Annotated in this window: 129 protein-coding genes, 3 tRNA genes and 1 pseudogene (1 of these 133 cut by a window edge); 68 read left to right on the plus strand and 65 right to left on the minus strand. The window is 62.4% G+C overall.

Annotated features, from left to right (window positions below; genetic code table 11):
- Nucleotides 1–285 carry the 3' portion of a hypothetical protein gene (locus tag IVB50_RS27575; protein WP_157642930.1) on the plus strand. The gene continues 102 nt to the left of window position 1, outside the view, so the window shows 285 of its 387 coding nt (coding positions 103–387); its start codon lies beyond the left edge, outside the window; its stop codon occupies nucleotides 283–285.
- A 330-nt stretch (nucleotides 286–615) separates the two neighbouring features.
- On the opposite strand, the gene IVB50_RS27580 is transcribed toward IVB50_RS27575, so the two are convergent.
- Complete coding sequence (locus IVB50_RS27580; RefSeq protein WP_007603449.1) at nucleotides 616–855, minus strand: hypothetical protein; 240 nt, start codon at nucleotides 853–855, stop codon at nucleotides 616–618.
- Nucleotides 856–1,186: 331 nt separating this feature from the next.
- Here IVB50_RS27580 and IVB50_RS27585 point away from each other — a divergent pair, with 331 nt between their 5' ends.
- The 3 genes from IVB50_RS27585 (at nucleotide 1,187) to IVB50_RS27595 (ending at nucleotide 4,603) form a co-directional block, all read left to right on the plus strand.
- Entirely contained in the window at nucleotides 1,187–2,095 is a 909-nt protein-coding gene (locus tag IVB50_RS27585) for a dihydrodipicolinate synthase family protein (RefSeq protein WP_026232886.1), read from the plus strand.
- 142 nt (nucleotides 2,096–2,237) lie between these two features.
- Nucleotides 2,238–3,209 (plus strand): SDR family NAD(P)-dependent oxidoreductase, encoded by a 972-nt coding sequence (locus IVB50_RS27590; RefSeq protein ID WP_085353399.1) that lies wholly within the window; start codon nucleotides 2,238–2,240, stop codon nucleotides 3,207–3,209.
- Nucleotides 3,210–3,484: 275 nt separating this feature from the next.
- Nucleotides 3,485–4,603: an alpha/beta hydrolase gene (locus tag IVB50_RS27595; RefSeq protein WP_018455141.1), complete on the plus strand. Its 1,119-nt coding sequence runs from the start codon at nucleotides 3,485–3,487 to the stop codon at nucleotides 4,601–4,603.
- Nucleotides 4,604–4,613: 10 nt separating this feature from the next.
- Here IVB50_RS27595 and IVB50_RS27600 read toward each other — a convergent pair whose 3' ends face one another.
- Nucleotides 4,614–5,120, minus strand: a complete 507-nt coding sequence (locus tag IVB50_RS27600; protein WP_007611061.1) for a MarR family transcriptional regulator — start codon at nucleotides 5,118–5,120, stop codon at nucleotides 4,614–4,616.
- A gap of 406 nt (nucleotides 5,121–5,526) precedes the next feature.
- Here IVB50_RS27600 and IVB50_RS27605 point away from each other — a divergent pair, with 406 nt between their 5' ends.
- Nucleotides 5,527–7,083 carry a porin gene (locus tag IVB50_RS27605; RefSeq protein ID WP_247298247.1) on the plus strand — a complete coding sequence of 519 codons (1,557 nt, stop codon included), beginning with the start codon at nucleotides 5,527–5,529 and terminating at the stop codon, nucleotides 7,081–7,083.
- A gap of 304 nt (nucleotides 7,084–7,387) precedes the next feature.
- Here the strand turns inward: IVB50_RS27605 and IVB50_RS27610 are convergent, their stop codons facing one another.
- The 3 genes from IVB50_RS27610 to IVB50_RS27620 form a co-directional block, all read right to left on the minus strand.
- On the minus strand, nucleotides 7,388–7,867 hold the full coding sequence (locus IVB50_RS27610; RefSeq protein WP_018455139.1) for a GcrA family cell cycle regulator: 480 nt from the start codon (nucleotides 7,865–7,867) through the stop codon (nucleotides 7,388–7,390).
- A gap of 73 nt (nucleotides 7,868–7,940) precedes the next feature.
- Nucleotides 7,941–8,138, minus strand: coding sequence for a hypothetical protein (locus IVB50_RS27615; protein WP_007603456.1), 198 nt, complete (start codon nucleotides 8,136–8,138; stop codon nucleotides 7,941–7,943).
- Between the two features lie 200 nt (nucleotides 8,139–8,338).
- The gene (locus IVB50_RS27620; protein WP_018455138.1) at nucleotides 8,339–9,280 is read right to left on the minus strand and encodes an acetamidase/formamidase family protein; all 942 of its coding nucleotides are present in this window, start codon (nucleotides 9,278–9,280) and stop codon (nucleotides 8,339–8,341) included.
- A gap of 182 nt (nucleotides 9,281–9,462) precedes the next feature.
- On the opposite strand from IVB50_RS27620, the gene IVB50_RS27625 reads away from it, so the two are divergent.
- From IVB50_RS27625 to IVB50_RS27635, 3 genes are read left to right on the plus strand one after another with little or no spacing between them, the layout of a single operon-like run.
- Nucleotides 9,463–10,212 carry a YdcF family protein gene (locus IVB50_RS27625; RefSeq protein ID WP_245288410.1) on the plus strand — a complete coding sequence of 250 codons (750 nt, stop codon included), beginning with the start codon at nucleotides 9,463–9,465 and terminating at the stop codon, nucleotides 10,210–10,212.
- Nucleotides 10,213–10,266: 54 nt separating this feature from the next.
- Nucleotides 10,267–11,049, plus strand: coding sequence for a DUF169 domain-containing protein (locus IVB50_RS27630; protein WP_018455136.1), 783 nt, complete (start codon nucleotides 10,267–10,269; stop codon nucleotides 11,047–11,049).
- Between the two features lie 14 nt (nucleotides 11,050–11,063).
- Complete coding sequence (locus IVB50_RS27635) at nucleotides 11,064–12,242, plus strand: saccharopine dehydrogenase NADP-binding domain-containing protein (protein ID WP_018455135.1); 1,179 nt, start codon at nucleotides 11,064–11,066, stop codon at nucleotides 12,240–12,242.
- 158 nt (nucleotides 12,243–12,400) lie between these two features.
- Here the strand turns inward: IVB50_RS27635 and IVB50_RS27640 are convergent, their stop codons facing one another.
- Nucleotides 12,401–13,597 carry an FAD-dependent monooxygenase gene (locus IVB50_RS27640; protein ID WP_018455134.1) on the minus strand — a complete coding sequence of 399 codons (1,197 nt, stop codon included), beginning with the start codon at nucleotides 13,595–13,597 and terminating at the stop codon, nucleotides 12,401–12,403.
- Between the two features lie 146 nt (nucleotides 13,598–13,743).
- Here IVB50_RS27640 and IVB50_RS27645 point away from each other — a divergent pair, with 146 nt between their 5' ends.
- Nucleotides 13,744–14,220: a MarR family transcriptional regulator gene (locus IVB50_RS27645; protein ID WP_051112981.1), complete on the plus strand. Its 477-nt coding sequence runs from the start codon at nucleotides 13,744–13,746 to the stop codon at nucleotides 14,218–14,220.
- Here the strand turns inward: IVB50_RS27645 and IVB50_RS27650 are convergent.
- The 3 genes from IVB50_RS27650 to IVB50_RS27660 form a co-directional block, all read right to left on the minus strand.
- Nucleotides 14,189–15,445 carry an O-antigen ligase family protein gene (locus IVB50_RS27650; RefSeq protein ID WP_247298249.1) on the minus strand — a complete coding sequence of 419 codons (1,257 nt, stop codon included), beginning with the start codon at nucleotides 15,443–15,445 and terminating at the stop codon, nucleotides 14,189–14,191. The genes IVB50_RS27645 and IVB50_RS27650 overlap by 32 nt on opposite strands.
- 180 nt (nucleotides 15,446–15,625) lie before the next feature.
- Complete coding sequence (locus IVB50_RS27655) at nucleotides 15,626–17,176, minus strand: undecaprenyl-phosphate glucose phosphotransferase (protein ID WP_018455131.1); 1,551 nt, start codon at nucleotides 17,174–17,176, stop codon at nucleotides 15,626–15,628.
- Nucleotides 17,177–17,296: 120 nt separating this feature from the next.
- Entirely contained in the window at nucleotides 17,297–18,430 is a 1,134-nt protein-coding gene (locus IVB50_RS27660) for a glycosyltransferase family 4 protein (RefSeq protein WP_026232882.1), read from the minus strand.
- Between the two features lie 203 nt (nucleotides 18,431–18,633).
- Here IVB50_RS27660 and IVB50_RS27665 point away from each other — a divergent pair, with 203 nt between their 5' ends.
- A complete protein-coding gene (locus IVB50_RS27665) occupies nucleotides 18,634–20,910 on the plus strand; it encodes an exopolysaccharide transport family protein (RefSeq protein WP_018455129.1) in 2,277 nt (758 codons plus the stop codon).
- 183 nt (nucleotides 20,911–21,093) lie between these two features.
- On the opposite strand, the gene IVB50_RS27670 is transcribed toward IVB50_RS27665, so the two are convergent.
- Nucleotides 21,094–22,275: a GNAT family N-acetyltransferase gene (locus tag IVB50_RS27670; RefSeq protein WP_018455128.1), complete on the minus strand. Its 1,182-nt coding sequence runs from the start codon at nucleotides 22,273–22,275 to the stop codon at nucleotides 21,094–21,096.
- 126 nt (nucleotides 22,276–22,401) lie between these two features.
- On the opposite strand from IVB50_RS27670, the gene IVB50_RS27675 reads away from it, so the two are divergent.
- Nucleotides 22,402–23,445: a polysaccharide deacetylase family protein gene (locus IVB50_RS27675; protein ID WP_018455127.1), complete on the plus strand. Its 1,044-nt coding sequence runs from the start codon at nucleotides 22,402–22,404 to the stop codon at nucleotides 23,443–23,445.
- 21 nt (nucleotides 23,446–23,466) lie between these two features.
- Here IVB50_RS27675 and IVB50_RS27680 read toward each other — a convergent pair whose 3' ends face one another.
- On the minus strand, nucleotides 23,467–23,688 hold the full coding sequence (locus IVB50_RS27680; protein WP_007603477.1) for a DUF2842 domain-containing protein: 222 nt from the start codon (nucleotides 23,686–23,688) through the stop codon (nucleotides 23,467–23,469).
- A 93-nt stretch (nucleotides 23,689–23,781) separates the two neighbouring features.
- On the opposite strand from IVB50_RS27680, the gene IVB50_RS27685 reads away from it, so the two are divergent.
- Complete coding sequence (locus IVB50_RS27685; RefSeq protein WP_018455126.1) at nucleotides 23,782–24,864, plus strand: COX15/CtaA family protein; 1,083 nt, start codon at nucleotides 23,782–23,784, stop codon at nucleotides 24,862–24,864.
- Nucleotides 24,865–24,877: 13 nt separating this feature from the next.
- Here the strand turns inward: IVB50_RS27685 and IVB50_RS27690 are convergent, their stop codons facing one another.
- The 4 genes from IVB50_RS27690 to IVB50_RS27705 form a co-directional block, all read right to left on the minus strand.
- Nucleotides 24,878–25,222 carry a hypothetical protein gene (locus IVB50_RS27690; protein WP_018455125.1) on the minus strand — a complete coding sequence of 115 codons (345 nt, stop codon included), beginning with the start codon at nucleotides 25,220–25,222 and terminating at the stop codon, nucleotides 24,878–24,880.
- 121 nt (nucleotides 25,223–25,343) lie between these two features.
- The gene (locus IVB50_RS27695) at nucleotides 25,344–26,624 is read right to left on the minus strand and encodes an O-acetylhomoserine aminocarboxypropyltransferase (RefSeq protein WP_247298250.1); all 1,281 of its coding nucleotides are present in this window, start codon (nucleotides 26,622–26,624) and stop codon (nucleotides 25,344–25,346) included.
- A 138-nt stretch (nucleotides 26,625–26,762) separates the two neighbouring features.
- Nucleotides 26,763–27,347, minus strand: a complete 585-nt coding sequence (locus IVB50_RS27700) for a CoA-binding protein (RefSeq protein ID WP_247298252.1) — start codon at nucleotides 27,345–27,347, stop codon at nucleotides 26,763–26,765.
- 112 nt (nucleotides 27,348–27,459) lie between these two features.
- The gene (locus tag IVB50_RS27705) at nucleotides 27,460–28,284 is read right to left on the minus strand and encodes an enoyl-CoA hydratase (RefSeq protein WP_018455122.1); all 825 of its coding nucleotides are present in this window, start codon (nucleotides 28,282–28,284) and stop codon (nucleotides 27,460–27,462) included.
- Between the two features lie 86 nt (nucleotides 28,285–28,370).
- Here IVB50_RS27705 and IVB50_RS27710 point away from each other — a divergent pair, with 86 nt between their 5' ends.
- The 6 genes from IVB50_RS27710 to IVB50_RS27735 all read left to right on the plus strand — a co-directional run bounded on the left by IVB50_RS27710 (nucleotide 28,371) and on the right by IVB50_RS27735 (nucleotide 32,056).
- Nucleotides 28,371–28,799 carry a PaaI family thioesterase gene (locus IVB50_RS27710; protein WP_007603483.1) on the plus strand — a complete coding sequence of 143 codons (429 nt, stop codon included), beginning with the start codon at nucleotides 28,371–28,373 and terminating at the stop codon, nucleotides 28,797–28,799.
- Between the two features lie 157 nt (nucleotides 28,800–28,956).
- Nucleotides 28,957–29,421, plus strand: a complete 465-nt coding sequence (gene rplM / locus IVB50_RS27715) for a 50S ribosomal protein L13 (RefSeq protein ID WP_018455120.1) — start codon at nucleotides 28,957–28,959, stop codon at nucleotides 29,419–29,421.
- A gap of 1 nt (nucleotide 29,422) precedes the next feature.
- Nucleotides 29,423–29,902 (plus strand): 30S ribosomal protein S9, encoded by a 480-nt coding sequence (rpsI, locus tag IVB50_RS27720; protein ID WP_007603485.1) that lies wholly within the window; start codon nucleotides 29,423–29,425, stop codon nucleotides 29,900–29,902.
- Nucleotides 29,903–30,131: 229 nt separating this feature from the next.
- Nucleotides 30,132–31,364 (plus strand): GGDEF domain-containing protein, encoded by a 1,233-nt coding sequence (locus IVB50_RS27725; RefSeq protein ID WP_018455119.1) that lies wholly within the window; start codon nucleotides 30,132–30,134, stop codon nucleotides 31,362–31,364.
- A 57-nt stretch (nucleotides 31,365–31,421) separates the two neighbouring features.
- The gene (locus tag IVB50_RS27730; RefSeq protein ID WP_018455118.1) at nucleotides 31,422–31,658 is read left to right on the plus strand and encodes a hypothetical protein; all 237 of its coding nucleotides are present in this window, start codon (nucleotides 31,422–31,424) and stop codon (nucleotides 31,656–31,658) included.
- A 101-nt stretch (nucleotides 31,659–31,759) separates the two neighbouring features.
- The gene (locus IVB50_RS27735) at nucleotides 31,760–32,056 is read left to right on the plus strand and encodes an antibiotic biosynthesis monooxygenase family protein (RefSeq protein ID WP_018455117.1); all 297 of its coding nucleotides are present in this window, start codon (nucleotides 31,760–31,762) and stop codon (nucleotides 32,054–32,056) included.
- A 6-nt stretch (nucleotides 32,057–32,062) separates the two neighbouring features.
- Here the strand turns inward: IVB50_RS27735 and IVB50_RS27740 are convergent, their stop codons facing one another.
- Nucleotides 32,063–33,199, minus strand: coding sequence for an AI-2E family transporter (locus IVB50_RS27740; RefSeq protein WP_039799329.1), 1,137 nt, complete (start codon nucleotides 33,197–33,199; stop codon nucleotides 32,063–32,065).
- A gap of 136 nt (nucleotides 33,200–33,335) precedes the next feature.
- On the opposite strand from IVB50_RS27740, the gene IVB50_RS27745 reads away from it, so the two are divergent.
- Together IVB50_RS27745 and IVB50_RS27750 are read left to right on the plus strand one after the other, a co-directional pair.
- On the plus strand, nucleotides 33,336–34,040 hold the full coding sequence (locus tag IVB50_RS27745; protein WP_026232881.1) for a hypothetical protein: 705 nt from the start codon (nucleotides 33,336–33,338) through the stop codon (nucleotides 34,038–34,040).
- A 90-nt stretch (nucleotides 34,041–34,130) separates the two neighbouring features.
- Nucleotides 34,131–34,904: a gamma-glutamyl-gamma-aminobutyrate hydrolase family protein gene (locus IVB50_RS27750; protein ID WP_018455114.1), complete on the plus strand. Its 774-nt coding sequence runs from the start codon at nucleotides 34,131–34,133 to the stop codon at nucleotides 34,902–34,904.
- A 318-nt stretch (nucleotides 34,905–35,222) separates the two neighbouring features.
- On the opposite strand, the gene glnA is transcribed toward IVB50_RS27750, so the two are convergent.
- Both glnA and IVB50_RS27760 read right to left on the minus strand, forming a co-directional pair.
- Nucleotides 35,223–36,632, minus strand: coding sequence for a type I glutamate--ammonia ligase (glnA, locus tag IVB50_RS27755; RefSeq protein WP_007603494.1), 1,410 nt, complete (start codon nucleotides 36,630–36,632; stop codon nucleotides 35,223–35,225).
- Between the two features lie 149 nt (nucleotides 36,633–36,781).
- Nucleotides 36,782–37,120, minus strand: coding sequence for a P-II family nitrogen regulator (locus IVB50_RS27760; RefSeq protein WP_007603495.1), 339 nt, complete (start codon nucleotides 37,118–37,120; stop codon nucleotides 36,782–36,784).
- Nucleotides 37,121–37,500: 380 nt separating this feature from the next.
- On the opposite strand from IVB50_RS27760, the gene IVB50_RS27765 reads away from it, so the two are divergent.
- Nucleotides 37,501–39,000, plus strand: a complete 1,500-nt coding sequence (locus tag IVB50_RS27765) for a bifunctional ADP-dependent NAD(P)H-hydrate dehydratase/NAD(P)H-hydrate epimerase (protein WP_018455113.1) — start codon at nucleotides 37,501–37,503, stop codon at nucleotides 38,998–39,000.
- Nucleotides 39,000–39,441: pseudogene (locus tag IVB50_RS27770) on the plus strand (GNAT family N-acetyltransferase). The gene IVB50_RS27765 and the pseudogene IVB50_RS27770 overlap by 1 nt, the downstream one beginning before the upstream one ends.
- Nucleotide 39,442: 1 nt before the next feature.
- Here IVB50_RS27770 and IVB50_RS27775 read toward each other — a convergent pair.
- A complete protein-coding gene (locus IVB50_RS27775; RefSeq protein WP_018455111.1) occupies nucleotides 39,443–40,747 on the minus strand; it encodes a multicopper oxidase domain-containing protein in 1,305 nt (434 codons plus the stop codon).
- A gap of 153 nt (nucleotides 40,748–40,900) precedes the next feature.
- Between IVB50_RS27775 and IVB50_RS27780 the strand changes: the two genes are divergently transcribed.
- The 7 genes from IVB50_RS27780 to IVB50_RS27810 all read left to right on the plus strand — a co-directional run bounded on the left by IVB50_RS27780 (nucleotide 40,901) and on the right by IVB50_RS27810 (nucleotide 48,578).
- Nucleotides 40,901–40,985 (plus strand) — tRNA-Leu (locus IVB50_RS27780).
- A 173-nt stretch (nucleotides 40,986–41,158) separates the two neighbouring features.
- Nucleotides 41,159–42,520, plus strand: a complete 1,362-nt coding sequence (gene tig, locus IVB50_RS27785) for a trigger factor (RefSeq protein ID WP_018455110.1) — start codon at nucleotides 41,159–41,161, stop codon at nucleotides 42,518–42,520.
- Nucleotides 42,521–42,851: 331 nt separating this feature from the next.
- Entirely contained in the window at nucleotides 42,852–43,487 is a 636-nt protein-coding gene (locus tag IVB50_RS27790) for an ATP-dependent Clp protease proteolytic subunit (RefSeq protein ID WP_007611005.1), read from the plus strand.
- A 441-nt stretch (nucleotides 43,488–43,928) separates the two neighbouring features.
- Nucleotides 43,929–45,200, plus strand: coding sequence for an ATP-dependent Clp protease ATP-binding subunit ClpX (gene clpX, locus IVB50_RS27795; RefSeq protein ID WP_007603503.1), 1,272 nt, complete (start codon nucleotides 43,929–43,931; stop codon nucleotides 45,198–45,200).
- Between the two features lie 322 nt (nucleotides 45,201–45,522).
- A complete protein-coding gene (gene lon, locus IVB50_RS27800; RefSeq protein WP_018455109.1) occupies nucleotides 45,523–47,946 on the plus strand; it encodes an endopeptidase La in 2,424 nt (807 codons plus the stop codon).
- Nucleotides 47,947–48,033: 87 nt separating this feature from the next.
- Nucleotides 48,034–48,438: a GFA family protein gene (locus IVB50_RS27805; RefSeq protein ID WP_018455108.1), complete on the plus strand. Its 405-nt coding sequence runs from the start codon at nucleotides 48,034–48,036 to the stop codon at nucleotides 48,436–48,438.
- A 63-nt stretch (nucleotides 48,439–48,501) separates the two neighbouring features.
- Nucleotides 48,502–48,578, plus strand: a tRNA-Val gene (locus IVB50_RS27810).
- A gap of 55 nt (nucleotides 48,579–48,633) precedes the next feature.
- Here IVB50_RS27810 and IVB50_RS27815 read toward each other — a convergent pair.
- From IVB50_RS27815 to IVB50_RS27920, 23 genes are all read right to left on the minus strand, one after another.
- Entirely contained in the window at nucleotides 48,634–49,623 is a 990-nt protein-coding gene (locus tag IVB50_RS27815; RefSeq protein ID WP_247298255.1) for a site-specific integrase, read from the minus strand.
- A 210-nt stretch (nucleotides 49,624–49,833) separates the two neighbouring features.
- Entirely contained in the window at nucleotides 49,834–50,088 is a 255-nt protein-coding gene (locus IVB50_RS27820) for a hypothetical protein (RefSeq protein ID WP_247298257.1), read from the minus strand.
- On the minus strand, nucleotides 50,085–50,576 hold the full coding sequence (locus tag IVB50_RS27825; RefSeq protein ID WP_247298260.1) for a hypothetical protein: 492 nt from the start codon (nucleotides 50,574–50,576) through the stop codon (nucleotides 50,085–50,087). The genes IVB50_RS27820 and IVB50_RS27825 overlap by 4 nt, the downstream gene beginning before the upstream one ends.
- A gap of 9 nt (nucleotides 50,577–50,585) precedes the next feature.
- Nucleotides 50,586–50,879 carry a hypothetical protein gene (locus IVB50_RS27830; RefSeq protein WP_247298263.1) on the minus strand — a complete coding sequence of 98 codons (294 nt, stop codon included), beginning with the start codon at nucleotides 50,877–50,879 and terminating at the stop codon, nucleotides 50,586–50,588.
- Between the two features lie 199 nt (nucleotides 50,880–51,078).
- Nucleotides 51,079–51,294: a hypothetical protein gene (locus IVB50_RS27835; RefSeq protein ID WP_247298265.1), complete on the minus strand. Its 216-nt coding sequence runs from the start codon at nucleotides 51,292–51,294 to the stop codon at nucleotides 51,079–51,081.
- A gap of 228 nt (nucleotides 51,295–51,522) precedes the next feature.
- Complete coding sequence (locus IVB50_RS27840) at nucleotides 51,523–51,879, minus strand: MazG-like family protein (protein ID WP_247298268.1); 357 nt, start codon at nucleotides 51,877–51,879, stop codon at nucleotides 51,523–51,525.
- 3 nt (nucleotides 51,880–51,882) lie between these two features.
- The gene (locus IVB50_RS27845) at nucleotides 51,883–52,899 is read right to left on the minus strand and encodes a hypothetical protein (RefSeq protein WP_247298271.1); all 1,017 of its coding nucleotides are present in this window, start codon (nucleotides 52,897–52,899) and stop codon (nucleotides 51,883–51,885) included.
- 2 nt (nucleotides 52,900–52,901) lie between these two features.
- Nucleotides 52,902–53,057: a hypothetical protein gene (locus IVB50_RS27850; RefSeq protein ID WP_247298274.1), complete on the minus strand. Its 156-nt coding sequence runs from the start codon at nucleotides 53,055–53,057 to the stop codon at nucleotides 52,902–52,904.
- Nucleotides 53,054–53,176 (minus strand): hypothetical protein, encoded by a 123-nt coding sequence (locus tag IVB50_RS42480; protein ID WP_256465354.1) that lies wholly within the window; start codon nucleotides 53,174–53,176, stop codon nucleotides 53,054–53,056. Before IVB50_RS42480 ends, IVB50_RS27850 begins: the two co-directional genes overlap by 4 nt.
- A gap of 43 nt (nucleotides 53,177–53,219) precedes the next feature.
- A complete protein-coding gene (locus IVB50_RS27855; protein WP_247298277.1) occupies nucleotides 53,220–53,405 on the minus strand; it encodes a hypothetical protein in 186 nt (61 codons plus the stop codon).
- 26 nt (nucleotides 53,406–53,431) lie between these two features.
- Nucleotides 53,432–53,674, minus strand: a complete 243-nt coding sequence (locus IVB50_RS27860; protein ID WP_247298280.1) for a hypothetical protein — start codon at nucleotides 53,672–53,674, stop codon at nucleotides 53,432–53,434.
- A 58-nt stretch (nucleotides 53,675–53,732) separates the two neighbouring features.
- Nucleotides 53,733–53,987: a hypothetical protein gene (locus IVB50_RS27865; protein WP_247298283.1), complete on the minus strand. Its 255-nt coding sequence runs from the start codon at nucleotides 53,985–53,987 to the stop codon at nucleotides 53,733–53,735.
- Nucleotides 53,984–54,475: a hypothetical protein gene (locus IVB50_RS27870; protein WP_247298285.1), complete on the minus strand. Its 492-nt coding sequence runs from the start codon at nucleotides 54,473–54,475 to the stop codon at nucleotides 53,984–53,986. Before IVB50_RS27870 ends, IVB50_RS27865 begins: the two co-directional genes overlap by 4 nt.
- A gap of 58 nt (nucleotides 54,476–54,533) precedes the next feature.
- Complete coding sequence (locus tag IVB50_RS27875) at nucleotides 54,534–54,887, minus strand: HNH endonuclease signature motif containing protein (RefSeq protein WP_247298288.1); 354 nt, start codon at nucleotides 54,885–54,887, stop codon at nucleotides 54,534–54,536.
- Nucleotides 54,884–55,285: a recombination protein NinB gene (locus IVB50_RS27880; protein WP_247298291.1), complete on the minus strand. Its 402-nt coding sequence runs from the start codon at nucleotides 55,283–55,285 to the stop codon at nucleotides 54,884–54,886. The genes IVB50_RS27875 and IVB50_RS27880 overlap by 4 nt, the downstream gene beginning before the upstream one ends.
- Nucleotides 55,286–55,293: 8 nt before the next feature.
- Complete coding sequence (locus IVB50_RS27885; protein ID WP_346771311.1) at nucleotides 55,294–55,905, minus strand: lambda exonuclease family protein; 612 nt, start codon at nucleotides 55,903–55,905, stop codon at nucleotides 55,294–55,296.
- Nucleotides 55,906–55,915: 10 nt separating this feature from the next.
- Complete coding sequence (locus tag IVB50_RS27890; protein ID WP_247298297.1) at nucleotides 55,916–56,887, minus strand: hypothetical protein; 972 nt, start codon at nucleotides 56,885–56,887, stop codon at nucleotides 55,916–55,918.
- 3 nt (nucleotides 56,888–56,890) lie between these two features.
- Complete coding sequence (locus IVB50_RS27895) at nucleotides 56,891–57,664, minus strand: ERF family protein (protein ID WP_247298546.1); 774 nt, start codon at nucleotides 57,662–57,664, stop codon at nucleotides 56,891–56,893.
- The gene (locus tag IVB50_RS27900) at nucleotides 57,664–57,831 is read right to left on the minus strand and encodes a hypothetical protein (protein ID WP_247298300.1); all 168 of its coding nucleotides are present in this window, start codon (nucleotides 57,829–57,831) and stop codon (nucleotides 57,664–57,666) included. Before IVB50_RS27900 ends, IVB50_RS27895 begins: the two co-directional genes overlap by 1 nt.
- Nucleotides 57,832–57,910: 79 nt before the next feature.
- Nucleotides 57,911–58,078: a hypothetical protein gene (locus IVB50_RS27905; RefSeq protein ID WP_247298303.1), complete on the minus strand. Its 168-nt coding sequence runs from the start codon at nucleotides 58,076–58,078 to the stop codon at nucleotides 57,911–57,913.
- Nucleotides 58,078–58,326 carry a hypothetical protein gene (locus IVB50_RS27910; protein WP_247298306.1) on the minus strand — a complete coding sequence of 83 codons (249 nt, stop codon included), beginning with the start codon at nucleotides 58,324–58,326 and terminating at the stop codon, nucleotides 58,078–58,080. Before IVB50_RS27910 ends, IVB50_RS27905 begins: the two co-directional genes overlap by 1 nt.
- A gap of 157 nt (nucleotides 58,327–58,483) precedes the next feature.
- Nucleotides 58,484–58,720: a type II toxin-antitoxin system HicB family antitoxin gene (locus IVB50_RS27915; RefSeq protein WP_247298309.1), complete on the minus strand. Its 237-nt coding sequence runs from the start codon at nucleotides 58,718–58,720 to the stop codon at nucleotides 58,484–58,486.
- A gap of 241 nt (nucleotides 58,721–58,961) precedes the next feature.
- Nucleotides 58,962–59,621, minus strand: coding sequence for an XRE family transcriptional regulator (locus IVB50_RS27920; protein ID WP_247298313.1), 660 nt, complete (start codon nucleotides 59,619–59,621; stop codon nucleotides 58,962–58,964).
- 46 nt (nucleotides 59,622–59,667) lie between these two features.
- On the opposite strand from IVB50_RS27920, the gene IVB50_RS27925 reads away from it, so the two are divergent.
- The 28 genes from IVB50_RS27925 (at nucleotide 59,668) to IVB50_RS28060 (ending at nucleotide 83,342) form a co-directional block, all read left to right on the plus strand.
- A complete protein-coding gene (locus IVB50_RS27925) occupies nucleotides 59,668–59,901 on the plus strand; it encodes a Cro/CI family transcriptional regulator (RefSeq protein ID WP_247298316.1) in 234 nt (77 codons plus the stop codon).
- On the plus strand, nucleotides 59,898–60,542 hold the full coding sequence (locus IVB50_RS27930; RefSeq protein ID WP_247298319.1) for a hypothetical protein: 645 nt from the start codon (nucleotides 59,898–59,900) through the stop codon (nucleotides 60,540–60,542). Before IVB50_RS27925 ends, IVB50_RS27930 begins: the two co-directional genes overlap by 4 nt.
- Nucleotides 60,543–60,587: 45 nt before the next feature.
- The gene (locus IVB50_RS27935) at nucleotides 60,588–61,007 is read left to right on the plus strand and encodes a hypothetical protein (protein ID WP_247298321.1); all 420 of its coding nucleotides are present in this window, start codon (nucleotides 60,588–60,590) and stop codon (nucleotides 61,005–61,007) included.
- Nucleotides 61,008–61,560: 553 nt separating this feature from the next.
- Nucleotides 61,561–61,788 (plus strand): hypothetical protein, encoded by a 228-nt coding sequence (locus IVB50_RS27940; protein ID WP_247298324.1) that lies wholly within the window; start codon nucleotides 61,561–61,563, stop codon nucleotides 61,786–61,788.
- Nucleotides 61,757–62,005, plus strand: coding sequence for a GapR family DNA-binding domain-containing protein (locus tag IVB50_RS27945; RefSeq protein WP_247298341.1), 249 nt, complete (start codon nucleotides 61,757–61,759; stop codon nucleotides 62,003–62,005). The genes IVB50_RS27940 and IVB50_RS27945 overlap by 32 nt, the downstream gene beginning before the upstream one ends.
- Nucleotides 62,002–62,553 (plus strand): DUF559 domain-containing protein, encoded by a 552-nt coding sequence (locus tag IVB50_RS27950; protein WP_247298343.1) that lies wholly within the window; start codon nucleotides 62,002–62,004, stop codon nucleotides 62,551–62,553. The genes IVB50_RS27945 and IVB50_RS27950 overlap by 4 nt, the downstream gene beginning before the upstream one ends.
- Nucleotides 62,550–63,302, plus strand: coding sequence for a hypothetical protein (locus IVB50_RS27955; RefSeq protein ID WP_247298348.1), 753 nt, complete (start codon nucleotides 62,550–62,552; stop codon nucleotides 63,300–63,302). The genes IVB50_RS27950 and IVB50_RS27955 overlap by 4 nt, the downstream gene beginning before the upstream one ends.
- Entirely contained in the window at nucleotides 63,292–63,732 is a 441-nt protein-coding gene (locus IVB50_RS27960; protein ID WP_247298352.1) for a hypothetical protein, read from the plus strand. The genes IVB50_RS27955 and IVB50_RS27960 overlap by 11 nt, the downstream gene beginning before the upstream one ends.
- Nucleotides 63,733–63,757: 25 nt before the next feature.
- Nucleotides 63,758–64,426: a transcription termination/antitermination NusG family protein gene (locus IVB50_RS27965; RefSeq protein ID WP_247298353.1), complete on the plus strand. Its 669-nt coding sequence runs from the start codon at nucleotides 63,758–63,760 to the stop codon at nucleotides 64,424–64,426.
- Nucleotides 64,423–64,602: a hypothetical protein gene (locus tag IVB50_RS27970; protein ID WP_247298357.1), complete on the plus strand. Its 180-nt coding sequence runs from the start codon at nucleotides 64,423–64,425 to the stop codon at nucleotides 64,600–64,602. The genes IVB50_RS27965 and IVB50_RS27970 overlap by 4 nt, the downstream gene beginning before the upstream one ends.
- A gap of 438 nt (nucleotides 64,603–65,040) precedes the next feature.
- Nucleotides 65,041–65,307 carry a hypothetical protein gene (locus tag IVB50_RS27975; RefSeq protein ID WP_247298359.1) on the plus strand — a complete coding sequence of 89 codons (267 nt, stop codon included), beginning with the start codon at nucleotides 65,041–65,043 and terminating at the stop codon, nucleotides 65,305–65,307.
- Complete coding sequence (locus tag IVB50_RS27980) at nucleotides 65,267–66,817, plus strand: hypothetical protein (protein WP_247298362.1); 1,551 nt, start codon at nucleotides 65,267–65,269, stop codon at nucleotides 66,815–66,817. Before IVB50_RS27975 ends, IVB50_RS27980 begins: the two co-directional genes overlap by 41 nt.
- Nucleotides 66,817–69,060, plus strand: a complete 2,244-nt coding sequence (locus tag IVB50_RS27985) for a portal protein (protein WP_247298365.1) — start codon at nucleotides 66,817–66,819, stop codon at nucleotides 69,058–69,060. Before IVB50_RS27980 ends, IVB50_RS27985 begins: the two co-directional genes overlap by 1 nt.
- Nucleotides 69,060–69,473, plus strand: a complete 414-nt coding sequence (locus IVB50_RS27990; RefSeq protein WP_247298368.1) for a hypothetical protein — start codon at nucleotides 69,060–69,062, stop codon at nucleotides 69,471–69,473. The genes IVB50_RS27985 and IVB50_RS27990 overlap by 1 nt, the downstream gene beginning before the upstream one ends.
- Before the next feature lie 70 nt (nucleotides 69,474–69,543).
- A complete protein-coding gene (locus tag IVB50_RS27995) occupies nucleotides 69,544–70,413 on the plus strand; it encodes a hypothetical protein (RefSeq protein ID WP_247298370.1) in 870 nt (289 codons plus the stop codon).
- Nucleotides 70,414–70,455: 42 nt separating this feature from the next.
- Nucleotides 70,456–71,688 (plus strand): P22 phage major capsid protein family protein, encoded by a 1,233-nt coding sequence (locus IVB50_RS28000; RefSeq protein WP_247298373.1) that lies wholly within the window; start codon nucleotides 70,456–70,458, stop codon nucleotides 71,686–71,688.
- Between the two features lie 85 nt (nucleotides 71,689–71,773).
- Entirely contained in the window at nucleotides 71,774–72,289 is a 516-nt protein-coding gene (locus IVB50_RS28005) for a hypothetical protein (RefSeq protein WP_247298375.1), read from the plus strand.
- A 60-nt stretch (nucleotides 72,290–72,349) separates the two neighbouring features.
- Nucleotides 72,350–72,520: a hypothetical protein gene (locus tag IVB50_RS28010; protein WP_247298377.1), complete on the plus strand. Its 171-nt coding sequence runs from the start codon at nucleotides 72,350–72,352 to the stop codon at nucleotides 72,518–72,520.
- The gene (locus tag IVB50_RS28015) at nucleotides 72,501–72,911 is read left to right on the plus strand and encodes a hypothetical protein (RefSeq protein ID WP_247298379.1); all 411 of its coding nucleotides are present in this window, start codon (nucleotides 72,501–72,503) and stop codon (nucleotides 72,909–72,911) included. Before IVB50_RS28010 ends, IVB50_RS28015 begins: the two co-directional genes overlap by 20 nt.
- Nucleotides 72,908–74,329, plus strand: coding sequence for a packaged DNA stabilization protein (locus IVB50_RS28020; protein WP_247298381.1), 1,422 nt, complete (start codon nucleotides 72,908–72,910; stop codon nucleotides 74,327–74,329). Before IVB50_RS28015 ends, IVB50_RS28020 begins: the two co-directional genes overlap by 4 nt.
- Nucleotides 74,329–74,532, plus strand: a complete 204-nt coding sequence (locus tag IVB50_RS28025) for a hypothetical protein (RefSeq protein ID WP_247298382.1) — start codon at nucleotides 74,329–74,331, stop codon at nucleotides 74,530–74,532. The genes IVB50_RS28020 and IVB50_RS28025 overlap by 1 nt, the downstream gene beginning before the upstream one ends.
- Nucleotides 74,532–75,224, plus strand: a complete 693-nt coding sequence (locus IVB50_RS28030) for a hypothetical protein (protein WP_247298384.1) — start codon at nucleotides 74,532–74,534, stop codon at nucleotides 75,222–75,224. Before IVB50_RS28025 ends, IVB50_RS28030 begins: the two co-directional genes overlap by 1 nt.
- Nucleotides 75,225–75,227: 3 nt before the next feature.
- Nucleotides 75,228–76,319 carry a hypothetical protein gene (locus IVB50_RS28035; protein WP_247298386.1) on the plus strand — a complete coding sequence of 364 codons (1,092 nt, stop codon included), beginning with the start codon at nucleotides 75,228–75,230 and terminating at the stop codon, nucleotides 76,317–76,319.
- The gene (locus IVB50_RS28040) at nucleotides 76,319–78,955 is read left to right on the plus strand and encodes a hypothetical protein (protein WP_247298389.1); all 2,637 of its coding nucleotides are present in this window, start codon (nucleotides 76,319–76,321) and stop codon (nucleotides 78,953–78,955) included. Before IVB50_RS28035 ends, IVB50_RS28040 begins: the two co-directional genes overlap by 1 nt.
- A gap of 106 nt (nucleotides 78,956–79,061) precedes the next feature.
- Nucleotides 79,062–79,781, plus strand: coding sequence for a hypothetical protein (locus tag IVB50_RS28045; protein WP_247298392.1), 720 nt, complete (start codon nucleotides 79,062–79,064; stop codon nucleotides 79,779–79,781).
- Nucleotides 79,782–79,795: 14 nt separating this feature from the next.
- The gene (locus tag IVB50_RS28050) at nucleotides 79,796–80,809 is read left to right on the plus strand and encodes a hypothetical protein (protein WP_247298395.1); all 1,014 of its coding nucleotides are present in this window, start codon (nucleotides 79,796–79,798) and stop codon (nucleotides 80,807–80,809) included.
- A gap of 2 nt (nucleotides 80,810–80,811) precedes the next feature.
- Entirely contained in the window at nucleotides 80,812–81,153 is a 342-nt protein-coding gene (locus IVB50_RS28055; RefSeq protein ID WP_247298398.1) for a hypothetical protein, read from the plus strand.
- Nucleotides 81,150–83,342, plus strand: a complete 2,193-nt coding sequence (locus tag IVB50_RS28060) for a right-handed parallel beta-helix repeat-containing protein (protein WP_247298400.1) — start codon at nucleotides 81,150–81,152, stop codon at nucleotides 83,340–83,342. Before IVB50_RS28055 ends, IVB50_RS28060 begins: the two co-directional genes overlap by 4 nt.
- A 3-nt stretch (nucleotides 83,343–83,345) precedes the next feature.
- Here IVB50_RS28060 and IVB50_RS28065 read toward each other — a convergent pair whose 3' ends face one another.
- Nucleotides 83,346–84,128 (minus strand): methyltransferase domain-containing protein, encoded by a 783-nt coding sequence (locus IVB50_RS28065; RefSeq protein WP_247298403.1) that lies wholly within the window; start codon nucleotides 84,126–84,128, stop codon nucleotides 83,346–83,348.
- Between the two features lie 90 nt (nucleotides 84,129–84,218).
- On the opposite strand from IVB50_RS28065, the gene IVB50_RS28070 reads away from it, so the two are divergent.
- The 9 genes from IVB50_RS28070 to IVB50_RS28110 all read left to right on the plus strand — a co-directional run bounded on the left by IVB50_RS28070 (nucleotide 84,219) and on the right by IVB50_RS28110 (nucleotide 89,042).
- The gene (locus IVB50_RS28070; RefSeq protein WP_247298406.1) at nucleotides 84,219–85,169 is read left to right on the plus strand and encodes a peptidoglycan-binding protein; all 951 of its coding nucleotides are present in this window, start codon (nucleotides 84,219–84,221) and stop codon (nucleotides 85,167–85,169) included.
- On the plus strand, nucleotides 85,166–85,408 hold the full coding sequence (locus tag IVB50_RS28075) for a hypothetical protein (RefSeq protein ID WP_247298409.1): 243 nt from the start codon (nucleotides 85,166–85,168) through the stop codon (nucleotides 85,406–85,408). The genes IVB50_RS28070 and IVB50_RS28075 overlap by 4 nt, the downstream gene beginning before the upstream one ends.
- Nucleotides 85,405–85,899: a hypothetical protein gene (locus tag IVB50_RS28080; protein ID WP_247298411.1), complete on the plus strand. Its 495-nt coding sequence runs from the start codon at nucleotides 85,405–85,407 to the stop codon at nucleotides 85,897–85,899. Before IVB50_RS28075 ends, IVB50_RS28080 begins: the two co-directional genes overlap by 4 nt.
- A 2-nt stretch (nucleotides 85,900–85,901) precedes the next feature.
- Nucleotides 85,902–86,378, plus strand: a complete 477-nt coding sequence (locus tag IVB50_RS28085) for a hypothetical protein (protein ID WP_247298414.1) — start codon at nucleotides 85,902–85,904, stop codon at nucleotides 86,376–86,378.
- Nucleotides 86,375–86,539: a hypothetical protein gene (locus tag IVB50_RS28090; protein WP_247298417.1), complete on the plus strand. Its 165-nt coding sequence runs from the start codon at nucleotides 86,375–86,377 to the stop codon at nucleotides 86,537–86,539. Before IVB50_RS28085 ends, IVB50_RS28090 begins: the two co-directional genes overlap by 4 nt.
- A 121-nt stretch (nucleotides 86,540–86,660) precedes the next feature.
- Nucleotides 86,661–86,969, plus strand: coding sequence for a hypothetical protein (locus IVB50_RS28095; protein ID WP_247298419.1), 309 nt, complete (start codon nucleotides 86,661–86,663; stop codon nucleotides 86,967–86,969).
- A 9-nt stretch (nucleotides 86,970–86,978) separates the two neighbouring features.
- Nucleotides 86,979–87,221, plus strand: a complete 243-nt coding sequence (locus IVB50_RS28100) for a hypothetical protein (protein WP_247298420.1) — start codon at nucleotides 86,979–86,981, stop codon at nucleotides 87,219–87,221.
- Between the two features lie 26 nt (nucleotides 87,222–87,247).
- Nucleotides 87,248–87,610 (plus strand): hypothetical protein, encoded by a 363-nt coding sequence (locus tag IVB50_RS28105; RefSeq protein ID WP_247298423.1) that lies wholly within the window; start codon nucleotides 87,248–87,250, stop codon nucleotides 87,608–87,610.
- A gap of 10 nt (nucleotides 87,611–87,620) precedes the next feature.
- Nucleotides 87,621–89,042, plus strand: coding sequence for an SGNH/GDSL hydrolase family protein (locus IVB50_RS28110; protein ID WP_247298425.1), 1,422 nt, complete (start codon nucleotides 87,621–87,623; stop codon nucleotides 89,040–89,042).
- Between the two features lie 52 nt (nucleotides 89,043–89,094).
- On the opposite strand, the gene IVB50_RS28115 is transcribed toward IVB50_RS28110, so the two are convergent.
- The 10 genes from IVB50_RS28115 to IVB50_RS28160 all read right to left on the minus strand — a co-directional run bounded on the left by IVB50_RS28115 (nucleotide 89,095) and on the right by IVB50_RS28160 (nucleotide 92,140).
- On the minus strand, nucleotides 89,095–89,328 hold the full coding sequence (locus IVB50_RS28115) for a hypothetical protein (protein ID WP_247298429.1): 234 nt from the start codon (nucleotides 89,326–89,328) through the stop codon (nucleotides 89,095–89,097).
- Between the two features lie 114 nt (nucleotides 89,329–89,442).
- Entirely contained in the window at nucleotides 89,443–89,625 is a 183-nt protein-coding gene (locus tag IVB50_RS28120; RefSeq protein ID WP_247298432.1) for a hypothetical protein, read from the minus strand.
- Nucleotides 89,626–89,646: 21 nt separating this feature from the next.
- A complete protein-coding gene (locus tag IVB50_RS28125; protein ID WP_247298434.1) occupies nucleotides 89,647–89,823 on the minus strand; it encodes a hypothetical protein in 177 nt (58 codons plus the stop codon).
- Between the two features lie 198 nt (nucleotides 89,824–90,021).
- On the minus strand, nucleotides 90,022–90,276 hold the full coding sequence (locus IVB50_RS28130; RefSeq protein WP_247298437.1) for a hypothetical protein: 255 nt from the start codon (nucleotides 90,274–90,276) through the stop codon (nucleotides 90,022–90,024).
- Nucleotides 90,277–90,522: 246 nt separating this feature from the next.
- Nucleotides 90,523–90,705: a hypothetical protein gene (locus IVB50_RS28135; protein WP_247298440.1), complete on the minus strand. Its 183-nt coding sequence runs from the start codon at nucleotides 90,703–90,705 to the stop codon at nucleotides 90,523–90,525.
- Complete coding sequence (locus IVB50_RS28140) at nucleotides 90,702–90,980, minus strand: hypothetical protein (RefSeq protein WP_247298443.1); 279 nt, start codon at nucleotides 90,978–90,980, stop codon at nucleotides 90,702–90,704. The genes IVB50_RS28135 and IVB50_RS28140 overlap by 4 nt, the downstream gene beginning before the upstream one ends.
- A gap of 11 nt (nucleotides 90,981–90,991) precedes the next feature.
- Nucleotides 90,992–91,216, minus strand: a complete 225-nt coding sequence (locus tag IVB50_RS28145) for a hypothetical protein (RefSeq protein WP_247298446.1) — start codon at nucleotides 91,214–91,216, stop codon at nucleotides 90,992–90,994.
- 14 nt (nucleotides 91,217–91,230) lie between these two features.
- A complete protein-coding gene (locus IVB50_RS28150) occupies nucleotides 91,231–91,425 on the minus strand; it encodes a hypothetical protein (protein ID WP_247298448.1) in 195 nt (64 codons plus the stop codon).
- A gap of 32 nt (nucleotides 91,426–91,457) precedes the next feature.
- On the minus strand, nucleotides 91,458–91,670 hold the full coding sequence (locus IVB50_RS28155; protein ID WP_247298450.1) for a hypothetical protein: 213 nt from the start codon (nucleotides 91,668–91,670) through the stop codon (nucleotides 91,458–91,460).
- On the minus strand, nucleotides 91,667–92,140 hold the full coding sequence (locus tag IVB50_RS28160; protein ID WP_247298454.1) for a GIY-YIG nuclease family protein: 474 nt from the start codon (nucleotides 92,138–92,140) through the stop codon (nucleotides 91,667–91,669). Before IVB50_RS28160 ends, IVB50_RS28155 begins: the two co-directional genes overlap by 4 nt.
- Before the next feature lie 314 nt (nucleotides 92,141–92,454).
- Here IVB50_RS28160 and IVB50_RS28165 point away from each other — a divergent pair, with 314 nt between their 5' ends.
- Nucleotides 92,455–93,315: a methyltransferase domain-containing protein gene (locus tag IVB50_RS28165; RefSeq protein WP_085353363.1), complete on the plus strand. Its 861-nt coding sequence runs from the start codon at nucleotides 92,455–92,457 to the stop codon at nucleotides 93,313–93,315.
- Nucleotides 93,316–93,442: 127 nt separating this feature from the next.
- Here IVB50_RS28165 and IVB50_RS28170 read toward each other — a convergent pair whose 3' ends face one another.
- The 6 genes from IVB50_RS28170 to IVB50_RS28195 all read right to left on the minus strand — a co-directional run bounded on the left by IVB50_RS28170 (nucleotide 93,443) and on the right by IVB50_RS28195 (nucleotide 100,646).
- Nucleotides 93,443–94,408 (minus strand): cation diffusion facilitator family transporter, encoded by a 966-nt coding sequence (locus tag IVB50_RS28170; RefSeq protein WP_018455107.1) that lies wholly within the window; start codon nucleotides 94,406–94,408, stop codon nucleotides 93,443–93,445.
- A gap of 2 nt (nucleotides 94,409–94,410) precedes the next feature.
- Nucleotides 94,411–97,629, minus strand: coding sequence for a CusA/CzcA family heavy metal efflux RND transporter (locus IVB50_RS28175; protein WP_018455106.1), 3,219 nt, complete (start codon nucleotides 97,627–97,629; stop codon nucleotides 94,411–94,413).
- Complete coding sequence (ihpB, locus tag IVB50_RS28180; RefSeq protein WP_247298456.1) at nucleotides 97,622–98,611, minus strand: divalent metal ion exporter adaptor subunit IhpB; 990 nt, start codon at nucleotides 98,609–98,611, stop codon at nucleotides 97,622–97,624. The genes IVB50_RS28175 and ihpB overlap by 8 nt, the downstream gene beginning before the upstream one ends.
- The gene (ihpA, locus tag IVB50_RS28185) at nucleotides 98,608–99,882 is read right to left on the minus strand and encodes a divalent metal ion exporter subunit IhpA (RefSeq protein WP_085353357.1); all 1,275 of its coding nucleotides are present in this window, start codon (nucleotides 99,880–99,882) and stop codon (nucleotides 98,608–98,610) included. Before ihpA ends, ihpB begins: the two co-directional genes overlap by 4 nt.
- 56 nt (nucleotides 99,883–99,938) lie before the next feature.
- A complete protein-coding gene (locus IVB50_RS28190) occupies nucleotides 99,939–100,301 on the minus strand; it encodes a hypothetical protein (protein WP_085353356.1) in 363 nt (120 codons plus the stop codon).
- A 120-nt stretch (nucleotides 100,302–100,421) separates the two neighbouring features.
- On the minus strand, nucleotides 100,422–100,646 hold the full coding sequence (locus IVB50_RS28195; RefSeq protein ID WP_247298460.1) for a hypothetical protein: 225 nt from the start codon (nucleotides 100,644–100,646) through the stop codon (nucleotides 100,422–100,424).
- 353 nt (nucleotides 100,647–100,999) lie between these two features.
- Between IVB50_RS28195 and IVB50_RS28200 the strand changes: the two genes are divergently transcribed.
- Nucleotides 101,000–101,893, plus strand: coding sequence for a hypothetical protein (locus tag IVB50_RS28200; RefSeq protein ID WP_018455101.1), 894 nt, complete (start codon nucleotides 101,000–101,002; stop codon nucleotides 101,891–101,893).
- Nucleotides 101,894–101,948: 55 nt separating this feature from the next.
- Here IVB50_RS28200 and pepT read toward each other — a convergent pair whose 3' ends face one another.
- From pepT to IVB50_RS28230, 6 genes are all read right to left on the minus strand, one after another.
- The gene (gene pepT, locus IVB50_RS28205) at nucleotides 101,949–103,199 is read right to left on the minus strand and encodes a peptidase T (RefSeq protein WP_085353354.1); all 1,251 of its coding nucleotides are present in this window, start codon (nucleotides 103,197–103,199) and stop codon (nucleotides 101,949–101,951) included.
- A gap of 102 nt (nucleotides 103,200–103,301) precedes the next feature.
- Nucleotides 103,302–103,616: an HU family DNA-binding protein gene (locus IVB50_RS28210; RefSeq protein WP_085353352.1), complete on the minus strand. Its 315-nt coding sequence runs from the start codon at nucleotides 103,614–103,616 to the stop codon at nucleotides 103,302–103,304.
- Nucleotides 103,617–103,809: 193 nt separating this feature from the next.
- Nucleotides 103,810–103,886, minus strand: a tRNA-Asp gene (locus tag IVB50_RS28215).
- Nucleotides 103,887–104,045: 159 nt separating this feature from the next.
- Nucleotides 104,046–104,249, minus strand: coding sequence for a hypothetical protein (locus IVB50_RS28220; RefSeq protein WP_085384802.1), 204 nt, complete (start codon nucleotides 104,247–104,249; stop codon nucleotides 104,046–104,048).
- Nucleotides 104,250–104,390: 141 nt separating this feature from the next.
- Nucleotides 104,391–105,686 carry an MFS transporter gene (locus IVB50_RS28225; protein ID WP_346771312.1) on the minus strand — a complete coding sequence of 432 codons (1,296 nt, stop codon included), beginning with the start codon at nucleotides 105,684–105,686 and terminating at the stop codon, nucleotides 104,391–104,393.
- Nucleotides 105,674–106,768: a Rieske 2Fe-2S domain-containing protein gene (locus tag IVB50_RS28230; protein ID WP_247298466.1), complete on the minus strand. Its 1,095-nt coding sequence runs from the start codon at nucleotides 106,766–106,768 to the stop codon at nucleotides 105,674–105,676. The genes IVB50_RS28225 and IVB50_RS28230 overlap by 13 nt, the downstream gene beginning before the upstream one ends.
- Nucleotides 106,769–106,853 lie beyond the last annotated feature (85 nt).

Here is a 106,853-nt window from a genome sequence, read left to right on the forward strand (position 1 = left end):
CGGAAGCAAATAGCTGAGATGGGAAAGAGCGCTTCACCTTGGCAAAGGATCAAAGAAGACGGGTATCGAGGATTTGCCGATTCAGATTTGATCAATGCCTTCGAGAAGATATGTGTTGCGTCGCAGGCCATAGGTCTTCTGATCTTAAGGGAGGGAGAGCTAGAAGGCTTTTGCAGGAGCTTTTCCCGCAGAAACAAGGCCGAATGGTTAGCGTCAGTCTTACAGCTGGACCTTGACAAGACGAAAGACTGGTCGAGGCTCGAATCTTTGCGACTAGCATGCTGAGCGTCGTCGCTCGAGTAATTGATGGGCTCCCTCGACTCAAACCTGGATCAGCCACTCTGTAGTTTGATGCCGGGGCGAGGGCGGCGGGCGTGCCGGTCGAGCTGCATCTGCTCCGCGAACAGCCGCACAATTACGCGCTGATGCCGACGCCGGAGGGCGACGCGCGCGTGCGATCATTCTGCGAGCGGTGGCTTAAGGGGAAGGTGTGATCGTTGTCACAAGCGTGCCGCCGCAATGGGGCTGGCGCTGTCGATGCCCGCGCGGAAGGACGATGCGGCCTCCGGGGCGTTTCCTCGTTCGTCGTCTTGGTGTCGGTAGTTTTGCGGGGCCTTAGGCGTGGCCCTTGATCTCGTAGCGACCCGGAACGCATTTGTAGCGATCGAGCCGCCAGTTGGCGTGGTAGATCGGATGCTCGCCCATCCATTTCGCCAATGGAGCCTGTGCGCCGATCGCACACTGCATCATCGACATCTCGGGCGTCATGTTGCTGTCGGTCACGATTTCCTCGATGCAACTGCCTGAGCTGGCTGCACTCAGCCGGCAGAGCACGGCAACGACGGTCACGAACATTCCAGTCACCTCATCGGTAGTTTCTGACCACGAAGAGGATGCAAGCGGAGTGCCAGAGCCTGTGACGCAAACAACACGCTGGCCTGGCCGACTCGACCCAGCGTCCGGACTCCATTTAACGATTCGGATTGTAAAAAAATTGCCCCTGAACCGAAGCCGGGCAAGTACGGGGAACCGGGTCAGTAACAACCGCAGGGATGTCGAATGCTGGGAGCAGCGCCGCGTCGGTGGCGCTTCACAGGCCGCGCGCAGCCGGTAGGCTCGCAGCACCGTGGCCACTCGCCAAAAGAGCGGGGCCGCCACAAGGGATATGGAAACGCGAGGGCACACCATGAAGACACGACCGACCGGCGTAATCCCGCCGATGACGACGCCGTTCCGGAAGGATGGCGAAATCGACTACACCCTCGTAGCAGCCCAGGTCGACTGGATGATCGGCGCCGGCGCACACGGCGTCGCGGCCGGCGGCTCGACCGGCGAGGGGCATACGCTCGATCACGAGGAATATCGCGACCTGATGGAGGCGACGGTCGCCGCGGTGAAGGGGCGCATTCCCGTCATCGCCGGCATCATCGTCGACTCCACCCGCGATGCGATCCGCCGCGGCAAGCTGGTGCGCGACATGAATGTCGCGGCGCTCCAGGTCACGCCGGTGCATTATCTGTTCAAGCCGGACGACGAGGCGATGGTGGCGCATTTCCGCGCCATGGCGGACGAGACCGGCATGCCCATCATCATCTACAACGTGGTGCCGTGGTCGTACCTGTCGCCGGCGCTGCTGACGCGGATCATGACCGAGGTGCCGCTGGTGGTTGGCGTCAAGCAGAGCGCAGGCGACCTGAAACTGTTCGCGGACCTCATGATGATGGCGCCGGACAAGCTGATCTACAGTGCGGTCGATGCCCTGATGTATCCGTCCTACACATTGGGGGCCCATGGCTCGATCGCCGCGATCCTGACCGCCGCGCCGTATGCCTCCGTCGCGCTGTGGGATGCGGTGAAGGCGGGTGATCATCCGCGCGCGCTCGATCTGCACAAGAAGCTGCTGACGCTGTGGAACGCTGTCATCGCCGACAATCTGCCGGCCTGCACGCGCCATGCGCAGACGCTGCAGGGCCTGCCCATGACTTATCCGCGCGCGCCGATGCCGGAGGCCTCAAGCGCGCAGCAGGCGGCGATCCGCAAGGCGCTGGACGGCCTCGGCGCGTTGAACGGGCGGCGGGTCGAGGCGGCCGAATAGTCCGCGCCCCGAAATAACTGATGAGCACGGCAGCGCCGATCCGCTTTTACCTGCGGATGCGGCGCTGCTACATTTTGCGCGCGCTCCGATGCGTGGCGTAGCCATGAAGAAACATACCGACAAGGGAGGGGCCGAAAGTCCCATGAATGATTTTGCAGGAAAGATCGCCGTCATCACCGGCGGCGGTACGGGAATGGGACGCGAGCTCGCGCGGCAGCTCGTCGCCGAGGGCTGCAATGTCGCGATGTGCGACGTCTCGGAAGCCGCGATGGCCGAGACCAAGCGGCTGTGCGAGGTCGAGAAGCTGCCGCAGGGCTTGCGCGTCACGACGCATGTCGCCGACGTCTCGATCGAGGATCATCTCAAGCGATTCCGCGACGAGCTCGCCGAGCAGCAGAAGACCGACCGGATCCACCTTCTGTTCAACAACGCCGGCATCGGCGGCGGCGGCAGCCTGTTCACCAACACACGCGAGCAGTGGGAGCGCACCTTCAACATCTGCTGGGGCGGCGTCTATCTCGGCGTCCGCACCTTCCTGCCGATGCTGGTCGCGGCCGACGAGGCCCACATCGTCAACACCGCGAGCGTCAACGGCTTCTGGGCCTCCATCGGCATGAACCAGTCGCACACCGCCTACAGCGCGGCGAAGTTCGCCGTGAAGGGATTTACCGAAGCGCTCATCAACGACCTCCGCCTGCACGCGCCGCATGTCAAATGCTCGGTGGTGATGCCCGGCCATATCGGCACCTCGATCGTCTCCAATTCGCGCAAGGTGCAGAGCGCCGACGGCTCGGAGCGGCTCAACGCCGACGAGATCGCGCTGACCCGCAAGCGCATGGTCGCGGCCGGCGTGCCGGATGCCGACAAAATGTCGGACGAGGACATCCAGGCGGCGTTCGCCGAGCGCGCCCGCAGCTTCCTCGAGGATGCGCCGACGACGGCGGCTCAGGCCGCCAGGATCATCCTCGACGGGGTCAAGGCGGAGCAATGGCGCATTCTCGTGGGTGAGGATGCAAAGCGCCTTGACGAGCGCGTTCGTGCTACGCCGGAGCAGGCCTACGACCGCGCCTTCTACGAAAGTTTCACGCAGGAGGTCGGCTGGCGGCTCGGCTGACGCAGGCGACGAGCGCGCGCCGATATAGGTATGATGCGCATCATGGCAAGAGGCGCGCAGGCAATTTCACGTGCCACCTCTTGCCAGTTCGCTGCCGGCGTTTCTTGGCCGTGTCGGCCACTCCTGACGCATTGGAATGTCACGCATGCGACACATCCCTGCGTTCAAGCGATGGTGATCTCGAACGGCTCTCATTGGGCGCGCCGCAGCTTGGTCAGGGAACCAAAATAGTTTATTCAGTCACGTGTAAGGCGATGACCAGAGCGTAGCTCCCGATGATACCCGCATGCCTCTCCGACGACTGGATCCTTTGCCCGGAGCGAGAGGACATCTCCGCTGAGTTCACGCGGCTCCTCACCGCGGCCCAGGACGGCGGCGCCACGATCGCCGAATGCCTGATGATCGCGCGGCAGCTGAAGCGGGGCGACGACCAGTCCTGGCATCGCGAGTGGAAGAAGCTGGCGCAGGCCAATCGCCATCGTGCCGAGGCCGCGTTCGCGGAAGGTCACAGGGCGACCGCGCAGCGCAATTGGCTCCGCGCCATGAATTACTACAGCGCGGCCGCAATGCCGCTCGATCAGGCGGACGAGCGCCGCTGGGTCGCGGTCCTCGCGATGCAGGATTGCGCCCGCCGCTTCCTCGCCGCGCGCGACCCTGCCGGGGAAGTCGTGACGATACCCTGGCTCGACGGACATTCGTTGCAGGGCTATTTCCTGCCCGCGCACGCGCCGTTGGGACGCGTGCGAGCCCCGACCGTGATCTGCATCGGCGAGCCCGGCCATCGCAAGGAAGAGTTTCTGTTCAAGCTCGCGCCGCACGCGCGCGAGCGCGGCTTTTCGCTGCTGGCGCTGGACCTGTTCGGCGACCAGCGCGACGATTATCTCGACGCGCTGTTGCGGCGCCGGGATCTCGAGAGTGCGATTCCGTGCGTCATGGACTATCTGGAGACGTGCAGCGAGGTCGATTTCGAGCGCGTCGCGATCGTCGCCGATGGCTGGGGCTCTTCCTTCGTGGCGCGCGCGGTGCTGCAGGAGCCGCGGCTTGCCGCCGCCGTCTGCGATGGCGGCCTATGGGACCTGCACGAGCGGGCCTTCTTTGCCAGCCGATTCGCGATGAGCGACGTCAGCATCGTTCCGGTGCCGCATGCTCCGCTGATGGCCTCCAGCGCCGACTGTCCGGTGCTGATCACGCTCGGCGAGGACGGCTGGCTCAAGGCCGATCGGGCGCGTCAGATCGTCCAGACCTCCCGGCTCGGCAGTTCGGATGTCATGTTGAAGGTGTTCACCGCGGCCGAAACTGGCGCGGCGCAGGCCCATGCGGACAATCCGAGCCTTGCCAATGAATATATCTTCGATTGGCTGGAATCGCGGCTCGGCGCCGCGGGGCGCATCTGAGGACGTCGCCTCAGAAGTCGAGGGTCAGGCGGACGCAGGCCTTTTCGAGACGGGTCTTCAACATCGCGAGCTTGGTGGTGAATTCCGTCAGCTCTTTCTCGTCGAACTCCTGGAAGACGAATTCCTTGATCGTCTTGTACTGCTCGTTGAGGCTCGCCAGGTGCTTTTGCGTCTTCTCGGTCAGTGATAGTCGGACCACCCTTGCGTCGGTCGGCGAGGGGCGCCGGCGCAACAGGCCCTTCTTCTCGAGCAGCTTGGACTGGGTGGTGACGAACGACGGATCGACGTGGAGCAGTTTCGAGACGACGTTGACCGGAATGCCGTCGTCCTTGTCGAGGTCGGAGATCGCCATCAGGATCAGCCATTGCGGGCCGCTGATGCCGAGCGTTCTCGCCCAGAACTGACGCAGCTCCTCCAGATACATGTTGATCGACGATATCTCCCAGGTGAAGCGCCTGATGATATCCAGATTGCCGATGGTGCGGAGGCGCGCCCCTTCTTTCCTCGTCGCTGACACAGCGTCACTCCCGTGATCTGATTTGTATGCGGCCGGTGTCGTGCAAGCCATAGTCCACGCAAGCCTGCTCTGACGCAAGTGCAGAGCAGGGTAATTTTGTCAGTAAAACTACAAAGATGATCAGCTCACGGAATCGGTTCGCAATGGTGTTGCGAACGGGGCACAGGTTTAGCAAAACCAACAAAGCTGACTAAATAAGGTATTTTGATTACCGAAAGGCGCAGGCATATTGCTTCGTGGCGGTGGGGGGTACTCGATCGTCCCGTTGCAGGTGGTTTGCTCACGTCCCTCGCGTCGAAAGAGGGTGTGTCCGAAGCGCAAAGCGGCCGAGCGGATTTCAAAGACGGGGATCTTGGGGGGCCTCACGGTCCGGTCTTCGTAAAATGAGCAACTTGGAGGTTTTAATATGAAAGTGGTGAAGAGCCTTTTGCTCGGCACTGCGGCGGGTCTGATCGCCGTCGGTGGAGCTCAGGCGGCTGATCTTCCGGTCAAGGCCAAGGCGGTCGAGTATGTGAAGGTCTGCTCGCTCTACGGCGCGGGTTTCTATTACATCCCGGGCAGCGACACCTGCATCAAGCTGGGCGGCTATCTGCGTGCCGAAGTGGCGCTCAATGCCGGCGGCAATTACAGCGCCCAGTACAACAACGTCTTCGCGGCCAACAACCGCCTGACCAACTATTACTCGATGCGCGCTCGTGAAGATCTCAACATCGACACCCGCACCGCAACCGAGTACGGCGTGGTCCGCACCTATTTCGATGCGGTCTTCACCTGGACGACCGGCAACTATGTCGGCGCCGGTTCGGGAACGGGTGCGACCCAGTACAGCGGTACGCTCGGCCTCAACGCCGCAGGCACGAGCCTGATCGGCTCCAGCGGCGGCGCCGTCAACGGCACCGACGGCACGATCTCGGGCGGCGCGCTCGGCGTCTACTACGCCTTCATCCAGTTCGCCGGCTTCACCATGGGTAAGGCCGTGTCGCAGTTCGACGCGCCCTGGACCAACTATCCCGGCAACAACTTCGACCAGCTCGTCGGCGGCAGCGGCACCACCAACGGTGTTGCCCAGTTCACCTACACTGCCGATCTCGGCCAGGGCGTGACGGCGATCGTCTCGGCCCAGGACCAGACGCAGGTGTTCCAGACCGCGCTCTGGAATACGGCCGGCATGTCCACCGCCGGCGTCCTCGGCGGTGCCTACGGCTCCAACGATCTCGGCGGCACCCGCTCCCCCGATCTCGTCGGCACGCTCCGTGTCGACCAGGCCTGGGGCCTGTTCCAGGCCTCGGTCGCTGCGCACGACAACCACGTCGGCTATTACGGCGCGAGCGAAGTAACCGGTCATCCTGAAGACAAGTGGGGCTGGGCCGTCCAGCTGGCGCTGTCGATCAAGAACATCCCGACCGGTGCAGGCGACGTGATCAACATCTCGGGCGTCTACACCGACGGCGCGAGCCGCTACAACTTCCAGGAGCTGGCAGCGACCAGCTACTCGATGTTCGGCGGTTCGGGCGGCGCGTATCAGAGCATCGGCTTCGCCGGCGTGTCTGACGCGGTGTTCGCACCCGGCAGCGGCCTCGAGCTGACTAAGACCTACGGCTTCCGTGGTGCCTACACTCACAACTGGAGCCCGTACTGGAATTCGGCGCTTTATGGTGCGTGGGCTGCCGTCAACTACAGCGGCACCGCCAAGGGCATGATCTGCGGCAGCGCCGCGTTCGCGACCCTGACCGGCACCTGCAACCCGGACTTCAACATCGGCCAGATCGGTGTCATCACCCGCTGGACCCCGATCAAGAACCTGACCTTCTCGGCTGACTTCACCTACAGCCATCTTGACCAGAAGTACTCGGGCGTGATCACCACGCCGGCGCTCACCAGCGTTGCCAAGCCCGCGGCGACCTATGAGCTGAAGGACCAGGACACCTACAGCCTGTTGGTTCGCGCCCAGCGCAACTGGTAAGCTCAAGACCTTCGGATAGGACGCAGCCCCGGCGGGACACCGCCGGGGCTTTTTTATGAGGTGGGCTTCTTTGCGAGCGGGCGTTCGGAAATCCGGCGGCACGTGCGGGCGACGAAGACGAGCCATGCGAATCGATCGGCCCAACTTTATTTACTTACCTGAGCTACTAAGCTATATAGCTCCCAGCCGATGACGAAAGTTGCGGCTCTGACTTGATGCTAAACCTCCAGAAACCTCCGGCAATGCCCTGCCGGAGGTTTTTCGTTTTGGGCATGGCTCCAGGACTCGCCTCCAGGACTTGGCTCTAGCCGCGCATGACGCGCGCGCGGGAATTCGGCCGGTAGGCGAGGCGGCTGTGGCCGGCGCAATAGGACTGGCCGTCGGGTGCGGAGTTGCCGCAGAAGCAGAAATCGTCCGCGCCAGGCGTCGAGATCGGCCAGCGGCAGCGGTTCTCGGCAAGCTCGAGTAGCGAGCAGCGATTGGCATCGTCGATCGGACCGGTGACCATCGGCGCACCGGTCTCGCCGTAGATCGTGGCGAGCATCTCATATTGCAGCCGCGGCACGGTCCGCGGCGCGCGCGCCGGCGCCAGGCCCCTGTCGTGAACCTTGCGATCGTCGATGGTTCGGCCGCGCGTGAGATTGAGGCGAGACAGCTTGCCGATCACGGCGTTGCGGCTGACGCCAATGTCGGCGGCGATCTCGCGGCAGGAGAGCCCGGCCTCGAAATGCTGCCTCAGAAGTTCGATGCGTTCGTCGGTCCAGGTGGGTGAGAGAACAGGCATGTGTAACGGTCCCAGGTTGCAGATGTCGGCCATCCGCCTCTCGAGATCCGTCCGCCTCACGTTCGGCGCGCGCTCACGTCCTGCCATTGTCGCGAATCGACAAAAGCCCGTCCTTGATGGCGAGACGGATGCCTTCCTCGATCAAGGTACGTGCGACGCCGGGAACGCTGGTGCCGTGGGTGCCCTGTCTCACCAGCTTCTCCAGATAGGTGATGGTCGAGAGCGCCAAGGTTACAGGAATGCGGTCAGTCTCGGCTTTTTCGGTGGCCATGGCCGAACGCTAGCCTCTTACTCAGGTACATAAAAGTTACGATTAAGACTCTATTTAGGTTTGGAGGCAGAAGTCAAATGCAGGCTGCGGCGCCTGGTCAGCCCGTTGGAATCGCGAGGGAAATTTAGGCATGACAAGGCACGCCGCGCGGCAGGCCGGCGGCGGCGTGGCTTCGACCGGTCAGGAGTGGGCTGGTCGGCTCAGCCGTGCACGATCGTCTTTTCGATCATGCAATGGATGCCCTTGGAGCCGTTGACGGTCTGGGTCACCCGCAGATCGGCCGCCAGGCTGCACAGCGTATAGGCGTCCTCGCGCGACAAATTGCGCCTCTCGCCGAGCAGCACGATCATGTCGCGCAGCGCCCGCACCACGCACTGGTCCAGATCGGGGTCCATCGCCATGGTCATGTAATGCGTCGCCGTCTCGCCACGGGGATAATCGAGCCTGAGGTCCTTGCGCAGCGTCAGGCGAAAGCGGCCCTGAAGCGCGGTCTCGATCGCGGTGACGCAAACCTCGCCGTCGCCCTGCACGCCATGGCCGTCACCGCAGGAGAACAGCGCGCCCGGGACGAACACCGGCAGATACAGCGTCGCCCCGGCGCCAAGCTCCTTGTTGTCGAGATTGCCGCCCATGGCGCGAGGAACGAGCGAGGAGATGCGGCCCCAGGCCGGCGGCGGCGAAACGCCCATCACGCCGAAGAACGGCTTGAGCGGCAGGTCCAGCCCCCACGGCATGCGGGCGACCATCCGGGAACGGTCGAGCGGGATGTTCAGAATGCGCGTCTCGTGGAAATCGTCGGGCAGGGTGCCGGACAGCGGCTTGATCATGTTCCAGCCCCAATCCTGCCGGAGCTGGACGTCGAGGATCTCGACCGCGAGCACGTCGCCGGGCTCGGCGCCCTCGAGCGCGATCGGGCCGGTGAGGATGTGGCCGGGCAGCATGCGCTCGTTCTGGGCATGAACCTCGTGCATCTCGGGCGGAATGTGAAATTTGCTGCGGTCGGGCAGCATGTCCGGACCGCCACTGATGGTGTCGACCGTGACCTCGTCACCGCTCGCGATGGTGAGGACGGGCTTGAGCGCAGCCTCGAAGAACCCCCAATGGCAGGTCTCGGGGCTGGAATGCAGGTGGTGATGGGTCATGTGGCGTCCGTCCGTTTCACAGGCCCGGGCTTGACCAGGCAATCGATCCTCTTCCAAGAAGCTTTCTGAAGATCGACGGGCGGGTCAAGCCCGCGCGCAACAGGCACGATCATTCCAGCGAGGCTCCCCTGCTTTTTGTCCTGTCCAAGACCCTCGGCGCAGCGGTGCTGCCGATCAACTTGATGATCGAGCTCGGAATCGTCTCGGTCGTCCTGATGGCGACGCGCTTTGCCGCCTTCGGCCGCAAGCTCGCCGCGGCCACGCTGATCCTGCTGGCGCTCGCCGCGTTTTCGCCGCTCGGCAACCTCTTGCTCTATCCGCTGGAGTCGCGTTTTCCGCCGTGGGATCCGTCGCGCGGTGCGCCCGATGGCATCATCGTGCTCGGCGGCTCGATCGACACCGATCTGTCGGCGGCGCACCGCACGCCGGTCGTCGCGCACGCGGCCGATCGCCTGTTTGCGCCGGCCGAGCTCGCGCGCCGCTATCCGAACACGCGCATTGTCTTCACCGGGGGCACCGCGAACCTGGTTTCGACGGACTCCCGGGAGGCCGACTACTCCGCGCCCATCCTGGAGAATCTGGGCATCGCGAAGCAGCGCCTGATCCTCGAGCGGGACTCCCGCAACACCTACGAGAATGCCATCTTCACCAAACAATTGGTGGCGCCCAAGGCGGGCGAACGCTGGCTCCTGGTCACGTCGGCCTTTCACATGCCGCGTTCGATGGGGATCTTTCGCAAGGCGGGATTTGACGTCGAAGCCTATCCGGTTGACTGGCGAATGGGCGGGCGTGACGATCTCTTCTCTTTCACCAATGTCGGCACGGACGGGCTCGGCCGAACCGAGGTCGCCGTGCGCGAATGGATCGGGCTCGTCGCCTACCGCCTGATGGGCCGGACTGGCGAGTTGCTCCCGGGACCGGCGAAGGACTAGAACCGTTCAAGAAGCAATAACAGCCGGCGCGCCACTGCCGGCCGGGAGGACGCCATGCAACAGCAGAGTGCAGACAGCATCGATCTTGCCGGCCTCGTCGCCGATCTCAACAGCCTGTTGCGACTGAAGACCACGGTGATCGGCATGAAGCTGTTCGCGCGGACCGCGGACATGGAGGCAATCCCGAAAGTCCGGCGGCCGAACGCGGTCCACACCACCGACCAGATCGTCAGCATGGCCGCGCGTCTGGGCTGGACCGTGGGCATCACGGCCGATGATCTCGTCGGCGCGCAATGCCGCGCGGTGATCGGCCTTGCACCGCAGGACGAAAAATGGCTCGCCGGCGAAAACTATGTCGGGGTCTGGCACGGCACGGCGGAGGACGCACGCAAGCGCCAGGAGGCGCTGGACGTGGTTCCGTTCGGGCAATATCAGGCGCTCGCGGTCAGTCCGCTGGCGAGCGGCCGGCTCGATCCGCCGGACATTTGTCTCGTCTATGCCACGCCGGGGCAGATGATCATCCTAATCAACGGGCTGCAATACACCGGCTACAAGAAGTTCGAATGGGGCGTGGTCGGCGAGACCGCTTGCGCCGATTCCTGGGGCAGGGCGCTCAAGAGCGGTGAGCCCAGCCTGTCCTTGCCATGCTACGCCGAACGGCGCTATGGCGGCGTGCCGGACGAGGAGATGCTGATGGCCCTGAAGCCGGAACATCTCGCCAAGGCGGTTGTGGGCATGAAGGCGCTGGCCAAGAACGGCCTGCGTTATCCGATCCCGCCCTATGGTATTCAAAGCGACGTCCGTGCCGGCATGGGCGTGAGCTACGCGAAGAAGTAAAGCAAAGGCGGATCATGAGCTCTGCGAAATTCGACATCGTCGTTTATGGCGCGACCGGTTTTACCGGCCAGCTCGTCGCCGAATACCTGACCCAGCGTTACAAGAGCGACCACGCGCTCAAATGGGCGATGGCAGGCCGCAGCCTCGGCAAGCTGAAATCGGTCCGCGATGCGATCGGCGCGCCCGGGAATACGGCGTTGATTGTCGCGGATGCGTCGGATGCGGCTTCGCTGAAGGCGATGGCGGAGCAGACCATGTCGGTGATCACCACCGTCGGCCCGTATCAGCTCTACGGCGAGGAGTTGCTCGCGGCCTGCGTGGCCACGGGCACGGATTATTTCGATCTCTGCGGCGAGCCGATCTGGATGCGCCAGATGATCGACAAGTACGAGGCGGCTGCAAAAGAGAGCGGCGCGCGGATCGTGTTGTCGTGCGGCTACGATTCCGTGCCGTTCGAGCTCGGTACATTCTTCGTCCAGGAAGAGGCTAAACGTGTCTTCGGCGCGCCGGCCCCGCGGGTGAAAGGGCGTGTGCGCGACATGCGGGGCACGCTCTCGGGCGGCACCGCCGCCAGCGCTAAGGCGACCTTCGATGCGGTGGCCAAGGATCTCAGCCTTGTCGCCATTCTCAACGATCATTTTGCGCTGACGCCCGGCTTCACCGGCCCGAAGCAGCCGAAAGGCAACAGGGCCGCCTTCGAGGAGGATCTGCAATCCTGGGCCGCGCCGTTCACGATGGCGCTGATCAACACGCGCAACGTTCACCGCTCCAACATGCTGATGGGATTCCCCTACGGCCAGGACTTCGTCTACGACGAGATGGTCCTGACCGGTCCCGGCGAGAAGGGCGAGGCCAACGCCAAGCTCGTGATGGCTGCCAATGCGGGCAAGACCGGCCCCGACGCACCGAAGCCGGGCGAGGGGCCGTCGAAGGAAGAGCGTGAAAACGGTCTGTTCGATCTGCTCTATGTCGCGATCGCACCCGATGGCCGCATGGTTCGCGCCGGCGTCACCGGCGACCGCGATCCCGGCTACGGCTCGACCTCGAAGATGATCTCCGAATGCGCCATCTGCATGCTGCGGGACACGACCGACGTCGCAGCCGGCTTCTGGACGCCGGGCGCGGCGATGCAGCACAAGCTGATCAAGCGGCTTCAGGAGAATGCAGGGCTGACGTTCGCTGTGGAGAAGTAGAGGCGCTCACTTGCCGCAATCACGGTGTCATCGTCCGGCTCGAGCGGACGATCCAGTATTCCAGAGACGGCTCTGATCGAATCGAGAGGCCGCGGCGTACTGGACGCCCACCCCAGTGCGCAAGTGCGCATAAGGCGGGCATGACAGCGTTCGTGCCACTACACCGCCCGCGCGTCGTAGGCGTACATGAACTCCATGCTTTTCGCGCCCAGCGGCAGCAGCCACTTCATCATCTGATTGCGGATCCACGCGCCGGTGGCGCTGAACTCGCGCTTGTTGTTGCCGTTGCGGCGGGCCATGGCGACGATCTTTTCCGTGCGCGGGCGCCGTTCGGCCTCGAAGGCCTGGAAGGTGGCGCCGAGCTCCCGGCCTTGCTGCATCAACCGGGCGAGGCGCATCGCATCCTCCAGCGCGAGCGAGGCGCCCTGGCCGGCATGGGGGCTGGTCGCATGGGCGGCATCGCCGATCAGCAACGAGCGCTTGCGCGACCAGGTCGGCAGGGTGGCGACGTCGAGCGTGTCGGTGACCACGATGTTCTCGGCTGCCTCGATGATGCCAGGGATCGGATCGTGCCAGCCGCGGTGGAAGCCGCGCAGGTGCTGCTTCAGCGTTGCATGGTCGAGCGCGCGAAACATCGCCGCGTCCATGCCGTGCGCGGGTTGCGTGCTCCACCACATCACGCCGTCGTTCGGATCGGGGCTGCAATAGCCGTAGCCGAAGAAGCCGCTCTGTCCGAACGTGGTTTCGACGTGCCGGCCGATCGGCCGGCCATCGAGGACGGCGTGCGGTACGAAGCCGCCGAAGCCGATCAGTCCGGTATCGAACGGCTGCGGCCCGTCCGGGACGACTTGGCGCCGCGTCACCGAGTGCACGCCGTCGGCGCCGATCACGAAGTCGCCTTCGGCCGTGGTACCGTCGGCGAAGTAGGCGATGATCGGCTGGTCGGCGCGATCCTCGATCTTGATCAGGCGCTTCTCGAAATAGAGCGAAACGCATGCGCACCAGGCCTTGTCGATCAGCATCTCGTTCAGCGTGGCGCGGCAGACATTGACCGCGGGCTGGCCGAAGCGCCGCGCCATGTCGCGATTGATCGAGCCGAGCCTCTCTCCGGCTTGCGAATAGAAGTCGAACGATTCCGCGATCGAGCCGCGGCTGATCAGCTCATTGGAAAGGCCAATCTCGTCCATGACTTGCATGCCGTTCGGCGCGATCTGAAGGCCGCCGCCGATGCCTTTCGAATAGGGCCAGCCTTCGTAGATCGCGGACTCGATGCCGGCGCGGCGCAGCAGGACCGCCGCGACGGGGCCGGCGATGCCGGCGCCGATGATCAGGGCCTTGCGAGGACGATAGGACATGGCTTGCTCCCGACGTTTCCGTGGTGCTAGGAGAATTACAGTCGCTAAATCTCTTAGTGACTAAGATATATATCGACTAAGATACGAGGTTTGCCTTGTCAAGGACGAAGGCGCGCGCCGCGCTGCTGCAGGAGCTCGAGGAGGCGATGCGCAGGTCGTCCGCGCAGGGCGTGCTTTATGGCCAGACCGTTGCGAACGTTGCCGGAATCGCCAATTCCGACCTCGAATGCATGGACATCCTGTACCTCGAAGGCCGCGTCACCGCCGGCCGGCTCGCCGAAGTCACGGGGCTCACGACCGGCGCCATCACCGGCGTGGTCGACCGGCTCGAAAAGGCGGGCCTGGTCCGTCGTGAGCGCGACGATGCCGATCGTCGCAAGGTCTTCATTGCCGTCGTGCCGGAGGCGATCGAAAGGCTCGGCCAGTTCTACGTGCCGATGCAGCAGGCGATGGAGAAGGTTTTTGGCGGCTATTCCGACCAGGAATTGCGCCTGCTGCTGCGCTTCGCCAATGAGGGCTACAAGGGCGTGCTCGCGGCGACCGCGGCGCTGAAGGGCCTGCTCGACACGCCGCCGGAGAAACGCCCCGATCTCAAGCTGAAGAAGCTTCGTCGCCAGACCTAGCCTTGTAGATCTGTGCAGCCGCGATCATGCCCCACATCGCGCCCAGCATCATCCAGAAGTGCCGCCAGTGGTCGGTGTCGATCACGAAGCTTTCGCCGACGGTGCCGACGAAGGCGGAGAACACCGCCAGATAAGCGCGCTGCCAGGGCACGGGCACGAAGATGTGCCTGACACCCATGATGACGGTCGTGAAGACCAGCGCGGGATAGCAGATGCCTGACAGCCAGCCGCCGGACATGAAGGCGTTGAGATAGGAGTTGTGGGTGTCCTCGGGGAAGAAGCGGTGGAATTGCAGAGGGCCGATGCCGAACGGCAGGTCGAGCGCCATCTCCGCTCCCAGGATGTGCCGCCCGAACCGGCCGAAGCGGCCTTCGTCATAGCTCTGATCGAAGCTCGCGCGCTGCTTGAACATCTCGGCGGTGGAATCGAACGACATCAACACCGCGATCAGCGCAAGGCCCAGCACCGCGGCCAGGATCGCCATGACGATGATACGCGAGCGTTGCGCGTTGGTGCGGCTGGTCAGCACCATCAGCGCCAGCATGAAGGCGGATGTCAGCACCAGCCCGCCCCAGGCGGCGCGGGAGAAAGCGAGCAGGATCGCCGGCGACATGATGCCGAAGGCGATGACGTTGCGAAACGCCTTGCCGAACTTGTCGGAGACGACGCTCTGCAGCGAGAACAGTGCCGGCAGGATCAGGAAGGCGCCGAGCACGTTCGGATCCTTGAAGGTGCCGCGCGCGCGTCCGTACAGCGTGAGGAGGTCGTCGCCGCCGGGAACCAGGTGGAAGTAGCCGGCGACCGCCGACAGCGAGGCGACCATCGCGCCGATCACGAGCCCGCGGCGGAGCATATCGAGCCGGGCGGCGGTGTCCTCCGACGTGACCATGGCGAAGAACACGACTGTGACCGCCATGTACCAGGAGGTCGCAATCCAGCTCACCACCTCGGACTGCTCGAACAGCGGGATCGCGCTGATCGTATAGCCGATATTGAGCAGGACCAGCATCAGCACCAGCGGCATCAAAGCGAGCCGCAGACGCAGTCCGGTGGCGAAGAAGGTGACGGTGGCCAGCAGCGTCACGATCTCGTAGGGGCTCGGCTCGATGAACACGATCGCGCCGGAGGCGCCGACCAGCCATACCAGCGCGCGCTGGAGCGCCAACACGCCGGGCGCAGCCCGAACCGCTGCATTCATCTCCCCGGCTGTTGCCGCATACGCCATCACACGCTCATACGTTTACGCAACTGGTACGCCACAAATACCGCTGTCATCGCCCGGCTTGACCGGGCGATCCAGTACTCCGCGGCGTCTATTGCGGAAGCGGCCGGCGCCGCGGAGTACCGGATGCCCCGCCCCAGTGCGCAACAGCGCACAAGGAGGGGCATGACGGAAAAATTCAACTCAATACGCGTTCTCGTTCTTGGTCAGCAGCGAGATCGGCGTCTTCAGCAGAATGACGAGATCGAACAGCACCGACCAGTTCTCGATGTAATAGAGGTCGAACTCGACGCGCTTCTGGATCTTCTCTTCGTTGTCGATCTCACCGCGCCAGCCGTTGATCTGGGCCCAGCCGGTGATGCCGGGCTTGACCCGGTGGCGGGCGAAATAGCCGTCGACGGCTTCGTCGAACAGGCGGCTCTGCAGCTTGCCCTGCACCGCATGCGGACGCGGGCCGACCAAAGAGAGATCGCCGGAGAAGACCACGTTGAAGAGCTGCGGCAGCTCGTCGAGGCTGGTCTTGCGGATGAAGCGGCCGACGCGGGTGACGCGCGAGTCGTTCTTGGTCACGACCTTCGAGGCCGTCGGATCGGCCTGATGATGGTACATTGAGCGGAACTTGTAGACGTCGATGCGCTCGTTGTTGAAGCCGAAGCGCTTTTGGCGGAACAGCACGGGTCCGGGGCTGTCGAGCTTCACGGCCAGCGCCACCAATCCCATCACCGGCAAGGCCACGAGCAGCGCGAGGGTGCCGACCACGCGGTCGAACAGCCATTTCATCACCAGGTCCCAGTCGGTGATCGGCGCCTCGAACACGTCCAGCGTCGGCACCTCGCCGATATAGGAATAGGAGCGGGGGCGGAAGCGCAGCTTGTTGGTGTGTGCGGAGAGGCGGATGTCCACCGGCAGCACCCAGAGCTTCTTCAGCATCTCCAGGATGCGCGTCTCGGCGGAGATCGGCAGCGCGAACAGCACGAGATCGACGCGGGTGCGGCGGGCGAATTCGACGATGTCGTCGACCTTGCCGAGCTTGCGCGCGCCGGCACAGGTGTCGAGCGCGCGGCTGTCGTTGCGGTCGTCGAACACGCCGAGCACATGGATGTCGGAATCCTCCTGCTGCTTCAGCGCCTCGACCAATTGTTCGCCGTTGCGGTCGGAGCCGACGATGATGGTGCGGCGGTCGAGCCGGCCCTCGCGCCCCCAGGCGCGCACCAGCGAGCGCAGCACCAGACGCTCGCAGAGGAGCGCGGCGAGCCCGAGGACGTAAAAGGCGGCAAGCCAGAGCCGCGATATTTCGCTGCCGAACTTGGCGAAGAAGGAGATGCCGATGAACAACAGGAAGACGAACGACCAGGACGAGATCATCCGCGTCATCTGCCGGAGCTGACCGCGGAACAACTGCACCTGATAGATGTCGGCGGCTTGGAAGCAGACCACGGCGGAGACCGCGACGGCGATGATCTGCGCGGGATAGATCCAGCTGAACGAGCCGGCGTGCGGCATGACATAGCCGAGATAGAGTACAATGCCGACGAGGCTCAGCAGCGCGAAATCGGCGAGGCGCACGAAGCCGGTGATCACGATCGGCGAATAGGCGCGGGCGACCTTCTGGTTGACGACGTCGAGCGCGGCGGCCGAGAGCCGTTGACGCCGCTCCACAAAGGGCCGGTCAGCCGGCTTCGCCGCGGCGCTGGTCGCGGCATCGAGCATCGAGCGTGCGTTGAGCGGTTCCACGGGCGTCCACGTCCATTCCAAAAACCCGCGGGCCACGTCCTTGCGTCCCGGGCGAGCATCCCCTGGCGCTTGGGTTATCGGACAAATCGGAAGATTCTCTAAAGCGGGTCTTAAGAATGGTTAGTGATTGGTAAATGCGTCGCGATAGCCCGCGAGCACGCCCTCGACCATCGCCTGCTGCGAGAAATGCGCGGAGATGCGCTCGCGAAGCGACAAGGCGCGCTGCGCTGTTCCCAGCGGATTGTCGAGCGCGGCCGCGATCGCCTCCGCCATGGCTTCCGCGTTGCTCGGCGCAAACAGAGCCGGGTTCTCCGCGCCGAAAATCTCGGGAATGCCGCCGATCTTGGACGCAATCATCGGTATCCCGGCGGCACCGGCCTCGATCACGACATAGGGCATGGAATCGCCACGCGAGGGAACGACCAGCAGCCGCCCCTTGGAAAAGCCGTAGCGTGCCTTGACGTGACCGATGAAGCGGATGGCGCTGGAGAGGCCGAGCCTCTCGACTTGCGCTTTGAGCGCCGCGGTCTCCTCGCCGTCACCGCCGAGCGTCAGCGTGACCTTCTTACCGCCCTCGTGCAGGCGCGCCACCGCGTCGACCAGCAGATCGGCGCCCTTGATGTGCCTGAACTCACCGACATAAGCGAGGTCGGTGGCGTCGTCGGCCATGACGACAGGTTCGAATTCCTCCGGCGTCACGCCGTTGAAGACGCAATGCACCACGCCCTTCGGCTTGCCGACGATGCGCTGATAGGTGTCGCGGGCAAACGCGCTTTCGAACAGGAACAGGTCGGTCGCGTCCATCAGCGCACGCTCGAGCCGCGCGTAAAACTCGCCCTTGAGGGTGTTGAGGGGATAATGCAGCGAGCCGCCATGCGGGGTGTAGATGCGGATGGTGTCGTCGGATCGCCGCCGCATGCGGATGAAAGCGCCGGCCTTGGCGCCGTGGCCATGCATGACGTCGGGCTTGAGCGTGGCGATCAGGCGCCGCAAGCGGAACCAGACCAGCACATCGTCGGGCGACGGTTCGCGGCGGATCGCCATCCGGTGCACGCCGAGCTTCAGCCGCGGTGCGAGCTCGGCAAGGGCCTTGTCGGCGCGCTCACCGCCGGTGAGACTGTCGGCGAGGATGCCGACATGATGGCCACGATCGACCTGGCCGTTGGCGACGTCGAGGATGTGGCGGAAGATGCCGCCGACCGGAGCGCGCACGGCGTGCAGGATGCGAAGCGGCTGGTCGGGAGAGGGGGGCATGATCAAAACCAGCGCTCGACGGCGAATGCTCGAACAATCTGACGAAATATCGAGACGGATTAAGAGGCCTCGTGGTTAACAAACGGTGACGGACGCACCTGCGCGAGCCGCCCGACGCTGCGATTAACCCAGCGGCAACCTTAATGGAGTGTAATCGCCCTGGTTGAGGTAGGTTCGTGGCGTTGCGCCTGCGGGAGTGTTCGATGCGTTTAGCGTTCTGGCGTGCCGGCAAGGACAAGGCGGTGGTCAAGCGGGCTGTCTCGAAGGCAGCAGCCAAGCGGGCTGAACTCGAGTCCAGCTTTGAAGCAAAGCCTGCGCCCGTTGCTCCGCGGCCGGCGCCAGTCGAATCCGGCGACATCGACCTGCACGCGCTCGGCGCGGCATTGGCGCGCAAGCGCGGCTGGATCATCGTTCCGACGGTGCTGGCGCTCGTCGCATCCATCGCAATCGTCAATCTCATCACGCCGCGCTACAAGTCTGAATCCCGTATCCTGATCGACGGCCGTGAGAACGTGTTTCTGCGGCCCAATAGCGATCGCGCCGAGGAACGGCAGGCGCTCGACGCCGAAGCCGTCACCAGCCAGGTGCAGCTCGTGCTGTCGCGCGATCTCGCGCGCGAGATCATCAAGAAGAACAAGCTTGCGGAGCGGCCCGAGTTCGATCCGGTGCTGCAAGGCGTTTCGCCGCTGAAGTCTCTTGCGGCGCTGGTCGGCATCGGCCGCGATCCGTTCTCGATGACGCCGGAAGAGCGGGTGCTGGACGCCTATTACGAGCGCCTCCAGGCCTACGCTGTCGACAAGTCACGCGTCATCGTGATCGAATTCCAGTCTGCCGATCCCGATCTCGCCGTGCGCGTCGCCAATTCGATCGCCGACGGCTATCTCGTGCTCCAGCAGGATGCGCGCCAGGACCAGGCCCGAAACGCCAGCCAGTGGTATGCCGGCAGGATCGACGAGCTGCGACGGAATGTCTCCGAGGCCGAAGCGAAGGCCGAGGACTTCCGCTCCAAGTCGAGCCTGTTCGTCGGCACCAACAACACGACGCTATCGAACCAGCAGATGGGCGAGGTCAACACCCAGCTCAACAATGCGCGCGCGCTCAAGGCCGATGCCGAGTCCAAGGCGCGCCTGATCCGCGAGATGATCCAGAGCGGCAAACCGATCGAATCGTCGGAAATCTTGAACTCGGAATCGATGCGCACGCCTTCGCAGCAGCGCGTGGCGTTGCGGGCCCAGCTGGCCGAGCAATCGTCGACGTTGCTCGGCAACCATCCGCGCATCAAGGAGTTGAAGGCGCAGCTCGCCGACCTCGACACCCAGATCCGCGACGAGGCCGCCAAGCTCGCCCGCACGCTCGAAAACGATGCGCGCGCCGCCAGCGGGCGCGTTCAGGAATTGTCGGCGAGCCTCGAGCAGCTCAAGAAGCAGGCGACGGCCACCAACGGCCAGGACGTGCAGCTCCGCGCCCTCGAGCGTGAGGCCAAGGCGCAGCGCGACCTGCTCGAAACCTATCTCGCGAAGTACCGTGAGGCCAACACCCGCGAGACCATCGACACCGCGCCGACGGATGGCCGCATCATCTCGCGCGCCGTCGTCTCGAACACGCCGGCCTATCCGAAGAAGCTGCCGATCGTGCTGATCGCGACGATCGCGACACTGCTGCTCTCGTCCGGCGTCGTCGTCACCGGAGAGTTGTTGCGCCAGACCGCGCCCCGTGCGGTGGCGGTGTTCACGCCAGCCCTGACGCGGGCGTCGGCTCGCCAGGAACAAATCGTCCAACCGGAGGTCGTCGAGCCCTTCGCCGATCCGGTCGTCGATCCCGTCATGGCAGAACCCGCGCCGCTGCAGCCGGAGATGACGGCCGATGCCGATGTCGCCGAATTCGCGGAGATCGAGCATCTGGCCGACAGCCTGCGCGCCGCCGGAGCCATGGCGAAGAAGGTCACGGTGCTCGGCACTGCGAGCGGCGAAGCCATCACGCTGTCGACCCTGACATTGGCCCGGCACCTGGCGCGCGATGCGCGGGTCGTCGTGGTCGATCTCGCCGCGTCCTCGCCGACCATGGCCGCCGTGTCCGTCGATGCCTCGGCACGCGGCCTCGCCGAACTGATGCAGGGCGAGGCGTCGTTCGCGCAGATCATCACCCGGGACAAGCTCTCGCGGCTGCATCTGGTCATGGCAGGCCGCCCCGGCTTCGATCGCAGCCTGTTGCAGTCGCCCCGCGTGACGCTCGCGATCGACGCGCTGCTGCGCGCCTACGACCACGTGCTGCTCGATGCCGGCAGTGCCTCCGACCTTCCTGCGGAGCTCCTGACGGCGAATGCCCGCGCCGTCGTCGTGCCCGACGCGTCGATGGCGCCGGATGCGCGCGCACTCATGTGCGAGCAGCTCAGCGCCGTCGGATTCAATGAAGTGACGATGCTGAGCAGGTCCGTGCAGCCGTCGGATGCGAGGGACGCGCCGCGCGTCGTGGCGGCGTAGGCGTTTCTTACCCTCTCCCCCTGTGGGAGAGGGTGGCTCGCCGCGATAGCGGCGAGACGGGTGAGGGGTCTCTCTCCGCGCGTGCCTCTCGCATTTTGACTTGCTGATACAACCCCTCATCCGGCGCTTCGCGCCACCTTCTCCCACAAGGGGAGAAGGTGGGCAGTCGTGCAATGGCGAGAGCTACCCGAACGCTCGCCGCAGCCGCTGCGCCAGGTCGAACAACATCTGGTTCTGTTTCACCAGCCGCTTGCCGTGGCTCAGCGAGGACATCGCCATGGCCGCGAGCTTTCCGCGTGACGTCAGCGGAACGAAACTGTCGAAGATGTCCTGGTCGTCCTTGCAGAACATCCGCTTGTACTCGTCCGAGCCGATGCCGAGGTCGAGCGAGCGGTAGCCGCGCTCGGCGCAGCGGTCGATGATGTAGCGCATCAGGATCAGCCCGGGGCTGTAGCGGGCGTGCTCGGACATCGTGTAGGTGTTGAACATCATCGAGAAGCGCTGGCCGTCGGCGACGCCAGCGAAGATTGCGATCACCTCGTCGTCGCATTCGAGCGCGTGGATGTCGATGACGCGGCCGTCGCCGCGTGGTGCAAGGCAGGCGCTGCGGACGAATTGCTCGACGCCGGGCTCTGCGAAGACGTTGGGCAGCTTCTGTTCGGCCATCCGAGCCGGCTTGATACGGAAGAACCAGTCGAGCAGGCGGGTGATGTCCGCATCGGTGGTCGCCAAATGATAGCGATGGCCGGCGAGCGCCTGGAGCTTCTTCTCCTTGCTCTTGAGGCGGCGGCGGAAGGAGTTGCTGATCCGCGATGCCGGCGGACCGCCCGGTTCCATCGTGAGCAGCGGGCAGCCGTTGATCGCGCTTTGGCGTGGCAAATGCGCGAACGGGTTCTGCTGGTCGTTCCAGTGCAGCGGCTGCTGCGTCAGTGCGAGCACGTCGGCATGTTCGTTGAGCGGCGCAAGCAGCGCGTCGAGATCACCGCTGGCGACCTGCGCTGCAAATTCGGCGTTCCACAAGCCCATGTTGAAGGTCGTATGCTTGCCGCCCATGAAGCAGGCGGTGCGCACGCCGTGGCTTTGGCGCAGCGAGAGCGGCAGCAGGAGCAGCGGCCGATGCTCGGAGTCGCGGGCAATGACGATAAAGGGGCGGGCGCGTTCCTGCTCGCCGACCAGACGCTGCCAGGGACTGAGCAGATCAAATCGCTGATAGGGCGTGAAGAGATGACCGGGCTGCTCGAAGGCGCGCCAGACGGCCTCGGCCGCGCCGAGATCGGTCACGATATCGACATGCGCGATGCGGCCCGCTTTCGACTGCGCTGGCAATTCTGCCGTCCGGCTTTGCATCGCCGCAGCCATGGTCATTCGCGAACCTGTCGAGAAATCAAAAATATGCGTAATTCGGCCTGTGGCCGACCTTTGCAAAGAAATGTCAACAAAGGGTAATGACTACAAGAGGGGACCGGCCGCCGACGGGCGCGAGGTGGGACATTGGCATCCGACGACAGATGGCTGGAACGGCTGCGACTTGAGCTGACCTGGTTCACGGGCCAGGCTGCGCTGCGCAGTCGTGGAGCCGGCGCCATCCTGCGCTTTGCGCATGTGCGGTCGCGCCGGCGCGGCGGGTTTCAGCCGCTGCGCGAGAACGAGATCACGCCGCATTTCCTCGATCGCGCCATTCGCGCGCTGAAGCGGTGGAACTATGATTTCGTCGGCATGGACGAGGTCTGCCGGCGCGCGGTGACGCTGTCGGAACAGCGGCGCTTCGTGGCACTCACCTTCGACGGCGCCGGCAAGGATCTGATCGACTTTGCCTATCCGGTGCTGGCGCGCCACGCCGTGCCCTTCACGATCTATGTGCCCACGGCGTTTCCCGACGGCGTCGGTGAGGCCTGGTGGCTCGGACTCGAACAGGTGATCGCGCGCGAGAGCCGTGTCAGTCTCTTGATGGGCGAGAAGGAGCAGCGCTTCACTGTGACTGGCAACGCGGAGAAGCAGGCGCTGTTTTCGTTCCTCGAGGCCTGGCTGCGCTCGCTGCCGCCGGCGGATGTGTCGGCTGCGATCGCAGACCTCTGCACGCGCTACCGGGTCGACCTTGCCGCGCTCTCACGCGAGGCATCGATGAATTGGGAGGATCTGGCAAGGCTTTCGGCCGATCCGCTGGTGACAATCGGCAGTGCGACCGTGAACTATCCCGTTCTCGCCAACATGAAGGATGCGGCCGCACTGCGCGAGATGACGATGGGCAAGGCGGTGGCGGAGGCGGCCTTCGATCGCGACATCCGGCATCTCGCCTTTCCGTTCGGTGATCGCGCCTCGTTCCGGCGCAGCCATGTCATCATGGCGGAGGAGGCGGGCTTTGCCAGCGCGGTGACGACGATCCCGGGCGTGGTGGACGCGGAGGGACGCACCAATCTGCGCGCGCTGCCGCGCATTTCCTGGGACGGCCGGGTGCGCTCGCTGCGCATGATGCGGGTGCTGGTGTCGGGGGTCGCTTTTGCGCCGGTGAAGCCGACTGGCACTGCTGGGACCTAGAAGCGCTACGAACTGGAAGCGCTACGAACTCGACTTGGCCCGGTCCGGCCGCTGCATCCAGCTCACGATCGGCATCGCCGGCAGCACCCAGCCCATGCCGACCACCACGTAGTAGATCGCCTGCCGCCAGCCGGATTCGGCGATCCACGGCATCTGCGCCAGCGCCATGCCGAGCAGTGCCCAGACGGTGGCGAGCACCAGGAGCAGGATGGTGCCGAGGAACTTGCGAGTGCGGATCGTCATGACGGAATATCGCGGCTTTCGCGTAACTTGCGCTGCGGGAGCGGGGGACTATAAGGGGCACGCAGTCCGGTTCAAGCTCTGGTTTTGCCTCGAATGACGACGAATTCCGCCCCGTCCGAGCCGTATCGCGCCGTGCGCTGGTGGCTGATCTCAGTGGCTGCGCTGATCGCGCTGATGGTGCTGGTCGGAGGCGCAACGCGGCTGACGGAATCCGGGCTCTCGATCGTCGAGTGGAAGCCGGTCACGGGCAGCGTGCCGCCACTTTCGGAAGCGCAGTGGACGGCGGCCTTCGAGGCCTACAAGACGATCCCGCAATATCGCGAACTCAACGCCGGCATGAGCCTGTCCGAGTTCAAGGAGATCTTCTGGTGGGAATGGAGCCATCGGCTGCTCGGCCGTTTCATCGGCGTCGCCTATCTGTTGCCGTTCCTGTTCTTCCTCTGGCGCGGCGGCCTGTCCGGTGAGTTGAAGCGGCGGCTGTGGCTATTGTTTGGGCTCGGCGGCCTCCAGGGCGCGGTCGGCTGGTGGATGGTGGCCTCGGGGCTGTCCGAACGCGTCGAGGTGTCGCAATATCGGCTGGCGACACATCTTATGCTCGCGCTCGTGATCTTCGCCGGCATCGTCTGGACGGTGCGGCGGCTCGCCGGGCGTCCGCAGATCGCAGCATCGTCGCGGCTGCGCTTTACCAGCGCCTTGCTCCTCGCGGTGACCTTTATCCAGATCTATTTTGGTGCTCTGGTTGCGGGCCTGCGCGCCGGCCGCGCCTACAACACCTGGCCGCAGATCGACGGCGCGTTCATTCCCTCAGGGGAGCGGCTGTGGTTCGAGACGCCGTGGTGGCGCAACATGTTCGACAATGTGCTGACGGTGCAGTTCGAGCACCGGATGACGGCCTATGCGCTGTTCGCGCTGGCGGCGTTGCACGCGTTCGACGCCGTGCGTTCACGCGCGGGTTCGGCGGCAAGCGGCGCGCTTTTGCTGCTGGGCGCGGTCAGCCTGCAAGCATTGCTCGGCATCCTCACGCTGCTCAACCAGGTGCCGATCGATCTCGCGCTCGCGCATCAGGCAGTCGCCATCGTGGTGCTGACGCTTGCGGTGATGCAGACAGAGCGGCTCGCGACGCGTGGCGCAACCGAAGCGCAGCCGCGCGCCGTTCCCGTCGGTCAGGCCGGCTGATCGGATCTGCTCTTCAGCAATAGCCGTAGATGCCGCACGAGTAGGGCAGGCGCCAGAAATAATCGACCTGCTTCCCGCCGTAATACGCGCCCTGGTAATCGTAGTCCCAGGGGCGGCCGTAATAGCCCGGCAGCGTGTGCGAGCCCGGCAGCAGTGGCGTACCCGGTAAATTGCGGATGTAGCTGCCGATGCCGTAGGCCGGCGAGATCAGCGCATCCGGATCGGTCTCGACATAGACCTGCGGCAGTTCCTGCGGCGGAGCGGCGGCCCGCCGCCTCGGCGTCGCCGGCAGATCGGCGGCGAACGCAGCTGAGACTGTCAACATCGCCGCAAGGGCAGGCACCATCCAGCGCAGCATCGTCGGCTCCGAATCAAAGGGGGCGATCCAGTGACGATGTATGCGGCAGATATGGTTAATGACTGTTAACTGGAGCCGGACTCCCGGGGCACATCAAAGCGCCCCGGAATGTCCAGGACAGCTACGTGCCCAGTGCCTGTTCCAGATCGGCGATCAAATCTTCCTTGTCCTCGATGCCGATCGAGAGCCGCACCACGTCGGGGCCGGCGCCGGACTTGACCTTGGCGGCGTCGTCGAGCTGGCTGTGCGTGGTCGAGGCCGGATGGATGACCAGCGAGCGGGTGTCGCCGACATTGGCCAGATGCGAGAACAGCTGCAACTTCGACACCAGGCTGACGCCGGCATCGTAGCCGCCCTTCAGGCTGAAGGTGAACACGGCGCCGGCACCCTTCGGCGCGTATTTGCGCGCGAGCTGGTTGTACTTGTCGCTTGCAAGGCCCGCATAGTTCACCGCGGCCACCGCCGGATGGCCGGCGAGGAATTCGGCGACCGCTTTCGCGTTGTCGCAGTGCTTCTGCATACGCAGCGGCAATGTCTCGATGCCGGTGAGGATCATGAAGGCGTTGAATGGCGACAGCGCGGGTCCGAGGTCGCGCAGGCCGAGCACGCGGCAGGCGATCGCGAAGGCGAAATTGCCAAACGTCTCCTGCAGCCGGATGCCGTGATATTCGGGCCGCGGCTCCGATAACATCGGATATTTGCCGCCGGTCGACCAGTCGAAAGTGCCGGCATCGACGATGATGCCGCCGATCGAATTGCCGTGGCCGCCGAGAAATTTCGTCAGCGAGTGCACGACGATGTCGGCGCCGTGGTCGATCGGGCGGATCAGATAGGGTGAGGCCAGCGTATTGTCGACGATGAGCGGTACGCCCGCCTTGCGCCCCACCGTCGAGATCGCCTCGATGTCGGTGATGCTGCCGGCGGGATTGGCGATGGACTCGATGAAGATCGCTTTCGTGCGCGGCGTGACCGCGCGTTCGAAGCTCGCGATGTCGTCGGGATCGGCCCACACCACGTTCCAGCCGAAGCTCTTGAACGCGTGGGTGAACTGGTTGATCGAGCCGCCATAAAGCTTTCGCGCGGCGATGAACTCGTCGCCGGGCTGGAGCAATTGCTGCAACACCACGACCTGCGCGGCATGGCCCGAGGCCACCGCCAGCGCGGCCGTGCCGCCTTCGAGCGCCGCGACGCGCTCTTCCAGCACGGCGTTGGTGGGATTGCCGATGCGGGTATAGATGTTGCCGAAGGCCTGCAGGCCGAACAGAGAGGCGGCGTGGTCGGCGTCGTTGAAGACGAACGACGTCGTTTGATAGATCGGAGTCGCGCACGCACCAGTGGTGGGATCGGGCTGTGCACCGGCATGCACGGCGAGGGTCGAAAATCCCGGAAGGCGATCGCTCATTGAGGGCGTCCTGTTCTCGTGGTCTGAAATCGCGCGGCATGCTGATTGGCGCCGCGGCTGCCGTCAAGGCGCGGCTTCACATCGAAACGATCGTGCTACGCATTGTCGCGTTCGCGAAATGAAACCTTCGCAATTGCGTCAGCTTTGCTCGGTCTTGTTTTTGGCGGCGCGGTCCGATGCCGCAGTGTCGCCGCCGCCGACACTCATCCGATTGAGGGATAGCCGCATGCCCTGCGTCGGCACCGGAGCGCGTTTCGAGCTCAGCGTGCGTGAATTGACGCCCATCCACGAGATCTCCGACGACAGGCGGCCATATTCGATCTTGGGGCAGCGGTTCATCACCACCTTGATACCGACCGATTCCGCCTTCAGCGCCGCCGCATCGTCGCGCGCCCCCAACTGCATCCAGATCACCATCGGCAGCGGATCGAGCGTGAGGGCTTCCTCGACCACGGGCATGATGTGGCTGGACTTGCGGAAAATGTCGATCATGTCGACGGGACGGCCGATGTCGGACAGCGAGGCGACGAAGGGTTTTCCGAGCAGCTCCTTGCCGACATGGCCGGGATTGACTGGGATCATGTCGTAGCCACGCTGGGCCAGATATTTGAACGCGAAATAGCTCGGCCGCACGTTGGCCGGCGAGGCGCCGACCATCGCGATCGATTTCACGTTGTTGAGGATGCCCCGGATGTAATTGTCGGGATAGGCGTCGTGGTTCATTGGCTCATCTTTTCGGGCTCACGCCGTCATTGCGAGGAGCGAAGCGACGAAGCAATCCAGTCTGTCTCCGCGGAGGGATTCTGGATTGCTTCGCTTCGCTCGCAATGACGAATTACTCATCCCGCCATGTCGGCGTGCGCTTCTCGATGAAGGCGCCGATGCCTTCCTCGGCGTCGCGCGCCATCATGTTCTCGGTCATCACCTCTGCCGCATAGCGATAGGCATCTGCAAGGTTCATCTCGGCCTGGCGGTAGAACGCCTCCTTGCCGAGCTTGACGGTATAGGCGGATTTCAGCGCGACCTGTTCGGCGAGCGCAATGGCGGCATGGCGCTCGTTGCCGGCGGCGACGACACGATTGACGAGCCCGATCTCGCGGGCGCGTGCGGCCGGGATCGGCTCGCCTGTCAGCAACATCTCCATCGCCTGCTTGCGCGGCACATTGCGCGACAGCGCCACCATTGGCGTCGAGCAGAACAGGCCGATGTCGACGCCGGGAGTGGCGAAGTGTGCTGCTTCCGAGGCGATCGCGAGATCGCAGCTTGCCACGAGTTGGCAGCCGGCCGCGGTCGCGATGCCCTGGACGGATGCGACCACGGGCTTGGGCAGGTGCACGATCGCCTGCATCATCGCGCTGCAGGCGGTCATCATCTCGGCGAAGAAGGCACGGCCCCGATCCGGATCGGCGCGACGCGCGGTCAGCTCCTTCATGTCGTGGCCGGCGGAGAAGGCGGGACCGTTGGCCGCGATCACGACGCCGCGGACGGTCTTGTCGTCGCGGATCTCGTTGAGCTCGGCGTGCAGGCTTGCGATCATCGCCGCCGACAGGCTGTTGCGGGCGGTCGGGCGGTTGAGGGTCAGGACCGCGATAGGGCCGACGGTCTCGCGCAGCAGGATCGGCAGTTGCGGGGAGGGGGCGCGGGCGGCCTGGACGGACATCAAAGCGTTTCCGGTTGGATTTTTGCGATTGGATGACGCAGATAACTTAATGTAACAGGGGACGTGAAGCGAGGGTGAGGGGCAGCATGGCGTTAGCGAAAATGAGCGTGGCGGAGCTCGAGCAGTTCCTCCGCAACGAGTTTCCCCAGGCCTTCAGCGGCGACGACATCACGATCGAGAGCGCGGACGGTCAGGCCTGCCTTTTGCGTCAGCGCTATAGCGAAAAGATGCTGCGGCCGGGTGGAACCGTGTCCGGCCCGACCCTGATGGCGCTCGCCGATTTCGCGATGTACGTGGTGCTGTTGTCCGCGATCGGGCCGATCGGGCTCGCGGTGACCACCAATCTCAACATTAACTTCCTGCGCAAGGGCCAGCCCGGGCAGGACGTGCTGGCGGAGGCGCGGCTGCTCAAGCTCGGCAAGCGCCTCGCAGTCGGTGAGGTGAAGCTATTGTCCGGCACCTCGCCCGACCCGATTGCGCATGTCACCTCGACCTATTCCATTCCAAACGTTTGAACTTTTTACGGGTATCTTAATACCATATTTCTAAGTCGTTGATATTGAACAAGTAAATTCCGCCTTTGGGCATTGACCGCGGCGCCTCTGTTCTCTAGAAAACCGCCAGTCCGGTGCGGTGTTCGCGCCGATGCTCCCCGTTCACGGAAACTCTGACATGAAAACCTTTTCGGCAAAGCCGGCTGAGGTGACGAAGAAGTGGGTACTGATCGACGCCAAGGGTCTGGTCGTCGGCCGTCTCGCCACCATCGTCGCCATGCGCCTGCGCGGCAAGCACCTCCCGACCTACACCCCGCACGTTGATTGCGGCGACAACATCATCATCATCAACGCGCAGCATGCGGTTCTCACCGGCCGCAAGCGCGAGCAGAAGACCTATTACAAGCACACCGGCTATGTCGGCCACGTCAAGGAGCGCACCGCGCGCCAGATCCTGGAGGGCAAGCATCCCGAGCGCGTGCTCGAGAAGGCCGTCGAGCGCATGATCCCGCGTGGCCCGCTCGGTCGCGTCCAGATGGGCAACCTCCGCGTCTATGGCGGCGCCGATCATCCGCACGAGGCCCAGACGCCCGAGAAGATCGACATCGCCAAGTTGAACCGCAAGAACACGAGGGCCGCATAACATGGCCGAATCCATCCAGTCGCTCGACCAGCTCTCGCAGCTCAAGACGGCGGCCGCGCCCGACGCGCCCAAGCACGAGAAGAAAGTCGACAAGTTCAACCGCGCCTATGCAACCGGCAAGCGCAAGGACGCGGTCGCCCGCGTCTGGATTAAGCCAGGCGCCGGCAAGGTCACGGTCAACGCGCGCGAGGTCGAGGTCTATTTCGCCCGTCCCGTGCTGCGCATGATGATCGAGCAGCCGTTCTCCGTGGCCGCGCGGTCCGGCCAGTATGACGTGATCTGCACCGTCGCCGGCGGTGGTCTGTCCGGCCAGGCCGGTGCCGTCCGTCACGGCATCTCCAAGGCACTGACCTATTTCGAGCCGGAGCTGCGCACCGTGCTCAAAAAGGGCGGCTTCCTCACCCGCGACTCCCGCGTGGTCGAGCGCAAGAAGTACGGCAAGGCCAAGGCCCGCCGGTCCTTCCAGTTCTCGAAGCGTTAATCGCATCGGTCGCATTCGTCGCGAAAGCGGCTTCAATGAAATGCAAAAGGGCGCTGATTTCAGCGCCCTTTTTGCTGTTCGTTTGTATGCAAATTGATGACGTGTTTCCTGAAAACTTGGGCTCGCATGAAAACCTGAATGGAACCCGCGGGACATAGCGTCGCTTTTGGAAGGGCGCGCAAATCGGTTGATCCGATCGCGTAACTGCTATGTCTAGAAGGGGGCCGACATGATGTCGCTCGATAGCATCACGCTCTATTTGGTCGCCACCATGGTCGCCGCACTGCTCGGCGCCATGATGGTGTTTTTCGGAAGGCAGGAGAATAGCGCTGCGCTGAAATGGTGGGGCACCGCCTATCTCCTCGGCGCCGCATCGGTCGCGCTCTGGACGGCGGCGGGCGACAGATTGGGGCCGCATCTTTACCTTGCGCTGAACGCGGTCGGCTTCGTCGCGTGCGGCATGGTGTGGAATGCGGCGCGCGTCTTCCACGGCCGCAAGCCGAATTGGCCGGGTCTCCTGGTCGGCGCGCTCGCCTGGGTCGCTGCCGCCACGTTGCTCGATCCCGCCGCGTCCATGCTGCGCATGATCGTCGGCGCCGGCATCGTGTCGGTCTATGCGGCGTTGACCGCCAGCGAGCTCTGGGTCGAGCGACGCAAGAGCCTGCAACGGCGCTGGCCGGCCTTCGTGGTGCCGGTGATGCACGGCTGCGTCTTGATGCTGCCGATCGTGCTCGGCAGCTTCCTGCGTCCGCACGATGCGGGTTTCGCCAGCAGCATCTGGGTCACCGTGTTCGCGGTCGAGCTCGTGCTTTATGCCGTCGGCACCGTGTTCGTGATCTTCATGCTGGTGTCCGAGCGCACCGTCACCGCGCACCGGACCGCCGCCTCCACCGATCCGCTGACCGGCATGCTCAACCGCCGCGGCTTCTCGGAAGCCTGCGGGCGCGTGATCGAGCGCGAGGCAAAGGCCGGACGTCCCGTGACCGTGATGATCTTCGATATCGATCATTTCAAGTCGATCAACGACCGGTTCGGCCATCCCGCCGGCGACGAGATGCTGAAACTGTTCTCGACCGTCGTCGTCAGCAATCTGCGCATCAGCGACATGTCGGGTCGCATCGGCGGCGAGGAGTTCGCCGCCCTCCTGCCGTGTTCGCTCGAGGAGGGCGTGCTGGTCGCTGAGCGCGTGCGCGAGGCCTTCGAGACCTCCGGCGTCGTCGTCGACGAGGGCCCGGTCGACACCACCGTCAGCATCGGCGTCGCCGGCGGTCCGGCCGGCACCGAGCTCGAAGTGCTGCTGGCCTCGGCCGACACCGCGCTCTACCAGGCCAAGCGCGGCGGCCGAAACCGCGTCGAGTCGGCGGAGGAGCTGCCACTGTCGCTGGAGAACTGGCGCCGCCAGAGCGCCGCGCGGATCGGCGTGCCCAACACGCAGTCCAAAGCGCAGCCGGCGACCGCCTAGGCAAAGGAGGCCTCGCGGTAATCCCCTGTTTACCATTCGATCCCTACCATTGCGGTCATGGAATCGATCCGTCGACAGAACCCGCAGACCGCCTTGATGTCGCTCGAAGCCGCGGCGACTTCGGCACGCGGCGGCTTCGCGTGCCTGTTCTCGACCGCGGACGAATACGAGAGCGCGCTGATCACCGAGCGCCGCGCCCAGGGGCGCTACACGCAAGGCCGCAATTACTGGCCGCTCGCGCTGTTCGCCGGTTGTGCGCTGATGGTGGTGGGCACCGTTCTGCTGCTCGCCTGAGTGATCTGCATTCTTGGACCGGGCAGGGCGCCGTTTCGGCGCCTTTTTCTTTGTCGCGGGCTGCGGTAGACACGCCCATCGAACAAAATGGGTGGAAACAGATGATCACCGAGATCGCGCAAATCGACGTCAAGCCGGGCAGCGAGAAGGATTTTGAGGCCGCCGTTGCCAAGGCGAAGGCCGCTTTCGGCCGCTCCAAGGGTTTTCACGGTTTCGAGCTGCACAAGTCGATCGAGAAGCCGCAGCGCTATCGTCTGATGGTGAAGTGGGAGACGCTCGAGAACCACACCGTCGATTTTCGCGGCTCCGAGAATTTCACCGAATGGCGCGGCCTCGTCGGCCAGTATTTTGCGGCACCGCCTGAGGTGGAGCACACCGAAACCGTGCTCATCACCTGAGGCGGCTCAGGCCGCCTCCGCCAGAGGCGGCGCTTCATACGTCTTGAAATGGTCGATCACGACTTTGGCGATGGCGACCAGTGGCAGCGCCAGCGCCAGGCCCCAGATCCCGAACACGACGCCGAGCAGGATCTGGAACGCGAACAGCGTGGCCGGCGGAATGTCCAGTGCCTGCCGCTGCAGCAGGGGCGTCAGCACGTAGCTCTCCATGGCGTGGACGCCCATGAAGAGGAGAAACGCCGACAGCGCCGGAATCCATCCTGAGGCGAGGCTCGCCAGCACGACCACGACGCCGGCTATGATGGCGCCGACGGTCGGAATGAAGCCGAGCAGTCCCGCCTGAATCCCGAGAATGAAGGAGCCCGGGATGCCGATGATGAGAAGCCCGATCCAGGTTACCGCGCCGACCGCGAGCATCACGATCATCTGTGCGATCAGCCATCGTTCAAGTGTCTCGCTGACGCGGTCGATGATGACGGCCGTGCGCGCGCGATGTTTTGCAGGCGCGATGAACAGCAATCCCTCGCGATAGACGCTGGGTTGGGCGGCGAAGGCGACTCCCAGAAACAGCACGATGAAGATGTTTCCCACGCCGTGGATGGTGCCAAGCAGCAGCTTGAACGTCTGGCTCACGATCGCCCCGCCGCTGGAGGCAAGGGCGCCTGCGCCGGGTATTGCCCCGCGCGACGCCGTGCCGGCCGACGGCGTCGGCTCCGGTTGCGCGTCGGGAGACGAACCGGGTCCGGAGCTCCCGAAATCGAAGAAGCTGGTGTCGATGCCGTGATTGTCCAGGAATGATTTGACGTTGCCGATCTGGGATTTGATGGTTTTGCTGAGTCCCGCCGCCTGATCGGCGATGGTGGCGCCGCCGAGATATGCGATGCCCGCGAGCATCAGCGCGAGGGCCAAGCAGACGATCGCGAGCCGCAGCGTATGCGGAAGACGCGCGTGCCGGCCAAGCGCGTTGGTCAGCGCGTTGAGCCCAAGGCCCAGCAGCACCCCGGCGAAGATCAGGAGCAGGGTGGTGGCGAAGTACCAGGAGAACGCGAGCAGCACGGCGAACAGCACCACACCGATGCCGCCGACCGAAATGCCCCAAGCCAGATCAAAACGGGTCGGGGGTCGTTCATTCGGGAATGTGATCACGCAATGTCCTTTAGGTGGACCGGGGGGCACTCTTTCGACAAACACGCTTTTGATCAAGACCGCGTCAACGCGCTGGTTTGACGCTGCCGTATGAACGGTGCAGACCGACGAGGAGAGAACAGGTGGGGCGCGCTTGAGTTTCATCAGCAAATGGGTGGGTCTGCTCGGGCTTCTGGCCGTGCTCGTGATTGGCGACCAGATCCGGATCAATCGGCCCGGTCACAAATATCGCCTCGCGGTCGAGGTGACGACGCCTGACGGGATCAAGACCGGGTCGGGCATTCTGTCCGTCGTGCCCGATCGCGGCTATAGCCGGGGCGGCCGCACCACGATGCGCGGCGAGGCCGTGTTCGTCGACCTCGGCCGGGGAAAGAATGTGGTGGCATTGCTCGCGCATCAGCAGGGCGCGAAGCTCGATCTCGACGACATCAACTATGTCGCGCTCCGCGCTTATGGCGCTGCGCGAGGCAACCGCGTCTCGTTCAACGAGCTCAACCGGCAGACCGGCGTCGTCGCGGTGCAGGGCGACCTAATGCCCGTGCTGGTGAGCTTTGGCGATCCCCTGGACCCTACGACCGCGCGCCTTGTCGCCGGCGACCATGTGGAGGCGGTGCTGGGCGACGGTTACGCACTCCGTGGCCTTACCGCCGAAACAGTGCCCAACGGGCTTTGGCCGATCGATTTCGGTGGCGCGCTCGGGGAGCCCGTGACGCGCGGAATCGAGACGAAACTGCCCTGGTTGGCTGCGCCGGGCGACCCGGCGGCGACCGCGCTGAAGATCGCCGGCCTGCCCCTTGGCGGCGCGATCGTGGCCCGGGAGGCATTTGCGCGAAAATAGCATTGCCGTCCCGCGTACCCTTCTGTTGAATTTGTTCCACCCCAGGGGCATGTTTGGAGAATCGTCTTCGGCGAGAGGTCTGAACGGGAGATGAGAAAGCCGGTCGTCGGCGTGATCGGGAACGCCCATCGCGTTGAGAATCGATTTCAGGTCCAGATGGTCGGCGAGCGTAATCTGCGCGCCGTGGCCGAGGTTTCCGGCGGTCTGCCGGTGATGTTCGCGGGCTCGCCCGACATCACCGATATCGGCGCGCTGCTCGATACCGTCGACGGAATCGTGCTCACCGGCGCCCGCGCCAACGTCCATCCGACCCGTTTCAACGTCGATCCGTGTGAGGCGCACGAGCCCTACGACATCCACCGCGACGAGGTGGCGCTGGCGCTCTCGGTCGCCTGCGTTGCCCGCGGTATCCCGCTGTTCGGCATCTGCAGGGGCCTCCAGGAGATGAACGTCGCCTTCGGCGGCTCGCTGCATCCCGAGATCCGCGAAATCCCGGGCCGCATGAACCATCGCATGCCAAGGCTTGAGAACGGTGAGATCCATCCCGACCCGACAGTGGTGTTCGCCGATCGTCACGACGTCGATCTGACACCGGGCGGCGCGTTCGCGGAATTGCTCGGCTGTGACAAGATCAGGGTCAATTCGCTGCACGGCCAGGGCATCCTCGATCCCGGCAAGCGCGTGCTGATCGAGGGCATTGCCGAGGACGGCACCATCGAGGCGATCCGCATCGCGGAAGCCAAGACCTTTGCGCTCGGCGTGCAATGGCACGCCGAATACGACCCGCAGCACAATCCGATCAACCGAAAACTGTTCGAGGCGTTCGGTCAGGCCATGGTGGCGAAGCAGCGCGCGGCGGCGTAGCTGCGGGGCTGCGCCGAGGCCTATAAGGCTATCGATCGTTGCGACCGGCGGCGGAGGATTGGCGATTTTCGCAAACAGGCACGAGAACTAGTCTCCAGGATGGATTTCGCGGCGCTGAATGCATCCTGCGAATTACCAACAGCGCTCGCGATCTCTCGGGCGCAATAAACCAGATATCAAGAATTGATGCGCGCCAGTTTTCTCGATTCCGATTCGTTCTTTGAGAACGAAATGGAGTCAGACGCAGAACGAAACTCGATGACCACAAAAAAGGCGCCCCGAGGGGCGCCTTTCGTGCGTCGTGGTCGTTCGGGCCACCTAGCCCGAATAGTACATCTCGAACTCGACCGGGTGCGGGGTCATTTCGAAGCGGGCGACTTCGGTCATCTTCAGCTCGATATAGGCGTCGATGAAATCGTCGTCGAACACGCCGCCGTTCTTCAGGAAGCCGCGGTCCTTGTCGAGGTTTTCGAGCGCCTCGCGCAAGCTGCCGCACACCGTCGGGATCTGCTTCAGCTCTTCCTTCGGCAGATCGTAGAGGTCCTTGTCCATCGCCGGACCCGGATCGATCTTGTTCTTGATGCCGTCGAGGCCAGCCATCAGCATCGCGGCGAAACCGAGATAGGGATTGGCGAGCGGATCGGGGAAGCGCACCTCGACACGCTTGGCCTTCGGCGAAGCAGTGTAGGGGATCCGGCAGGAGGCCGAGCGGTTGCGCGCGGAATAGGCGAGCAGCACGGGAGCCTCATAGCCCGGGACCAGACGCTTGTAGGAGTTGGTCGACGGATTGGTGAAGGCGTTGATCGCCTTGGCGTGCTTGATGATGCCGCCGATGTAGTGGAGGCAGGTCTCCGACAGGTCGGCGTATTTGTTGCCGGCGAACACCGGCTTGCCGTCCTTCCAGATCGACTGGTGCACGTGCATGCCCGAGCCGTTGTCGCCGAAGACCGGCTTCGGCATGAAGGTGGCGGTCTTGCCGTAGATGTGCGCGACCTGGTGGATGCAGTATTTGTAGATCTGCATGTGGTCGGCCATCAGCGTCAGCGTGTCGAACTTCATGCCGAGCTCGTGCTGGGCGGAGGCGACTTCGTGATGGTGCTTCTCGACCTTCACACCCATCTTGGCCATGGCGCCGAGCATCTCCGAGCGCATGTCCTGCACGGAATCCTGCGGCGGCACCGGGAAGTAGCCGCCCTTGGTGCGGACACGATGGCCGAGATTGCCGCCTTCATATTCGGTGTCGGAGTTGGTCGGCAGCTCCGAGGAGTCGAGGCGGAAGCCGGTGCTGTAGGGATTGGCGGAGAAGCGCACGTCGTCGAACACGAAGAATTCGGCTTCGGGGCCGACGAAGACGGTGTCGCCAACGCCCATCGACTTCACCATCGCCTCGGCCTTCTTGGCGATGCCGCGGGGATCGCGGTTGTAGGGCTCGCCGGTGGTCGGCTCGAGCACGTCGCAGGTGATGACCATGGTGGTCTCGGCGAAGAACGGATCGATCGTCGCGGTCACCGGATCGGGCATCAGGCACATGTCGGACTCGTTGATCGCCTTCCAGCCGGCGATCGATGAGCCGTCGAACATCGTGCCTTCGGCGAAAATGTCCTCATCGATCATGCTGATGTCGAAGGTGACGTGCTGCCACTTGCCGCGCGGATCGGTGAAGCGCAGGTCGACGTATTTGACGTCGTTGTCCTTGATCGATTTCAGGACGTCTTTGGCGGTCTTCATGCATACCCCTTTTGGCTCTGCGGGTCGGTTTCCAAACTTCGAGCGACCGTGTTCACGCTTCTTGAGGCGCGCGAGGCACAAACAAAACGAGGCCGCCGAAGCAGCCTATTTCTTGTCAGAATGTCGCAAAATGCGGGATAGCACCCGGCTCAGATAGCGTCCAGCCCGGATTCGCCGGTTCGGATGCGGATCGCCTCTTCGATGTTGGAGACGAAAATCTTGCCGTCGCCGATGCGCCCGGTTTGCGCGGCGCGGCGGATTGCGTCGATGGCGCGCTCGACCAGATCGTCGCCGATCACGATCTCGATCTTCACCTTGGGCAGGAAGTCGACGATGTATTCTGCGCCGCGGTACAGCTCGGCGTGACCCTTCTGCCGGCCGAAGCCCTTGGCTTCGGTGACGGTGATGCCCTGAAGGCCGACTTCCTGAAGCGCTTCCTTCACCTCGTCGAGCTTGAATGGCTTGATGATGGCTTCGATTTTCTTCACTGCGCGCCTCCCGGCCTTTCGAACAAATAGCAACGTCTTCGTCAGGATGCGCTTTCTTAACGCACGATCTTGTCTTCGCTATGCCGGGATCCCTGACCAGTCCGGCAACAACGGCCGGCCACACCCTGATAAATGCCAGTGAGCACGACGAACCGAAGCGACTTCCGCGAAAGCAGGGTCTATGCCAAGTTGCAAATGCCCTGATTATTGGAGCGTTATCAGCCTTTTAACGTGCAGCTCTGATAGGTGGCGCCGACCCGCACAAAATACCGCAGACTACGAAATAGGCAAACGGTTCAATACTTGTGCAGATCGTTGTTCCGCCGGATAGCCCGGTGCGGAACGTGCCTGTTGAAAAGGCTTTTGGACAGGGAAGTGGCATGGAAGTTCTGACCAACGCCGAAATGCAGCGCGCCGACCAGCTCAGCATTGCAGCAGGCACCCCCGGATTCAAGCTGATGCTCAGCGCCGGCCAGGCGGTCGCCGAGGCCGCGAACGCACTGGTGGAGCAGGGGCCGATCCTGATCGTGGCCGGCCCGGGCAACAACGGCGGGGACGGTTTTGTCGCAGCCGCCGAGCTCGCCGCGCAAGGCCGCGAGGTCTCGGTGATCCTGATGTGCGAGCGGGACCAGCTCCAGGGCGACGCGGCCTCGGCGGCGCGGGGTTGGAAACACCCGGTGCTCCCGTTCAACCCGCAGGCGATCGGGCGACCGGCGCTGATCATCGATGCGCTGTTCGGCGCGGGCCTCAGCCGTCCCGTCGAGGGCGAGGCGCGTGAGATGATCGAGGCGATCAACGCCAATGGTGCGCCGGTGCTCGCGGTCGACCTGCCGAGCGGCATCAACGGCACCAGCGCGGCCGTGCTGGGCGTGGCCGTGAACGCCGCCGAGACCGTCACCTTCTTCCGCAAGAAGCCGGCGCATCTGCTGCTGCCGGGGCGCATGCATTGCGGTCACGTCCGCGTCGCCGACATCGGCATCGAGGCGCAGGTGCTGGACGAGATCGCGCCGCGGATTTTTGAGAACGATCCGGACTTCTGGGGCTCGGCCTTTCCGGTGCCGCGCATCGACGGCCATAAATACGCGCGAGGTCATGTGCTGGCGGTCTCGGGCGATGCGGCGGCGACCGGTGCGGCGCGGCTCGCCGCGCGCGGGGCGCTGCGCGCCGGCGCGGGCCTGGTGACTCTGGCCACGCCGCGTGATGCGCTGGCGATCAATGCGGCTGCGCTCACCGCGGTGATGGTTCACCCCGTCGATACCGCCATCGAGTTCGGCGAGCTGCTCGGCGACAAGCGCTACAACACCTGCATCATCGGCCCTGGCGCGGGCGTCGGCGAGCGCACCTGCGATCTCGTCCACACGGCGCTTACCTCCCAGCGGCGCCTGGTGCTCGACGCGGATGCGCTGACGAGCTTTGCCGCCAATCCCGAGCGCCTGTTCGAATCGATCAAGACGTCGCAGGACAAGGCGGTGGTGCTGACGCCGCACGAGGGCGAGTTCCCGCGGCTGTTCTCCGACCTCAGCAATAAACATCCGGGGCGCTCGAAGATCGAGCGCGTGCGCGCCGCCGCCGAGCGCTCCGGCGCGGTCGTGCTGCTGAAGGGCGCCGACACCACGATTGCCGCGCCCGACGGCCGCGCCACTATCGCCGCCAACGCTCCGCCCTGGCTCGCCACCGCGGGTGCCGGCGACGTCCTCGCCGGCATCATCGCAGGCCTCCTTGCGCAGGGCGTCCCGGCGTTCGAAGCCGCCAGCATCGCGGTGTGGATGCATGGCGAAGCGGCGAGCGAGGCCGGGCCGGGCCTGATCGCGGAGGATCTCACCGAGACGCTGCCCGCCGTGCACCGACGGATCTATCATGCGCTGGGGATCGAGTACTAATGCTCAGGCCGCTCGCGCTCACCGATATGGGCGCGGCGGCGCAGGTTCACCGGGCTGCATTCGACCATGCGCTGCCCTGGCTTTGCTGGGCTGCATACGCCGGATGAGGACCGCTGGTTCTACCGCGAGCATGTCTTGGCGACGTGCCGCGTGTGGGGACGCTTCGATGCCGATGTACTGAGCGGAATCATCGCTGTCCGTGACGGCTGGGTCGAGCAGCTTTACGTGCTTCCTGCTGTTCAAGGGCGCAGCGTCGGCACCGAACTCCTCGATATCGCCAAGCGGGCCAGCGAACAGCTGGAGCTCTGGACCTTCCAGCGCAACGCGTTGGCGGGCCGCTTCTATGAAGCGCGCGGGTTCACGCTGATCGAGCAGACCAACGGGACCCGAAACGAGGAGAAAGAACCGGACGCTCGCTATCTTTGGACGCGTGGCCGATAGCTCACTCCACCCCGTACCAGCGCACCAGCCGCGGCGCGGCCCAGTCGGTGACGACGGATTCGATCAGCCACCGCCCGGGAGAGGCCGCAGCGAATGCGATGCGCTGGGTCTGGCCGGGTTCGATCGCGAGCGTGTCGAGCCAATAGGGCTTCCAGCCGTCGTCGAGCTTGTCGAGCAGGCGGAAATGGTGGCCGTGGAGATGGAAGACGGTTGCGACGGAGGCGGGGTTCTTGAGGGCCAACACGACGGTGCGGCCGGCCTTGGTGCGAAAGGCGGGGGCGGAGGACGTCGAGAAATTTGCGGCCCGTACCCACCCGGCGTCGGCTGCCCCGAGAGCGACATCGAATCGCAGGGCGCCCCTCAGATCGAGCCGGTCGGGCAGGTCATTCGGAGGGAGTGGCAAGAGCGGCAACGGCGGCGCGCGCCGGTCAAGCTTGCCGGAGACCGTCAGGCGGCCGACCTGGCGCGCCTCCTTGCCGTCATGCAGCAGGAATGGGGCCGATGTGGCCGCATCCACGAAGGCGTCGGCGCGTGCGCCGGGAGCCAGCACCAGCGCGCCGTTGCGAGCCGGGAACGGCTCAGCCGGCTGTCCGTCCAGGGCCACCACGTGGACCTCGTGACTTTCCAATTTGATCGCCAGAACAGAACGTTGCGAGCCGTTGATAAAGCGCAGCCGCAGCCGCTCATTTGCTGAAGCTGAGAGTTCGAATGAAGTCGTTCCGTTGATTGTATAGAGCGGGGATGTGTCCTTCGGGTCCCGGCCCGGGGCAAGTGCGGTCCCATCCGGCCGCAGCCGCCACTCCTCGATCAAGAGGACCACGTCGCGATCGGCGGCGACCGTGTTGGTCTCGGTGGCGATGATCGGAAGCGGGCGCGCGGGCTGCTTCAGGCCGTCCTCGAACAGCCGGAAGTCGGCCAACAGGGTTCCCGCGGTTGGCACTGAAATGATTGATGTTTCCGTCGCGTCCGGGGCCGTCGGTGCGCGACCCCGAAGCGGGTCGGCCGCGGCCGGGCCATTGAGGCCGTACCAAACTGGTGCAAGCGGCACAGGCAGGTCGTTGCGGAAGACCACCTCGCAGCGGTCGCCACGTTTGAGGCGGACATCCCCGAGATGGCTGACGGCGGCCAGCTCCCAGATGGGTATAGCCGGCTGCCCCGACCTCAGAGCCAGCGTTGCCGGCCTTGCCTGAAGCGCGAGTTGGGCGGTCACGGCCGGGACTGCGCCGCCCGCCGTCAGCCCGGCCGCAGAGGCGCCAAATCCGGCCAAAACCTCGCGCCTCGTCAGGTCGAAGATCCGCGTTTTCATGGGCCGATCCGGACCACGCCGTGCTGGATAAGTCCAGCCGTCGTGCCTAGGTGAAGCCTGCCTCTATCGGGCCATTTTTTTGCTGCGAACAGGCGGGCACATGCTATAAGCCCGCCGCCCGCGGCATCGCGGCCGGTCTTGATGCAAATTTACGCGGGCGTGGCGGAACTGGTAGACGCGCTGGATTTAGGTTCCAGTGACGAAAGTTGTGGGGGTTCGAGTCCCTCCGCCCGCACCAAGCGCTTTCAGCGTTTGCACGGATTACGCGATCTGCTCCCGCGCGGATGTTTGTCCGCCGGAAGTCGGTCCGATGAACCACCGGCGTTGAGGCGTTCGCCTCGCGCCGGATCGATTAATGACAGCGTCCCGACGCATGCGCGCCGGGACCGAACGAGAAGAAGATTGGACACCATGCAGGTCACAGAAACCCTCTCGGAAGGTTTGAAGCGCGAGTTCAAGATCAGCGTTCCCGCGTCTGATCTCGACGCCAAGGCCGGTGCCAAGCTCGTCGACCTCAAGGACAAGGTTCGCATCAACGGCTTCCGTCCCGGCAAGGTGCCGGTCACGCACCTCAAGAAGGTCTATGGCCGCTCGGTGATGGCCGAGACCATCGACCAGACCATCCGCGACACCAACACTCAGCTGTTCTCCGAGCGCGGCTTCCGCCTGGCGACCGAACCGAAGATCACCATGCCGACCGAGCAGGCCGAGGTCGAGGAGCTGCTCAACGGCAAAACCGATCTGACCTACACGGTTGCGATCGAGGTGGTGCCGTCGATTGCGCTCGCCGACTTCAAGACCTTCGAGGTCGAAAAGCCTGTGGCCGAAGTCACCGACGCCGACGTCGACGAGGCGATCAAGCGCATCGCCGATTCGAACCGTGGCTATGCCGCGAAGGGCGAGGGCGCCAAGGCCGAATCGGGTGATCGCGTCACCGTCGCCTTTAAGGGCACCATCAACGGCGAAGCCTTCGAAGGCGGCGCCGGCGAGGGCATCCAGGTGGTGATCGGATCCAACACCTTCATCCCCGGCTTCGAAGAGCAGCTCATCGGCATCGCCGCCAACGAGACCCGCACGCTGAAGGTGGCGTTCCCCAAGAACTACATGAACGACAAGCTCGCCGGCCAGCCGGCCGAGTTCGAGACCACCGCGACGCTGATCGAGGCGCCGCAGGATCTCGCGATCGACGACGAGTTCGCGAAGACGCTCGGCCTGGAATCGCTGGACAAGCTGAAGGAAGCGGCGCGCGAGCGGCTGGTGGCCGAGTTCGCGACCGCGACCCGCCAGCGCGTCAAGCGCGCGCTGCTCGACCGCCTCGACGAGGCCCATCGCTTCGAGGCTCCGCCCTCGCTGGTCGACGAGGAGTTCAATCTGATGTGGAACTCGGTGAAGGCCGAGATGGAGTCCGCCGGCAAGACCTTCGCCGACGAAGACACCACTGAAGACGCCGCCAAGGAAGAGTACCGCAAGATCGCCGATCGTCGCGTGCGGCTCGGCCTCGTGCTCTCGGAGATCGGCGAGAAGAACAAGATCTCCGTGACCGATGACGAGGTCGGCCGCGCCGTGATCGAGCGGGCGCGCTCGATGCCGGGCCGCGAGAAGGAGGTCTGGGACTATTACCGCAGCAACGCCCAAGCCTTGGCCCAGCTTCGTGCACCGATCTATGAGGACAAGGTCGTCGACTTCATCCTCGAGCTTGCCAAGGTGACCGAGAAGAAGGTCTCGCGCGACGATCTCTACAAGGACGACGAGGCGGAAAAGACCGCGGCCTGAGGGCTCCAGAAGAGCCTTTAGGAGAGCCTCCAGGATAGCCTTGCATTAAGGATGATCAGCGAAGAGGTCGAGCTAGCCAGGTGGCCGGCTGGGCCTCTTTGTACGAATCAGCTTCAACTGCCTCACGGATTAAGCCTTAATTCGCTCCGCACTTGTCAGGCGCGAATTGGGCTATATCTGTCGCTACGCCCTCTGCTTCTGCCAAGTGCCTCTACCAAGTTCTTCTGCCAAGTTCCTGCATCACGGGACGTCCATCGGCCTTCCGGCAGATCCAGCCCCGACTGGCAGCCGGGCCTGGCGATGTCCGCCTCTTCAAAACCCTAGGTGACTCATGCGCGATCCGGTTGAAACCTACATGAACCTCGTGCCCATGGTGGTCGAGCAGACCAACCGTGGCGAGCGCGCCTACGACATTTTCTCGCGCCTTCTGAAAGAGCGAATCATCTTCCTGACCGGGCCGGTCGAGGACGGCATGTCGACGCTGATCGTCGCGCAGCTGTTGTTCCTTGAGGCGGAAAATCCGAAGAAGGAAATCTCGATGTACATCAACTCGCCGGGCGGCGTGGTGACGTCGGGCCTCGCGATCTACGACACCATGCAGTTCATTCGTCCGCCGGTCTCGACGCTGTGCACCGGACAGGCCGCCTCGATGGGCTCGCTGCTGCTCTGCGCCGGCGAGAAGGACATGCGCTTCTCGCTGCCGAACGCGCGCATCATGGTGCATCAGCCCTCCGGCGGCTTCCAGGGCCAGGCCACCGACATCATGCTGCACGCCCAGGAAATCCTGAACCTGAAGAAGCGGCTCAACGAGATCTACGTGAAGCACACCGGCCAGACCTACAAGGCGATCGAGGACGCGCTGGAACGCGACAAGTTCCTGACCGCGAGCGACGCCAAGGAGTTCGGCCTGGTCGACAGGGTGATCGACAAGCGCGCCGAGGAAACCGCGTCGCCGAAGACCCCGTAGCACTACTGTGCCGGCAATCCCTCTGGGACCGCGGGCACCATCAGGGAGCGTTCACGTTAAGGACACGTGCGCGCGTCGCAAAACGCACTTTTGCGCCCTGCGACAGGCAGAAAGTTCCGCTTTCGTGCTTGTTTTTCGTGGCAATCCAGCAACGCCGGGGTGATTTCGATCACTTCGCCCGTGCCAAGACCGGAAATCACGGTATTGTCACGGGTAGCCGGCGACCCCCGATTAGCGAATTCTTGATAGTCGGGTGCCAGCATGGTTCGCTATGACTGATCGGCTATGATCGCGGGGAATCGAATGACCGCGATTCGCACGGCATGTAACGCGTAGGGTCTTTTTTGGTACGGAATTTGCTCTATTTGAAGGACTGTACCGGCTGTCGTGCCGGAATAGGGCGATCGAGCGGACGGGATCGAACCGCGGACGGAGACATGAATGAGTAAGGTCGGCACGAGCGACTCCAAGAACACGCTGTATTGCTCGTTCTGCGGCAAGAGCCAGCACGAAGTGCGCAAACTGATCGCGGGTCCCACGGTCTTCATTTGCGACGAGTGCGTTGAGCTCTGCATGGACATCATTCGCGAGGAGAACAAATCCTCGCTGGTGAAGTCGCGCGACGGGATTCCGACGCCGAAGGAAATCTGCAAGGTGCTGGACGATTACGTGATCGGCCAGAACCATGCGAAGAAGGTCCTCTCGGTCGCGGTGCACAATCACTACAAGCGCCTCAACCACCAGACCAAGCACAACGACGTCGAGCTTGCGAAGTCGAACATCCTGCTGATCGGTCCGACCGGCTCGGGCAAGACGCTGCTCGCGCAGACGCTCGCCCGCATCCTGGACGTGCCGTTCACGATGGCGGATGCGACGACGCTGACCGAAGCCGGCTATGTCGGCGAGGACGTCGAGAACATCATCCTGAAGCTGCTCCAGGCCGCCGACTACAATGTCGAGCGTGCCCAGCGCGGCATCGTCTACATCGACGAAATCGACAAGATCAGCCGCAAGTCCGACAATCCCTCGATCACGCGCGACGTGTCGGGTGAGGGCGTGCAGCAGGCGCTGCTCAAGATCATGGAAGGCACGGTGGCTTCGGTCCCGCCGCAGGGCGGCCGCAAGCATCCGCAGCAGGAGTTCCTGCAGGTGGACACCACCAATATCCTGTTCATCTGCGGTGGTGCGTTCTCGGGCCTCGAAAAGATCATCTCGGCACGCGGACGTTCGACCTCGATCGGTTTCGCCGCTCAGGTGCTCGCACCGGAAGACCGCCGCACCGGCGAAATCTTCCGTCATGTCGAGCCTGAGGATCTCCTGAAGTACGGCCTGATCCCGGAATTCGTCGGCCGTCTGCCCGTCGTGGCGACGCTGGAGGATCTGGACGAGGCTTCGCTCAAGAAGATCCTGGTCGAGCCGAAGAACGCGCTGGTGAAGCAGTACCAGCGGCTGTTCGAGATGGAGAACATCGAGCTGACCTTCGCCGACGAGGCGCTTGGCGCGGTTGCCCGCAGGGCGATCGAGCGCAAGACCGGTGCGCGGGGGCTGCGTTCAATCCTCGAGGCGATCCTGCTCGAGACCATGTTCGACCTGCCGGGCCTCGAAGGTGTGGAAGAAGTCGTGATTTCCCGCGAAGTCGTGGAAGGAACGGCGCGTCCGCTCTACATCTACGCCGATCGGTCCGATCGCGCCGTCGAGAACGCCAGCGCCTGATTTCGGCGCTGGAACGCTCCAATCGTCTCCTCAAGCAGGGGCTGCGGAAAGTATCTCCGCAGCCGGTGTTGCGTCGCTTATTTGCGTGCGTAAGCGCCTGATGGCGCGCGTCTTTCAATGACTTGACACCCCCCGGGTCGATAGCCACCTAATGTCGGCGGCGAGTAAAAATTCTCTTCAAGATTCGCCTCAGTTCCGATTCGGCAAGCCGGTCCAACCTCAAAAGGACCGATCGGTATTGCGGGTCACCTCGGCACCTTGTGGCGGTTGCGCATGAGCATGGCGGGCTGCGTGCAAGGGGGCAAAGCAAAAGGAAAAGGCCATGACCAATCCAAAACCCAGGCCAACCATCGTCCATGGCGAAACGCACGCCTATCCCGTGCTGCCCCTGCGCGACATCGTCGTCTTCCCGCACATGATCGTTCCGCTCTTCGTCGGCCGCGAGAAGTCGATCCGCGCGCTCGAAGAGGTGATGAAGAACGACGCGCTGATCATGCTCGCGACCCAGAAGAACGCGTCCGACGATGATCCGGCACCCGATTCCATTTACGAGACCGGTACGCTTGCCAGCGTGCTCCAGCTCTTGAAGCTTCCCGACGGCACTGTGAAGGTGCTGGTCGAAGGGCTCGAGCGGGCGCGCGTGCAGAAGTACACCGATCGCGCCGACTATTACGAAGCGACCGCGATTGCGCTCGCCGATACCGATGCGAAGTCGGTCGAGGCGGAGGCCATGGCGCGCTCCGTCGTGTCCGACTTCGAGAGCTACGTGAAGCTCAACAAGAAGATCTCGGCCGAGGTCGTCGGCGTCGTGCAGGCGATCACCGATTTTGCCAAGCTCGCCGACACCGTCGCCTCGCATCTCGCCGTCAAGATCGCGGATCGCCAGGGCATCCTGGAGACGCTGTCGGTCACGCAGCGCCTGGAGAAGGTGCTGGGCCTGATGGAGAGCGAGATCTCGGTGCTCCAGGTCGAGAAGCGCATCCGCTCGCGCGTCAAGCGCCAGATGGAGAAGACCCAGCGCGAGTACTATCTCAACGAGCAGATGAAGGCGATCCAGAAGGAGCTCGGCGACGACGACGGTCGCGACGAGCTCGCCGATCTCGAAGAGAAGATCTCCAAGACCAAGCTCTCCAAGGAAGCGCGCGAGAAGGCGCAGCATGAATTGAAGAAGCTGCGCCAGATGTCGCCGATGTCCGCGGAAGCGACCGTCGTGCGCAACTATCTGGATTGGCTGCTGTCGATTCCGTGGAACAAGAAGTCCAAGGTGAAGAAGGATCTGGAAGCCGCGCAGGCGGTTCTGGATGCGGATCACTACGGGCTGGAGAAGGTCAAGGACCGCATCGTCGAGTATCTCGCCGTACAGTCGCGCGCCAACAAGCTGACGGGCCCGATCCTGTGCCTCGTCGGCCCTCCCGGCGTCGGCAAGACCTCGCTCGGCAAGTCGATCGCGAAGGCGACGGGGCGTGAATTCGTGCGCGTCTCGCTCGGTGGCGTGCGCGACGAGGCCGAGATCCGCGGGCACCGCCGCACCTATATCGGCTCGATGCCCGGCAAGATCATCCAGTCGATGCGGAAGGCGAAGTCGTCCAATCCGCTGTTCCTGCTGGACGAGATCGACAAGATGGGCGCCGATTTCCGCGGCGATCCGTCCTCGGCGCTGCTCGAGGTCCTCGACCCCGAGCAGAACGCGACCTTCAACGACCACTATCTCGAGGTCGACTACGATCTGTCCAACGTGATGTTCATCACGACCGCGAATACGCTCAATATTCCGGGACCACTGATGGACCGCATGGAGATCATCCGGATCGCGGGCTACACCGAGAACGAGAAGGTCGAGATCGCGCGCAAGCACTTGATCCCGACCGCGGTGTCCAAGCACGGCCTGGACTCCAAGGAGTTCTCGATCGACGACGACGCGCTGCTGCTTCTGATCCGCCGCTACACCCGCGAAGCGGGCGTGCGCAATTTGGAGCGTGAGCTCTCCACACTCGCCCGCAAGGCGGTGAAGGAGCTGATGATCTCCAAGAAGAAGTCGGTCAAGATCACCGAGAAGACTCTCGAAGAGCTTCTGGGCGTGCCGAAGTACCGCTACGGTGAGATCGAGAGCGAGCCGCAGGTCGGCATCGTCACCGGCCTTGCCTGGACCGATGTCGGCGGCGAGTTGCTGACGATCGAAGGCGTCATGATGCCCGGCAAGGGCAAGATGACGGTCACGGGCAATCTGCGTGACGTGATGAAGGAATCGATCTCGGCGGCGGCGTCCTATGTCCGCTCGCGCGCGATCGTCTACGGCATCGAGCCGCCGCTGTTCGACCGGCGCGACATCCACGTGCACGTGCCGGAAGGCGCGACGCCGAAGGACGGTCCGTCGGCGGGCGTGGCGATGGCCACCGCGATCATCTCGGTCATGACCGGCATCCCGGTCCGCCACGATGTCGCGATGACCGGCGAAATCACGCTGCGCGGCCGCGTGCTGCCGATCGGCGGCCTGAAGGAGAAGCTGCTGGCTGCTGCCCGCGGCGGCATCAAGACGGTGCTGATTCCTGAGGACAACGCCAAGGATCTCACGGAGATTTCCGATGCGATCAAGGGCGGCATGGAGATCATCCCGGTCTCGCGCCTCGACGACGTCGTCGCCAAGGCGCTGGTCAAGAAGCCAGTGCCGATCGTCTGGGAAGAGGACACCAAGGTGACGGTGAAGCCGGACGGCGACGAAGCCGCCGGCGGCCTGACCGCTCACTGAGATCGCAGCTCGAAAAAGATGATAAAACGGCGCCTTCGGGCGCCGTTTTTTTGTGGGGCATTTTGTTTTGGGCAGCGGATGACGACAATGCACATCGACGGGCAATGCCATTGCGGCGAGATTACCTTTGAAGCCGAGATCGACCCGGAGACGGTGTCGGTCTGCCACTGCACCGATTGCCAGACACTGACCGGCTCGCCCTTCCGGGTGACGGCCGTCTGTTCGGGCGCCGAAGTCCGCCTGACTGCCGGCACGCCCAGGATCTACGGCAAGCGCGGCGACAACGGCCGGATGCGCTTCCAGCACTTTTGCGCCGACTGCGGTTCCCCGCTGTTCACGAGCGGCGACGGCGACCAGGAGGACGATTGGGGCATCCGCTGGGGCAGCATCCGCCAGCGCGACAAATTGCGGCCCGTCAGGCAGATCTGGTGCCAGTCGGCGGCGGTGTGGATCGACGCGGTGCCGCTGCTGCCGGGCCGGCCACAGGATTGAGGCCCTGGAATTGGCGTTCCGCGCTTGCCCGTTCGGGGCCGGTAGGGATAAAGAAGCGGCGAGGGGCGGTTAGCTCAGCTGGTTAGAGCATCTCGTTTACACCGAGAGGGTCGGGAGTTCGAATCTCTCACCGCCCACCATATTTCAAGCACTTAGCAGGTTAGAATTTCGCAGCGGATCAGTTTCGGCACAGTATCATACCTCAGACGCTCCAGATTGGAAGTCGGGATGATGCTTCCCATAGGTGTTTTCCAGCACCTTCACCGACATTCCGAGGTGGCCAGCCGCTTCCCATAGGTCGATCCCGGCCTGCATCAGCCAGGTCGCGCGGGTGTGGCGCATTGTGTGCGGGCTCGCGTCTTCCAGCTTGGCGGCCTCGCAGGCCAGCGCCCATGACTTCTTGAGCGATTTGACCGGCTTCCCGTCGAAGTGGATGACGTGCTGGATCTTGCCGTCCTTGACCTTCCAGCGGCGCAGCAGGCGCACTACGGACTTGCCGAGCCGGACGGGTGGCTTCCGCTTGTTGGCGGCCTCAGTCTCGCCTGTGGCCATCCTGTCCATGACGCCGCTGCGCAGGTTGATCTGCGACCACTTCAGGCTCAGCAGCACGCCAGACCGTGAACCGGTCTTCAGGCCAAGGATCACGAAGCGGTACAGGTGCGGCCACTTCATCGCGGCCTTGCGCAGCCGGTGAGCCTCTTCCTCGGTCAACCAGCGCTCGCGCGGCCCCGACTTCTCCGGCAGGATCACAAGCGGAGCCTTGGCGAGCTGAGCCTTGTGCTCGTGCCAGTAATAGAGCGCCGCCCGCAATACTTCGAGGTCGCGCCGAGCCGCAGCTTGGGGCCGGGTCTTCGCGTATTCCTCGCAGGTGCTAGCGTTCACGTTGTCGGCTCGCTTGGTTGCCCAGAACGGGGTCAGGTTCGAAATGTTGTGCGCCGCCTTCTCTGCGGCCCGCGTCTTCGGCAACTTCTCCTTGGCGTAGACCAAGAGCACATCGGCAATCAGCGGCGACGGGACAGCCGCCGGCTCATACTTCTCAGCTATGTAGTCCGCGAGCCGCTTTTCAGCGCCCTCGTTGTCTGCCTCAACGCAGCCAGTGCGGATGAAGCTCGTTCCGTCTCTGATAACCCAGTGCCCGCGTTCCTTGTCGAGCCAGAGGCGGGCACCTTTCGATTTCCGGGGCATGTGTGCTTCATCTCTCGGACGCTACGAAGCGTCGTAAACCATTTGCGGCCGACCTTGAAGATCTGAAGGTGGCCGCGATCTGCCATCAGACGCAAGGTCGAAACCTCGATCGTCCCCCGATAGACGATATCGACGGCTTCCTGCAACGTGACCGGATCATCATCGTTCGGGCTCATGGTGCCTCGTGTTTCGACGTCACTGAGTATGTGGTCATGCGCGGCCCTTGCTGTTCATCACCTCGGCAACCGCCTGTTGGTTGCCCATCTCGATATTGTGGATGATGATTTCCAGCCCACGCTCGCGGGTCATGGTCCGCTGATCCTGGTAGGCGAGCAGCTTGCCGAGCATGTTGGCGCCGATAGCCAGCATCTCCTCAGAGGTCATCTTCGCGGCGTGACGGCTGAGCAACTTAGCCAATTCCTGATAGAGAACTTCATGCTCGGGTTTCGCGGTGAGCGTGCTCATGTGCCCACCTTCGGCCCTTCGGTGCCGTCCATCTCGTACCAAGTGAACTGGCCGTTCTCGCCGACCGGGAAGTGGCTGCGGCAGGTTGAGCAGAACGTGCCGTCGTAGAACTCCGGGTCGCGTGCATAGGTCGCTGCGATGTCGCGGCTCATTGTGGTGATCGCGCCGCACTTCGCATGCCGGTAGGCGTCACGGAAGGGGCGGACGTATCCCTTGGACCGCTCAGCCTCGCTCAAGACGACGTAGCCCTTTTGCTGGCCGGTCGCAGGGTTGATCTCGCGATGGTCGTCGGTAAGGGCTCCTCCGCCTGACAACTGCCGCGCGGATCGGTCAACCGGGATGGTTGCGGCGAGATACTGCTTCGCAATATCCAACTGCTTCTTTGTCTCCAATACCGCCTTCCTTGCGGCGAGCGCGCCTTGCTCAGCCGCATGTTGATGTTGGACGGCAATGTCGTATGCGGTCTGGGCCTGTTCGAGTTCGGTCATTTCACATGCTCACTTGTTTGAGGACAATGCCGGGGAGGCCGCGACGATTTGCAGAATGCGCCCGATCGGACGATGAAATCCGTCTGCGCAGCGTCCGTACCATTGGCAATAGTCTGTGCCGTCAAACCGGCTCAGATGAATATGATCCATCTTGCGCCACGGCTTCCCGGCATCGCGTTCGGAAATAGCAAGCGGATGCTTCGATAGTTCCTGGATCAGCTCGCCTTGTCCGCTCGACCCACCTGAACTATGGGTTGCTCGCATGGCTTCAGCCTGATTTGGCAGTGTGAGGACGTGGCTCATGAGCGATCCTCTGAAGGGACTCGCGGTGCAGCGGCGCGGATGCGCTCCCAATCCGCAAAGCAAAGCCAGCAGTAGCCCGAGTAGTCGTGCCGCTCAGGGATGTAGTCGTAATAGAATTCAGCGCCGCACTGGATGCAGACGGGGCCGGTGTGGCCGCTCGTGCGCGTAGGCACCTGCTTCGGTTGCCATGGCCACAGCTTCATGACTGGCCCCCAGCAGATCCCACACGATCGAGGTAGTCACGGAGCTCCGCAACGTCGCGCGCTGTCAATTCGTGGCGCCTGATCGTCCTGCCTGTACCGTCGTACTTCGGCCCGCAAATGCGATAGCCGCCGTTCTCGTCGTTGATTGCAAGCTGGATCAGACCGTCTGACCGCTCGTCGATCGAGAAGAATATTTTTGGCTTCTTAACCATTGCTATCCCCCGCTGCGGACACATCTGCGGTGATGATGCCGGCGGTCCATTCGGCGATGCCGGGTTGCGCCTTGAGTGGCCCGATAGCGTCCGTGCACGATCTGCAACGGTTCGCCTCGTGATCCGGGCATGGCGGATGGCCAGAATATCGCATCGCGTAGGAGCTGCCGACCTCGCTTCGCATGAAGCGCCCGCAGTGATCGCACTTCGGCATCATGTTGAATTGGCTCATGGCTGGTCCTGCGAAGCCAACGCAAGAGACACCAACCGAGTCTTGAAGCCATGCTTTTCAGACGTGGCGTTGAACTTGTCGCGGATAGCGTGCTCAAGATTGATACCGGCGGCTGAGGCAATCAGGTCAGCGCAGATCACAACGTCCGCCAGTTCCTGGGCCAAATGCTCGACCGTATCGCGGGAGCCTTTAATGCCCATCTGCTCGCGGTCTAGCTTCTTGATGACGTTGCAAGCTTCGCCGACTTCGCCGGCTAGTTCGTTGCCACGATACGACAACGAGAGTTGATTGCCTTCATCCCACTCGATTTGGCGGGCCACGTTCGCGGAGCGCAGGCTTGAATAATAGGTCATTTGTCAGTTTCCATGTGGGCGCGACAGCGCGAGTATGGCGTCAGCCTTCGTCATGAATTCAGGGAACGCGGGATGGCAGGCGATACAGCCATCTTCCGTGTCGCTCAGGATGCAGCCGCCCGAGCAGCAAACAATGCGAGCGATATCTTCCCGCGTCGGCAATGTCTGCGGTGCTGGGCGCGTCACTGGTGGAGTACAGCACCAATGGTTGCCATTTTCGTCCCGCCACATCTTGAAGCACTTGCAGATCATGCCGGCCGGGAGCTTCGCATAACCATCCGGCACTTTGACTTGCTGCGGTACTGCTCTGAGGCGCTCGATCTGAGCTTCAAGCTCGTCGATGTATTTATCTCGGTCATCAAACCCAAGGGTGTCTGGCCACTTGGTCATGTTTCTCGGCGGTACATCGGGGGTGTGTTTTGTGTTTCTCACATACTTGTCGTAGGCGCCCTTCCATGTTGCCAAAGCGCAGTTCTGGGTGATCATGCCGTGCGCCGGGTCTTCTTGGTTGTCGGCCCACCAGACATAGAATTCTTGCTGAACGTCTTGAACCGAAAGCGGTGGTTCACCATTGCCGGCAGAGCGGTGGGCAGCCTCTGCGGCCTCGACTGCATCAAGCTGTTTGTTTGCCCGACCGCAGTCCAGCGCGCCGCTTAGCCGGGTAATCTCGCGATAGCAGCGGTTCAAGCAATCCTGCACCAGTGCGGCCGGCGATGGTTGGGAGGTGCGGTCGAGGGCAGTCGCCACACGCCGCATGACCATCTTCAGCTCCTGCGGCCCATCATGGTCGGCTGACTGCCTGAGGCGAAAAGCTAGACGATCTAGGTCGTCCGCCATCGCAGATGGTTGGGCAGGAGCGCCAGAGAGGATAGCCGCCTCAATTGCCGTCAGCTTGCCCTTGATGCTCGCAGCTATCGTAGACGCGCAGCTCGCGTCGGCTATCACCCGACCGATCAGGTAGTCTACATCGGCTTGCAGCTCATGCAGAGGCACGCGGATTTCATCAACCAACTCGGGCATGTCTATTCCCCCAATTGCCGACGAATTTGGTGGACGCGATCCATCAGACGGTCGCCCTCGACCGTGTTCAGTTCGCGAATGGACATCTTGTCGAGCTTATTGGCGATGTCGCGCCATTCCTCGACTAGGTTGAAGCGCTTCAATCCGGTGCAGGTCATGGTTTTCCTCTTGAAACAAAGGCTGAGATGCCGGCGAAGGTGAGCACGACTAACCCGATTGCCGCGAAGACGCCCCAGCGCGGATAGAGCGTGTTTCCAATCCAAATGAGGTCGGTCACGCCACACCCTCACTGCCAGCGGAGAATCGGGGATCTGAATTGGTCATGGCTTCACCTGCTTGACACTGATGCTGCGCTTCAGGCGCTCGGCATACATTTCGATCTCGCCGTTCTCGCCATAGGCCATCCAGCAATCGGATTTTGACGGGTCGCGCATGAGGTGCTTCGCGGCACGGCCGGCTAGCACGATGTTTTCTTCGTCACATCTAAAGATGAATTTGCCGAACATCACTGGCGTTCCTGTTGAGTGAGCTGTTACGCGGCTTCGGATTGCTCGGACTCAACTGGCTTCGCCGCGCCGTTGATGGCAGCGATCAGCCGCTCGACCAGATCGGCGTCATCCGTGAAAACGGTGATCTCGGCCTGATTGAACTGCTGGAAGTCCTCGTCAGCGCCGCCATGCAGCGTCAGCTTGAGCGCGCCGCCGCCATGGGTGCTGGCCTCGATCGCCTTAACCCAGTGGTAGTGAGCGCCCGTCGAGATCATCAGTGCGGTCATTTCAAATTCTCCTGTTAAAAGTCAGACTTTTACTGCGGCGATGACAGTGCAAGTGTGATCACGCGCGGCCCCGGCTGTTCATCACCTCAGCAATGGCTTGCTGATTGCCAAGCTCGATGTTCTGGATGATGATCTCCAGCCCACGTTCGCGCGTCATGGTGCGCTGATCCTGGTAAGCGAGAAGCTTCCCGAGCATGTTGGCGCCGATGGCCAGCATCTCCTCTGCCGTCACCTTGTCGCCATGCCGGCCAAGCATCTTAGCCAAGTCCTGATAGAGAACTTCATGCTCTGGCTTTGCGGTGCGGGTGCTCATGTTCCCACCTTCGGCCCTTCGGTACCGTCCATCTCGTACCAAGTGAATTCGCCCTTTTCTCCGACCGGAAAATGGCTGCGGCAGGTTGAGCAGAACGTGCCATCGTAGAACTCCGGATCGCGCGCATAGGTCGCTGCGATGTCGCGGCTCATTGTGGTGATCGCGCCGCACTTCGCATGCCGGTACGCGTCGCGAAACGGGCGAACGTATCCCTTTGACCGCTCAGCCTCGCTCAAGACGATATAGCCCTTTTGCTGGCCCGTTGCCGGGTTGATCTCGCGGTGGTCGCCAGTCACGGGGCCGCCGCCGGACAGTTGGCGGGCCGATCGGTCTACGGGGATGGACTCGGCAGCCTTACGCTTCGCCGCGTCGAGACGGTCGCGCGCTGCAAAGACCTTTTTCGCCGCGTCGTTGACGATCTTGTCGGCGTTGGCTCGCTCAGAAACAGCGGCGTCATAATCGGCTTGCGCTTGTTCTAGGTCGTTCATTCTCATCCTCACCGTCTAAAATTGGTCCGCACTTTCACTGTCGTAGCGACAATGCTGATCACTCGACCCATCGGGCCGGGATCGGCGTGCCGTCGAATTTCCTGCCTGGTATCGTGCGGCGGCGGTGCTTCACGCCAATGTGCCGAGCTCGCACGCGCGCAACTTTCGCCTTCAGCTTCACGTCGAGCCGGGTCTTGGCCTTGTGGCATGGCACGCAGAGAAGCTGGATATTGCTCTCGCGGTTCTCGCCGCCCAGGATCAGTGAAATAGCGTGGTCGTATTGGCCGGTCGAAGCCTCGACGCCGCACTTTGCACAGCAGCCCTCGGCCTTTGCGTGGACGCGGAGCTTCACCCGAACAGGGATCGCGCTGTCGTCCGTTTTGCCGCGCCATTCTTCGACCGTGCGGCTCATACCGGCTCCATTTCCTCTTGGTCGTGGAAGGTGATGCCGTTCTCCGCGCCCCAGGCCGCGATCCATTCCATCAGCTCGGACATCTCATGCACCGAGAGATCGGAGGACGAGCGGCCGCAAGGGATCATGCCAGCGCGGTTGAGTGCGGGAAGGTGCCTGATCTCAAGGCCACGTTCCTCCGCATAGGCGGTCATGAACATGATCTTCCAGTCTTCCGTATTGAAGCGGCGATCGTTGACGCGGCCCTGCACCGCGACGTCGGTAAGCATTGCCCAAAACCGCGAGTTCTGGTCGACCGACCTTGCCGGCCCCTTGAACTCGACGCGGCTCCCGGTCGGCGCCTTGCGCACCCACTGGATGGCTTGCTCACGCTCGGACGCACTTTGAAGGATGAGCATTGCCCGGCTCATGCTGCCATCGCCTCGCCGCGGCGCCTGATCTGCGCTACAACGTCGTCGAGCTCGGCGTTGAAGCGGTCGATCTCCGTTGCGAGCTTCTGGATATAGATCTCGTCACGGTGAACGCGCTTCACGAAAAGCGGCATCTTCGGCCAATAGATGGCGATATCCCACCACTGCCTTTTCGCGAGCCAAAGCGTGCCCTGGACCTGTGCCTTATGCTCAGGCGGGAATTCATCCTTCAGGATCACTTCGGCCAGCAAGTGCGGGAGCTTGGTCTTGATCTCGGCGCCGCCGTCATCACCGATCAGGCTGTCCGGCGAACAACCGGCCCGGCCATTCTTGATGAAAGCGACGCGGTGAAGCTGCGCGCCGGTCTGGAAAGAATACAGGTCGCGCGCCTCGGCTTCCATTGCATGCCCGCGCTCCGTGTGATCGTTCGAAAAGCTCTCCATCGGCTCGCCAGTGATGATCTCGCCGGCCAGTTTGAGCATGTACGTTCGGCGCGTCTTGCCTTCGCCCTTCGCAAGCACGGTCGAAAACTGAGAAGCTGTCGGGATTCCGGCGCGGGCGCGCAACCACGCCTCGGAGTTCTGCTCGATGTCCGTAATGATTTCCACGATCTGCCCCTCAGTAGGTGATTGAAACGTGCGGGATGCGGCCGGCGGCGATTGCCTCGATCAATGCCGCGGCCTCGTCGGCATTGCCGGTCAAGACTTCCGACAGCGCCAAGGTGATCTCCCGGTGAACCTTCGCGCGGTGGCGCTTGTTCTCTTGGCGCTTGCGCTCGGCAGCTTCCTCGTTGGCTTTGTCAGCCGCTACGCGGGCGGCCTCGGCCTCCTGGCGCTTGCGCTCCGTCTCGATCGCAGCGGCAACGGCGGCGGCTTTGTCGCGCTCAGCCTTCTCGGCGCGCTCTTTCTCCCGACGTTCCTCATATGCCTTACGCTCCGCGGCTTGCTGCGCAGCGATGCGCTCGGAATCCGCCTTCCGGTCAGCCTCTTCGCGCTCAGCTTTCAGGCGGCGCAACTCGGCGAGCTCGGCGGCGTCACGCTCTGCCTGTTCGGCGGCGGCAAGCGCCTGATTAAGCGTCGCCATGGCCTCGGGAACGGCAGCGTCGGCGCGTTCCTTGAATTCCTGCCAATCGCGGTCGGCATAGCCCGCAACGATCTCGATCAGTTCGCGGATCAGACTGGCCGGCTTACCCGTGGCCTGTCGCGCGGCCTCGATCACGGCGACAATCGCGCCCTCGTGGCCGCTGATGCGGTTTGCCTCGGCCTCTTCCCATTGAGTGAGTGGGCCGCGAACCTCTTCCTTGAGTGCGTCCAGCCGGTCGCGGGCAAGCTTGCGGTCGGCATCGATAGCGCCGGCCTGCTTCTTGATGTCGGCGACCAGCTCCTTGCCCATGTCGTCGAGGGCGGTTTTCGACCGCGCGACCTTGTAGGCGAGGGACTTCACGGCGTCGCGGCCTTCCGGGGTCGATATATCCCGGTCGATCGCGCGAACCTCGGCCTCGAGCTTGGCGATGATGCCTTCCATCCCGCCGGGCGCAAACACGGAGGCTGGGGTGAGGGTGGCGACATCGATGGAAACGAGCGCGTTCATGGCTCAGACCTTCTGGAATTTGTTGATGGCTGCGATGCAGGCGTCGTAATAATCGGCCGGGATGCTCTCGATCCGGTCCCGCTTGGCCCATTGCAGGAACGCCTTGACGCTCGCGCCCTTTGCTTCAAGGGCGTCCCTGATGTTGTCGGCCTGCTCCTGAGTGATCGAACCGGGGGGAGGCGTGTAAACTTCGGGCTCTGCCGTGCGCTCACTGATACGCCCGTCATCATCCTGAGAGGCGGCAAGGCCAAGAGCAGCCTTGAGCGTGTAGCGCTGCAAATAGGTGATCGTGGAACCGATCTGCTGGATCGCGTTGCGGCCCGGCCCGTCGTCCTTACCGGAGGTCAGGGTGGTTTCCTCAAAGTGGCCGGCGCGGTGCGACACAATGCATGTCACGCGAACCGGCTGGTTGATTTCGGAGGAAACCTTGAAGCGGTAGGAAAGGCCGTGCTCGCCTAAAATTGGATCGATCGTGCGGGCGATCTCGGCCAGATCCTCAAAGCGGTATTTCGGGCCTTGCCTGCCGTTCTTCTCGCCGGCATCAACCTCGCGGTTCTTCCTGATCGTCGGGATCGCCGCCTTAGCGTCGGCCATCGCGTTATCGAATGCTTTCCGAGCAGCGAAAGCGTCCATTTCCTTCGCGAGAGCAACCGCCTCGCGGTACATCTCGACATTGCCGGTCGCCAGCGCGGCGCGAACGATATCCATCGGCGCGGCGACGGTAGGCAGATGCGACACTGGGCCAAGCTCTCTCAGATTCTCAGCGGGAAGGGACATCACACAAACTCCGGGTTAGCCATCTCAATAGAGACGAGTGAAAGCTGCTCTTCGAATTCCATATCGGCCCTGATTTCATCAATCCGCTTGATCCGTTCGGAGGCGGGCAGGGGCCAGAGCAGTTGCCAGTGCCGGAGAAGTTCATCGCCGAACTGCTGGCTGGTCATGTCAGGCCCCAAGCAAGAGAAGCAAAGCAGCAGAGACCGAAGCCGATGCAGCAGAGCAGCATTTCGATGCGGTTCTCGGTCATGCCGCTTTCCCCTCTTTGGTCTTGAGCCGGAGGATCGCCTGCACGGCCTCGTCGGAAGCGCCATAGAGCTTCGCGACTTGAGCAGCGGATTCCGCAGTCTTGTTCTGGATGGTGACGGCGAGGTCATTGAGGAGCGCGTCAACATCTTTTAGGGCGAGGGCCATTACTCAGCCGCCTCAAGCCGGAGGTCGTTCGCACGGTTGATCAGCTCGTCCTTCACGTCGGAGACGTGGTGGCTGCCGTTCATGAACGTGATTTCATGAGCGAAGGCGATTTCCCGACCGTCGCCGATGATCTCGCGGACCTTCTCGACGGCGCCGCGGAACGTCATCTCGGGGTCGACAACCCCCTCGCAGCCATTGCGGCCGTAATCGATGCAAATGACGAAGTAGCTGATGTTCGTGATTGCCATGTCGTTTCCCCGTCTGATGGGAATGAGTAAAGCATGGCTTTAGTTCAAGGTCAAGTGTCGCTTTACATGTAAATCAAAAAAATACCCAGGCTCTTGCGCGCCCGGGATCTCACGCCGCTGAAAAAAGCCCGCCGAGGGGGCGGGCTATTCCAAATTGTCAGCCGACCTTCAGCAATTGGGCGGGCTCTTCCCGGGTGGGCTCCGGGATTGGTCTACCCATCTCGTGGGCCGCCTCAATCCAGGAAACGATCGCATCTTGAGCGTTCGCTAGTGCTTCTTGGGGCGTTTCGCCGTCCGAGGTGCATCCGGGCAGGTCAAGAACGTAGGCCATGAACCCACCGCCATCTGCCGCTGGCAACGCCTGGATCGTAACCGCGTAATCAGTCGTTCTCATTTAAGACTCCTGACCACTTCGAGGAACCTGACTAGCCTGCGTATATATACAGGTTTTATAGGCCTTTTAAAGGGAACCGTTTGAATGTGGTCAATGCGGGAATGGTACACCTTGTAGTGACTTCCGCCTCCGGTCGGAGGTTTGCAAGACACGCCATATTGAGCGCAAACAGTCTCCACGTCCTTAATGGTCCAGTCCCCTTGAGGGTTCCGTCTCATCTGCTCCAGCAGGTCCGCGGTCATCAAAGGTCCAAAAGAGTTCTAACGACCCGTCCAACGACCATGTTCTCGGGATTTCCTTTGACGTACACCGGCTCGTGAACGGGATTGGTAGAGTAGGGCTGAAGCCTGGCGGGGTCGGGGCGCCAGAGCTTAAATGTAGCCTTTCCGCGGTGGGAGAAGACGTATGGCTTCCCCGAGACCAGCGTTGTATCGGCCTTGTTGACCAGAATAATAGATCCGTCCGGCGAGATACGGTCCATCGAGTCTCCCTCGACGGTGAGCGCGATATAGTCGCCGCGGCCGAGATCTGCAAAAATCATCAGCGGAAGCTGCTCTAGGGCCGCTTGGGACATTGGAGCAGCTAGCTTGCCTGCCGGCACGCTGTCCATGAGGCGGACGTACGACAGACCCAGACGGTCCTCCTTTTTCGGGGCTCCGAAACCTGAAGCCTCGCCGTCCAGCAGCCATCCCGTCGGAACTTGCAGGAAATTGGCTATGCTCGATATCTTCTCGGTCTCCGGAGTAGCCTCGCCGCGCTCCCAGCCGGATACGGCTTGGGGCGTCACGCCTAAAAAATTCGCCAGTTGGGCCTGGGTAACGGGTTTGCCGCCCCCCGCTTTACGGGCCTCCGCGATTCGTTTTCCGAGTATTTTTGCATCCATATCAGCATGATAAAGCATCGCTTTAGCCTGTAAACAAAGCAGGGCTTGACCTTGAACTCAAGCTATGCTTTACATCGGTCCCATGGCGAAGCGACATGACACCGGACTGAGTTTGGCCCTCAAGGCGATGGGGACGGCCGAGAAGCTTGCGACTGAGCTGCGGATAACCCCGCAAGCCGTGTCGCAGTGGGAGAAGGTGCCGCTCACTCGTGTTTTCGACGTCGAGAGAGCGACAGGTATTTCCCGCCATCAGCTCCGGCCGGATTTTTTCGGTGAGCGTCCGGAGGCGATGGCATGAGTAGCACTCGACTGAACAACATACTTCAGTTTGGCAGCAGGCATCCTCAAGCGGATAACCGGGACTTTCTTCTTCTTCAACTTCCGGAAACCGACGCAGCTGAATACTCCATCGACGATGCGATGGTCCGAAAATCCATCGACAAAGATGTCTTCCACTTCTGCGCACATAGTTTTTTCCCCGGACTTTTTGTTGGTCTGATTGGCACCATCGGCGCGAAGGGAAAAACTGGCACACGATTAACCTATGATGCAAGTGAACTCTCGCCATCTCCGACTAAGTGTGGGGATTTGTACGCGCAGGTTGATTCAACATTTTCGCGAGTTGTTCCGGACCACGGGACATTGCCCGCATTCGATCCATGCAATGCGGCAACTTCGCAATTGACGAGCCAGCGGGACGTCGGACGGGGGCGTTTTGACCGTCCCGCTGGCTCTCGCGGTGCGAAGAAGCAATACAATCACCGCACCGAAATCGTTCGCTTACCCTCCGGATCGATTGCGCAGATACCGAGCTTCGAATCTCTCGATCTGTCGCAAGCCCGTTTCCACCGCGCGCTCGTGTTCGCGCTGCCTGTCAGTTTGCTTCTCTGGAGCCTTATCGGTCTTTCCGTTTGGCTCATCCTCTGTGCAATTCGCTAGGACCCGTGCGGCGGCCAGGCCAATCGGGGACCACGTATCGTTGTCTTGTTCAAGTTCGTCCTTCGTCATGTCCGCAACATGAACGAAGGGGTTTCTAAAGTGCTGTCAAAGTTTGCGAGGAAAAAAGCAATGAGTGCCGCCGCGTTAACGTCCATCACCCGCAGCGCCCTTGGCGCCTTGGTTGAACGCGAGGAGCGCCGCACTGGCTCCCGCATGGTGGCTTATGAGGTCGTCGCACAAACGATCGGCGCATCATCTGCCTGGGTGCGCGCCTTCCTCGGCAAATCGGAAGGGGTCAAAGAACCCCGTATAACGTTGTTCCAAAATATCAGGGCCAGTTACGAAAATCTTTGTAGCCGCGTCGAACAAGAAAACCGAGCTGATGAGTTGAGACTGAAACTCATCAAGGGAGAAATCGATGCGGTTACTCAAGGCTTTGGCGAAGAAGATCATCGTCAAAATTAAGATAATTTTGGCAAGGAGGAGATGATGGGGGCAATCTATCGGCGTCCGCTCACATGGAGCAACCAGGACGATGCTATCGCCGCACATTGGCGCGCGGGCATGAACACATACGAGATCGCATGCGAGCTTAGTGTCCATGAATCCGTCGTAGCCAATCGGCTAATGTCTCTTCGCGAGGAGGCTCGCCATGGCTAACCCGGGCTCGCAAATTTTAACGAAAGGGCAGCTTGTCTGCACTGATTGCCGGCGCTGCAATCTTCCATTCCGATATATCTGCAAGGGTGGTCGGCGACGCATGTTCTGCGAGCCCTGCCGGGAGCTTGAGCTGCAAGACAGCAACGCGCTCTTCAATGCGATTGCAAGGGAGCGCCGTGCCGAGCAGAGGCGATTGGCCCATTCGATACATACCGAGGCGCAACATGAAGCTTCGTGACCTCCTGAGGCTCCGCAAGGAGGCGCTGCGCAAGGCGACACCGCGGTCTCGCGATCGGCTCCGGCATCGCGTGCATGTTCTGGAGAGGGTGGCTCAGATTAAGCGCGAGGTGCGTGCAGCATGATTGCCAAACTCGCATATCTGACCTCGCCGGCCCCAGGCCGCTATCTCCTCAACATCCAGCCCTTCGGTTCGGATGATCTTCTGCGTTTCGAAATCGCGCAGTGCCACCTTGCAAATATCGTGATTACCGGCACTTCGCTTGCCCTTAGTGAGTCAAACCGCGTTCCCGTTACCCCAACCAAGGAGAACGCACATGGCAGCGATCGGCGACAACAGCCAGCTTAAAGCAATTGTAGAGCGTATTGAGCACGTCGAGGTCGAGATCAAGGATCTTCAGACCGGGCGGAATGAAATCTACGCAGAGGCCAAATCCCACGGCTACGACGTGAAGGCGTTGCGGACCGCCGTCAGCCGGCGCAAGGCAGACGCGAACAAGCGAGCCGAGCACGAGGCCCAGGTTGACCTCTACATGGAAGCGCTGGCCTCGCTGGTCCGCCCATGAGGGAATACTATGACGGCCTAGATGCGGACGGCTACCCCGTCAACGATGGGGTATGGCGCAAACCCTATGTTCGTGGCGACGAAAGCGACGTGGGAGAGTTCAACCCCGTTTCGATCGGGCAGGGGCTCGTCTCCATGGTGGAGCGCGCCGGCCGCTTCCGTGAGATAGGCGCCAACTGTGACAGCCCGATCGAGGAAGAAATTGGCGCCGCGATCCTGATGAAGTTTGAGCATGCGGGCCAGCCACTGAGGCTCTGCCTGGTGCAGGATCTTAAAGAGCCGGTTGACGGGCTTCTGCTGGTCCCTCAGTTCGCGTGGGGATACTACCGCTCAGATTGGGCCATCCTTAATCCCAAGCGCACCGGTGCCCTTCTAATCGAATGTGACGGCAAAGAGTTTCATTCCTCTGCTGAGCAGAGGGCGCACGATACGAAGAAGGATGCCGCCGCACTCGGTCGCGGTTTCCTCACCATGCGATTCACGGGCTCGCAGATCCACCGCGACCCGGATGGATGCGCCCAGAAGATTTTTGATGCGGTGACAGGTTGAGCGCAACAGGTGAACTCATAGCCGCGCTGATAGCGGGTGGCATGGACGCTGCGGAAGCGGCCAGCCTAGTCGCGCGTGCTGCCGTCGAGATGACCGGTGCGCTGACCAAGAAATCGGCTGGAGCGGCCCGTCAACAGCGGTACCGGGAGCGTAACAAAGCGTCACAAAGCGTAACGCAGGATCAGCATCCAAGCGTAACGAACCGTAACGAAAGCGTCACTCCGTTACGGACTGATGAGGCGTCACAAAACGTCACAAACCGTAACGAAGGCGTAACGAGTGACGGCCCCTCTCTCTCTAAGGAAGAAAAGAAAGAAGTAATTAAGGAAAAGAGAGAGAGCCGAGCAGCGCAATTGCCCGATGGCTGGACCCCGCTTCCGAAACATTGGGATGAGGCGGTTTCAATCCTCGGGAGCTCGGAGCGGGCTGATCTGGAATTTAGAAAGTTCAAGTTGCACGCAGCCGACAAAGGGCGAGTAGCCAAAAATTGGAACGCGGCGTGGGTGAAATGGGCGATCCAGGCGATCGAATACGGGGCCAGAAATGGGAACGGAACTAGCAACCATCGAGCCGATCCAGCCGCCGGACGTGCGACGGCCCGCGAAGCTCAGCATGTTGCCGCCATGGGTGGAGCAGCGCTGCGCTATTTGCAGGAAGGAAAGTCAGCCGGATCAGTCCGGGAGGCATCGTCCGATACCGGTTCTGCCGAGGTCTTTGATTTTGGGAAAAGAGCAGAAAATGCTCGTTGAGCGCCACATTCAGGAACTGACGGAAGTTCTTGCGATGACGCCTTACGAGGATCAGCGCCATGGCGAATTGACCATGACGATTGTCACGAAGATGACGCTCGTTTTGCCGAGCCGGGAATCTGGTGATCTAGCGGGAGAGGCCCGCGGCGAAGCCTACATGGCTGCACTGGAAGACGTCCCGAGCTGGGCAGTGCAAGAGGCCATGCGCCGATGGTATCGCGCCGAATGCGGGCCAAAGCACGATTACAAATGGCAGCCGGCGCCCGCCACGTTGCGGGAATTAGCGTTGATCGAGGTTTATCGGGTCATGGGAACGCGCCGGAAGCTCAACGATCTGCTCATTGCGGAGCCTCTGATCGAGTTCACGCCAGAGCAAGAAGCCTCAATGAGGAATCGTGTCGCGGCCTATTTGACCATGAGGGCGCAGTAATACCACGCGAAGAAGGAAACCGAACATGCAGACGGGGGCAGCAATGAACAATCGGCCGGTGACGTACAAGATCGGGCAGGTGGTTGAGTTCGTCGACCTGATCGAGCGTGAGAGAGCAGAGGATCAATTCCAGATCACTCCGACGTCCAGATGGTACGTTGCTGTGACCAACCCGAATTGCCAGGCCCGCGCAGCTCTGGGGCTGCACGAGCTCGGCTATCGGAGTTTCTATCCGAAGATCCGCCGCTGGGTGTCCCATGCTCGCGTTAAGACGGCCAAGGAGAAGCCTTTGCTCGGCCGGTACATCTTCGTCGAGGTCGACCAGCCGCGGCAGTCCTTCGGCGCCGCTCGCGCGGTAAACGGCATTGAGGGATTTGTGAGTAACCCTGATCCCGTGCGCATCCCGAACAAGTTCGTCCAGCACATGCGCGAGCGATATGTCTACGGCGAGTGGGATTTTGTTCGGCAGGAACCGTGCCCGTTCTACGAATGGAACGCCGTGACAGGTCAGATGGAACTTCAGACCCGCAAGAATGCGCCCATCCCGATAGGGGCTCGCATCAAGATCGTGGAGGGGGAGTTCAACGATATGCTGGCAATCGTCACAGCCAGGAAAGGCCGCCGGCTCGATTTCAAGATTGCCGGCGAGAACCGCTATGGGCGGATGAACGAATGCTCGGTGAGGGCGGCATGAGTAAATTTGACGAAGAGACGCTGGAGGCCGCAGCCCAGTTGCTAGAGCGATCGGCAGGAAATACCCTTTATGAAGCAGCTTGGCGTGCGGGGGCGAAGAGAATCCGTGCCCTGAAAAAATCAAAGGGAAACGACGAGATTTTAAAAGACGGCTGCGCGCAAATCAGTAATCCATAGTCTCGGCCGGTAGCAGGTTTCACCCGCCGGGTGGCTTGTGTCCGCGCTTTCTTGGTGAATCCTCCCAACGACCCCTTAGCCCCGGCCTGCTAACCCCCATAGCGCGAAGGCCGGGGCTTTTTCATTCAGTTCGGGGCGCCACCGTTCAACCTGCCGCTTCTGTGGGTTTGTGAGCAATCGGTGAGACGCCCCGTTCAATTCGCAAGGTGAGATCATGAGCAAGCAAACGCTGGAACTGATCGCCTCCCTCATCTCCAAGGGCCAAGCCCGCGTCATCCGCAAGGGCGGAAAGCTGATGGTTACGAGCCGGCTGTGAACTTCGAAATCTCCCCGGCGTTCTCCTATGCCGATCTCATCTGGCCCACAGTGATGTTCATCGCCTCTTTCGCCCTCGGCTATATCGTCGGCGGCTGCGCTCAGCGCGGGTGAGTTGAGGTTATGGCTGCTCGAGTAAACAAAATCCGCCACGACGAAGAAACCCGGGCGAAAATCCAGACAAGTCAGCTCATAAATCGCCTTACGGATCATGCGCTTGGCGATCTGAAGCTGGAGCCGACCCAAGTCCGCGCGATCGAGGTTCTTCTGAAGAAGACATTGCCCGATCTTTCGGCCTCATCGGTCGAAATGAGCGGCAGTCTGACACTATCGCACGAGGACGCGTTGAATGAGCTCGATGACGGACCGGGAACGGACGATCAGGCGTAGGCTCCGGGACGACTTCTCGCACTATGCCTCGCGTTGCCTGAGGATCCGAACAAAGGCCGGCAAGATCGAGCCGCTGGAGCTGAACCAGGCTCAAATATATCTGCACGGTCGACTTGAGGCACAGCGACAGAGAACCGGAAAGGTTCGCGCGCTGGTGCTGAAGGGCCGGCAACAAGGCATCTCGACCTATATCGGCGGCCGCTACTATTGGCGAGCGTCACACAGCCGAGGCGTCCGGGTTTTTATCCTGACTCATGAGCAGGACGCGACGAACAACCTGTTCGGGATGGTGGAGCGCTATCATTCTCATTGCCCTGATCTGGTTAAGCCGGCGACTGGTGCGGCGAACGCGAAGGAACTGAGTTTCGAGGGCCTGGAAAGCGGCTACGCGGTCGGCACAGCGGGCGCCAAGGCAGTCGGGCGGTCACAGACGGTCCAACTCTTCCACGGCTCTGAAGTGGCTTTCTGGCCCAATGCCAAGACGCACTTCGCAGGCGTGGTGCAGGCCATCCCGGACTTGCCCGGCACAGAGATCGTTCTGGAGTCGACGGCCAACGGTGTAGGCGGCGAGTTTCACGAGCGCTGGCAGCAGGCGGAAGCCGGCATCGGCGACTATGAGGCCATCTTTATCCCTTGGTTCTGGGATCCTGGATATCAGCGGCCCGTTCCGCAGGACTTCAAGCTTGACGAAGAGGAACAGGCCTACGCCGACGCGCACAAGCTCAGTGTCGGGCAAATGGCGTGGCGTCGAGCCAAGATCGCGGAGCTAAAGGATGTCCTCCTTTTCAAGCAGGAATATCCGGCGACGGCTGAAGAGGCGTTCCAGCTTACTGGACATGATAGTTTCATCAAGTCCGAACGAGTTCTTGCAGCTCGTAAGCAGAGTTGCGAAGGGATCGGACCCCTCGTCCTTGGTGTCGATCCAGCACGCTTTGGAGACGATCGCTTCGCCATCGCATGGCGCCGAGGCCGACAAGTCAGCAAGATAGAGAGCCGCGGCAAGATCGATACGGTCGCCGGCGCCAATTGGGTCAAGCAGGTGATCGATGCTGACAACCCGGCTCGCGTATTTGTGGACGTCGGCGGTGTTGGCGGTGGTGTTGTCGATATTCTTCATTCGTGGGGTGGCGTTTATCTTGAGAAGGTTGTTCCGATCAACTTCGGTTCAGAGCCGCAAGAGCCAAACGTAATCCTGCCTGACGGAACGAAATCGGCAGGTCCGCGCAATCGGCGCGCTGAAATGTGGTCGCGGTCGCGTGACTGGCTCGATGAGCCGGGCGGGGCCGACATCCCGGATGCTGACAGCCTTCAGGCCGATGCCTGCGGGCCAGGTTATAACTACGACGTCAATCAACGGCTCCTGCTCGAGAGCAAGGAGCATATGCGAGCTCGCGGCGTGCGCTCGCCAGACGAATGGGATGCCATTGCTTTGACCTTCGCTGAACCCGTCCATGAAGTCGTTGAGCGCCCCCGAGAGCGCCGGCGCGTAGCGTCATGGCAGGGCGCCTGATGGCTGATTACGACGACGACCAGGACAAGGACGAGTCCATGTCCGATTGGGAAGAGGTCCACGAAGAGGCGCTGCTCGAGTATGACCGCGACTATGCGCGCGAGCAGGGCAACATCGATGAGGCTTACCAGGATATGAGGTTCCGCCGCGGTCGCAAGGAAGACCAGTGGGATGCGCTGGCTCTGGAAGCCCGCGTCGGCCGTCCCTGCCTCGTCATCAACAAGCTGCCTCAGTTCGTGCGCCAGGTTACGGGCGACATGCGGCAGTCGCGGCCGGCGATCAAGGTTGTCCCGGTCGACAGCGGGGCTGACATCAAGACGGCGGAAGTCCGCGGCGGCATGATCCGCTACGTCGAGAACCGGAGCAAGGCGAAGCACGTTTACACCACCGGCGCCGATAGCCAGGTGACTTGCGGAATCGGCCATTGGGCTGTGACGACGGAATATGCCCACGCTGGCACGTTCAACCAGGAAATCCGGGTGATCGGCATCGAGGACGGCGTTTCCGTCCTCTGGGACGCTGACTCGTTCCTGCCGACGAAATCTGACGCTGATCACGTCTTCGTTCCGACCGACATGACCCGGGCGAAGTTCAAGAAGAAATGGCCTAACGCGAAGGCTGATGGCTTCGATACATCGCTCTACGGTTTGGGCGGCACAAGCTGGTTCTCGAGCTGGGCGAACGACGATTATATCCGCGTCGTCGAGTATTGGAAGAAAAAGCCGATCAAGCGCACGCTGGCGCTGTTGCCGGATGGATCGGTTGAGGATCTGACCGATCAGCTCAAGGACGTTCCTCCAGAGCAGGCCAAGGCCGGTCTTCAATGGCTGGCGCAGCAGAAGCAGGCGCGCATCGAGGAGCGCGACAGCTACAAGATCTGCCGCTACATGATCACGATGGCCGAGGTCTTGGAAGAGTCCGATTGGCCGGGGATGCACATTCCGATCGTCCCCGTCATCGGCGAGGAAGTCCGGATCGGCCGTGAGGTCTATCGGCATGGCGTTGTTCGCTATGCCCGGGATCCTCAGCGCATGGAAAACTACTACGCCTCGGCAGAAACTGAGGTGATCGCGCTTCAGCCGAAGGCTCCGTGGCTCGGGACCAAGAAGCAGTTCGAACAGCATTACGACCTGTGGGAGACCGCCAACACCGAGGCGCATCCGTTCCTCGAGTACACGCCTGATCCGGCCTCGCCGGGCCCGCCGCAGCGCATTCAGCCTCCGGTTGGATCAAGTGCCATCTCGGAGGCCAAGCTTCGCAACTCCGACGACATGAAAGCCGTCATCGGCATTTATGACGCGAGCCTGGGCGCGAAGTCGAATGAGACCTCAGGCATCGCCATCGCCCGCCGCGACGCGCAGGGCGATACCGGAACCTACGTCTACCACGACAATTTCGCGCTTGCGATCGAGCGCACCGGCGAGATCATCAACGAGCTCTTCCCCAAGATCTACGACACCCAGCGCACGGTCCAGATCCTCGGCGACGACGGCAAGCCCGATATGGTCGAGATCAACAAGCCGCAGATGGTCGACGGGGTTTCAAAGGTGCTGCATGACATGACGTCGGGCAGCTACGACGTCGTGATGGAGCAGGGCCCGTCGTTTGCGACCAAGCGAGAGTTCGCCCAAGCTGCCATGACCGAGTTCATCCGCGCATTCCCGCCGGCGGCGCCTGTCATGGGCGACATCTACGCCCGCAACATGGATTGGCCTCAGGCCGAGGAGATCGGCGAACGGCTCGAGGAGCTTCTGCCGCCGCCGATCAAGGCCAAGCTTCAGGCCGACCGCGAGAAGCGTGAGCAGGCCGCAGGGAAGGGCCCGTCGCCCGAGCAGCAGAAGGAAGATGCCGATCAGGAGGCCGTCAAGCAGAAGGCTCAGGCGGCCGAGCAGATGCAGTTTGCGGAGCTTCAAGCCAAGGTCAAGGAAGCCGAGGCCAAGGCAGCCAAAGCCGAAGCTGACGTGCGAAAGGCCGTTGCGGACGCAGACCGAGCCGAGAGCGAGGCGAAGAAGGCCAAGGCTGACCTCGCCAACACGCACATGGATCATCTGCGCACGATCGAAAGCCACGACCACGATATGGCAAGGGGCGAGATCGAGCACAGCCGATCACACGCGCACGCGATGGACCGCCACGGCGCCGACATGACGCTGCTCGGCATTGACACCCGCCGCGCCGGCGAGAAGCACGATTTGACGATGGAGCAGATGGCTCAACCGGAAGAGCCGGCGACGGTGCAGTGATGCCAGATTTCAGCACATTGCTTGGAACGAGGCCGTCACCGGAACAGATTTATCAGCGCAACCAGCCGTATGTGAAGGAGGGCGCCAGCGGGTTCAATACGCAACTTCCGCTGGCCGATGAAATGGCTTTCCGGGGGTGGCTGCAACAGAACAAAGTGCCGTTCGATCCTGAGGCAAAAGTTTCCGACTACGATATGCGCGGGTTCTACCGAGCCCTGCAAGGCGGCGATCCGGCCGCGCAATCGGCGGTCAATCAATACGACAACCAACTCCACTATCCCGACAAGTGGAAGACGCCATACCACGAGAGCTTTTCCAATGAGAGCCAGTGGGCAAACGAGAATGCCCCGCGATGGGGCGATGGCGATGTTTTGGCGAATAGCAGCGGCAAAGTGATCTACCAGCCGAAGTAACAAGTCCGGCGCAGCCGCGCTGGGCAGTCCACGGCCGCTCCTCTGGGGCGGCTTTTTTCATGAGTGAACCATGAGCGACGAACAGACGGCGGAAACGCTGGCTTCTGAGACCACCACCACGACTCCCGCGGCGCCGGTCAATGACGGCATTATCGACCTTGATGCTCCTGAGGAGGTCACGGAAGAGGCTGCGGAAGGCGAAGAAGGCCAATCGGAAGAGGCCAAAACCGCGGCGGCGAAAGCTGCTGAGGAAACGGCCGAAACCGAAAAGAAGAAATTGAGCGGCGCGCAGCGGGCCAAAATCCGCGAGCAGCGTCTCTTGCAAGAGAATTCCGACCTGCAACGCAGGCTGGAAGAGGCAACCCGCAAGACGCCGGCGGCAGACGCCAGCGACGCGGAGAAAGCGCCACGTGAGGAAGACTACAATGGCGATTGGTTCGCCTGGCAACGCGCGCTGACGGCCCATGAGGCTGGCAAAGCGGCGCGGGGCGCCATCCAGGACGAATTCAAGACCCGTGAGCAGTCTCAGCACGAGGCGAAACAGGCCGAAGTCGCTCAGGCGCGCCGCGATGCGCACCTCGAGCGAGTCGAAGCAGCACGCGAGGTAATCGCTGACTTCGATCAGGTCATGAAAGCAATGGATGGGGTTCAGGTCCGAACGGACGTGATCGACGAGATCATGTCGTCCGAGAAGTCTGATCTCATCTCCTACCACCTCGCGAAGAATCCGAACGAGCTCGACGCACTTAACGCGATGAATTCTCGCGAGCTGGCCCGCGCAATGGGACGGCTGGAGGCCACGCTGAAGCTGCCGGAAGCGAAAAAGCAAACCTCCGCTCCCCCTCCGTTGTCCCGCTCGAAAGGCGGCGCCGCTCCAAGCAGCCAGGAGGCTGACTTGCAGGCGTTTTTCAAGAAGACATACGGCGACAGGGCCCGTTAAAGGCGGGCCTGCGGGAGCCATTCCGACAAGGAACAGGCTTCAATGGCAAATACCACTCTCTCGGCCAGCATCATCGCGAAAGCGGCTGTTGGCATCCTCGAAAACGAACTCGTCATGGCAAACGCGGTGTTCCGCGGCTACGAAGGCGAGTTCGACAAGAAGATCAACGGTTATACGGTCGGTGACACCATCACCATCCGCAAGCCGACCGACTTCACCGTCCGTTCCACGATCACTGCCTCCGCGCAGGACGTCACCGAGGCCAAGACCTCGATCGTCGTCAACCAGATCGCCGGCGTCGACTTCGCGTTCACCTCCCAGCAACTGACCCTGAACATCGGCGAGCTCTCCGAGCGCGTCATTCGGCCGGCGATGATCCAGATCGCCAACCAGATCGACGTCTCGGTGATGTCCCTCTACAAGGACATTCCGCAGTATGTCGGCACGCCCGGCACGCTGATCCAGTCGTTTGCGGGCTTCGCCAAGGGTGCGCAGAACATGGACCAGCGTTCGGTGCCCCAGGGTGGCCGCACGGCCATTCTGGCTCCTGCCGACTTCTGGGCCCTGGCCGGCTCGCAGACCGCTCTCTTCTCCCAGGCGATCAACAACAAATCGTATCGGGAAGGCGAGATCGGCAAGATCGGCGGCATCGACACCTACATGTCGCAGAACGCGCCGACCTTCACCACCGGTCCGTTCGGCGGTACTCCGCTGGTCAACGGCGCCTCCCAGAACACCACCTACGACACCACCGGCGCCAACACACAGACGCTCATCACGGACGGCTGGACGGCGGCGGCGGCGGCTCGCGTGGTTGCTGGCGACGTCTTCACCATCGCCGGCGTGTTCGACGTCAACCCGATCACCAAGGCGACCCTGCCGATCCTGAAGCAGTTCGTCGTGAAGGCGGCCGGCTCCTCGGACGGTTCGGGCAACCTGACCATGACGATCGCGCCCCAGATCATCACCTCGGGCGCGTTCCAGACGGTTTCGGCGGTTCCGGCCGACAATGCCGCGCTGACCTTCGTCGGCACGGCGAATACGAACTACACGAACAACCTGTTCTTCGATCGCAACGCCTTCGCGCTGGTCACAGTGCCGATGGCGAAGCCGCCGGGCGCGGTTGATGTGTCTCGTCAGAGCAAGAACGGCATCTCGGTTCGTGTCATTCCGTTCTACGACGGCACCAACGACAAGAGCACCTGGCGTCTCGACGTGCTGTACGGCACGAAGACGATCGATCCGCGCCTCGCGGTTCGCGTCGCCGGCACCTAACGGAACGGCGTAAGCCTTCAAGCGTTGAGCAGCGGCATTCGTGCCGCTGTTTCCCTTTGGGGCAGCATCAACAGGAGAATGTCCCATGTCGAAATTGCATGACGACCTGATCAACGAAGTCGAGTCGAGTGAGAGCGTTTCGGAAGGCGTGGACTCTCTGATGCGCGCCATCGCGGATCGCATCGAGGGCTGCAACGGCAACCATGTGAAGCTTTCGGACCTCTGCACGATCCTCCGTGAGGATCCGGCCAAGGTTTCCGACGCTCTGGTGGCAAATACCGACGTCGCCAAGGTCAACAAGACCCGCACGACCGGCTATGATGCGCCGTCGTCCGTGTTCGACAGGCCCCGCGAGGGTGTCCGGATGGGCATGCCACTGTCCTCGAACGACCATCGGGACCAGCAATTTCCGGAGAACGAGAACACGGAAGCCGAGCGCGAGCAGATCCGCCGTGAACAGGCGCTCCGCGACCGTGGCGGTATCCTGACGGCGCAGACGGACCTCCCTGATGTGCCCGAGGCCGACCGCGAGGCTGATGAGGCTGCCAAGCGTGCCGATGACGAGCGCAAGGCACGCGAAGAGAACCGCTTGCCAGCCTAACGCTCCCGCATACCCGAGAAACGAGGCCGCTTTCGAGCGGCCTTTTTCGTGTGAGGTGACATGCCGACCGAGAAACAGATCGATGCGGCCACGGACGCCTATCTCAAGGCGCGCGGCTGGTCCGATGACACGATCAAGGCCAACTTCCTGACCCGGGCGGAAGTCCGCGGACGGATGGGCGTGGCTTTGAAGGCGGCGGAAGAGGCGGCCGATGTCCAAAACGCGGGCTGAACTGATCAACCAGTGCCTGACGAACCTGGGCGTCATTGCCTCGGGCCAGTCGATTGACGCTGATCTCGTGCTGAAGATGGACGGGTTTATCGATCCGGCTGCCGCTCTGCTTGCGCGGCTCGATATCTACTATGTGCAGGACGTGGGAAGCGCAGGCCCGATTGACGGCGCGATTGAGGATGAGGCATTCCTGCCGCTTGCCGACTGGATCGCCAACAAGGCCTGCTCTGGCTTCAACCTGCCGGCCGATCAGAAAATGCAGGCCCTCGCCATGTTGGCGGAGGACACCTTGCGGACCCTAGCGGCGCCGGCGCGCACGCTGCGCACGCTTCGGATCGATCCCGCCTTGACCACGCCGCGCCGCGGAATCTATCGGGGCGGCTTCTGGTGAAGAGGCCTATCCCGTTTCCGGTTCAGACCGCTCCCGGCGCCAAGTCGCAGGAGTCGGGTGGCCGGATCGTCAACGGCTACGTCGAAGAGCTCGGGGACCAGGCGCCGAACAAGACTGTCATTCGACGCGGGCCCGGGCTGTTGAATTTCGGGACGTCGGCGCGCACGGGATACCGCGGCGCCATCGTCGTCAACAGCGTGCTTTATGTCGGGTACAGCGGCAAGCTCGAGAAGTGGACCAGCGCCGGCGGGGCCTCGGTCAACGTCGGCAATCTGAACGGCACCAAGCGCGGGTTTTTCGCTGCGAATAACAACACGACGCCGGATAAGGTGTTCGTGGATCCTGACGGCAATATCGCGACATTCACGCCCACGGCGGTCACAAACTCCTACCCTGACGCCGATCTTCCTTCGGTCAACTCGGTTGACTTCCTCGACGGGTATCTGGTGTTCACCACCGGCGATGGCAGGGCCTTCGCGACGGATCTGAACTCGACCGCTGTCAATGCCCTGTCATTCGGTAAGGCCGAGGCAAAGCCGGACGGGTTGCAGCGGGTGGTGTCCTGGGGCGGCCGGCTCCTGTTCTTCGGCAACCAATCTACTGAGGTGTGGACCGACGCAGGAACGACGCCATTCCCGTTCGCGCGCTCAACGGTCATTCCTCGCGGTTTGGCCGGGCCTTACTGCGTCTCTGGATATGAGGACGGGTTCAGCCGCGGGCCTATCTTTGTCGGTGACGATAACGTTGTCTACAAGCTCGACGGCTACACGCCGACGAAGGTCTCATCGCCTGATCTCGAGGGCTTGATCGAGTCGGTTTCGGACAAGACGACGCTCGAGGCGACCGCCTATATCTCTCGCGGGCACGCCTTCTGGCAGTTGTCCTGCCCAGCTTGGACTTGGATCCTCGACATCTCGACGTCGCAATGGTTTCAGCGCGACAGCTACGGGCTCACTCGTTCGCGCATCTCGGGTGCAATCAATGCATTCAGCCAATGGCTGGCCGGGGATACGCAAACGGGAAATCTTCAGGCTGTACAGACCGCGGCAAACGATGAAGTCGGAAGCCCGCTGCGGCTCCGCATCGAGAGTGGTCCGGTGATGGACTTCCCGGGTGGGTCGACAGTTGGGCGAGCCGACTTCTTTTTCACGACGGGCGTCGGCATCGCGTCAGGACATGACCCCGATCAGACGGATCCAGATGTCGAGATTTCATGGTCGGACGACGGCGGCTTTACCTGGAGCAATCCGATCCTGCGAAAGCTTGGCCGGCAATCCATGCCGAAACAACTGATCTCGCTCGTGGCCTGCACGGGCCGCACGACATGGCAAGGGCGGCGCTGGCGGCTTGATATCTCGAGCGGCGTCTATGGAGGCTTCATGTTCGCGACCATGAGCGACGACCCGAGGGCAGTCTGATGAAGGTCCGCATCCCTCCGCAGGACGTCCCGGCGATCGACCTAGCAACGGGGCTCTTCACGATTGATTGGTACGACGCAATCAAGGCGCTCGAAAAGCTTGGGCTGCTCGATCTGGCTGACGTTTCAACGACCGCACCGAGCAACGGGCAGGTGCTCATTTACTCTTCTGCGAACAAGAATTTCGCGCCTGGAGCCAACTGATGGGCAATTTGTTCACGGACCTTTTCTCGACCAAGCCAGCCGAAGAGGCGGCAAAGGCGAAGGCTGCGGGCTACACGGCCGGCAACACTTCAGCTCAAGACGCGCTCACGCAGGGTCAGACGAGCGCCGATGCGCTGTATGGGCAGGCCTATGCACCATATACCAGCCTGATTGACTCGACCGGACGCGGCGCTACCGCTTACGGGGATGCGACAGGCGCAAACGGCGCGACAGGACTCGCGACTGCAAAGGACCTGTTCACGGCGACGCCGGGCTACCAATCCGGTTTCGATCTCCTGACCGATGCAAACGACCGCCGGGCGGCGTCGCGGGGAATTCTCGCAAGCGGCAACACCATTGCCGACACGGCCAAACTCGCGACGACCTACGCCGATCAGAACTACGGCAACTATGTCAGTCGGCTGGCTCCATATCTGAGCGCCAACAACAGCGCCATCAGCGGCGGCGCGGCGGTGAAGGGCGCCCAGGCTGGTGCTGACCTTGGCGTCGCCGGTCAGAGGGCTCAATACGGCTACAACTCGGCGACAGGCGTTGGCAATGCCAATGCAGATGCAGCTCTTGCGCCCTATAGCGCATCGTCGAACTTCTGGGGTGCTCTTACGGGCGTGGGTAGCCTCGCCCTGAAGGCCTCTGGTATCGGCGGCTTCGCTCCTACTCCGGCCAAGGCATAATCGATGGCGAACGGGTTTCAGGGGCCTCCGGCTGTTGACTTCTATAGCCAGTTGTCTGGGCTGGGCGATACGTTGCAGGCGAATGCAGCCCTGCGGCAAAAACAGCAGATCAACGCCGTGCGGCAGGCCGCGTTTTCTGACTTCACCGCACTGGATCCGAGCTCGCCGGACTACGGCAAGCAGGCTTTGACCGTGGCCCAGAAGCTCGGTTCGGCTGGCGACCAGGACGGCGCGCTGAAATTCCTCACGCTGGCCCAGACCGCGGCCGATAAGGCGCAGGCTACTGCTCGGGACAGCCGCGATTTCAGCTTCCGCCAGACCGAAGCGCAGCGCGCGCAGAGCAACGCGGATCGCGCCTTCAACAAGGACAAGTACACGATCAAAGAGATCGAGGACGGGAGCGGCAACAAAACGCTGGTCCGCGTGAACACAGATGGTGCAGAAGGCCCGATCAACACGGGAACTCCGACTGCGACGCCTAACAACCCGTTCAGCCCCGGTAAATTTAACGCGGACCAGGGCAAGGCCGCGGGCTTCACCGATCGTATGTTGCAGTCCGAAGGCATCCTTCGCGGTGTCAACGGGGCGCCGGGCGTACAGGATGAGGGCAAAAGCTGGGTCGACACTCAGGCAAGCAACGCCAAGGAACTGCCGATCGTCGGCAGGGTCGCCAACTATTTCGTACCCGAGGCGCGCCAGAAATACGACCAAGCCAAGGCCGACTTCATCAACGCTCAGCTCCGACGAGAGTCCGGCGCGGCGATCGCGGCGTCGGAGTTTTCCAATGCCGACAAGCAGTATTTCCCGGTTCCTGGCGATACGCCAGACGTCATTAAGCAGAAGGCCGCTAATCGGCGCGCCGCGGTCGAGGCGATGGGTCGTGAAGGCGGGCAGTCCTATCGGCCAAAACTCACGTTCACGCAGGATGGCTCGCTCGTTCCACATGAACCGAAGGCAACCGGCCAAGCCAAGGCTGTAGCGGCGCCGGCCGTCGCCGTTGCAGCACTGAAGAAGGATCCGCGCTTGGCTGCTCAGTTCGATGCAAAATATGGGGCCGGGGCTGCAAAGGCTGCTCTCGGCGGCGGTGAGGAATAGTGGCGAACTTCTTCGACCAGTTCGATAGCTCAGAACCGGCATCAGCGCCGGCGCCTGCGCGGTCGCGCTATGCCGACGCCATATCGACGGTCGAGAGCGGCGGAAACTATCGCGAGATCGGGCCGCACACCGGCAGCATGGGCCGGGCACTCGGCAAATATCAGGTCATGAGCGCGAACGTCGGTCCGTGGTCTAAGGAAGTCCTTGGCCGTGAGGTGTCGCCGCAGGAGTTCATCAACGACCCGAAGCTTCAGGACGCCATTTTTGACGGGAAATTCGGCCAATACGTCGAGAAATACGGTCCGGACGGCGCTGCTCGAGCATGGTTCGCCGGCGAGAAGGGCATGAAAAACCCGAACGCCAAGGATGTGCTCGGGACATCTGTTGCCGAATACAGCCGCCGTTTTAATAAGGCTCTCGGGCCGCAGGATGCACGAGCGGCGGTCGACCAGTTTTCCCCCGATCAGCCCGAGCCGATGGCGTTTGCGGCGACGGACAAGCCCAATGTCAGCCCGGCCAAGCCGGAAGCGCGCAACTTCTTTGACCAGTTCGATGAGGCACCGGCGGCAAAGCCCACGCGGCCCACTGACCGCCTTTATGTCTCGCCGGCTTCGGATGCGCCCTCGCGCGCGACCGCTGATGAGGCCAAGAAGCCGGACCGCGGCGCGCTCGATGCCGCGGCTCGCGGTGCTGCGCAGGGCTTCACGGCCAATTTCGGCGATGAAATTCGCGGTCTTGTCGAGGCATCCGGAGCCAATCCGGACGATCCGGCCAGCCTCGGCAAGCTGATCCACGGCGCGCTGAAATACTGGTCCGGCGATGCCGAGGCCAAAAAGCGCTATGACGAAGCGGTCAAGCGCGAGCGCGAGATCAACAAGACGGCCGAGGAGCAGCATCCCATTGCTTCGACGGTCGGCAATATCGGTGGCGCCGTCGTCCTGCCGGTCGGAGCGGGCGCCGGCGCGGCCAACCTCGGCACCCGCATGGCGATCGGTGCCGGAACGGGTGCGGCTCTGGGCGGCGCTGCCGGGGCAGGCGAGGGGCAAGGGTTCGTTGACAGCGCTTCCCGCGCGGCAGTGGGTGCCGGCGTCGGCGGCGCGCTGGGCGGGGCTGCGCCGGCCGTTATCGAGGGTGTTGTTCGCGGGGCTCGGGCGGTTGCTCAGCCGGTCGCCAACGCAGTCCGCGGCATCCGCAACGTGGACGACGAAGCCGCGCGCCGGGTAGTGACGGCGCTCGAGCGTGACCGGGCCATTGATCCCCATGCGACCGGCCGACTCACGCCGAACGAATTCGCGGCCAGTGTCCAGAGTGGCGGGCCCGCAACCATTATGGACATCGGAGGGGAGACGACCCGCGCCCTGACGCGATCGGCCGCCAATACCTCGCCGGAGGGCAGGGCGGTTCTTAACCGCGCCATTAACGATCGATACGAAGGCCAAGGCAACCGCGTGACCAACTGGTTGCGGCAGACATTCCATTATCCGGACGCCGCAGCCCAGCAAGACGCGCTGGGGCAGGTGCAACGCACGGTCAACAATGCCAACTATCGCCGGGCCATGGAGCACGGGGACCGTCCGATCATGTCCCCGGAGCTCGACCGCCTTATGGGCAGCCCGGCTGTCGTGGAAGCGATGCGCAAAGCGTCGACCAGCGGCAAGGACAGGGCAATCACACAGGGCCTTGGCGCGATGCGGCAGGGCGTGACCGTCGAAAATGGTGTCGTCCGGTTCACGCCTGGCCGGAATGGCGCCCCGACCTATCCCAACCTAGCATTCTGGGATGCGACTAAGCGAGAACTTGATGCTGCTGCCAATATGGCGCAGCGAAGCGGGGACACATCCAGCTCGGCGGCCCAACTGGCTCGGATGCTTCGTGACGAACTCGATCGGCACGTTTCGTCCTATCAGGCAGCTCGCGCCGGCGCCGCTCGCTTCTTTGATGCCGAGAACGCCATCGAGGCCGGCCAGAACTTCGTGGGCAAGAACATGAGCGCCAATGAGGCGCGCCGGGCTTTGGCCCAGATGACGCCTCAGGAGCGGCAGCTATTCCAGGACGGGTTCGTTTCCCGCTTCGTCGAAACGCTCAACCAGGTCGGCGACCGCCGCAATATCCTGAACCAGATTGCGAGCTCGCCAGCGGCCCGGGAAAAGCTGAACGTCGCGCTTGGACCGCATCGCGCGGCCGAGCTCGAAGCCGGGCTTCGTGTCGAAGGCATCATGGATCTTGCTCGCAACGCCGTGCAGGGCAATTCAACGACGGCGCGGCAGTTGGCCGAACTTGGGTTGGCTGGGGGCGCTTACGGACTGACCGGGGGCGGTATCAATCCATTCAGCGACCCCGGCGCCGTAGTCAACGCCGCTATCGTCTATGGTGCTGCTCGCGGGCGAAACGCCATCAACGAACGGTTGTCTCGGCGTGTCGCTGAAATGCTCGTATCCCAAGACCCTCGCATAATCTTGCAGGGGGTAAGGACCATCGCCCGCAATCAAACTCTCTTCAATGGTCTGCGCTCGGCCGACCGCGGCTTGGCTCGGGTCGGCGGCGAGGAAGCTCCGGTAGGACCCGCCTTGCAGGCGGTAGGCGTAGGCCGCGCCCAAGACGACCAGCCACAGATTCCACGGCCACCAGGCCAGTAGAAAAATACCAACAGACCAGATCAACAGCACCCATTGAGGCGCTTTTTTCTTGGGGTTTCCTACACTCATGGATTCCGTTTCTTGGCCTACGGTGTAGGATAGCGCCATGGCTGATTTGGTTCAAATGATTGGTAAAACGTTCGCCCGTCTTACGGTTACCGACAAGGCTCCGCTCTACGTTGATGGCTCTGGCCGCAAACGGCTGAAGTATCGATGTTCCTGCGTTTGTGGCAATAGTCTAGAGGTTCTAGGAGAAAATCTGCGCTCTGGTCACACGACAAGCTGCGGTTGCCAACAGGACGATAACCGAAGAAAACGAGCCAAGGATGCTACTGGCCTTCGTTTTGGCCGGCTGACTGTCACTGGCGAGGCTGGGAAGTATGTTTCTCCCGGAGGCAAAATGCTGCGCATGGTAGCTATTCTGTGCGATTGCGGAAATGAAAGCACAGCAACTCTAAATTCCCTTAAGTGCGGCTTTGCTGCAAGCTGTGGGTGCTATCGAACGGAATTGGCTATCGCTGCCGTGAAGCATGGCGATGCGCGAAAGGCCAAGCCTACACGAGAATACAAGACGTGGGTCAACATGATCGGTCGCTGCGAAAACCCGAATGTTGAGCGCTATCCTTCTTATGGCGGCAGAGGGATCAGCATCTGTAAGGAATGGCGGGAAAGCTTCGAAGCTTTCTTGCGGGACATGGGGCGTAAACCGTCTCCCGAGCATTCCATCGACCGCAAGGACGTGAACGGAAATTACGAGCCCGGAAACTGCCGCTGGGCGACTGCCGAAGTGCAGGCAAACAACAAGCGTAACTCTCGCGCGGCTTAACTAGGACCTAAAAAATGTTCAAACGTCTCTGCCTCGCTTTTGCGGGGCTTTTTGTGTTGGCTTCAAGTGCGATTGCTGCGGGGACGATCCCCGGCATCAGCATGACGCAGCAACTCGATCAGTTCGCGCATCCGCTGAGCGGAGGGCAACTCTACTTCATCCAGGCGGGCACGACCAGCACGCCGCAGTCTTGCTATCAGGACACGGCGCTAACGCTCGCATGGCCGAACCCGATTACGCTTGATGCAAGTGGGCGGGTGCCGCAGGTATTCTGCGCTGACGGAAATATCAAGATCCGTCTAACTGATCGGAATGGTGTCCAGCAGATCGTTCAGGACAATCTTCTGGTTGTAGGGCCTTCTGGAGGAGGCGGCGGTGGCGGCACGGTCGACCCGACGACCATTCTTGCCACTGGCGATTTCAAGCTTGTCTACAACACGGGCGTCGTCACTGGCTTCGTGCGCTGCAATGGTAGGACCATCGGGTCCGCAACATCAGGCGCTACCGAGCGGGCAAATGCCGATACGTCGGCGCTGTTTTCCTTCCTATGGGGCGCCGACGCTAACCTTGCGGTGAGCGGGGGGCGGGGCGCTTCGGCGGCTGCGGATTGGGCTGCGAACAAGACAATTGCGTTGCCAGACACGCGCAACAGCGTCCTCGCAGGCCTTGGCGACATGGGCAATAGCGACCGCGCGCTGTTCTCTGGTGTTACGTTCACAAGTGGAAACTCAACGACCCTGGGCAGTTCGCTAGGTGGGGCAAGGAGCACGTTGGTCACAGCCAACCTGCCGCCCTATACGCCGACCGGGACGATTGTCACAACAATCAACAATCCTGCTCCGGCGATTCTTCAATTCCCAGCGCAGACCTCTAATACCGTTGGTGTTGGCGGCAGCTTCACCGGAGGAAGCTTCGTGCAGCCACCAAGCCTTTCCTCCAGTTTCACGGGCACCGCGCAGGGCGGCACGAGTACGCCGGTTGCGGTTGTGCAACCCACGATCCTCACCACGATCTATATTAAGCTCTGAAAATGGCATACGTCACAAACTTCGACCAGTCCAACAAGGCCGATTGGGTCACCGAAATTTCAGCGACCGACGCTGATACGGGTGACGCGATCGACTTCACGGGCGCGAGCGTGGCCTTTCAGGTCAACGATGATCAGGGTTGTCAAAGGCTTTTGGCGACGACCGCCAACGGGAAGATCACGCTTCCCGATGTCAATACGTTGCAGGTGTCCTTCACGGATGAAGAAATGAAGACGCTCTGCTCCGGCTCTTATGCTTGTGGGGCTGTCTATTCGTTGAACGGCGAGACCAATCAACTTCTTGTTGGCACCGTTTCAATCTATAACGGAGTTGCATCCCTGTGACCGTCACCTCCCTCAAGGTCAGAGTCCAGCGGAAGGCTAACCTCAAGACGAAGGTTATTCCGCGGTTTCCTTCCAATGTGGAGGTGCAGTCTCCCATCCTTCTCGACAGGACAGGAGGCGCCTACACTTTCAGCCTGGATGAGGACCAACTCCGCACCGACGTCGGAGCTCCGAGTATTGCCGATATCGTGGCCTATTCTGCGGCTTCTCAAGCGTCATCTGCGGCTTCTCAAGCCTCAGCTACCGCTTCGGCAGCCTCCGCCGCTGCGGCGGCTGCTTCCACCTCCTTTCTAGCTTCCAGTCTCCCAACATATCCGACAAGGGCTGTTGCTGCCGCAGCGACAATCTCGACTGGATACACTGCAATCCAGATCATTCGCCACACGACCGGCCTTCCATCTGCTCCCGCCGTCTACATACCTGGAACTGTGGCCGGACCTATGGCCTTCCAAGAAGCTGGAGGGCACTATTGGGAGCTCGATCTAACTGGAAAACAGGTTTTGTTGCCGTGGTTCGGCGCGAAGGGTGATGGATCGACCATCGACACGACGGCGGTTCAAGCGGCTGTCACCGCATCAAGCGGGAGGCGCCTCGACGGTATGGGGCTGTCCTACAAGATTACGACCACCATTACCGGCGTTGATAATGTCGAAATCGTAAACGCGCAATTTGTCCAATCGGGGCAATCCGCGTATCCGTTGTTCAGTTTCGCGAGCAAGACCAACTGGCAGTTCCGCCGTGTGCGCTTTACTGGCGACGGAGACCCGACGCTGAACTATGCTTCCGGGTGGAACAGCGCGCTCCTTTTCACCAACACGGGTTCTACCGATTTCTTCGGCATCGCGGTCGAGGAGTGCATTTTCGAAAACTTTGCGGGTAACTACATCGTCAATGCGTCGATCACCGGGACAGGCGGAATCAAGAACGCCCGTTTCAGGCGTAACCGTGTGCTCTCTGATCTTGGAGCGAACTACGTCGATCAGACACGCATCTGGCTTTCGCTGTTTGCGTCAGGAGCGAGCGCGGCAACGACCGGGCGCTATTTCGACACGGATATCTGCGAAAACTACATCGACGCGAACAGCCTAACGATTCCAATCGCGCCTTGGACCGGTCACACGCGCATCAGCATCAAGAACAATTTCATCCTGAACCCAGGCGCTCGGTCGCTGTTCAATAGCGCGGTCGGAACGCACAACTGCTACGGCATGATCGGCGGGTACGATACTGTTGGCGCGATCGGCAACACGACGACTTGCGGGCAAGACGGTGAAATTTCTGGCAACACCATCGTTAACGCCCCGTCGGCTGGCATCTATTTTGCGACAGCGATGAACTACAACATCCACGATAACACGATATCGGGGCAGTCTCGGACGGATGAAGCAACGCTGCCCAGGGCTGGGATCGTCGGAAACGATCTTCGCAAGTCCAAGATCCACCACAACCGTCTCATCAACTGTTGGGGTGGCGTGGCAGTCGTTACCAACACTGGCGGCTCTGACGTAACCGAGATCGCGGACAACGAAATATATGGAAATTCCGCCAGCGACTCTTTTGGCGTGCGTATTGGTGCCCCTGTCGGGACGGCGACGACCAATGTTTTGGCTGTTCGCCGCAACACTATTCGGCTCACGGGTTCCGCCAGCATCGGCTTAAAAAGTGTTTCAACCTCGACGGTGAAGTATGGAAGTCTGGTTATCGAGGAAAACGATATCCTGTCGCCCTACAAGGGCGTAGATATCTCATCGTCCTTTCTCGTCGGCAATGCTGTAATCAAAGGGAACAAATACGCCGGAGTTCTATCCAGCATAGCCCTCAGCATAAATGCCGTCTCAGGTGCGGTGATCGTGCAGAACGAGACCTTTGATCTCTCTTCCGCGACCGGTTTTGGCGTGAACGCAGATGCCTCCGTCATTGAAATGAGTTCTCTGCAGTTTCACGGAAAGACCTCTGGCTCGGCATGCGTTACGGCCAGCGGGACGCAAGGCTGCATCCAAGGTGTTCAGTTTCGCGGCGTTACAGCTACGCTGCGCGTGCTGGCGGGATCGCTGGGTTATTCAGTCCCGGCATACACCGGGACCCCGGGCGATTATGTCCAAAACCTGAATCCCGATCTAACGGGCACAAGTGTTACGTATGGCGGCTGGTACTTCAAGACTGGCACGTCTTGGATCACCGGGCCATGAGGTCTAGGTGGAGCGGTAAGCCTGCCCGCGCTGTTCTGTCCTGGCGCGCGACAGCCGGATCATACCATCGATCTCTTCAAGCCAGTCGCGCAGTTTTCTCGTCTTGAGGATAACGAAGCAGAACTGGTTGCCCTGACGTGGGAATATCCACGCTAGAACTTGCGCGAGTGGCGAGATGAACTTCAGGACCATGCGCCGGACTGGCCGGTTGACCCGCTCAAATCGCAATGTCGGAATGCGCAGACCATAGAAATATCGAATGTCCTCGACGTGCGCCGGATCGAAACTGCGGATTGTCTTTTCGACCTCACGTTCAGTCCAACGATAGATAAAATTTGGAATAGGACCATTGGCTACGCCGCCGCTTTCGTAGCCTTCGCTACTGACGGCTTCAAGCTCGAAGTCCGGTGTAAAACCGGCCCGGTTGGCAAGCCTGATACTCACGCTATCACGGGCTTCGAAGACGACGACCGCCCTGCGTGCAACACGGTACATTTCCAGCAGCGCCCGATGCGGCGAGTGGCAGTGATGCAGGCCGGCATGGACGATTGCTACATCGAACTCGTCGTCCGAATAGGTTGTGGTTTCAGCTTCCTGCCGGTCCCAGCGCATCGCGTTGGTCTTGTCCGCGTAGGATTCGTCAACGTTAGTGATCGTCACATCGCTAAAGCCCAACGAGCCGAGGACCTCTGCGTCGTAATACCCGCCGCAGAACACGACTACCCTATCGGACAAATTCACCGTTCCGTCGCGTAGCAGCTGGGCGAGCGTCTCACGATAGAACATTTTGATGGTTCCCTTCCGTGCGATTCATTGAAGGCGGCGACCCTACTTAACAACCCCAAATAGAGCAATCGCCTCTGGCGAGGAGAACCTATGGTAGACCTCACCGCCCTTACTCGGGCGAACGCAGATCGCTGGTCAAAAGCCAAGCTGACGCGCGAAGCCGAATTCAGCCGCCCGGCCAAGGTGGCTGTCGCCAATAAGGGTCGTTACCTCGCCATCGCGAGACAGGCCGGCATGCCTGACATCGCGTGGGTGTTCATCGCGGTCAGCCATTATCGCGAGTCGTCTCAAGACTTTAGCAAGAGCTTGGCCCAGGGCGATCCGTGGAATGGGGTCTCCATCCATGTTCCGGAGGGCAGGGGCCCGTTCAAGTCGTTCGAGGAAGCCGCCGTTGACGCGCTGGTGAGGTGTTCGCCGTTCGCGGCCAAGCTGAAGGACTGGAGCATCGGCGGGATGCTCACGAACCTGGAGCGGTTCAACGGCATCGGTTACGCAAACAGAGGCTTGCCGTCAGCCTACGTCTGGAGCGGGACCGATCAATACAAAAAGGGCAAGTTCGTCGCTGACGGCGTTTTCGATCCGAACAAGGTTGACGCTCAGCTCGGCTGCGCCGGCCTGATCCTGGCCATGATGGAGCTCGACCCGTCAATCAAGTTCGACGGCTCGGCGCCTCAGTTCCAGCCCAAGCCCGTCAGCGCCTCGCCCAGCGCACAGCCCGTCCGGGATGGCATCTGGCTTCAGAACAGTCTCAACAGGCTGGGAGCGAGTCCCAAGCTCGTTCTCGACGGGATCGTGGGGCCAGCGACCAGGAATGCGGTCCGGGCGTTCCAGTTGGCCGCAGGGATCGGCGTGGACGGCCTCACAGGGCCGGAAACATTCAAGGCGATCGATGATGCACTCGCGGCCGGAAAGCCCGTCGCGACGCTCCCTGTGCCGCCTGACATCATCCTGCCGCCTCCCGGCACACAAGCGCACGCCGATCTTGCCCCGACGTTCTGGGGTCGGGTGCTGGATCTTTTTAAACCGAAGGCAAACCGATGAACACTTTAAACGACTGGGGCCGGGTTCTCGTTTCTACGATTGTGGTCTTTGGGTTCATTGGCGTGACCGTCCTCTACATGACCCGCAAGCTCGACGGCGCCGCTGTTCCTGAAATCCTATCCATCCTGTTGGGGGCGCTTGCGACCAATTTTACCGCAGTCGTCGGATATTGGATCGGATCTTCGTCCGGTTCTGCGCAGAAAGACAACGCAATCCAAACGCTGGCGAACAAGTCATGATCGCGGGCATCGTTGCACTCCTTGGAGCCTTGGCCGGGTTTGCCCCGGCCATTGTTCAACTCCTCACGCTCAAGGCGAACAATGCTCAGCAACTGGCAATGGCCCAACTCCAGCTCCAAGCTACTGTTCAAGGCAAAGCTTTGGAGGTTGATGTCGCGCGTGCTGAGTCTGACGTGCGACAAGCAGACAGGATTTATGATTTTGCTAATCAGCCTTCTGGGAATCGTCTTATCGACGCGCTGGTTATACTTGTGCGCCCCCTCATCACCTTTTGCGTCTTCGGTATGTGGTTGGTCCTTACCGGGGGCCTTTTCGTTTATGCGGTGAACAGCGGCTATGATCTTGGACAGATTTACAAGCTGCTTTGGGACGAACAGACGCAGGGCATTTTCGCTGCGATCATCGGTTTTTGGTTTGGGAACCGGATGATGGTTCGGGGGCAACAGGCGATGGCAGCGACCATCGCTGTCACTCAGAATGTCAAGAGCTAGATATGCTTCCAGTTTCGCCGATGCCAAATAGCATGGATCGCCTCCGGGCCAACGCCATAGAGCCTCCCGAGCTCTGGGGCAGAGACGCCGATGCGCGCTCGAATTTCCAGAACTTCAGCCTCAGTAAGCTTGGCTCTGCCGTGGGAAGTCCCAAGCAAGCGGTGCTGGCGGCTCTTGGACACCTTATCCGACACGTTGTCGGCATTTGTTCCAAGGAACAGGTGAGCAGGATTTATGCAGAGCTTGTTATCGCAACGATGACAGACATGCAGATCGTGCGGGATGGGGCCGTGAAATACCTCAAACGCGACGCGATGGGCGCGCTGAGGCTTAGGGCCTACCATTATCTGACCGTACCCCTTGGACGTGCTGGCAAGCCAATTCCAGCACTCGTCCGCACCTCCGGTCGCGGCCTTTGCCAGCAACCGATCCTTCAAAGTCGTCTTCATCCATCTGGGCATGAAAGGAATCTACCATGACGTTTCTCGTAATTCTAGGAAACATCGGCTGCTTCCTCGCGGGGGCTGCTCTAATTTGGTTTGGCCGCAACACCATCGAAAAGATGGTGATCGGCGCCAATGCGCTTTCGCGCAAGCTCCACGCCAAGGCTGACGAAATCGCGGCGGCAACAAAGCGCTAAATGATGGCGGCCCGCCGCGGCGACGGCAATCGTCGCGACGGACCTAACCCGCGAGGGGACGGTATCCCTTCACGAGCTGGGGAAATCCTAGCGGGCAAAAGTAGCTAGGAGCTTAATCGGAATGGTTGAATGGACCTTCAAGCCGGGCGACTTCTTCACGTTGGTAAGCGCGCTCATTGTTGCTGCCGCGTTCCTGTATCGCAGAGGCGGCAAGGAAGCTGGCGATAGCATGTCGCTAAAATCCCTTGCGAAGGAACTCGCTGAAATGAAAACCGAGTTCAAGACGTTCAGCGAAACACTTCAGAAAATCGCTGTCCAGGAGACCAAGATCGAGCTTCTAATGAAGTGGTACGACGAGCTGCGCCACGGAGACGGCTTCGTTCAAGGGCCGCGGCGCGCAAACGTCGATGGCCAATATAAGCGCGATTAGATGCCTCATTTGAAGCGCCGCGCCAACTTGTTCCTCATCCTTACCGCAATAGGCCTCTTTGCGCTGATCCTATTGCTGACGATCCCAGCGTGGGCCTCGACTACGCCAGACACCGGCCTTCCTGCCGGCATCACCTGCGAAATGGTCCGCGAGAAAGTGGCCGAGCACGGTAAGGCCGTGGCTTTGGCCTGGGCCCTAAAGCAGGGCTATTCGTTCGCTCAAATCCGCGCTGCAAGGCGCTGCGTCAAGTAACCACCCTTCACAACTGGAGACTACCAATGCTTCGCAAAACTCTTGCGGCGGCACTTTTCTTGCTGTCTGCCACCAGCGCTCAGGCCGCCTCTAGGGTCTGGATCTCGGAATTCGCGGTCCTCACGGCGACCGCAAGCGGCGGCTCGCCGGGACAGATGGCGGCGCTTCCCAGCCTCACCGATCAGGCTACGCTCGACATCAGCGGCGGCGTGCAGACCTCGGCGGCATTCGGCTCCCAGGTCAAATACATCCGGATCACATGTGAGGTCCAATGTGCGGTGAAGGTTGGGGGCACGGCCACGACCTCGAGCCTGCCGATCGGCGCCATGTCGCCGGAATACTTCGGCGTGCAGCCTGGCGCGACCGTCTCAGTCATTGCCAACCCGTAAGGCCTGAACAATGGCGCTTGGAAAACTCGGCCGCCGCGGCGGATTTGGCTCCCTCGGTGCCCTTGGGACAGTGGGGTACATCCCGCAAAGCCAGACGATCTTTGCCGCGATGTCGCCGGCTCCGTCAGCGTCGCGCAAATACGTTATCGATCAGACTGTTCGGAGGCTCGTTAACGCCGGGATTTGGACGAAGCTATCAGCGTTGTGGGTTCTCGCTGCCCATGCGTCTGCGCCGTCGCTCATCAATTGGGTGGCTCCAGGAACGAACAATCTGACGGCGGTGAACTCTCCAGCATTCACGGCTGACCTTGGCTACAAGGGCAATGGTAGCTCGTCGTATCTAAATCCGGGCTTCACGGCGGCGCCGGCTCCTTATTCGCAGGATAGCGCGTGCGAGTTCGCGTGGATTTACCAGCCTTCGCCTGCTACCTACGCAGGCGAATATTATTTCGGCTCCTTCCGCTCATTCATTCGTCAAGGCTCATCCGGTGGGGGCGGCGTTGACTTCGCCCTGACCGGCGGCGCATCAGATCAAACCTATGGCAATGCGTCCTACCTATATCCGTTCGTCGCATTTTCGCGCGTCTCCTCTGCGGGCATCTCTGGCTACGGCTCAAACACGGATGGAAGCTGGGGGAAGCAGTCAACTGTTGCGAACGTTTCAGCGGGAACGACGCCATCTGACTTTAAGGTTTTGGCTCAAGGCCAGACTGCTGGCGCTGTAGGAGGCTATTCGACGGCAGGTCTCAGCATAGTTGGCTTTGGTGGCGGTCTAACAGATGCGGACGCGGCAAATCTTCAGCAAGCAATGCTCTACTATATGCAGAACGTTGCCGAGGTGCCCGTTTCTTCGATTGCCGCATGGGGTGATAGCCTCACCTCCGGAACGGGCGCGAGCGTCAACAACGACTATCTTTCTCAGCTTTCAGGCCTGATCTCGGGTGGGCGCACGCTCTACAACGGTGGCGTCTCGGGCAACACCAGCACGCAGATCAAGGCGCGATTTCTTGTCGATACCATCCATAAGGGATGGATCACGCTTATTTGGGCTGGTCGAAACAACTATACGTCACCGACGACGGTCAAGGCTGACATCGCGCAAATGGTCGCGAGCCTGCCGTCCGGCGCTCGGTATCTTGTTCTTAGTGTCATTAATGGAGACTATGCAAACGAGTATGTCGGTCAGACCGACTACAACACGCTGGTTCAGCTTAATGCCGATCTGGCTACTCTTTACGGAGCCCGCTTTGTTGACGTCCGGACGCCTCTAGTCGCGGCGGGTGCTCCAGGCGGGTCATCGCCCAGCGCAACTGATTACGCTCACGATGTTCCCCCGACTGGGATAAGATTTGATCAAATTCATCTGCTCGACGCCGGGTATGCGATCGTAGCCGCCCAAGTTTATGCCAAGATTGCAGCGAACGGCTGGTAGTCCAGTCCCTTCAAGGGACTACCGCCATCACTCAGGGAAAGCGGGGAAGTGATCAGGTCACAAGGCCCCATGACTTGCAATTCGGCGCGTGCAGAGCCCCGCCATAGCAGCACCTTGGCGGCGGCTCTACAATCTGGCCATTGTCGTCGATCTCGACGCTTTCAAACCGCCCGTGGACATATCGGAGCGCCCTTAGCTGGTTCGGCTTCGGCAGAGGGCCGGCGATCTCGGCAATCATCTTGTCCACCAGGCCGGTCAGGATATTGGCCGCGTCATCTTCGGTCATGTCACTTTCGCTCCTTGCCCATTGGGTCGCCCTCTGGGTAATAGGTCCAAGACCTGTTCAGCAATCTGAAGTTGGTGCGCCTGCCGCGAATAATTGACCATAGTTGTTTCAAAGTCACTTCAGCGCTCCTTGCCCAATAGCACGGATGCGATCAATCGCCCTTATTTCGGCCAACATGATAGCTCCCCTGCGCACTCGGGCTGCTCGGTATGTCATGCCTTCGTTGGCGATTTCATCGGCAACTTTGTTGATGTCGTCTTCCGCCTTCTGGATTCGTTCAATCAATTTCGGGCTCATGTTCGCACTTTCAATGATCGCTTACCAACGCCGACGCAGAACTTTGTTCAGCTCAAGCTCAAAGTCCCCGCGCTTTGGTGCGGTTGCTTTGGTTTCGATGAGCCAGTCTATGATATCCATAGGCCAATCATCCGGCGTGTCGGGATGCAGGTTCAGCATGGCGGCCATCCTGCGCTGGTCGTCTGTGGGCTCGCTCATCGGGACTTCCTGCTCAAGAGCGCGGACGTGGGGCTAACAGGCATTCAAGATCAGCGGCGGTATCGAGTCCTTCCTCGCAGGCCATCCGTTGGAATACATCCAACTGGCCCCATGTGGTGACGACGCCATGGGTTTCGCACTTCACTTCGTCCGTATCTTTCGGGTGATATGGCTTCTTGCACCCTTCCAATCTTACGGTCATTGTTCGTCCTCTCGCAATTCGTACTCGCAGCCGCAGGGCGTGCTGAGGAGATCATAAGAGCTTTCAGGGTTCGGGGCCTTGTGGACCTCAACGCCGACGCCATCCGGCTGCTCGGTATCGACGTATTCGAACTTTCCCGTCATACAGGAGTCGCAAATATGCTTTCGCAGCTCTGTAACGGCCTCTGCCTCAGTGGCGAAGCTCTTCGACCATTCTTCGTTGGCGGGGCAGTGCTCCAAAGTCCACGGCATGTTCTCATCCTCAATGATCGGTCAGGAACGCTGGGACGCGCTAACCTCGCGTAGGGCGTCCGCTACGCAAGGATAGTGCTCCATCAGACTAGCTGCGTGATCGACCAAATCCTTGGTGACTATCACATAGCCGGCAGCGTTGAGGTATCCAATCACGGCGTCCGCTGTCTGATTGCACCGGCCCACGTTGGTATTTTCGATCAGGCACGATTCAATAACTTCTGATGCACTCGGCATGACAGTCTCCTACTGGTCGTGGCTGTAGTGCTGGATAAGTCGGTCGAGTATCTTCTCGACTTGCTCTGCCTCCGGCATGGTTTCGTCGCCCACAATCTGAATGATGTCGCCAAGACACGTCTCGGCCTGTTCGCGACCGGCCTTATAGTGTCTCGCGAGGGCTTCCTTGAAAGCTATATGCTGTTCGCTCACTGGCGCTCTCCATTCGAGAACGGGGGTGCGCCGCCAGCTACATCCCAGCCCTGCGTGAATGCCGCCCACAGCGACCCCTCAACTGCCTGCACCTTCATCTGGCGCGTCCAGGGATTGGCTCCCGAGTTTCGAATGCGCTCGATCTCCTCGGGATCATCTTCGGGAATGTAGCGGGTCGCCCAGCCGTAGCTGTTCGCGTAGTCCTCGGTTGCCTTGTATGCCTCCCATGCCTTCATCAGCGCGGAATCCGGCGGGCATGGTGCTTGTGCGTTCATGTTCGTGCTCCTCATTGTCCTTGCCTGACTGCAGGTGTCTTCTCGACGATCATCTCAATCAAAGCGACGGCGACCGGCATTGTGACCACGCGCCTTTCGATGAGACCGAGAACCTGCTCGGCAGCAGCGTCCCGAGGAATGCCCTCGCTGCTTGCGACTCGCATCGTTAAATCGGTCCAGGCAATACGATTCCGGTTGACTGCATCGTGCAGACGATCTGCTGCTGTCTCGCTCATGGATGCTCTCCCGGTCACTGTGAGGTGGTGCGCGGAACTTCGACACCGACAATCTGGGTGAGTTCGAATGTCCCATCTTCGTTGTACCCGCCATTGCGGACGCGCTGCGCGACCTCTGGCGCCTCGACCTCGATTATCTCGTGATCGGTAATGATCGGTCCATCGACATGGAAACGGCGTTCGGTCTTGAGAATGATGCGGATCTTCATCGTTGCCCCCTGCGAAGTGAAAACTGTGCCGGTCACTGAATGACGCCCTTCTTCAGATCCTCGAGCCGGGCCAGTTCCCGGTTGATGTTCGCCTTGAGTTGGACGCGCTGGTCGAAGTCCTGGGTCTTCGAATAGTTCTCCGTCATCTCAAGCAGGTTGTGGCAGGCCCGGCCGATAGCGGTCTCGGCGCCATGGGCCATCGCCAGCTTCTTCAGCATCGATCGGGTCTCGGTGAAGTCGGTCATGAGGTCAGTTCCTTTATGATTTTGCGGCGCTCGTGTTCCTGCCGGGCTCGCAGCTTAATCGCGTCCATCAACCGATCGGACCGCGAGAACCATTCTCCCTGTAGGCGCTGTTCCGCGAATTGGACGTGCCACAACTGCTCCTGATCGAGGTCGCCCGGAACTGAAGCGAGCAGCACGACCCCATAGGGCAGGGCGACCTTCAGCGCCCGAATCCTAGCCGCGACATCCGATGTAATCCCGATCTTGATGGGAAAGTCCGGGTGGTCACAGGTGACGAAATAGATGGTATCCGGCGAGGTGAAGTGACCGGGCTCGCCACGGTCGGCCTTGAAGCGACCGCCCACGCAGTAGGCGTCGAACACCTCCTCGGCCGCCGAGCGGTCGCCCTCCGCAAAGCCCGTGCTGTGCATCCGCGTTCCGTGGCGGATGAACCACATGGCTCTGCGGCCCGCGCCCTTCTTGAGGTACAATCTTGGTCCCCTTGCGATTTGGCCCATGGTCTCCTCTGGATCAGGCTTGGCACAGAAATAGAGCGATGTTCGGCACTCGTTCACGGAAAGTCCACTCATGAAGCCATTGTTAAGTCATTGGAATCTATGTAGACACACTCGTTTACACCGAGAGGGTCGGGAGTTCGAATCTCTCACCGCCCACCAGCCTTTGCTCGCTTCGCGAGCTTCGGCTCGGCGAGCCAGCCTCACACGTTATTGGCGCGAAGCGAACGAAGGCTGCCGCGCCGAAGCCGATAGGCGCAGGCGGGCGATACCGAGCCACAGAGGCCCTGATGCAACAACCAAGCGGACACGAGCAGAACGCCGATCAGATCGCCTACTGGAATGGCCCCAGCGGGCAGCGCTGGGCCGATCGCCATGCGGCGCAGGAGAGCCTGCTGGGACCCATTGCCGACGTGCTGATCGCCCGCGCCAGGCCGAAGCCGGGCGAGCGCGTCCTCGACATCGGCTGTGGCTCCGGTGCGACGACGTTCGCGTTCGCGAAGGCTGTCGCGCCTGATGGCTTTGCGCTCGGGCTCGACGTCTCCGAGCCGATGCTGTCGCAGGCGCGCGCGTTTGCGCCAAAAGGCCTGCCGCTCGATTTCGTGCTGGCCGATGCGACGGTGCATCCGTTCGAGCCGGCGAGCTTTGACCTGCTGGCCTCGCGGTTCGGCGTGATGTTCTTCGCCGATCCCATCGCGTCTTTCACCAATCTCCGCCGCGCGCTGAAGCCGACGGGACGGTTGGCGTTTGCCTGCTGGCGCGAGCCGAAGGAAAATCCGTGGATGATGGCGCCGCTTATGGCGGTCTACAAGCACGTTCCCAAGATGCCGCCGGTCGGGCCGGAGGAGCCGGGCCCGTTCGCCTTCGCCTCCGAAGAGCGCGTGACGCGCATCCTGAAAGGCGCGGGCTTCGTCGACGTCGCGATGGAGCCGCACAATCTCGCGATGGACGTCGCGATTGGCGGCGGGCTCGATGCCGCGGTCGAAGGCTCGCTCCAGATCGGCCCGGCGAGCCGCGCGCTGCAAGGGCATCCGCCGGAGACCTATGCCGCGGCAAAAGCCTCGATCCGCGAGACGCTCGCGCCGTTCCTGAAGGGTCAGAGCGTGGCGCTCCAGGGCGCGATCTGGATCGTGACGGCGAAGGCGGCGTAGGCGTCGCTCTGTCCTCATCATTGCGAGCGCAGCGAAGCAATCCAGACCGTTCTCCGCGGAGGCAGTCTGGATTGCTTCGTCGCTTCGCTCCTCGCAATGACGATGGGGACGCAGCAACGCAACTACCTCACACCACGTCATCCGGCGCCAGCGCGCAGCCATTGTCCGGATGCGTCTCGATCTGAAGCGTGGTGTGGCCGATGCGGTGGGAGCGCTTCAGCATCTGCGCCGTCTCCATCAGGAAGGCATCGCCGGCGCCGGTGGGCATGACGAGGTGGCAGGTCAGCGCCGTCTCGGTGGTCGAGATCGGCCAGACGTGGAGATCGTGGATCGCAGTGACGCCGGGCCGCTCCAGCAGAAGGATCTTGATCGCGGCAATGTCGGTGCCCCTGGGCGCCGCCGCCATCGACATGTCGATGGAGCCACGGAGCAGGCTGGTGGTGCTCCAGAGGATGGTGGCGCAGATGACGAGGCTGGTGACGGGATCGAGCCAGAGCCAGCCGGTCCAGATGATCAGCGCCGCCGAGATGACGACGCCGAGCGAGACCGCGGCGTCGGCCGCCATGTGCAGATAGGCGCCTTCGATGTTGATGTCGTCCTTGCGACCGCGCGCGAACAACATGGCGGTAAAACCGTTGATGAGGATGCCGATGCCGGCGACCACCATCACGGTGATGCCGGCGACCGGCTCCGGCTCGCGCAGGCGCAAAATCGCTTCCCAGCCGATCGCGCCGGTTGCGACCAGCAGGAACACCGCGTTCGCCAGCGCCGCCAGGATGGTGGAGGCGCGCAGGCCATAGGTGAAGCGGCCGCTGGGCGCGCGCCGCGCCGCGATCGACGCGCACCAGGCCACGACCAAGCCGAGCACGTCGGAAAGATTATGGCCGGCGTCCGCAAGCAGAGCCGTGGAGTTGCCGATATAGCCGTAGACGGCCTCCGCCAAGACCAGCGCGGTGTTGAGCGAGATGCCGATCGCGAATGCCTTGCCGAAACTGGCGGGCGCATGGGCATGGGCGTGGCCACCATGATCGTGATCGTGGCTATGATCATCGTGATGATGGCCGTGATGGCCGTGATGGTCGTGGCTGCCCACCTCTACCGCTCCCCGGACGCTGCCAAATCAGGCGCTATTGTAGGCGTTTCGGCAGCCCCGTCACGGCGGAACAGCACGTAGAGCGCCGGCAGCACCAGCAGCGTCAGCACGGTCGAGGAGATGATACCGCCGATCACCACGGTCGCAAGCGGCCGCTGCACCTCGGCACCGGCCCCGGTGGCAAGGGCCATCGGCACGAAGCCGAGGGACGCGACGAGGGCCGTCATCAGCACCGGACGCAGGCGTGTCAGCGCGCCCTCGCGCACCGCGTCGGCAACGGGGTGGCCCTCGCTGCGCAGCCGCTCGATGAAGGCGATGATGACGAGCCCGTTGAGGACGGCGACGCCCGACAGTGCGATGAAGCCGACGCCGGCGCTGATCGACAGCGGAATACCGCGCAGCAGCAGCGCCATGACGCCGCCGGTCAGTGCCAGCGGCACGCCGGAGAACACGAGGGCCGCATCAGCCGCCGATCCCATGCCCATGAACAGCAGCAGGAAGACCAGCAGCAACGCCAACGGCACCACGAGCGTCAGCCGCTTGGTGGCGGAGACCAGCTGCTCGAACTGTCCGCCCCAGCCGATCCAGTAGCCCGGCGGCAGCTTGACCTTCTCCGCGACGGCCGCCTCCGCCTCGGTGACGAAGGAGCCGAGATCGCGCGCGCGGACATTGGCGGTGACCACGATGCGCCGCTTGCCGTTCTCGCGGCTGATCTGGTTGGGGCCGGGCGTCGCATCGACGGTGGCAACCGACGACAGCGGCACATAGCGCATCTGGGCGAGGGGGGAGCCGGGCAGTGCCGTCCGGATCGGCGCACCGATTGTCGCATCCTCACCCGGCGGCAGCGGGATCGGGATTGCCCTGATGGCTTCGAGATTGCCGCGCAGATGTTCCGGCAGGCGCACGACGATGTCGAAGCGGCGGTCGCCCTCGAACAGCTTGCCGGCCGACTTGCCGCCGACCGCGATCTCGACGATGCCCTGCACCTCGCTGATGCTGAGCCCATACCGGGCGAGCGCCTGGCGGTCGAGGCGGACGGTGAGGATCGGCAGGCCCGAGACCTGCTCGATCTTGACGTCGCTGGCGCCGCGGATGCCGCGGATCGCGGCTTCGACCTGTTTTGCCGCGCCTTGCAGGATGTCGAGGTCGTCGCCGAAGATCTTGACGCCGACGTCGCTTCGCACGCCGGAGATCAACTCGTTGACGCGGAACTGGATCGGCTGGGAGATTTCATAGGCGCTGCCGGGGATGTCGTCGGCGGCACGGGCGATGGCCTCGATCACCTCGGCCTTGGAGCTGCCAGGGTCGGGCCATTCGGCGCGCGGCTTCAGCATGATGTAGCCGTCGGTCTGTGCCGGCGACATCGGGTCGGTTGCGATCTCGGCGGTGCCGATGCGGGTGAAGAACTCCTTCACCTCCGGAATCTGCTTGACGCGCTTTTCCAGCGCCTTTTGCAGGTCCAGCGACTGGGTCAGGCTGGTGCCGGGAATCCGGATCGAGGCCAGCGCGACGTCGCCTTCGTCCAGGCTCGGGATGAACTCGCCGCCCATGCGCGCGGCGGCAACGCAGCTTGCGACCACGATGATGGCGGCCATGATTGCGACGCCAAGGCGATGGTCGATCGCCAGCCGGAGCACGGGGAGATAGGCGCGCTTCGCCAGCCGCATGAACAGGTTTTCGTGTTCGGACACCTTGCCGGTGACGAAGATGGCAACCGCCGCCGGCACGAAGGTGATGGAGAACAGCACCGCGGCACCCAGCGCCATCAGCACCGTCAGGGCCATCGGCGTGAACATCTTGCCCTCGACGCCGGTCAGCGTCAGCACCGGCAGGTAGACCACTGCGATGATCAGCGTTCCGAACAGGCTCGGCTTGATCACCTCGCTCGACCCACTCCGGATCGCGCGCAGCCGTTCGGAGATCGTGAGCAGGCCGCCTTTCTCGCGCTGGACCTCGGCCAGCATGCGCAGGCAGTTCTCGACGATGATCACGGCGCCGTCGACGATGATGCCGAAATCGATTGCACCCAGGCTCATCAGGTTCGCGCTGACCTTGGTCTCGACCATGCCGGTGACCGTCATGGCCATGGACAGCGGAATGACGCAAGCCACCACCAGCGCGGCGCGGATGTTGCCGAGGATCAGGAACAGCACGGCCACGACCAGGGCCGCGCCTTCCAGCAGATTGCTCTCGACGGTGCGGATGGTGGCTTCGACCAGATCGGTGCGGTCGTAGACGGTCCGCGTCACGACGCCGTCGGGCAGCGATTTGGCGATATCCTCCAGCCGGGCCGCGACACGGCGCGCCACGGTGCGGCTGTTCTCGCCGATCAAAAGCATGGCGGTGCCGAGCACGGTTTCCTCGCCATCGCGCGTTGCGGCTCCCGTGCGCAAATCGCGGCCTTCGGTGACGGTCGCGATATCCCTGATCCTGACGGGATTGCCGCCGCGCGAGCCGATGACGATGTCCCTGATTTCGCCGACATTGCCGACCTGGCCCGGCGAGCGAACCAGATATTGCTCGCCGTTGCGCTCGATATAGCCGGCGCCGACATCGGCATTGTTGGCGGCGAGCGCCGTCATGACGTCGCGAAAGCCGAGCCGGTAGGCCATCAGCTTGCCGGGATCGGGGAGCACATGGAATTGCCGCTCGAAGCCGCCGATGGTGTTGACCTCGATCACCCCCGGCACGTTGCGAAGCTGCGGCTTGATGATCCAGTCCTGCACGGTGCGCAAGTCGGTCAGCGAATAGTCGTGGCCGCCTTGCGTCTTCGCGCCCGCCTTGGCCTCGACGGTGTACATGAAGATTTCGCCGAGCCCGGTCGAGACCGGTCCCATCGCGACCTCGACGCCGGCCGGAAGCTGGTCCTTCACCTGCTGGATCCGTTCGCCGACGAGCTGGCGGGCAAAATAGATGTCGGTGCCGTCCTTGAAGACGACGGTCACCTGACTCAGGCCGTAGCGCGACAGCGAGCGCGTGTAGTCGAGCTTGGGCAGCCCGCCCATCGCGGTCTCGACCGGGAAGGTGATGCGCTGCTCGGTTTCCAGCGGCGAATAGCCGGGGGCGCGGGTGTTGATCTGGACCTGGACGTTGGTGATGTCAGGCACGGCGTCGATCGGAAGGCGTTGGAAATTCCACGCTCCGAAAGCGACGGCGCCGAGCGCGAGCAGCAGGACCAGCCAGCGCTGCTGCAGCGAGACCGCGATGAGACGCTCAATCATGCTCGGCCGCGCCCTTGCCCATCTCCGCCTTCACGACGAAGCTGTTTTCCGCGACGTAATGCTCGCCGGCCGATAGACCGGCCTTGATCTCGACATGGCGCGGGTCGGAATCGCCAAGCTCCACCGGGCGCGCCTCGATCTTGTCGCCGTCCTCACGAACGAACACGATAGTCCTGTTCTCCAGCGTCTGGATCGCGCTTTTGCGCACCGCGACCGCGACGTTGCGGGCGGCGAGGATCAGCCGTGCCGTGACAAACAGGCCGGGACGCAAGCGCCCGTCCCGATTTGGCAGCACCACGCGCGCCAGCGCCGTCTGGGTCTCGCTCGAGCCGATCGGGGCCATGTAGGCGATCGTGCCCTTGATCTCGCCGCGGCCGTCGTCGGGATCGATCAGCACCTCGTCGTTGAGACGAACGCGCCGCAGATCCTGGCGATAGATCGACAGATCGACCCAGATAGTGGAGAGGTCGGCGACGACGAAGGCGGGCTTCTGCTCGGAGGCGTATTCGCCGAGCGAAATCTGCCGCTCGATGACGGTGCCGGCAAGCGGCGCCTTGAGCTCGTAGACGGTGAGACTCTGGTTGCTCTCGATCGCGGCGAGCAGATCGTCCTTGCCGACCTCGTCGCCGATGCGCTTCTGGATCGATTTGGCAACGCCGGGAAAGCGCGGCGTCACCTGCACCACGGCTTCCTGGTTGGCGCGCAGGATGCCGTTGAAGGCGAGCGTGTCGGTCAGCGTGACGCTCCCGGCTTCCGCCAGCGTCACGCCGGCGGCGGCAAGCTTGACGTCGGAGATGCGGATCCGGTCGGCACCGTGCTCGTCCTGCTCGACATGGTCGTTCGGCTTCTCCGGCTTCTTGTCCGCGGCGTGTTCGGCATGCTCGACCCTGGCCGGGCCGAGCAGGGAATAGCCGTAAGCGCCAAGTGCGACGCCAAGTGCGGCGGCAACGAATGCGACGAGGATGGTGGAGGACGTCTTCATCGTGCGCTCTCCCGCGCCAGCGTAAAGGGATTGCCGACGAGCCCTTCGATGGTCGCCACCCCCGCGTGGAAATTCTGCAGCGCCTCCTGCTCGCGCAGCCGCGCCTGGGTGACGCTGGCCTGGGCATCGAGCACTTCGAGCAGGCTGAAGCGGCCCTGGCCGTAGCCTTGCGCGATGGCGTCCGAGGCTTCGGTGGCCTTGGGAATGGCGCTCTCGCGCAGCACCGCGAGCTCGCGCAGCGAGCCCTGCAGCGAGTCGTAGGCGCGGCCGGCGACCACGATCAGCGTGTTGCGGTTGGCCTCGCGCTCGGCCTTGGTCTTGGCGAGGCTTTCCTGGGCCGAAAGGATATTGCCCTGGTTCTGGTCGAACACGGGGATCGGCACGGAGACGGTGAGGCGCGCCGCGTCGTCATTGGTCTCGTTGAAATGGCGCCAGCCGGCGGCGATCCGCACGTCGGGATAGGGCCTTAGCCGCGCCAGCAACAGCTCGGCGTTGCGCTGGGCATAGATCGCGGTCCAGCGCACCAGCTGCGGATTGGCATCGATCGCGGCGACGACCGACTGGAACGTCGGCGGCCGGCCCATGGTGTCGAGCCGTCCGGAGACCTCGCCGAATTTCGGTGCCGCGTCGCCCATCAAGACCGCAAGCTCGCGCCGGGCGCTGGCCAGCGTCGCCTTGAAGCGCTCGCGGTCGGCCTTCACCAGTGCGGACGCCACCTCCGCACGGCCGGTCTCGGCCGGCGAGGAGGCGCCGGCCTCGACGCGTCGGCGCAAAAGCGGCGTCAGCCGGTCGATGGCGGTGATCTGCTCGTCGAGGATCTGGATGCGCCGCTGTGCGCCGAGCACGCTGAGGAAGGCGATCGCGGTCTCCGACAGCACCTCCAGCCTGACGGCTTTGCGCTGGATCGCGGCGACCTCGATGCCGGCGACGCCAGCTGCAATCCGCGCGTCGCGCTTGCCGAACAGCTCGAAGGCCTGGCTGATCTGGAGCGTGGTCTCGGCCGATCGTGTGCCGCGATAGATGCCGGACCCGAACGAATTGTCCTGTTCGTAGGTCAGTTCCGGATTGAGAAGCGCACCTGCCTGGATGCGCTGGCCCGTGGCGATGCCGACATCGCGCTCCGCCGCGGTCAGCCGCGGGCTCGCGGCCAGCGCGCGCGAAAGCGCGCTCCGCATCGTCAGAGTCTGGGCGTGAGATGGCGCAAGCGCCGATCCGGCAATCAGACACGCTGCCGCGCACGCCAGGCGCGCGGCCATTCCCCTGAAAAACATGAAACCGACCTGTGAGGATGAACCGAATGGACGCTCGTGGCGCCCGACCAATCCGTTCAGGCCATATGTTTGGGAGGCGGGGAGTCGGTGTCGGGAACAATGCCGGCGAGCCGGGGTGCGCGTTGCGGGCGCGATGCGGACACGAGCCCGATCGATCCGGCCGGTGGCGTCGGCTGCGCCACCGTCACCGAGAAGCAGCCATGGCAATGATGCCCGCCGATGGCCTTGTGGTCGTTGTGATCCGCCGAGCCGTCAAGCACCGCGCTGATCTCCGAGCCGCCACCGGGCGTGGTGACGTCGATGTCGTGCAGGCCATGCAGCGCTCCCGCGAGCAGGTAGACGACCGCGATCAGCACAGACAGCAGCCCGCGCCAGTTGCGCGGCCGGCATGATCCTGAGGGCTGGCGGTTCGCGAGCACGACGTCACTCTGGTTGCGGTCTGCGCCCGGCCTAGCATGGCGTTGGGAACAGTGTCGACCCGCAACATTGTTACGTTCCGGGAACAATTGCCGCAGCGCTCGCGAAGACCGCAGCTCTTCTCATTGGCGTGTGATCAAGCTCAGCCGAGCATCGGCTGCCGCTCCGCGTGCAACGTTCGGCATATCGCCGCCTTCGACCGTGACGACGGCGCGGCAGCCCGCTTCCATGGCCCGTTCCAGCCATTTGATGGCTTCATCGATCCACTGGTCGTGGTGCTCGGGATCGGCGATCGCCTTTTCCCGGAATGCATCTGCCTGATGAAGGCACGGGGTTCTGCGATCCACGCGGCTCTCCCGATCCGGAGGTTCCCGCCCCGAGCGCATCCTTGATGATCCGAGAGCCGGCGTCGTTAACATAGGACAGGAACCGGCGCACAAAAAGAAAGCCCCAGCCGGGACTTACCGGCTGAGGCTTTCGTGCTCACAAACTTCATCCTTGGGACTTGGACAGATAATCCGCATCGCGCGGGTTCGTTCCCGCTGGCTCGGTCCAATTTGGAACGTTCCTTGTTCATTGTGATTAGCGACGAGGAGAAATTGAGGAGGACGGACCATGGACGGATTGATTTATCTCATCGGCTTGATCGTGGTGGTCATGGCGATCTTGTCGTTCTTCGGCTTGCGCTGAGAGAGCGGCGATGACCATGGAAACTCTCATACGGGAAGACATCGTGGAAGGCGGCGGCGTCGCTGCCGATGAAAGGCGCATCATCCAGTGGAGCTCGGTGATCGCAGGCGCTTTGGCTGCCGGCGCAATGTCGTTCATCCTGGTCGGCTTTGGAGTCGCCGTCGGCCTGGGCGTCAGTTCAGCCTCGCCGACATGGCGGGATGCATCGGCGGCGCTGGCTTTGCTGTCGGGGCTGTATCTGATCATCCAGGCGATTATCAGCTTCGGCTTCGGCGGCTATATCGCCGGCCGGACGACGCGACCAGCCCCGGCGGTCACAACCATCGAAGACGAGGGCGAACGGCGGGACGGGCTGCATGGCCTGATGTCCTGGGCGCTCGCCGTGCTGCTTGGTGCCGCTCTGCTCGCGATGCTCGGCGCAGCTGCGATTGACCGCTCGCCGATGCGCAGTTCGGCGAGCAGTACCTCCGCCGCCGAGCCTCTGTTGAGCTACGAGCTGGATAAGCTGTTTCGCGCAGCGCGGCGGCCCCCCAACACCGACCTCAGGGAACCTCGTGCCGAAGCGGGACGCATCCTGATGACGTCGTCGAGCCACAGCGGCGTCAGCACCGATGACCGGGCCTACCTCGTGCAGCAGGTGGCCGCGTTGACGGGACTTGCAGCACCCGACTCGGAGCGACGGGTCGACACGCTGATCGCGGATTCAAGGACGGCCATCAATCGGGCGCGGCGTAACTCCATCATCGTCGCCTTCTCCGTTGCGGCAGCAACCCTGATCGGCGCTGCGGTGGCCTGGGCTGCGGCTGTTGCCGGTGGCCGGCATCGCGACGGCGCGCCGCTCCCGAACTGGATGGCGAGCTCCAACCGCTTCCATCGCTCTCCGCGTGCGATGCGGGTGCCGTAACGTGCAGGACGATGGCCGGGAGCGATCCCGGCCATATTGCCTTTTGACGAGAGGCCTAAGCCTTCTCCTCCCAGATCATGGCGAGATGGACGATCGTCTGCACCGCCTTCTCCATGTCCTGCCGGCTGACCCATTCGAGCCGGGAGTGAAATGCGTGCTCGCCGGCGAAGATGTTGGGGCAGGGCAGTCCCATGAAGGACAGGCGGGAGCCGTCGGTGCCGCCGCGGATCGCGGTGCGCATCGGGCGCAGGCCGGCGCGGCGGATCGCTTCGATGGCGTATTCAAGAATGTGCGGGTGGCGATCGATCACCTGCTTCATGTTGCGGTACTGCTCCCGCACCTCGAATGTGTAAGTCGAGCGCGGAAAATCCTTCATCACGTCCTTGACGATGTTCTCGAGCAGGATCTCCTTCTCCTTCAGCCCTTCCTCGGTGAAGTCGCGCACAATGAAGGAGAGCGTAGCCTGCTCCAGCGCACCCTCGATCCCGATCGGATGCAGAAAACCCTGCTTGCCTGATGTCGTCTCGGGCGAGCAGCCTTCCCGGGGCAGGCGCTCGACGATGGCGGCGGCGATCTTGATGGCGTGCTCCATCTTGCCCTTGGCATAGCCGGGATGGGCGCTGACGCCGTTGATGGTGATGGTGGCGCCGTCCGCCGAGAAGGTCTCGTCCTCGACGCTACCCGCGCTCTCGCCGTCCATGGTGTAGCCGAAATCAGCGCCGAGCTTCTTGATGTCGACATTGTCGACGCCGCGGCCGATCTCCTCGTCCGGCGTGAACAGGATCTTGATGGTGCCGTGCTTCACTTGCGGGTTGTTGATGAAGAAATGCGCGGCATCCATGATCTCAGCCACGCCGGCCTTGTTGTCGGCACCGAGCAGCGTGGTGCCGTCGGTGGTGATGATGTCGTTGCCGATCTGGTTCTTCAGCGCCGGATGCTCGGCGAAGCGGATCACCTGGCTGGTATCGCCCGGCAGCGTGATGTCGCCGCCGCGATAGTTCTTCACCATCTGCGGCTTGACGTTCTTGCCGGTGACGTCGGGCGAAGTGTCCATGTGCGAGCAGAAGCAGATCACCGGTACCTTCTTAGGTGTGTTGCCCGGAATCGTTCCATAGACGTAGCCGAAGTCGTCGAGATGCGCGTCCTCGACGCCCATGGCCTTCAGTTCGGCGGCGAGCACGCGGCCGAGGTCCTTCTGCTTCTCCGTCGAGGGCGAGCTCGGGGATTCCGGATCGGACTGGGTGTCGATGGTGACGTAGCGCAGGAAGCGCTCGGTCACGGTATGCGAAAAGGTGAGGGAGGACATTTCTGGTCAAACCGCCGGGTCAGGGGAGAGAGGCGGTATACCAGAAAAGCAGGGTGCGGTGAGGCCGGAGGAGGCTGATCAGGCTTAACGAAACGTGAGTGGTCAGATCGCCTCTTTTAGTTCCTTGACGGGGCGGAAGGCGACCTTCTTGGTGGCTTTGATGTGGATCGGCTCGCCCGTGGCGGGATTGCGGCCGGTGCGGGCGGCGCGCTTGCGGACCTGGAGGATGCCAAGGCCGACGATGCGGACGCGGTCGCCCTTCTTCAGGTGCTTGGTGATGAGTTCGACCATGTCGGTCAGAACGGCCTCGGCGCGCTTCTTCGACAGGTCCTGGCTCTCCGCAATGTCGGCGGCGAGGTGCTTGAGCGTGATGGTGGCGGGCGCGGCAGCCTTCTTCGTGGAATCCTTCTTAGCCATATCTGGCCTCCTCAATCACAGGGGCCCCGGAAAAGGCGGTAAAGGGTGGGGATCCCTCCAAGTCCTGCAAGGCCTAGACGATTCGGGCTTCGGCTGACTATGGCGCAAGTTCTCGACGGATGCCGGCAATCGCCGTCACAGCCGCGAAAGGCGTGTAGAAGTTTGCTCTAAGGCTATGAAGGAATTGCCAAAATGGCGCGAGAGACGGGGCTCGAACCCGCGACCTCCGGCGTGACAGGCCGGCGCTCTAACCAACTGAGCTACTCCCGCGTGGTTCGCTGACAGCGCGCGGAACGAGGGGGACTTAAAGGCGGGGCTGGGTGAAGTCAAGGATGTTGCGCTTCGTCGGCACATCCCGGCTAAGCATTGCTCTGGAAAACGAAAAAGGCCGCCAGGCGGCGGCGTCTGTCAGCCCCGAGCGGGGCGGTGTCAGCGGATCTCCGACGTCCCTGCGCTCGTCACCACCACCGGCTTCCCGGCCTTGATCACATGGGCGGACTGGGCGGTCTGGCTGTAATCGGCATTGGTGCGGGCTGCGATCCCGAAGCCGGCCACTGCAATTCCGGCCACCAGCGCCACCACCACGATCTTCAGGTGGGTCGCACGATCAGCAGAGTGGATAGAGTGGTTCATCTGAGCCTCCCGACGGGCTTTGCCGCCGTCTATGGCTCGTCTTGTAAAGACCGTCTGTTTCCGGATGGTTTCGCGGGTTCCGCAAAATGGTTTCATTAATGCGCTCGGTTGGTTTCGCTGGGCTTGCGGCCTGTACCGGCGTCAGGCGGCCGCCCGGCCGATATCGTCCCGGATCGAGCGCGCCGCCCAGACGAACAGGAGTGCCCCCAGCGTGGTCGTGACCGCCGCCGAGAGCAGGGAATAGCGCACCGCGTCGGCGCCGTAAGCGCCCTTCAGGGCATCGTTGACCACGCCCACGGCGAGCGGGCCGAGGCCCTGGCCGAAGCAGGTGGCAGTGAGCGCGATCAGGGCGGAGGCCAGCGCCCGCATGCTCGGCTTGGCGACCGTCTGCGCGATCGCGAAGATCGGTCCGAGATGGAAGCCGACCAGGAACGAGGTCAGCGCCAGCGTGGCCACCATCAGCGCAAAGTCCTGCGTCAGCATGCACAGCGCGAACACCGGGCCGGCAAGGCCCGAGGTGATGGCGGGCGCCCACAGCTTCCAGCGGTCGTCGCAGCGGCTGATCTGCGCCACCACGAAGCCGCCGAGCAGGGTGCCGGCCATGCCGGCGAGACCCTTGAAGGTGCCGGCATAGGTGCCGATCTCCGCGCTCGACAGATGGTGCACACGCGCCAGGAACGGCGGGATCCACGCCGCGGTCGCATAGTTCGTGTAAGTGGTGAGACAGAAGCCGATCAGCACGATGATGAAGCTTCGCTGCGAGGCCAGGAAGCACAGCGTCGGCCCGAGCGGCTCGGGCACGAAATTCTCCTGCATGGCGCCGCGCTTCGGCTCGGAGATCGTCAGCCACAGGACAATAGCAAGCAGGATGCCGGGCAGGCCCGCAACGTAGAACGCCATCCGCCAGCCATAGTGCTGGTTGACGTACCCGCCCACGAAATAGCCGAGGAATACGCCGAGATAGGTGCCGACGGCGTAGATGCCGAGCGCGCGCGGACGCTCGTTCTTGGCGAAGAGGTCGGCCACGATCGATTGCGAGGCGGGCGAGCCTGCGGATTCGCCGATGCCGACGCCGATCCTCGCCAGCGCCAACGAGGTGACGCTCGAAGCGGCGCCGCACAACGCCGTCATCGCGCTCCAGAACGCGAAGGCGGCGGCGACGATGTTGCGCCGGTTGAGCCGGTCGGCGACGCGCGCGATGGGGATGCCGAGCAGGGAGTAGAACAGCGCGAATCCGAAGCCCGCGAGCAGGCCCATCATGGTATCGCTGAGCTGAAACTCCTTCTTGATCGGCTCGATCAGCACGTTGAAGATCGTGCGGTCGAGGAAGTTCAGCGCGTAGATGATCGTGAGCAGGCCTAGCACGTAATAGCGCCGCGCCGAGGGCTTTGCCGTCGCGGCCGTTTGCACCGACATTTGTGACGTCACATCGACCATCGCTTCCCCCAATTAGTCTTTGTTATCGTTGTCGGTCCAGCCCTGATTGGGGCTGGCAGGTCAGCCTTCGCGGATGTAATTCCCCGCTTCGAATTCGACGGGAGGCGCGCTTGCTGATGTTCTTCCTCGGTCATGTCCCACCAGAATTTGCCGTTGAATTTCGAGCGCATGCGACCGATGTCGCCGGCGTTCTTGACGCGGCCGGCGACGTAGATGCGGAACGAGGTGTCGTCGATCGGCAGCGTCCAGCCGATCGACTCGACGCGGGCGAATTGCGCCACGCGCGGGTTTGGCACAACGCGCAAGGTGGGGAGCGCCGCCTCGGTGACGCGGTAAAACACCTTGCCGTCATCCTGCTTGCGGATCGAGCGCACGGCGATCCCGCGCGGCGTCTTGTCGAACGTCACCTCCGGCATCGATGCCATCATGTTGGTGAATTGCGGACCCGAGAACGAGCCGTGCAGCACCGGCACGTGGTAGGGATCGACCACGTTCTCGAAATGCTGGAGCCAGTTGCAGGGGATGATCGCGGGACCACCGCCGCCGATCGAGGAATCGTCGGCGTCGACGAACTCGCCGTCGTCCATGGTCTCCAGGCACTCATAGGCCGGCAGCACCGGGCGTTTCTCGGCGGGGCCCAGATAGGCGAAGATGAGCCCGTAGCGCTCCTCGACCGGATACCAGGGCTGGCGCACCTTGTCCTTGAACTGGCCGCCATCGGGCTCGCAGGGCTGCTCCAGGCAATGGCCCTCCGTGTCGAACTTCCAGCCGTGATAACAGCAGCGGATGCCGTCCTCCTCGACCTTGCCATAATAGAGCGTGGTGCCGCGGTGGCAGCAGCGGGCGTGCAGCAGGCCGGCGCGGCCGTGCTTGTCGCGGAACAGCACCAGATCCTCGCCGAGCGCGCGGACCTTCTTCGGAGTGTCGGTTGCGTCTCTGATGAGCCCGACCGGATGCCAGTAGCGGCGGAGCAGTTCGCCCATCGGCGTGCCGCGCATGACCGAGGTGAGCTCGGTGCGGGTGTGCGCCGGCTTCATCGCATAGGCCGTTCCGAGATCGCGATCCCGCTGCGTGATGGTCATGCTGGTCCTCCCGCAATCGGCCGTACCGGCCGGGCTTTTTTGATGCCTTGTACCAAGTGAAGATTAGATCGATGACAATGTCAAC

The sequence above is a fragment of the Bradyrhizobium sp. 87 genome, from assembly GCF_023073015.1.
GTDB classification, from domain to species: Bacteria; Pseudomonadota; Alphaproteobacteria; order Rhizobiales; family Xanthobacteraceae; genus Bradyrhizobium; species Bradyrhizobium canariense_D.

Excerpts from the sequence above, each read along its gene's own strand:
- IVB50_RS27620 (WP_018455138.1), bottom strand. The coding sequence starts at position 9,280 with ATGACCCATCACCACCTGCATTCCAGCCCCGAGACCTGCCATTGGGGG.
- IVB50_RS27680 (WP_007603477.1), bottom strand. The coding sequence starts at position 23,688 with ATGACGATCCGCACTCGCAAGTTCCTCGGCACCATCCTGCTCCTGGTG.
- IVB50_RS27830 (WP_247298263.1), bottom strand. The coding sequence starts at position 50,879 with ATGAGCCACGTCCTCACACTGCCAAATCAGGCTGAAGCCATGCGAGCA.
- IVB50_RS28165 (WP_085353363.1), top strand. The coding sequence starts at position 92,455 with ATGCAACAACCAAGCGGACACGAGCAGAACGCCGATCAGATCGCCTAC.
- IVB50_RS27970 (WP_247298357.1), top strand. The coding sequence starts at position 64,423 with ATGAGTAAATTTGACGAAGAGACGCTGGAGGCCGCAGCCCAGTTGCTA.
- IVB50_RS27865 (WP_247298283.1), bottom strand. The coding sequence starts at position 53,987 with ATGAGCACCCGCACCGCAAAGCCAGAGCATGAAGTTCTCTATCAGGAC.
- IVB50_RS28005 (WP_247298375.1), top strand. The coding sequence starts at position 71,774 with ATGTCGAAATTGCATGACGACCTGATCAACGAAGTCGAGTCGAGTGAG.
- IVB50_RS28175 (WP_018455106.1), bottom strand. The coding sequence starts at position 97,629 with ATGATTGAGCGTCTCATCGCGGTCTCGCTGCAGCAGCGCTGGCTGGTC.
- IVB50_RS27595 (WP_018455141.1), top strand. The coding sequence starts at position 3,485 with ATGATACCCGCATGCCTCTCCGACGACTGGATCCTTTGCCCGGAGCGA.
- IVB50_RS27730 (WP_018455118.1), top strand. The coding sequence starts at position 31,422 with ATGGAATCGATCCGTCGACAGAACCCGCAGACCGCCTTGATGTCGCTC.
- IVB50_RS27735 (WP_018455117.1), top strand. The coding sequence starts at position 31,760 with ATGATCACCGAGATCGCGCAAATCGACGTCAAGCCGGGCAGCGAGAAG.
- IVB50_RS28010 (WP_247298377.1), top strand. The coding sequence starts at position 72,350 with ATGCCGACCGAGAAACAGATCGATGCGGCCACGGACGCCTATCTCAAG.
- IVB50_RS27930 (WP_247298319.1), top strand. The coding sequence starts at position 59,898 with ATGAGTAGCACTCGACTGAACAACATACTTCAGTTTGGCAGCAGGCAT.
- IVB50_RS27995 (WP_247298370.1), top strand. The coding sequence starts at position 69,544 with ATGAGCGACGAACAGACGGCGGAAACGCTGGCTTCTGAGACCACCACC.
- IVB50_RS28030 (WP_247298384.1), top strand. The coding sequence starts at position 74,532 with ATGGGCAATTTGTTCACGGACCTTTTCTCGACCAAGCCAGCCGAAGAG.
- IVB50_RS28025 (WP_247298382.1), top strand. The coding sequence starts at position 74,329 with ATGAAGGTCCGCATCCCTCCGCAGGACGTCCCGGCGATCGACCTAGCA.
- IVB50_RS27900 (WP_247298300.1), bottom strand. The coding sequence starts at position 57,831 with ATGACCAGCCAGCAGTTCGGCGATGAACTTCTCCGGCACTGGCAACTG.
- IVB50_RS28200 (WP_018455101.1), top strand. The coding sequence starts at position 101,000 with ATGACCATGGAAACTCTCATACGGGAAGACATCGTGGAAGGCGGCGGC.
- IVB50_RS27590 (WP_085353399.1), top strand. The coding sequence starts at position 2,238 with ATGAATGATTTTGCAGGAAAGATCGCCGTCATCACCGGCGGCGGTACG.
- IVB50_RS27625 (WP_245288410.1), top strand. The coding sequence starts at position 9,463 with ATGATCGAGCTCGGAATCGTCTCGGTCGTCCTGATGGCGACGCGCTTT.
- rpsI (WP_007603485.1), top strand. The coding sequence starts at position 29,423 with ATGGCCGAATCCATCCAGTCGCTCGACCAGCTCTCGCAGCTCAAGACG.
- IVB50_RS27665 (WP_018455129.1), top strand. The coding sequence starts at position 18,634 with ATGCGTTTAGCGTTCTGGCGTGCCGGCAAGGACAAGGCGGTGGTCAAG.
- glnA (WP_007603494.1), bottom strand. The coding sequence starts at position 36,632 with ATGAAGACCGCCAAAGACGTCCTGAAATCGATCAAGGACAACGACGTC.
- IVB50_RS27635 (WP_018455135.1), top strand. The coding sequence starts at position 11,064 with ATGAGCTCTGCGAAATTCGACATCGTCGTTTATGGCGCGACCGGTTTT.
- IVB50_RS27840 (WP_247298268.1), bottom strand. The coding sequence starts at position 51,879 with ATGACCTATTATTCAAGCCTGCGCTCCGCGAACGTGGCCCGCCAAATC.
- IVB50_RS27610 (WP_018455139.1), bottom strand. The coding sequence starts at position 7,867 with ATGCCTGTTCTCTCACCCACCTGGACCGACGAACGCATCGAACTTCTG.
- IVB50_RS27960 (WP_247298352.1), top strand. The coding sequence starts at position 63,292 with ATGCTCGTTGAGCGCCACATTCAGGAACTGACGGAAGTTCTTGCGATG.
- IVB50_RS28090 (WP_247298417.1), top strand. The coding sequence starts at position 86,375 with ATGACGTTTCTCGTAATTCTAGGAAACATCGGCTGCTTCCTCGCGGGG.
- IVB50_RS28095 (WP_247298419.1), top strand. The coding sequence starts at position 86,661 with ATGGTTGAATGGACCTTCAAGCCGGGCGACTTCTTCACGTTGGTAAGC.
- IVB50_RS27965 (WP_247298353.1), top strand. The coding sequence starts at position 63,758 with ATGCAGACGGGGGCAGCAATGAACAATCGGCCGGTGACGTACAAGATC.
- IVB50_RS28230 (WP_247298466.1), bottom strand. The coding sequence starts at position 106,768 with ATGACCATCACGCAGCGGGATCGCGATCTCGGAACGGCCTATGCGATG.
- IVB50_RS27585 (WP_026232886.1), top strand. The coding sequence starts at position 1,187 with ATGAAGACACGACCGACCGGCGTAATCCCGCCGATGACGACGCCGTTC.
- IVB50_RS28075 (WP_247298409.1), top strand. The coding sequence starts at position 85,166 with ATGAACACTTTAAACGACTGGGGCCGGGTTCTCGTTTCTACGATTGTG.
- IVB50_RS28120 (WP_247298432.1), bottom strand. The coding sequence starts at position 89,625 with ATGAGCCCGAAATTGATTGAACGAATCCAGAAGGCGGAAGACGACATC.
- IVB50_RS27820 (WP_247298257.1), bottom strand. The coding sequence starts at position 50,088 with ATGAGCACGCTCACCGCGAAACCCGAGCATGAAGTTCTCTATCAGGAA.
- pepT (WP_085353354.1), bottom strand. The coding sequence starts at position 103,199 with ATGTCCTCCCTCACCTTTTCGCATACCGTGACCGAGCGCTTCCTGCGC.
- IVB50_RS27850 (WP_247298274.1), bottom strand. The coding sequence starts at position 53,057 with ATGACCTGCACCGGATTGAAGCGCTTCAACCTAGTCGAGGAATGGCGC.
- IVB50_RS27860 (WP_247298280.1), bottom strand. The coding sequence starts at position 53,674 with ATGACCGCACTGATGATCTCGACGGGCGCTCACTACCACTGGGTTAAG.
- IVB50_RS27895 (WP_247298546.1), bottom strand. The coding sequence starts at position 57,664 with ATGTCCCTTCCCGCTGAGAATCTGAGAGAGCTTGGCCCAGTGTCGCAT.
- IVB50_RS27650 (WP_247298249.1), bottom strand. The coding sequence starts at position 15,445 with ATGGCGTATGCGGCAACAGCCGGGGAGATGAATGCAGCGGTTCGGGCT.
- rplM (WP_018455120.1), top strand. The coding sequence starts at position 28,957 with ATGAAAACCTTTTCGGCAAAGCCGGCTGAGGTGACGAAGAAGTGGGTA.
- IVB50_RS27775 (WP_018455111.1), bottom strand. The coding sequence starts at position 40,747 with ATGAAAACGCGGATCTTCGACCTGACGAGGCGCGAGGTTTTGGCCGGA.
- IVB50_RS27615 (WP_007603456.1), bottom strand. The coding sequence starts at position 8,138 with ATGGCCACCGAAAAAGCCGAGACTGACCGCATTCCTGTAACCTTGGCG.
- IVB50_RS27905 (WP_247298303.1), bottom strand. The coding sequence starts at position 58,078 with ATGGCCCTCGCCCTAAAAGATGTTGACGCGCTCCTCAATGACCTCGCC.
- IVB50_RS28085 (WP_247298414.1), top strand. The coding sequence starts at position 85,902 with ATGCTTCCAGTTTCGCCGATGCCAAATAGCATGGATCGCCTCCGGGCC.
- IVB50_RS28070 (WP_247298406.1), top strand. The coding sequence starts at position 84,219 with ATGGTAGACCTCACCGCCCTTACTCGGGCGAACGCAGATCGCTGGTCA.
- IVB50_RS28000 (WP_247298373.1), top strand. The coding sequence starts at position 70,456 with ATGGCAAATACCACTCTCTCGGCCAGCATCATCGCGAAAGCGGCTGTT.
- IVB50_RS27825 (WP_247298260.1), bottom strand. The coding sequence starts at position 50,576 with ATGACCGAACTCGAACAGGCCCAGACCGCATACGACATTGCCGTCCAA.
- IVB50_RS27910 (WP_247298306.1), bottom strand. The coding sequence starts at position 58,326 with ATGGCAATCACGAACATCAGCTACTTCGTCATTTGCATCGATTACGGC.
- IVB50_RS27835 (WP_247298265.1), bottom strand. The coding sequence starts at position 51,294 with ATGGTTAAGAAGCCAAAAATATTCTTCTCGATCGACGAGCGGTCAGAC.
- IVB50_RS27605 (WP_247298247.1), top strand. The coding sequence starts at position 5,527 with ATGAAAGTGGTGAAGAGCCTTTTGCTCGGCACTGCGGCGGGTCTGATC.
- IVB50_RS27670 (WP_018455128.1), bottom strand. The coding sequence starts at position 22,275 with ATGACCATGGCTGCGGCGATGCAAAGCCGGACGGCAGAATTGCCAGCG.
- IVB50_RS27805 (WP_018455108.1), top strand. The coding sequence starts at position 48,034 with ATGCACATCGACGGGCAATGCCATTGCGGCGAGATTACCTTTGAAGCC.
- IVB50_RS28150 (WP_247298448.1), bottom strand. The coding sequence starts at position 91,425 with ATGAAGATCCGCATCATTCTCAAGACCGAACGCCGTTTCCATGTCGAT.
- IVB50_RS27630 (WP_018455136.1), top strand. The coding sequence starts at position 10,267 with ATGCAACAGCAGAGTGCAGACAGCATCGATCTTGCCGGCCTCGTCGCC.
- IVB50_RS27815 (WP_247298255.1), bottom strand. The coding sequence starts at position 49,623 with ATGCCCCGGAAATCGAAAGGTGCCCGCCTCTGGCTCGACAAGGAACGC.
- IVB50_RS27660 (WP_026232882.1), bottom strand. The coding sequence starts at position 18,430 with ATGCCCCCCTCTCCCGACCAGCCGCTTCGCATCCTGCACGCCGTGCGC.
- IVB50_RS28045 (WP_247298392.1), top strand. The coding sequence starts at position 79,062 with ATGGCTGATTTGGTTCAAATGATTGGTAAAACGTTCGCCCGTCTTACG.
- IVB50_RS27700 (WP_247298252.1), bottom strand. The coding sequence starts at position 27,347 with ATGAACCACGACGCCTATCCCGACAATTACATCCGGGGCATCCTCAAC.
- IVB50_RS28210 (WP_085353352.1), bottom strand. The coding sequence starts at position 103,616 with ATGGCTAAGAAGGATTCCACGAAGAAGGCTGCCGCGCCCGCCACCATC.
- IVB50_RS27640 (WP_018455134.1), bottom strand. The coding sequence starts at position 13,597 with ATGTCCTATCGTCCTCGCAAGGCCCTGATCATCGGCGCCGGCATCGCC.
- IVB50_RS27975 (WP_247298359.1), top strand. The coding sequence starts at position 65,041 with ATGGCTGCTCGAGTAAACAAAATCCGCCACGACGAAGAAACCCGGGCG.
- IVB50_RS28155 (WP_247298450.1), bottom strand. The coding sequence starts at position 91,670 with ATGACCGACTTCACCGAGACCCGATCGATGCTGAAGAAGCTGGCGATG.
- tig (WP_018455110.1), top strand. The coding sequence starts at position 41,159 with ATGCAGGTCACAGAAACCCTCTCGGAAGGTTTGAAGCGCGAGTTCAAG.
- IVB50_RS28035 (WP_247298386.1), top strand. The coding sequence starts at position 75,228 with ATGGCGAACGGGTTTCAGGGGCCTCCGGCTGTTGACTTCTATAGCCAG.
- IVB50_RS27980 (WP_247298362.1), top strand. The coding sequence starts at position 65,267 with ATGAGCTCGATGACGGACCGGGAACGGACGATCAGGCGTAGGCTCCGG.
- clpX (WP_007603503.1), top strand. The coding sequence starts at position 43,929 with ATGAGTAAGGTCGGCACGAGCGACTCCAAGAACACGCTGTATTGCTCG.
- IVB50_RS28015 (WP_247298379.1), top strand. The coding sequence starts at position 72,501 with ATGTCCAAAACGCGGGCTGAACTGATCAACCAGTGCCTGACGAACCTG.
- IVB50_RS27870 (WP_247298285.1), bottom strand. The coding sequence starts at position 54,475 with ATGAACGACCTAGAACAAGCGCAAGCCGATTATGACGCCGCTGTTTCT.
- IVB50_RS28140 (WP_247298443.1), bottom strand. The coding sequence starts at position 90,980 with ATGAACGCACAAGCACCATGCCCGCCGGATTCCGCGCTGATGAAGGCA.
- IVB50_RS28145 (WP_247298446.1), bottom strand. The coding sequence starts at position 91,216 with ATGAGCGAGACAGCAGCAGATCGTCTGCACGATGCAGTCAACCGGAAT.
- IVB50_RS27950 (WP_247298343.1), top strand. The coding sequence starts at position 62,002 with ATGAGGGAATACTATGACGGCCTAGATGCGGACGGCTACCCCGTCAAC.
- IVB50_RS27990 (WP_247298368.1), top strand. The coding sequence starts at position 69,060 with ATGCCAGATTTCAGCACATTGCTTGGAACGAGGCCGTCACCGGAACAG.
- lon (WP_018455109.1), top strand. The coding sequence starts at position 45,523 with ATGACCAATCCAAAACCCAGGCCAACCATCGTCCATGGCGAAACGCAC.
- IVB50_RS27765 (WP_018455113.1), top strand. The coding sequence starts at position 37,501 with ATGGAAGTTCTGACCAACGCCGAAATGCAGCGCGCCGACCAGCTCAGC.
- IVB50_RS27855 (WP_247298277.1), bottom strand. The coding sequence starts at position 53,405 with ATGTTCGGCAAATTCATCTTTAGATGTGACGAAGAAAACATCGTGCTA.
- IVB50_RS27875 (WP_247298288.1), bottom strand. The coding sequence starts at position 54,887 with ATGAGCCGCACGGTCGAAGAATGGCGCGGCAAAACGGACGACAGCGCG.
- IVB50_RS28125 (WP_247298434.1), bottom strand. The coding sequence starts at position 89,823 with ATGAGCGAGCCCACAGACGACCAGCGCAGGATGGCCGCCATGCTGAAC.
- IVB50_RS28055 (WP_247298398.1), top strand. The coding sequence starts at position 80,812 with ATGGCATACGTCACAAACTTCGACCAGTCCAACAAGGCCGATTGGGTC.
- IVB50_RS28225 (WP_346771312.1), bottom strand. The coding sequence starts at position 105,686 with ATGGTCGATGTGACGTCACAAATGTCGGTGCAAACGGCCGCGACGGCA.
- IVB50_RS27920 (WP_247298313.1), bottom strand. The coding sequence starts at position 59,621 with ATGCTTTATCATGCTGATATGGATGCAAAAATACTCGGAAAACGAATC.
- IVB50_RS27725 (WP_018455119.1), top strand. The coding sequence starts at position 30,132 with ATGATGTCGCTCGATAGCATCACGCTCTATTTGGTCGCCACCATGGTC.
- IVB50_RS27685 (WP_018455126.1), top strand. The coding sequence starts at position 23,782 with ATGACGACGAATTCCGCCCCGTCCGAGCCGTATCGCGCCGTGCGCTGG.
- ihpB (WP_247298456.1), bottom strand. The coding sequence starts at position 98,611 with ATGAAGACGTCCTCCACCATCCTCGTCGCATTCGTTGCCGCCGCACTT.
- IVB50_RS28115 (WP_247298429.1), bottom strand. The coding sequence starts at position 89,328 with ATGACCGAAGATGACGCGGCCAATATCCTGACCGGCCTGGTGGACAAG.
- IVB50_RS28110 (WP_247298425.1), top strand. The coding sequence starts at position 87,621 with ATGGCGCTTGGAAAACTCGGCCGCCGCGGCGGATTTGGCTCCCTCGGT.
- IVB50_RS28080 (WP_247298411.1), top strand. The coding sequence starts at position 85,405 with ATGATCGCGGGCATCGTTGCACTCCTTGGAGCCTTGGCCGGGTTTGCC.
- IVB50_RS28065 (WP_247298403.1), bottom strand. The coding sequence starts at position 84,128 with ATGTTCTATCGTGAGACGCTCGCCCAGCTGCTACGCGACGGAACGGTG.
- IVB50_RS27890 (WP_247298297.1), bottom strand. The coding sequence starts at position 56,887 with ATGAACGCGCTCGTTTCCATCGATGTCGCCACCCTCACCCCAGCCTCC.
- IVB50_RS27925 (WP_247298316.1), top strand. The coding sequence starts at position 59,668 with ATGCTTTACATCGGTCCCATGGCGAAGCGACATGACACCGGACTGAGT.
- IVB50_RS28130 (WP_247298437.1), bottom strand. The coding sequence starts at position 90,276 with ATGCCGTGGACTTTGGAGCACTGCCCCGCCAACGAAGAATGGTCGAAG.
- IVB50_RS28220 (WP_085384802.1), bottom strand. The coding sequence starts at position 104,249 with ATGAACCACTCTATCCACTCTGCTGATCGTGCGACCCACCTGAAGATC.
- IVB50_RS27940 (WP_247298324.1), top strand. The coding sequence starts at position 61,561 with ATGATTGCCAAACTCGCATATCTGACCTCGCCGGCCCCAGGCCGCTAT.
- IVB50_RS27790 (WP_007611005.1), top strand. The coding sequence starts at position 42,852 with ATGCGCGATCCGGTTGAAACCTACATGAACCTCGTGCCCATGGTGGTC.
- IVB50_RS28050 (WP_247298395.1), top strand. The coding sequence starts at position 79,796 with ATGTTCAAACGTCTCTGCCTCGCTTTTGCGGGGCTTTTTGTGTTGGCT.
- IVB50_RS27945 (WP_247298341.1), top strand. The coding sequence starts at position 61,757 with ATGGCAGCGATCGGCGACAACAGCCAGCTTAAAGCAATTGTAGAGCGT.
- IVB50_RS27690 (WP_018455125.1), bottom strand. The coding sequence starts at position 25,222 with ATGCTGCGCTGGATGGTGCCTGCCCTTGCGGCGATGTTGACAGTCTCA.
- IVB50_RS27845 (WP_247298271.1), bottom strand. The coding sequence starts at position 52,899 with ATGCCCGAGTTGGTTGATGAAATCCGCGTGCCTCTGCATGAGCTGCAA.
- IVB50_RS27750 (WP_018455114.1), top strand. The coding sequence starts at position 34,131 with ATGAGAAAGCCGGTCGTCGGCGTGATCGGGAACGCCCATCGCGTTGAG.
- IVB50_RS27915 (WP_247298309.1), bottom strand. The coding sequence starts at position 58,720 with ATGAGAACGACTGATTACGCGGTTACGATCCAGGCGTTGCCAGCGGCA.
- IVB50_RS27710 (WP_007603483.1), top strand. The coding sequence starts at position 28,371 with ATGGCGTTAGCGAAAATGAGCGTGGCGGAGCTCGAGCAGTTCCTCCGC.
- IVB50_RS28105 (WP_247298423.1), top strand. The coding sequence starts at position 87,248 with ATGCTTCGCAAAACTCTTGCGGCGGCACTTTTCTTGCTGTCTGCCACC.
- ihpA (WP_085353357.1), bottom strand. The coding sequence starts at position 99,882 with ATGTTTTTCAGGGGAATGGCCGCGCGCCTGGCGTGCGCGGCAGCGTGT.
- IVB50_RS27645 (WP_051112981.1), top strand. The coding sequence starts at position 13,744 with ATGCGCAGGTCGTCCGCGCAGGGCGTGCTTTATGGCCAGACCGTTGCG.
- IVB50_RS27705 (WP_018455122.1), bottom strand. The coding sequence starts at position 28,284 with ATGTCCGTCCAGGCCGCCCGCGCCCCCTCCCCGCAACTGCCGATCCTG.
- IVB50_RS27985 (WP_247298365.1), top strand. The coding sequence starts at position 66,817 with ATGGCTGATTACGACGACGACCAGGACAAGGACGAGTCCATGTCCGAT.
- IVB50_RS27880 (WP_247298291.1), bottom strand. The coding sequence starts at position 55,285 with ATGCTCATCCTTCAAAGTGCGTCCGAGCGTGAGCAAGCCATCCAGTGG.
- IVB50_RS27580 (WP_007603449.1), bottom strand. The coding sequence starts at position 855 with ATGTTCGTGACCGTCGTTGCCGTGCTCTGCCGGCTGAGTGCAGCCAGC.
- IVB50_RS27695 (WP_247298250.1), bottom strand. The coding sequence starts at position 26,624 with ATGAGCGATCGCCTTCCGGGATTTTCGACCCTCGCCGTGCATGCCGGT.